At 63.3% G+C, this 110,645-nt stretch carries 111 protein-coding genes (1 of these 111 running past the window's edge); 73 read left to right on the top strand and 38 right to left on the bottom strand.

Going from position 1 to position 110,645, the window contains the following annotated elements:
* Positions 1-195 (bottom strand): hypothetical protein (locus tag AAHE99_RS04925; protein WP_342115028.1); only part of this gene is annotated, 195 nt, incomplete at its 3' end.
* A 113-nt stretch (positions 196-308) separates the two neighbouring features.
* Positions 309-848 (bottom strand): DinB family protein, encoded by a 540-nt coding sequence (locus AAHE99_RS04930; protein ID WP_342115030.1) that lies wholly within the window; start codon positions 846-848, stop codon positions 309-311.
* A 70-nt stretch (positions 849-918) separates the two neighbouring features.
* Here AAHE99_RS04930 and ychF point away from each other — a divergent pair, with 70 nt between their 5' ends.
* Positions 919-2,010: a redox-regulated ATPase YchF gene (gene ychF, locus AAHE99_RS04935; RefSeq protein WP_342115032.1), complete on the top strand. Its 1,092-nt coding sequence runs from the start codon at positions 919-921 to the stop codon at positions 2,008-2,010.
* Positions 2,011-2,077: 67 nt separating this feature from the next.
* On the opposite strand, the gene AAHE99_RS04940 is transcribed toward ychF, so the two are convergent.
* Genes AAHE99_RS04940 through AAHE99_RS04950 form a run of 3 tightly spaced genes read right to left on the bottom strand, consistent with a single transcriptional unit; the run spans position 2,078 to position 4,185 of the window.
* Complete coding sequence (locus tag AAHE99_RS04940; protein ID WP_342115034.1) at positions 2,078-3,070, bottom strand: hypothetical protein; 993 nt, start codon at positions 3,068-3,070, stop codon at positions 2,078-2,080.
* A 31-nt stretch (positions 3,071-3,101) separates the two neighbouring features.
* The gene (locus AAHE99_RS04945; RefSeq protein WP_342115036.1) at positions 3,102-3,584 is read right to left on the bottom strand and encodes a hypothetical protein; all 483 of its coding nucleotides are present in this window, start codon (positions 3,582-3,584) and stop codon (positions 3,102-3,104) included.
* Position 3,585: 1 nt separating this feature from the next.
* Entirely contained in the window at positions 3,586-4,185 is a 600-nt protein-coding gene (locus AAHE99_RS04950; protein WP_342115038.1) for an RNA polymerase sigma factor, read from the bottom strand.
* Between the two features lie 119 nt (positions 4,186-4,304).
* On the opposite strand from AAHE99_RS04950, the gene AAHE99_RS04955 reads away from it, so the two are divergent.
* Positions 4,305-5,468, top strand: a complete 1,164-nt coding sequence (locus tag AAHE99_RS04955; RefSeq protein WP_342115040.1) for a DUF4214 domain-containing protein — start codon at positions 4,305-4,307, stop codon at positions 5,466-5,468.
* Complete coding sequence (locus AAHE99_RS04960; RefSeq protein WP_342115043.1) at positions 5,465-6,631, top strand: DUF4214 domain-containing protein; 1,167 nt, start codon at positions 5,465-5,467, stop codon at positions 6,629-6,631. The genes AAHE99_RS04955 and AAHE99_RS04960 overlap by 4 nt, the downstream gene beginning before the upstream one ends.
* Here AAHE99_RS04960 and AAHE99_RS04965 read toward each other — a convergent pair.
* The gene (locus tag AAHE99_RS04965; protein WP_342115044.1) at positions 6,610-7,107 is read right to left on the bottom strand and encodes a nuclear transport factor 2 family protein; all 498 of its coding nucleotides are present in this window, start codon (positions 7,105-7,107) and stop codon (positions 6,610-6,612) included. The two genes, AAHE99_RS04960 and AAHE99_RS04965, sit on opposite strands and share 22 nt — an antisense overlap.
* Before the next feature lie 71 nt (positions 7,108-7,178).
* On the opposite strand from AAHE99_RS04965, the gene AAHE99_RS04970 reads away from it, so the two are divergent.
* The 3 genes from AAHE99_RS04970 (at position 7,179) to AAHE99_RS04980 (ending at position 10,643) form a co-directional block, all read left to right on the top strand.
* Positions 7,179-8,561, top strand: a complete 1,383-nt coding sequence (locus AAHE99_RS04970) for an NYN domain-containing protein (RefSeq protein ID WP_342115046.1) — start codon at positions 7,179-7,181, stop codon at positions 8,559-8,561.
* Positions 8,562-8,631: 70 nt separating this feature from the next.
* Positions 8,632-9,483 (top strand): MOSC domain-containing protein, encoded by an 852-nt coding sequence (locus AAHE99_RS04975; protein ID WP_342115049.1) that lies wholly within the window; start codon positions 8,632-8,634, stop codon positions 9,481-9,483.
* A 20-nt stretch (positions 9,484-9,503) separates the two neighbouring features.
* Complete coding sequence (locus AAHE99_RS04980; RefSeq protein WP_342115469.1) at positions 9,504-10,643, top strand: GGDEF domain-containing protein; 1,140 nt, start codon at positions 9,504-9,506, stop codon at positions 10,641-10,643.
* Here AAHE99_RS04980 and AAHE99_RS04985 read toward each other — a convergent pair.
* Positions 10,640-12,619 (bottom strand): cation:proton antiporter domain-containing protein, encoded by a 1,980-nt coding sequence (locus AAHE99_RS04985; RefSeq protein WP_342115051.1) that lies wholly within the window; start codon positions 12,617-12,619, stop codon positions 10,640-10,642. The two genes, AAHE99_RS04980 and AAHE99_RS04985, sit on opposite strands and share 4 nt — an antisense overlap.
* Before the next feature lie 82 nt (positions 12,620-12,701).
* Between AAHE99_RS04985 and AAHE99_RS04990 the strand changes: the two genes are divergently transcribed.
* The 9 genes from AAHE99_RS04990 (at position 12,702) to AAHE99_RS05030 (ending at position 19,709) form a co-directional block, all read left to right on the top strand.
* Positions 12,702-13,700, top strand: a complete 999-nt coding sequence (locus tag AAHE99_RS04990) for a KpsF/GutQ family sugar-phosphate isomerase (protein ID WP_342115052.1) — start codon at positions 12,702-12,704, stop codon at positions 13,698-13,700.
* The gene (locus AAHE99_RS04995; RefSeq protein WP_342115053.1) at positions 13,700-14,236 is read left to right on the top strand and encodes a KdsC family phosphatase; all 537 of its coding nucleotides are present in this window, start codon (positions 13,700-13,702) and stop codon (positions 14,234-14,236) included. Before AAHE99_RS04990 ends, AAHE99_RS04995 begins: the two co-directional genes overlap by 1 nt.
* A 3-nt stretch (positions 14,237-14,239) precedes the next feature.
* Positions 14,240-14,836: an LPS export ABC transporter periplasmic protein LptC gene (gene lptC / locus AAHE99_RS05000; RefSeq protein WP_342115055.1), complete on the top strand. Its 597-nt coding sequence runs from the start codon at positions 14,240-14,242 to the stop codon at positions 14,834-14,836.
* 13 nt (positions 14,837-14,849) lie between these two features.
* Complete coding sequence (gene lptA / locus AAHE99_RS05005) at positions 14,850-15,401, top strand: lipopolysaccharide transport periplasmic protein LptA (RefSeq protein WP_342115056.1); 552 nt, start codon at positions 14,850-14,852, stop codon at positions 15,399-15,401.
* A gap of 2 nt (positions 15,402-15,403) precedes the next feature.
* A complete protein-coding gene (gene lptB / locus AAHE99_RS05010) occupies positions 15,404-16,159 on the top strand; it encodes an LPS export ABC transporter ATP-binding protein (RefSeq protein WP_342115058.1) in 756 nt (251 codons plus the stop codon).
* 9 nt (positions 16,160-16,168) lie between these two features.
* Positions 16,169-17,662, top strand: coding sequence for an RNA polymerase factor sigma-54 (locus AAHE99_RS05015; protein WP_342115060.1), 1,494 nt, complete (start codon positions 16,169-16,171; stop codon positions 17,660-17,662).
* A 67-nt stretch (positions 17,663-17,729) separates the two neighbouring features.
* Positions 17,730-18,089 (top strand): ribosome hibernation-promoting factor, HPF/YfiA family, encoded by a 360-nt coding sequence (gene hpf / locus AAHE99_RS05020; RefSeq protein ID WP_342115062.1) that lies wholly within the window; start codon positions 17,730-17,732, stop codon positions 18,087-18,089.
* A 76-nt stretch (positions 18,090-18,165) separates the two neighbouring features.
* The gene (locus tag AAHE99_RS05025) at positions 18,166-19,251 is read left to right on the top strand and encodes an enoyl-CoA hydratase/isomerase family protein (RefSeq protein ID WP_342115064.1); all 1,086 of its coding nucleotides are present in this window, start codon (positions 18,166-18,168) and stop codon (positions 19,249-19,251) included.
* Positions 19,209-19,709, top strand: coding sequence for an Lrp/AsnC family transcriptional regulator (locus AAHE99_RS05030; RefSeq protein WP_342115066.1), 501 nt, complete (start codon positions 19,209-19,211; stop codon positions 19,707-19,709). The genes AAHE99_RS05025 and AAHE99_RS05030 overlap by 43 nt, the downstream gene beginning before the upstream one ends.
* Here the strand turns inward: AAHE99_RS05030 and AAHE99_RS05035 are convergent.
* The 3 genes from AAHE99_RS05035 to AAHE99_RS05045 all read right to left on the bottom strand — a co-directional run bounded on the left by AAHE99_RS05035 (position 19,706) and on the right by AAHE99_RS05045 (position 20,972).
* The gene (locus AAHE99_RS05035; RefSeq protein ID WP_342115471.1) at positions 19,706-20,008 is read right to left on the bottom strand and encodes a DUF6232 family protein; all 303 of its coding nucleotides are present in this window, start codon (positions 20,006-20,008) and stop codon (positions 19,706-19,708) included. The two genes, AAHE99_RS05030 and AAHE99_RS05035, sit on opposite strands and share 4 nt — an antisense overlap.
* Positions 20,009-20,063: 55 nt before the next feature.
* Entirely contained in the window at positions 20,064-20,357 is a 294-nt protein-coding gene (locus tag AAHE99_RS05040; protein WP_342115068.1) for a hypothetical protein, read from the bottom strand.
* Between the two features lie 282 nt (positions 20,358-20,639).
* Entirely contained in the window at positions 20,640-20,972 is a 333-nt protein-coding gene (locus tag AAHE99_RS05045) for a hypothetical protein (RefSeq protein WP_342115070.1), read from the bottom strand.
* Positions 20,973-21,083: 111 nt separating this feature from the next.
* Between AAHE99_RS05045 and AAHE99_RS05050 the strand changes: the two genes are divergently transcribed.
* The 3 genes from AAHE99_RS05050 (at position 21,084) to AAHE99_RS05060 (ending at position 22,512) form a co-directional block, all read left to right on the top strand.
* Positions 21,084-21,458, top strand: a complete 375-nt coding sequence (locus tag AAHE99_RS05050; RefSeq protein WP_342115072.1) for a VOC family protein — start codon at positions 21,084-21,086, stop codon at positions 21,456-21,458.
* Positions 21,459-21,535: 77 nt separating this feature from the next.
* Positions 21,536-22,030 (top strand): arsinothricin resistance N-acetyltransferase ArsN1 family B, encoded by a 495-nt coding sequence (locus AAHE99_RS05055; RefSeq protein ID WP_342115074.1) that lies wholly within the window; start codon positions 21,536-21,538, stop codon positions 22,028-22,030.
* A 14-nt stretch (positions 22,031-22,044) separates the two neighbouring features.
* Positions 22,045-22,512: a hypothetical protein gene (locus tag AAHE99_RS05060; protein WP_342115076.1), complete on the top strand. Its 468-nt coding sequence runs from the start codon at positions 22,045-22,047 to the stop codon at positions 22,510-22,512.
* On the opposite strand, the gene rapZ is transcribed toward AAHE99_RS05060, so the two are convergent.
* The 5 genes from rapZ to ilvA all read right to left on the bottom strand — a co-directional run bounded on the left by rapZ (position 22,472) and on the right by ilvA (position 27,359).
* Complete coding sequence (gene rapZ, locus AAHE99_RS05065; protein ID WP_342115078.1) at positions 22,472-23,335, bottom strand: RNase adapter RapZ; 864 nt, start codon at positions 23,333-23,335, stop codon at positions 22,472-22,474. The genes AAHE99_RS05060 and rapZ overlap by 41 nt on opposite strands.
* A 16-nt stretch (positions 23,336-23,351) precedes the next feature.
* On the bottom strand, positions 23,352-24,287 hold the full coding sequence (gene hprK, locus AAHE99_RS05070) for an HPr(Ser) kinase/phosphatase (protein ID WP_028101576.1): 936 nt from the start codon (positions 24,285-24,287) through the stop codon (positions 23,352-23,354).
* Positions 24,288-24,290: 3 nt separating this feature from the next.
* Positions 24,291-24,773 carry a PTS sugar transporter subunit IIA gene (locus AAHE99_RS05075; protein ID WP_342115088.1) on the bottom strand — a complete coding sequence of 161 codons (483 nt, stop codon included), beginning with the start codon at positions 24,771-24,773 and terminating at the stop codon, positions 24,291-24,293.
* A gap of 95 nt (positions 24,774-24,868) precedes the next feature.
* Positions 24,869-25,699 carry an NADPH-dependent 7-cyano-7-deazaguanine reductase QueF gene (gene queF / locus AAHE99_RS05080; RefSeq protein ID WP_342115090.1) on the bottom strand — a complete coding sequence of 277 codons (831 nt, stop codon included), beginning with the start codon at positions 25,697-25,699 and terminating at the stop codon, positions 24,869-24,871.
* Between the two features lie 127 nt (positions 25,700-25,826).
* Complete coding sequence (gene ilvA, locus AAHE99_RS05085; RefSeq protein ID WP_342115092.1) at positions 25,827-27,359, bottom strand: threonine ammonia-lyase, biosynthetic; 1,533 nt, start codon at positions 27,357-27,359, stop codon at positions 25,827-25,829.
* Positions 27,360-27,507: 148 nt separating this feature from the next.
* Here ilvA and AAHE99_RS05090 point away from each other — a divergent pair, with 148 nt between their 5' ends.
* A complete protein-coding gene (locus AAHE99_RS05090; protein ID WP_342115093.1) occupies positions 27,508-28,002 on the top strand; it encodes a YqaA family protein in 495 nt (164 codons plus the stop codon).
* Here the strand turns inward: AAHE99_RS05090 and AAHE99_RS05095 are convergent.
* On the bottom strand, positions 27,999-28,349 hold the full coding sequence (locus AAHE99_RS05095; RefSeq protein WP_342115094.1) for a hypothetical protein: 351 nt from the start codon (positions 28,347-28,349) through the stop codon (positions 27,999-28,001). The two genes, AAHE99_RS05090 and AAHE99_RS05095, sit on opposite strands and share 4 nt — an antisense overlap.
* Before the next feature lie 197 nt (positions 28,350-28,546).
* On the opposite strand from AAHE99_RS05095, the gene AAHE99_RS05100 reads away from it, so the two are divergent.
* The 5 genes from AAHE99_RS05100 (at position 28,547) to AAHE99_RS05120 (ending at position 35,467) form a co-directional block, all read left to right on the top strand.
* Positions 28,547-32,554: an FAD/FMN-binding oxidoreductase gene (locus AAHE99_RS05100; RefSeq protein WP_342115095.1), complete on the top strand. Its 4,008-nt coding sequence runs from the start codon at positions 28,547-28,549 to the stop codon at positions 32,552-32,554.
* Positions 32,551-32,985 (top strand): HIT family protein, encoded by a 435-nt coding sequence (locus tag AAHE99_RS05105; protein ID WP_342115096.1) that lies wholly within the window; start codon positions 32,551-32,553, stop codon positions 32,983-32,985. Before AAHE99_RS05100 ends, AAHE99_RS05105 begins: the two co-directional genes overlap by 4 nt.
* Positions 32,982-33,401 carry a DUF971 domain-containing protein gene (locus AAHE99_RS05110; RefSeq protein ID WP_342115098.1) on the top strand — a complete coding sequence of 140 codons (420 nt, stop codon included), beginning with the start codon at positions 32,982-32,984 and terminating at the stop codon, positions 33,399-33,401. The genes AAHE99_RS05105 and AAHE99_RS05110 overlap by 4 nt, the downstream gene beginning before the upstream one ends.
* A gap of 118 nt (positions 33,402-33,519) precedes the next feature.
* The gene (locus AAHE99_RS05115; protein ID WP_342115102.1) at positions 33,520-35,040 is read left to right on the top strand and encodes a peptide MFS transporter; all 1,521 of its coding nucleotides are present in this window, start codon (positions 33,520-33,522) and stop codon (positions 35,038-35,040) included.
* Positions 35,041-35,107: 67 nt separating this feature from the next.
* Positions 35,108-35,467, top strand: a complete 360-nt coding sequence (locus AAHE99_RS05120) for a YciI family protein (protein ID WP_342115104.1) — start codon at positions 35,108-35,110, stop codon at positions 35,465-35,467.
* On the opposite strand, the gene AAHE99_RS05125 is transcribed toward AAHE99_RS05120, so the two are convergent.
* The 3 genes from AAHE99_RS05125 to AAHE99_RS05135 form a co-directional block, all read right to left on the bottom strand.
* A complete protein-coding gene (locus tag AAHE99_RS05125; protein ID WP_342115106.1) occupies positions 35,464-35,727 on the bottom strand; it encodes a hypothetical protein in 264 nt (87 codons plus the stop codon). The genes AAHE99_RS05120 and AAHE99_RS05125 overlap by 4 nt on opposite strands.
* A 59-nt stretch (positions 35,728-35,786) precedes the next feature.
* Positions 35,787-36,116: a hypothetical protein gene (locus AAHE99_RS05130; protein ID WP_342115108.1), complete on the bottom strand. Its 330-nt coding sequence runs from the start codon at positions 36,114-36,116 to the stop codon at positions 35,787-35,789.
* An 82-nt stretch (positions 36,117-36,198) separates the two neighbouring features.
* Positions 36,199-36,444 carry a hypothetical protein gene (locus tag AAHE99_RS05135; protein WP_342115110.1) on the bottom strand — a complete coding sequence of 82 codons (246 nt, stop codon included), beginning with the start codon at positions 36,442-36,444 and terminating at the stop codon, positions 36,199-36,201.
* Between the two features lie 134 nt (positions 36,445-36,578).
* Between AAHE99_RS05135 and ubiE the strand changes: the two genes are divergently transcribed.
* The 21 genes from ubiE to AAHE99_RS05240 all read left to right on the top strand — a co-directional run bounded on the left by ubiE (position 36,579) and on the right by AAHE99_RS05240 (position 58,613).
* Positions 36,579-37,313 carry a bifunctional demethylmenaquinone methyltransferase/2-methoxy-6-polyprenyl-1,4-benzoquinol methylase UbiE gene (gene ubiE, locus AAHE99_RS05140; RefSeq protein ID WP_342115112.1) on the top strand — a complete coding sequence of 245 codons (735 nt, stop codon included), beginning with the start codon at positions 36,579-36,581 and terminating at the stop codon, positions 37,311-37,313.
* Positions 37,314-37,324: 11 nt separating this feature from the next.
* A complete protein-coding gene (locus AAHE99_RS05145; protein ID WP_342115114.1) occupies positions 37,325-38,290 on the top strand; it encodes a Tim44 domain-containing protein in 966 nt (321 codons plus the stop codon).
* A gap of 76 nt (positions 38,291-38,366) precedes the next feature.
* Positions 38,367-38,975, top strand: coding sequence for a ubiquinone biosynthesis accessory factor UbiJ (locus tag AAHE99_RS05150; RefSeq protein WP_342115116.1), 609 nt, complete (start codon positions 38,367-38,369; stop codon positions 38,973-38,975).
* Positions 38,972-40,531, top strand: a complete 1,560-nt coding sequence (ubiB, locus tag AAHE99_RS05155) for a ubiquinone biosynthesis regulatory protein kinase UbiB (protein WP_342115118.1) — start codon at positions 38,972-38,974, stop codon at positions 40,529-40,531. The genes AAHE99_RS05150 and ubiB overlap by 4 nt, the downstream gene beginning before the upstream one ends.
* Positions 40,515-41,201, top strand: coding sequence for a methyltransferase domain-containing protein (locus AAHE99_RS05160; RefSeq protein ID WP_342115121.1), 687 nt, complete (start codon positions 40,515-40,517; stop codon positions 41,199-41,201). Before ubiB ends, AAHE99_RS05160 begins: the two co-directional genes overlap by 17 nt.
* A gap of 34 nt (positions 41,202-41,235) precedes the next feature.
* Complete coding sequence (locus tag AAHE99_RS05165; RefSeq protein ID WP_342115123.1) at positions 41,236-41,532, top strand: FmdB family zinc ribbon protein; 297 nt, start codon at positions 41,236-41,238, stop codon at positions 41,530-41,532.
* Between the two features lie 21 nt (positions 41,533-41,553).
* Positions 41,554-42,141, top strand: a complete 588-nt coding sequence (locus AAHE99_RS05170) for a DUF502 domain-containing protein (protein ID WP_342115125.1) — start codon at positions 41,554-41,556, stop codon at positions 42,139-42,141.
* 26 nt (positions 42,142-42,167) lie between these two features.
* Complete coding sequence (gene aspS, locus AAHE99_RS05175; protein ID WP_342115127.1) at positions 42,168-43,973, top strand: aspartate--tRNA ligase; 1,806 nt, start codon at positions 42,168-42,170, stop codon at positions 43,971-43,973.
* A gap of 101 nt (positions 43,974-44,074) precedes the next feature.
* A complete protein-coding gene (gene nudB / locus AAHE99_RS05180; protein WP_342115129.1) occupies positions 44,075-44,527 on the top strand; it encodes a dihydroneopterin triphosphate diphosphatase in 453 nt (150 codons plus the stop codon).
* 79 nt (positions 44,528-44,606) lie between these two features.
* Entirely contained in the window at positions 44,607-45,887 is a 1,281-nt protein-coding gene (locus tag AAHE99_RS05185) for an HD-GYP domain-containing protein (RefSeq protein ID WP_342115131.1), read from the top strand.
* Positions 45,884-47,554 (top strand): ATP-binding protein, encoded by a 1,671-nt coding sequence (locus AAHE99_RS05190; RefSeq protein WP_342115134.1) that lies wholly within the window; start codon positions 45,884-45,886, stop codon positions 47,552-47,554. The genes AAHE99_RS05185 and AAHE99_RS05190 overlap by 4 nt, the downstream gene beginning before the upstream one ends.
* A 28-nt stretch (positions 47,555-47,582) precedes the next feature.
* Complete coding sequence (locus AAHE99_RS05195) at positions 47,583-48,482, top strand: DUF3667 domain-containing protein (protein WP_342115136.1); 900 nt, start codon at positions 47,583-47,585, stop codon at positions 48,480-48,482.
* A gap of 60 nt (positions 48,483-48,542) precedes the next feature.
* Positions 48,543-49,355, top strand: a complete 813-nt coding sequence (locus tag AAHE99_RS05200; protein ID WP_342115138.1) for an endonuclease/exonuclease/phosphatase family protein — start codon at positions 48,543-48,545, stop codon at positions 49,353-49,355.
* Between the two features lie 3 nt (positions 49,356-49,358).
* Complete coding sequence (gene clsB, locus AAHE99_RS05205; protein ID WP_342115140.1) at positions 49,359-50,522, top strand: cardiolipin synthase ClsB; 1,164 nt, start codon at positions 49,359-49,361, stop codon at positions 50,520-50,522.
* A complete protein-coding gene (locus AAHE99_RS05210; protein WP_342115142.1) occupies positions 50,519-50,899 on the top strand; it encodes an RNA-binding S4 domain-containing protein in 381 nt (126 codons plus the stop codon). The genes clsB and AAHE99_RS05210 overlap by 4 nt, the downstream gene beginning before the upstream one ends.
* 294 nt (positions 50,900-51,193) lie before the next feature.
* Complete coding sequence (locus AAHE99_RS05215) at positions 51,194-51,784, top strand: TetR/AcrR family transcriptional regulator (protein ID WP_342115144.1); 591 nt, start codon at positions 51,194-51,196, stop codon at positions 51,782-51,784.
* 57 nt (positions 51,785-51,841) lie between these two features.
* Entirely contained in the window at positions 51,842-53,632 is a 1,791-nt protein-coding gene (locus AAHE99_RS05220) for an acyl-CoA dehydrogenase C-terminal domain-containing protein (protein WP_342115146.1), read from the top strand.
* A gap of 13 nt (positions 53,633-53,645) precedes the next feature.
* Complete coding sequence (locus AAHE99_RS05225) at positions 53,646-56,042, top strand: 3-hydroxyacyl-CoA dehydrogenase/enoyl-CoA hydratase family protein (RefSeq protein ID WP_342115148.1); 2,397 nt, start codon at positions 53,646-53,648, stop codon at positions 56,040-56,042.
* Positions 56,043-56,048: 6 nt separating this feature from the next.
* Entirely contained in the window at positions 56,049-56,546 is a 498-nt protein-coding gene (locus AAHE99_RS05230) for a PaaI family thioesterase (protein ID WP_342115149.1), read from the top strand.
* A 26-nt stretch (positions 56,547-56,572) separates the two neighbouring features.
* Positions 56,573-57,769 carry an acetyl-CoA C-acyltransferase gene (locus tag AAHE99_RS05235; protein WP_342115151.1) on the top strand — a complete coding sequence of 399 codons (1,197 nt, stop codon included), beginning with the start codon at positions 56,573-56,575 and terminating at the stop codon, positions 57,767-57,769.
* A gap of 67 nt (positions 57,770-57,836) precedes the next feature.
* Positions 57,837-58,613: an enoyl-CoA hydratase gene (locus AAHE99_RS05240; protein WP_342115153.1), complete on the top strand. Its 777-nt coding sequence runs from the start codon at positions 57,837-57,839 to the stop codon at positions 58,611-58,613.
* Here the strand turns inward: AAHE99_RS05240 and AAHE99_RS05245 are convergent.
* The gene (locus AAHE99_RS05245; protein WP_342115155.1) at positions 58,610-60,289 is read right to left on the bottom strand and encodes a tetratricopeptide repeat protein; all 1,680 of its coding nucleotides are present in this window, start codon (positions 60,287-60,289) and stop codon (positions 58,610-58,612) included. The genes AAHE99_RS05240 and AAHE99_RS05245 overlap by 4 nt on opposite strands.
* Positions 60,290-60,401: 112 nt before the next feature.
* Between AAHE99_RS05245 and AAHE99_RS05250 the strand changes: the two genes are divergently transcribed.
* From AAHE99_RS05250 to AAHE99_RS05270, 5 genes are all read left to right on the top strand, one after another.
* Positions 60,402-60,854, top strand: coding sequence for a hypothetical protein (locus AAHE99_RS05250; protein WP_342115157.1), 453 nt, complete (start codon positions 60,402-60,404; stop codon positions 60,852-60,854).
* Positions 60,821-61,729: a DUF2145 domain-containing protein gene (locus tag AAHE99_RS05255; protein ID WP_342115159.1), complete on the top strand. Its 909-nt coding sequence runs from the start codon at positions 60,821-60,823 to the stop codon at positions 61,727-61,729. Before AAHE99_RS05250 ends, AAHE99_RS05255 begins: the two co-directional genes overlap by 34 nt.
* A gap of 319 nt (positions 61,730-62,048) precedes the next feature.
* On the top strand, positions 62,049-62,426 hold the full coding sequence (locus AAHE99_RS05260) for a PH domain-containing protein (protein ID WP_342115161.1): 378 nt from the start codon (positions 62,049-62,051) through the stop codon (positions 62,424-62,426).
* Positions 62,423-62,548: a hypothetical protein gene (locus AAHE99_RS05265; protein WP_342115163.1), complete on the top strand. Its 126-nt coding sequence runs from the start codon at positions 62,423-62,425 to the stop codon at positions 62,546-62,548. Before AAHE99_RS05260 ends, AAHE99_RS05265 begins: the two co-directional genes overlap by 4 nt.
* A gap of 80 nt (positions 62,549-62,628) precedes the next feature.
* Complete coding sequence (locus AAHE99_RS05270; protein WP_342115165.1) at positions 62,629-63,510, top strand: alpha/beta fold hydrolase; 882 nt, start codon at positions 62,629-62,631, stop codon at positions 63,508-63,510.
* On the opposite strand, the gene AAHE99_RS05275 is transcribed toward AAHE99_RS05270, so the two are convergent.
* Positions 63,507-64,256 (bottom strand): substrate-binding periplasmic protein, encoded by a 750-nt coding sequence (locus AAHE99_RS05275; protein WP_342115167.1) that lies wholly within the window; start codon positions 64,254-64,256, stop codon positions 63,507-63,509. The genes AAHE99_RS05270 and AAHE99_RS05275 overlap by 4 nt on opposite strands.
* A 178-nt stretch (positions 64,257-64,434) precedes the next feature.
* Between AAHE99_RS05275 and AAHE99_RS05280 the strand changes: the two genes are divergently transcribed.
* Both AAHE99_RS05280 and pnuC read left to right on the top strand, forming a co-directional pair.
* Positions 64,435-65,934: a tetratricopeptide repeat protein gene (locus AAHE99_RS05280; protein ID WP_342115169.1), complete on the top strand. Its 1,500-nt coding sequence runs from the start codon at positions 64,435-64,437 to the stop codon at positions 65,932-65,934.
* Complete coding sequence (pnuC, locus tag AAHE99_RS05285) at positions 65,924-66,490, top strand: nicotinamide riboside transporter PnuC (RefSeq protein WP_342115171.1); 567 nt, start codon at positions 65,924-65,926, stop codon at positions 66,488-66,490. The genes AAHE99_RS05280 and pnuC overlap by 11 nt, the downstream gene beginning before the upstream one ends.
* Here the strand turns inward: pnuC and AAHE99_RS05290 are convergent.
* The 5 genes from AAHE99_RS05290 to AAHE99_RS05310 are packed head-to-tail and all read right to left on the bottom strand — an operon-like array spanning position 66,487 to position 71,299.
* Positions 66,487-68,580, bottom strand: a complete 2,094-nt coding sequence (locus tag AAHE99_RS05290; RefSeq protein WP_342115172.1) for a TonB-dependent receptor plug domain-containing protein — start codon at positions 68,578-68,580, stop codon at positions 66,487-66,489. The genes pnuC and AAHE99_RS05290 overlap by 4 nt on opposite strands.
* 10 nt (positions 68,581-68,590) lie before the next feature.
* Positions 68,591-69,301, bottom strand: a complete 711-nt coding sequence (locus AAHE99_RS05295; RefSeq protein WP_342115173.1) for an SIMPL domain-containing protein — start codon at positions 69,299-69,301, stop codon at positions 68,591-68,593.
* 4 nt (positions 69,302-69,305) lie between these two features.
* On the bottom strand, positions 69,306-69,668 hold the full coding sequence (locus AAHE99_RS05300) for an energy transducer TonB (protein ID WP_342115174.1): 363 nt from the start codon (positions 69,666-69,668) through the stop codon (positions 69,306-69,308).
* Positions 69,669-69,678: 10 nt separating this feature from the next.
* The gene (locus tag AAHE99_RS05305; RefSeq protein WP_342115175.1) at positions 69,679-70,923 is read right to left on the bottom strand and encodes a M56 family metallopeptidase; all 1,245 of its coding nucleotides are present in this window, start codon (positions 70,921-70,923) and stop codon (positions 69,679-69,681) included.
* Positions 70,916-71,299 (bottom strand): BlaI/MecI/CopY family transcriptional regulator, encoded by a 384-nt coding sequence (locus AAHE99_RS05310; RefSeq protein WP_342115177.1) that lies wholly within the window; start codon positions 71,297-71,299, stop codon positions 70,916-70,918. Before AAHE99_RS05310 ends, AAHE99_RS05305 begins: the two co-directional genes overlap by 8 nt.
* Positions 71,300-71,592: 293 nt before the next feature.
* Here AAHE99_RS05310 and AAHE99_RS05315 point away from each other — a divergent pair, with 293 nt between their 5' ends.
* Positions 71,593-74,154, top strand: coding sequence for a TonB-dependent receptor plug domain-containing protein (locus AAHE99_RS05315; RefSeq protein WP_342115178.1), 2,562 nt, complete (start codon positions 71,593-71,595; stop codon positions 74,152-74,154).
* On the opposite strand, the gene AAHE99_RS05320 is transcribed toward AAHE99_RS05315, so the two are convergent.
* Entirely contained in the window at positions 74,138-74,953 is an 816-nt protein-coding gene (locus AAHE99_RS05320) for a response regulator transcription factor (protein ID WP_446728894.1), read from the bottom strand. The genes AAHE99_RS05315 and AAHE99_RS05320 overlap by 17 nt on opposite strands.
* Before the next feature lie 179 nt (positions 74,954-75,132).
* Between AAHE99_RS05320 and AAHE99_RS05325 the strand changes: the two genes are divergently transcribed.
* Positions 75,133-75,630: a winged helix-turn-helix transcriptional regulator gene (locus AAHE99_RS05325; protein ID WP_161025719.1), complete on the top strand. Its 498-nt coding sequence runs from the start codon at positions 75,133-75,135 to the stop codon at positions 75,628-75,630.
* Here AAHE99_RS05325 and AAHE99_RS05330 read toward each other — a convergent pair.
* Genes AAHE99_RS05330 through AAHE99_RS05340 form a run of 3 tightly spaced genes read right to left on the bottom strand, consistent with a single transcriptional unit; the run spans position 75,627 to position 77,300 of the window.
* The gene (locus AAHE99_RS05330) at positions 75,627-76,442 is read right to left on the bottom strand and encodes an anti-sigma factor family protein (protein WP_342115184.1); all 816 of its coding nucleotides are present in this window, start codon (positions 76,440-76,442) and stop codon (positions 75,627-75,629) included. The two genes, AAHE99_RS05325 and AAHE99_RS05330, sit on opposite strands and share 4 nt — an antisense overlap.
* Positions 76,439-76,939 (bottom strand): RNA polymerase sigma factor, encoded by a 501-nt coding sequence (locus tag AAHE99_RS05335; protein ID WP_342115186.1) that lies wholly within the window; start codon positions 76,937-76,939, stop codon positions 76,439-76,441. Before AAHE99_RS05335 ends, AAHE99_RS05330 begins: the two co-directional genes overlap by 4 nt.
* Before the next feature lie 4 nt (positions 76,940-76,943).
* The gene (locus AAHE99_RS05340; RefSeq protein ID WP_342115188.1) at positions 76,944-77,300 is read right to left on the bottom strand and encodes a COG4315 family predicted lipoprotein; all 357 of its coding nucleotides are present in this window, start codon (positions 77,298-77,300) and stop codon (positions 76,944-76,946) included.
* 102 nt (positions 77,301-77,402) lie between these two features.
* On the opposite strand from AAHE99_RS05340, the gene AAHE99_RS05345 reads away from it, so the two are divergent.
* The 7 genes from AAHE99_RS05345 to AAHE99_RS05375 all read left to right on the top strand — a co-directional run bounded on the left by AAHE99_RS05345 (position 77,403) and on the right by AAHE99_RS05375 (position 85,844).
* Positions 77,403-78,050: a DUF4142 domain-containing protein gene (locus tag AAHE99_RS05345; RefSeq protein ID WP_342115189.1), complete on the top strand. Its 648-nt coding sequence runs from the start codon at positions 77,403-77,405 to the stop codon at positions 78,048-78,050.
* Between the two features lie 86 nt (positions 78,051-78,136).
* Positions 78,137-80,854, top strand: a complete 2,718-nt coding sequence (locus tag AAHE99_RS05350; RefSeq protein WP_342115191.1) for a sensor domain-containing diguanylate cyclase — start codon at positions 78,137-78,139, stop codon at positions 80,852-80,854.
* On the top strand, positions 80,851-81,429 hold the full coding sequence (locus tag AAHE99_RS05355) for a DNA-3-methyladenine glycosylase I (protein ID WP_342115193.1): 579 nt from the start codon (positions 80,851-80,853) through the stop codon (positions 81,427-81,429). Before AAHE99_RS05350 ends, AAHE99_RS05355 begins: the two co-directional genes overlap by 4 nt.
* Positions 81,377-83,173 (top strand): FAD-dependent 5-carboxymethylaminomethyl-2-thiouridine(34) oxidoreductase MnmC, encoded by a 1,797-nt coding sequence (mnmC, locus tag AAHE99_RS05360; protein WP_342115195.1) that lies wholly within the window; start codon positions 81,377-81,379, stop codon positions 83,171-83,173. The genes AAHE99_RS05355 and mnmC overlap by 53 nt, the downstream gene beginning before the upstream one ends.
* A gap of 29 nt (positions 83,174-83,202) precedes the next feature.
* On the top strand, positions 83,203-83,904 hold the full coding sequence (locus AAHE99_RS05365) for a sensor histidine kinase (RefSeq protein ID WP_342115198.1): 702 nt from the start codon (positions 83,203-83,205) through the stop codon (positions 83,902-83,904).
* Complete coding sequence (locus tag AAHE99_RS05370) at positions 83,901-85,625, top strand: tetratricopeptide repeat protein (protein ID WP_342115200.1); 1,725 nt, start codon at positions 83,901-83,903, stop codon at positions 85,623-85,625. The genes AAHE99_RS05365 and AAHE99_RS05370 overlap by 4 nt, the downstream gene beginning before the upstream one ends.
* 3 nt (positions 85,626-85,628) lie before the next feature.
* Positions 85,629-85,844, top strand: coding sequence for a hypothetical protein (locus tag AAHE99_RS05375; RefSeq protein ID WP_342115202.1), 216 nt, complete (start codon positions 85,629-85,631; stop codon positions 85,842-85,844).
* Here AAHE99_RS05375 and AAHE99_RS05380 read toward each other — a convergent pair.
* Both AAHE99_RS05380 and AAHE99_RS05385 read right to left on the bottom strand, forming a co-directional pair.
* Positions 85,841-86,488: a PhaM family polyhydroxyalkanoate granule multifunctional regulatory protein gene (locus AAHE99_RS05380; RefSeq protein ID WP_342115204.1), complete on the bottom strand. Its 648-nt coding sequence runs from the start codon at positions 86,486-86,488 to the stop codon at positions 85,841-85,843. The genes AAHE99_RS05375 and AAHE99_RS05380 overlap by 4 nt on opposite strands.
* Before the next feature lie 24 nt (positions 86,489-86,512).
* Complete coding sequence (locus AAHE99_RS05385) at positions 86,513-87,667, bottom strand: low temperature requirement protein A (protein ID WP_342115207.1); 1,155 nt, start codon at positions 87,665-87,667, stop codon at positions 86,513-86,515.
* Positions 87,668-87,754: 87 nt separating this feature from the next.
* On the opposite strand from AAHE99_RS05385, the gene AAHE99_RS05390 reads away from it, so the two are divergent.
* The 5 genes from AAHE99_RS05390 to AAHE99_RS05410 are packed head-to-tail and all read left to right on the top strand — an operon-like array spanning position 87,755 to position 94,557.
* Complete coding sequence (locus tag AAHE99_RS05390) at positions 87,755-88,855, top strand: DUF3108 domain-containing protein (RefSeq protein WP_342115208.1); 1,101 nt, start codon at positions 87,755-87,757, stop codon at positions 88,853-88,855.
* Positions 88,856-88,868: 13 nt separating this feature from the next.
* Positions 88,869-89,603, top strand: a complete 735-nt coding sequence (locus AAHE99_RS05395; protein ID WP_342115210.1) for a DUF3108 domain-containing protein — start codon at positions 88,869-88,871, stop codon at positions 89,601-89,603.
* A 36-nt stretch (positions 89,604-89,639) separates the two neighbouring features.
* Positions 89,640-91,019: a hypothetical protein gene (locus AAHE99_RS05400; protein WP_342115211.1), complete on the top strand. Its 1,380-nt coding sequence runs from the start codon at positions 89,640-89,642 to the stop codon at positions 91,017-91,019.
* Positions 91,012-91,734, top strand: a complete 723-nt coding sequence (locus AAHE99_RS05405; protein WP_342115212.1) for a hypothetical protein — start codon at positions 91,012-91,014, stop codon at positions 91,732-91,734. The genes AAHE99_RS05400 and AAHE99_RS05405 overlap by 8 nt, the downstream gene beginning before the upstream one ends.
* A 3-nt stretch (positions 91,735-91,737) precedes the next feature.
* Positions 91,738-94,557, top strand: a complete 2,820-nt coding sequence (locus tag AAHE99_RS05410; protein ID WP_342115213.1) for an ATP-binding protein — start codon at positions 91,738-91,740, stop codon at positions 94,555-94,557.
* Here AAHE99_RS05410 and AAHE99_RS05415 read toward each other — a convergent pair whose 3' ends face one another.
* Together AAHE99_RS05415 and AAHE99_RS05420 are read right to left on the bottom strand one after the other, a co-directional pair.
* On the bottom strand, positions 94,558-94,752 hold the full coding sequence (locus tag AAHE99_RS05415) for a YgaP family membrane protein (RefSeq protein ID WP_446728895.1): 195 nt from the start codon (positions 94,750-94,752) through the stop codon (positions 94,558-94,560).
* A gap of 68 nt (positions 94,753-94,820) precedes the next feature.
* Positions 94,821-95,303, bottom strand: coding sequence for a hypothetical protein (locus tag AAHE99_RS05420; RefSeq protein ID WP_342115214.1), 483 nt, complete (start codon positions 95,301-95,303; stop codon positions 94,821-94,823).
* 121 nt (positions 95,304-95,424) lie between these two features.
* Here AAHE99_RS05420 and AAHE99_RS05425 point away from each other — a divergent pair, with 121 nt between their 5' ends.
* Genes AAHE99_RS05425 through AAHE99_RS05440 form a run of 4 tightly spaced genes read left to right on the top strand, consistent with a single transcriptional unit; the run spans position 95,425 to position 98,224 of the window.
* A complete protein-coding gene (locus AAHE99_RS05425) occupies positions 95,425-95,949 on the top strand; it encodes a GbsR/MarR family transcriptional regulator (protein WP_342115215.1) in 525 nt (174 codons plus the stop codon).
* A gap of 4 nt (positions 95,950-95,953) precedes the next feature.
* Positions 95,954-96,376 carry a thiol-disulfide oxidoreductase DCC family protein gene (locus AAHE99_RS05430; RefSeq protein ID WP_342115216.1) on the top strand — a complete coding sequence of 141 codons (423 nt, stop codon included), beginning with the start codon at positions 95,954-95,956 and terminating at the stop codon, positions 96,374-96,376.
* Positions 96,366-96,788 (top strand): cell division protein, encoded by a 423-nt coding sequence (locus AAHE99_RS05435; protein WP_342115217.1) that lies wholly within the window; start codon positions 96,366-96,368, stop codon positions 96,786-96,788. The genes AAHE99_RS05430 and AAHE99_RS05435 overlap by 11 nt, the downstream gene beginning before the upstream one ends.
* Entirely contained in the window at positions 96,785-98,224 is a 1,440-nt protein-coding gene (locus AAHE99_RS05440) for a TIGR01777 family oxidoreductase (protein WP_342115218.1), read from the top strand. The genes AAHE99_RS05435 and AAHE99_RS05440 overlap by 4 nt, the downstream gene beginning before the upstream one ends.
* On the opposite strand, the gene AAHE99_RS05445 is transcribed toward AAHE99_RS05440, so the two are convergent.
* A complete protein-coding gene (locus AAHE99_RS05445) occupies positions 98,221-98,742 on the bottom strand; it encodes a hypothetical protein (RefSeq protein ID WP_342115219.1) in 522 nt (173 codons plus the stop codon). The genes AAHE99_RS05440 and AAHE99_RS05445 overlap by 4 nt on opposite strands.
* 86 nt (positions 98,743-98,828) lie before the next feature.
* Between AAHE99_RS05445 and AAHE99_RS05450 the strand changes: the two genes are divergently transcribed.
* The gene (locus AAHE99_RS05450) at positions 98,829-99,011 is read left to right on the top strand and encodes a hypothetical protein (RefSeq protein ID WP_342115220.1); all 183 of its coding nucleotides are present in this window, start codon (positions 98,829-98,831) and stop codon (positions 99,009-99,011) included.
* Here the strand turns inward: AAHE99_RS05450 and AAHE99_RS05455 are convergent.
* Complete coding sequence (locus tag AAHE99_RS05455) at positions 98,990-103,699, bottom strand: translocation/assembly module TamB domain-containing protein (protein ID WP_342115221.1); 4,710 nt, start codon at positions 103,697-103,699, stop codon at positions 98,990-98,992. The genes AAHE99_RS05450 and AAHE99_RS05455 overlap by 22 nt on opposite strands.
* The gene (locus AAHE99_RS05460; RefSeq protein WP_342115222.1) at positions 103,699-105,480 is read right to left on the bottom strand and encodes an autotransporter assembly complex protein TamA; all 1,782 of its coding nucleotides are present in this window, start codon (positions 105,478-105,480) and stop codon (positions 103,699-103,701) included. The genes AAHE99_RS05455 and AAHE99_RS05460 overlap by 1 nt, the downstream gene beginning before the upstream one ends.
* A 127-nt stretch (positions 105,481-105,607) precedes the next feature.
* Here AAHE99_RS05460 and queC point away from each other — a divergent pair, with 127 nt between their 5' ends.
* Positions 105,608-106,318: a 7-cyano-7-deazaguanine synthase QueC gene (queC, locus tag AAHE99_RS05465; RefSeq protein WP_342115223.1), complete on the top strand. Its 711-nt coding sequence runs from the start codon at positions 105,608-105,610 to the stop codon at positions 106,316-106,318.
* 28 nt (positions 106,319-106,346) lie between these two features.
* Entirely contained in the window at positions 106,347-109,313 is a 2,967-nt protein-coding gene (locus tag AAHE99_RS05470) for a sensor domain-containing diguanylate cyclase (protein WP_342115225.1), read from the top strand.
* Here the strand turns inward: AAHE99_RS05470 and AAHE99_RS05475 are convergent, their stop codons facing one another.
* On the bottom strand, positions 109,314-110,645 hold the 3' portion of the coding sequence (locus AAHE99_RS05475) for a serine hydrolase domain-containing protein (protein WP_342115227.1). The gene runs 36 nt beyond the window's last position; the window shows 1,332 of its 1,368 coding nt (coding positions 37-1,368); its start codon lies off the right edge, out of view; the stop codon is at positions 109,314-109,316. It abuts the gene before it with no gap.

Consider the following 110,645-nt stretch of genomic DNA (forward strand, 5'->3'; position numbering starts at 1 on the left):
CGCGGCGGCGGGGGCAGGGGCATCAGCCACGGCTTGCCGGGCCAGCTGGCGCTCCATGCTGGCCAGCTTGTCCTCCATGCCTACCAGTTCGACTTGCAGCTGGAGTGTGTGTTCGCGTGCCCAGCGCGCGTCACGGCGGGCCACCCAGGCCCAGCGCGCCACCACGCATAGCACGATAAACCAAAGCAAATCCATGAATGCTCCTTCTATTGTATTAAAAGCATTATTTGCCGTTAGCCACAATAGCACAAGCACTGGCGATACCTGTATCGCCAGCCGCCCGCAAAGGTATCAGGATTTGATGCTGCTCAAACCTCCGCTTCCGGCACCAGCATCAGCAGATCGGTTACGCCCACATCCACCCCGGCCTGGGACAGCAGGGTCGTAGCCTGGCCGCGATGGTGGGTCTGATGGTTAAAGAAGTGCAGCAGCAGCAAGCCAAGCTGCTTGTTATTGGCCTCGCCATTCATGCGGCGATAGCTGACCACCGCATCCAGGTCATCCTCCACCAGTTGCGCCATCCAGTCCCGGATCATGCGGTCGAGCCACGCGCGCCGGTCGCGCAGGGCGTCGAAGGAGTCGCACAGCGGCTGGTCCAGCGCCGCCGGCATCGCCATATGCGACATCGGCGCCAGTACGGCGGCAAAGCGCGGATGGGCGGCGATGCGTTTGAGCCAGATGGTGTCCGCCACCGCGATATGGTTCAAGGTGGCCAGCAGGGAGCCGAAGAACGCTCCCCGTTCGGCCTCCAGCGCGCCGGGCGGCAAGGCGGCAGCCGCCTCGTACAGCTTTTCGTTCATCCACTCGTTGTAGTGGGCCAGCAGGGTGAAATGGGCGGTTCTTGACATGTTATGGGGTACAATCTCGGTCTATTTGCGGGAAATCCCGTAGCAGAACAATATCATTAAAGGTTTTTCCATGAGTCTGAAATGCGGCATCGTCGGCCTGCCTAACGTCGGCAAGTCCACCCTCTTCAATGCACTGACCAAGGCCGGCATCGCGGCCGAGAACTACCCGTTCTGCACCATCGAGCCGAACGTCGGCGTGGTGGAAGTACCGGATCCGCGCCTGAACCAGCTGTCGGAGATCGTCAAGCCGGAGCGCATCGTTCCTGCCATCGTGGAATTCGTCGACATCGCCGGCCTGGTGGCTGGCGCGTCCAAAGGTGAAGGCCTGGGCAACCAGTTCCTGTCCCACATCCGCGAAACCGACGCCATCGTCAACGTGGTGCGCTGCTTCGAGGACGATAATGTGGTGCACGTTTCCGGCCGCGTATCGCCGCTGGACGATATCGAAGTGATCCAGACCGAACTGGCCCTGGCCGACCTGTCGACCGTGGAAAAGACCATCGCCCGCGAGCAGAAAAAAGCCCGCTCCGGCGACAAGGATTCGGCCAAGCTGGTGGCCCTGCTGGAAACCCTGGTACCGCACCTGAACGAAGCCAAGCCGGTGCGCGCCATGGGCCTGGGCGCCGAAGACATGGCCCTGATCAAGCCACTGTGCCTGATCACCGCCAAGCCAGCCATGTACGTGGCCAACGTGTCCGACAGCGGCTTCACCAACAACCCGCTGCTGGACCAGCTGACCAAGTACGCCGAAGCGCAGAACGCCCCGATCGTGGCCATCTGCGCCGCCATCGAATCCGAAATCGCTGAACTGGACGACGCCGACAAGGCAGCCTTCCTGGCCGACATGGGCATGGAAGAGCCAGGCCTGGACCGCCTGATCCGCGCCGGCTTCAAGCTGCTCGGCCTGCAGACCTACTTCACCGCCGGCGTGAAGGAAGTGCGCGCCTGGACCATCCACATCGGCGACACCGCTCCGCAAGCTGCGGGCGTGATCCACACCGACTTCGAACGCGGCTTCATCCGCGCCCAAACCATCGCCTTCGACGACTTCATCGCCTACAAAGGCGAGTCCGGCGCCAAGGAAGCGGGCAAGATGCGCGCTGAAGGCAAGGAATATGTGGTCAAGGACGGCGACGTGCTGAACTTCCTGTTCAACGTCTGATCCATTACGGAACCACGCAAAAACGCCCTCTGCAAAGAGGGCGTTTTCGTTTTGGGCCCAGCCTTGGTCAGGGCGCCTTCTTTTCGATGACCTTTTCCACGTTCGGCGTGATCTCCTTGACGGTATAGTCGGAGGGAACGGTGAACAGTGCCGCATCGGGTTCGGCGCGTTTGATATTGGCGAGGCGATAGACGTCCTCGCCGCGGCGCGGGTCGCTGTGTTTGGTCATCAAGACGACCTGCAGCTCCGGCGAATACCAGGTTTCGTGCGAGACGACGATCACATTGCGGTTGCCTACTTCGCCAGCGGGGATTTCATAGCTGCGCATGCTGCCCTCTGCCTTCAGGCCTTCGATCTCCTTGCTGCCCAATTCGCTGGTGCTGGCCTTGGATGCATATTTATGGTCGGCGAAAGCGCCGCCCAGGGTCAGCCCATGCGCCAGCTCGCGCGCCACACCGGCTTCAGCCACCGACCTGGTGGTGAGCACGCGCACATTTTCCTGAACGTTCCGGCGCTGTTCGCCGTCGACTCGCTCGACGCGCTTGATGACGATCGCCTCGCCATTCGGACCCGTGTCCTGCGTGGCGCCCGGCGTCCTGCCTTCCTTGCGCAGCGCTTCGATCCTGGCGCGCGCCATTTCACGCATTGCACGCGGGGCGGTAATCTTGTTGGCGGTTTTCCGCTGCGGATTCAGGATATACGTGGTGCCGTCGGTTTCGCGGATCGTGATGGTACGCAGCTCACCCTTGGCGTCGCGGATTTCCTGGCGCGTGCGGCCATTGCTGTCGCGGTAGCTCCGGGAACTGGACTTGACGGCAATCTCGTTGCCATCGGACAGATTTTGCTGGCGCTCGCTGATGACATCGGCCGAATAGGGGGCGCCTTTGACGAATCGTTCGGCACGCAGCAGCGGACTGGCGATGCGCAAGCCGTCCGGGCCATGCACCTCATTGGCGATGACGATGGTGCGCTGCTCCGGGCCTTCGCCCGCTTCGTCCGCAAATGCCGGGGCAAGCAAGCTGCCCAGCAAGACTGCAATCAGGACCTTCTTGGTATGCATGGTTTCCTCCATGTGGTGTAAATTCGATGTATTACAAAGGCAGCAAGCGCAGGGCCAACGGTTCGCCGTCCGCGCCGATAAGCAATTGGGCGCGTACCGATTCGCCCGCGGTTTGCGGATCGAGCGCTCCGGCCATGCCGGCCAGGGCGGTGCGCGGCAGGACTGCTTCCACCAGCTGCGGCGCCGCTTCCATCTCAATGCGTTCGCGTGATTCGAGCGCGATGAAGTCGCCGCCCTCATCGAGGAAGGCCGGCTGGCCAGAGCGCTCCGGCATTGGCGCGACAAGCGTAACGGCCAGGATCGCCAGTGTGCCTGCCCCGGCCAGGATCCCGCTCGCCACGCCCCATTGCTGGCGGCCCAGGCGCTGATACCAGCGCTTTTTCGGGAACTGCCTGGCGAAGGTGCTTAGCAATGCCTGTTCGACCTCGGGCGGGGTGTCCAGCCCATGGCTGGCGGCGCGCAGGGCGTCGAAGGACGGGGCGAGTAGCGATTCATCATGTTCCGGAGTAGTCATGTCATTCACCTGCATCAATCAAAGTGGGGCGGTGCGCCCCTAATCGTTTCACCAGGGCCGACCGTGCCCGCGACAGGCGCGAGCGGACAGTGCCGAGGTCGATCTGGCAGATGGAAGCAATTTCCACGTAGGACAGATCATGCAATTCATAGAGGATGACCACGTCGCGGTAATGCGGCGGCAATTGCGCAAGGGCCCGCCGCACATCCTCGGCCCGTTCGTCGCTGAGCATGCGCGCCAGCGGTTCCGCACTGTCGTCGGGCAGCTCAAGCTCGCTGTCGTCCTCGCCAAGCTCCGGCAGGCTTGCAGTGCGGCGGCGTGCTTCCTCTTGCCTGAGCAGCAAATTGCGGGCGACGCCGAACAAGAATGGCGCCAGCGCGCCGCGTGTCGCGTCGAAGGCCAGGCTACCAGCCAGCAATCCCATGAACACTTCCTGCACCACGTCAGCGGCGGTATCGGTGGAGCCGCAACGCATGGCGGCGAAGCGGAACAGGGCACCCTGGTGGCGCTGGTAAAGCGTGCGGAAGGCGCTGGCATCGCCCAGGCGCAGCTGGCGCAGCAAGTCTGTATCGGCGATGGTGGTTGGCTCGGTCATCTTCATATGTTTGGTGATATTCCGGCCAAGCTGCGAAAAAGTTCCAGATATCCGCAAAAAATATTTGAAGAGGTGATTTTGGGTGAGACTTTTGCCAAAAAAGCATTGATACAATCGGCCGCACTATGACTACCCCAACCAAAATCGAATCGATCCAGCAGTTGTATCTCGCCTACCTCCAGCGCCCAGCCGATCCGCTGGGACTGCAGTATTGGATGCATATCATGGATACGCAAGGCATCGACGCCATTGGCGCCGCATTTGCCAAATCGCCGGAGTACCGTGCGCTCACTGCAGGAAAGTCCAATGCGGAAGTGGTGGAAACGCTTTACCTCAACCTGTTTGGTCAGCGTCCGGATGCCGTCGGCTTGGCGTTTTACAAGAATGCGCTCGACTCGGGCAAAACCACAGTGGACGCTGTTGCCGCCGAAATCCTGAAAGGTGCGGTGGGCAGCGATCTGGAAATCGTCAAGAACAAAGTCGTCGCGACCGACTTGTTCACCACCGCCCTCGGCATTGACCCAGGCAACCTCCTTGGTTACGCGGACTATTTAAGCCGGGGCAAGGACTTCGTCGGGATGGTCAGTAGTGACGCTAGCCTGTACAACGCGCTCGCTGCGCTGCCCAACGTGCTTGAGCTAGTCATGCATCCCATCGGCAGCGGCGCGCAAGGCGCCGTGGCGCACGATGCCTACCCGTCACTGCCGCTGAATAACGATGACGCGGTGCAGCGGCTATTCCTGGCCTACTTCGATCGCCCGGCCACGGTGGATGAACTGGCCTTGTGGAGCGACACGTACGCCAAGTCCGGCTTTGCCGCAGTCAGCAAACAGCTGTCGCAATTAAAGGAGTACACCGACAGCGTGCAGAATCTGAGCCATGCGCAAGTAGTGGACCAGCTGTATATGAACCTGTTTGGCCGCCACGGCGAAAGCGCGGGGGTGGCCTTCTACGCCGATGCGCTGTCGAGCGGGAAGACGACCGTGGACCAGCTGCTGCTCGGCTTTATCAATGGCGCCTTGGGCATGGACCACGACGTCCTCGAGAACCGCATGATTGGCGCGGAGCTGTTCACCACCGCGCTCAAGATCGAACCGCAGCTGATCGAAATCTATAACCTGTACAAGGTTCCGGGCAAAGCGTTCCTGGATACGGTCACCAGCGACGCCAGCCTGTACCAGGCCCTGCGCGATTTGCCGAAAATGCTGCATGAGGTGCAGGACATGATGAACACCCCGATTTCCCTCACCCAACTGATCGGTGTGCCCTTGGCGGAGATCGCACCATGACCACGCCTGCTCAAATCGATACCATCCAGCAGCTCTACCTTGCCTATTTCCAGCGTCCCGCCGATCCGCCCGGGCTTGAATTCTGGCTCCATTGGCTGCCGACCATTGGCGCCGCTGGTATCAGCGCCGAATTTGCCAGGCAACCAGAGTACCGCGCGCTGTTTGCGGGAAAGAGCAATGCGGAAGCCGTCGACACGCTGTACCTCAACCTGTTCGGCCGGCATGCCGATGACGGCGGCCTGGCCTTTTACAAAGGCATGCTCGATTCGGGCAAGGCGTCGCTGGACTTTGTCGCAGTCGATATCCTGAAAGGCGCCGTAGGCAGCGACTTCGAGATCATCGATAACAAAATGGTCGCTGCGGAATTGTTCACGACAGCCCTGGGCATCGATCCGGTAAACATCAACTATTACAACTCGACTGGGCTCATCAAGAAGGCCAAGGACTTCATCGCTTCGATCGGCGACGACGCCAGCGTATACGCCGCGCTTGGCACGCTGCCCAGCCTCTTCGAAATCATCATATCCGTTGCTCAGCACAAGCTGGTGGCGCATGATGTCATCGCCGCGCCCAGGCTGGATAGCGAAGACATGGTGCAGGAGCTGTTCCTTGCCTATTTCAACCGCCCCGCGTCGGTCGGTGAATTGAAGCTATGGTGCGAAACGCTCGACAAGTCGTCATTCGCCGCAGTCAGCCAGCAGTTGTCGCAAACATCGGAATACCTCAACAGCGTGCTGGGCATGAGCCATGCACAGGTGGTGGACAAGCTCTACCTGAATCTGTTCGGCCGCCATGGCGACGTGGCCGGCCTGTCGTTCTACAGTGATGCCCTGTCGAGCGGGAAGATGAAGATCGACCAGCTGGTGCAAAGCTTCCTGCTGGGTGCTCTGGGCGACGACCGTGACGTGCTGGAAAACCGCACCATCGGTGCCGAGATGTTTACCACGTCGCTCAAGATCGAAAGAGTACTGAGCGGCTTGTATCTTGCGCACACGGAAGTGGGCAAGGTCTTTGTGGACTCGATCACCACCGATGCCACTGCCTTTACGGCCGTACGCAGTCTGCCGAAGGTATTGCAGGACATGGCCGCGTCCGAGCCGCCGGCGCACATGGCCATCCTGATTGGGCAGGCCGAGCCGGATTACGGCTTGTTCGGTTCCTGAGCCGCTTCATGCTCGCGGATGGCTTTGGTGAAGCTGTCCATCAGCGGGTTGGGCACGGCCAGCGACAGCTGGTAGTGCTCGATCAGGAAGCCCTTGCCGGTGTTGCGCAGCACGCCGCTGGCCTGGCAGGTCCCCATCTGTGTATTCAACTGCTCGTCGAACCACACGTATTTCTTATCGGGTGAGAAGTAGACATTGCGCTTTTGCGCGGTGAAATTCCAGGCCTTCTTGCGGTCCCAGAAGCGCTTGGCCCAGGCCTTGAATTCCTGGTAGCTCCATACCTCGCTCTTGTCGGTGCCGATAAACACGCCGTCGGGTGCGAACTTGTCCCAGTAGTCGGGGCGGGTGTTGGCGGCATCGTCGTGCCAGCGGTCGACGAAGGCATTCACCTGCTGGCGGAATTCGGCGTCCTTATCGGCCGCCATGGCGCTATGCATCATCAGGGCGGCGGCGGCGGCGATCAGCAGGTGCTTCATGGAGGTCTCCTGGTTAATGTTTGCGAAATAGTATAATCGTCGGATTGTGCACAGCAAATAAGACCAACACCATGGCCTCACCGAACGAAAACGCCAGCATGGCGCTGTTCTGCGACTTTGAAAACGTCGCACTGGGCGTCCGCGACGCCAACTACGAGAAATTCGACATCAAACCAGTGCTGGAGCGACTGCTGCTGAAGGGCAGCATCGTGGTCAAGAAGGCCTATTGCGACTGGGACCGCTACAAGGGCTTCAAGGCCCCCATGCATGAGGCGAACTTCGAGCTGATCGAAATCCCGCACGTGCGACTGTCCGGCAAGAACTCGGCCGATATCCGCATGGTGGTCGATGCGCTGGACCTCTGCTATACCAAGGCCCACGTCAACACCTTCGTCATCATCTCCGGCGACTCCGACTTTTCGCCGCTGGTGTCCAAGCTGCGCGAGAACGCCAAGCGCGTGATCGGCGTGGGCGTGAAGGATTCGACTTCCGACCTGCTGGTGGCGAACTGCGACGAATTCATTTTCTACGACGACCTGGTGCGCGAATCGCGCCGCCAGCGCCAGGCCAGCCGCGACAGCCGCGAGCAGCAGCCTAAGCGTTCGCCGGAAGAGGAGAAGCGCCGCCGCGAGGAGATGGATAAGCGCCGCAACCAGTGCATCGACATCGCCTACACCACGTTCGACGCGCTGGCTGCCGAACGCGGCGAGGGCAAGATCTGGGCTTCGGTGCTGAAGGAAGCGATCAAGCGCCGCAAGCCGGACTTCAGCGAGTCGTATTACGGTTTCCGTACCTTCGGCAACCTGCTGGAGGAAATGAAGGCGCGCGGCCTGCTGGAATTCGGCCGCGATGAGAAGTCGGGCGCTTATGTGTACCGCAGCAGCCAGCCAGTCGTGCTGCCGGTGGTGGAGCAGGAAGCTGCTCCAGCGGCCGCAGTGGAAGGCGAGGGCGCCGAGCAAGCCGACGCCGCACCGGTGGCGCACGGCGAAGCTGCCGCGCCGGCGGAACGCGAAGGCCGTGAAGGTCGCCGTGGCCGCGGCAGCCGTGGCGGCCGTGGCCGCCGTGGCGAGGGTGCGCCAGCCGCTGCCGACGCGCCTGCGGTGGAAGTGGCTGCCGATGCCGAGGTTGCTGCCGTGGCGGCGGTCGAGGAAGTTGCGCCGATAGTCGAAGCGCCCGCCGAGGCGGAAACTGCGGCGCCAGCCAAGCGCACCCGCGCCGCTGCCAAAAAGCCGGCCGCGAAGAAGGCCGGTACGCGCAGCAGCAAGGTGGCGCAGGCCGCTGCCGATGCGGCAGAAGCGGTGCAGCAGGCGGAAGCCGTGCTGGCTGCCGCTGCGGAAGCCGCGGTGGCGGCGGAAGCGGCGCCTGCTGCGGCAAAGCGCGCCAAGAAGCCTGGCACCCACAAGCCATCGGCACGCAGCAAGCTGCCGAAAAAGCCGAAGGCCGAAGCGGCCTGACGCGCGCCATGTGCCTGACCCTGCGGGTCAGGCACAGCTCTGCCGGTTTTCTGCCATACTGATGGGCACCATGCCCATCATCTCCGAACTCAATATCTACCCCATCAAATCCTGCGCCGGCCTCTCCTTGAAGGAAGCCACCCTGACCCGCGCCGGCCTGATGACCGAACAAATCTACGACCGCGAGTGGATGCTGGTGGACGTCAACGGCGACGCCCTGACCCAGCGCGAACACCCGCGCATGGCCCTGATCGTGCCGCGCATTAAAGCCGAGACGCTGGAACTGCGCGCCCCCGGCATGCTGCAGCTGGAAATCCCCCTCGGCCTGCCCGACCCCGACAGCGCGCCATCGCTGCAAGTACAGGTGTGGGAAGACACCGTCCTGGCCTACGATTGCGACGAAACCACCGCCACCTGGTTCAGCAAATTCCTCGGCATCGAATGCCGCCTGGTGCGCTTCCACGCCAACGCCAAGCGCCTCACCAGCGGCAAGTGGACCGACGGCGAGCAGCACCCGACCCTGTTCTCCGACGGCTACCCGATCCTGGTCACCGGCACCGGTTCGCTGCAGGACCTGAACGACAAGCTGGCCAGGCAAGGCCGTGCCCCGCTGCCGATGAACCGCTTCCGCGCCAACCTGGTGATCGGCGACATTGACGCCTTCGAAGAAGACTACGCCGACGAACTGCGCATCGGCGAAGCCGTGCTGAAGCCCTGCAAGCCATGCGCCCGCTGCCCCATGCCTTCGGTCGACCAGGCAACCGGCGAGTTCGGCCCCGACCCGCTGGACATCCTGCAAAGCTACCGCGCCAAGGCGGAAGTCGATGGCGGCATCTGTTTCGGTATGAATGCCGTAGTAACAACAGGTGATGGCATAAAACTAAGGGTTGGAGACCAAATCGAGGTTACACTGGCGTTTTAGTAGTGAATTTGTGGCGGGCGATGGAGATCACGCAGAAAATCAAGGGCAAGGAACCTACGCAAACGGACCTGGCGGCCGAAAACCAGGCCCTGCGCACCCGCCTTGCCTACCTGATCGAGCAAGCCGAACGCAATCACTCGATCATGATGCGCCACCAGGCGTTCGACCTGGAGATTGTCGGCGCGGCCAGCTTCCCTGAGCTGATTGGCACCATCTTCCGCACCTTGCCGGTGATTTCCGACCTGGATGCGGTGACCCTGACCCTGGTCGACGTGGATGACGATATCCGCACCGTGATGGAAAAGCTGGGCGTCGATTTCAAGGAATTCCCGGACCTGGTGTTCGTGCCGGATGTGGAAGGGTTGGGCTTTGACATGCTGCCCGGCCAGCCGCCGCGCCCCCAGCTGGGCATGTTCGATGCGCTGAAACATGGACGCCAGTTCCCGCAGCCGGCCGCGCGCCTGCAAAGCGTGGGGGTGGTGCCGCTGCTGCGCAATAAGCGTCTGATTGGCTCGCTCAACCTGGGCAGCGCCGATCCGACGCGCTTCTCGCCCAGCCTGGGCACCGATTTCGTCGAGCACATGGCGTCCATCATCGCCATCTGCCTGGAGAACGTGATCTCCAACGAGATGCTGAAATATATGGGCTTGACCGATGCTCTCACCGGCGTGTTTAACCGGCGGTATGTCGACCGGCGCCTGCTGGAGGAGATTTCACGTGCGCGCCGGCAGGAGTATCCGGTGTCGTTCATGTATATCGATATCGACCACTTCAAGCGGGTCAACGATACCGTTGGCCATGGCGGCGGCGACGAAGTGCTGCGCGAGGTGGCGGCGCGCATCAAGGCCGAGCTGCGGCTGTCCGATGCGCTGGCGCGTTTTGGCGGCGAGGAGTTCGTGGTGCTGCTGATCGATGCGGACCTGGAGAGTGCGGCCTATGTGGCCGAGCGTATCCGCGCCGGGATTGCGGCCAGCATGATCGAGCTGTCGCATGGGGTGAAAGTGTCGATTACGGCCTCCGTTGGCGTGTCCAGCCTGTCGCAGGTGCCGGATGGCGGCAAGCCGGAGGCGCAGGCGGCGCAGCTGATCGAGCAGGCGGATGAAGCCTTGTACCAGGCGAAAGAGGGCGGCCGCAACCGCGTGATCCGCTACGCGGCTTAAGCCAGCAGGTCGCTTTCCGCGCGCGCCACTTCTTCAGCGGTGCCGCGCAACACCACCACATCCCCCGCCTCCAGCGTCATGCCCGGCTCGGCCTCCAGCCGCACACGCCCGCGCCGGATGGCGGAAATCTCTGCGCCACCCGCTTCCAGCCCCACGTCCCGCACGCACTTGCCAATGCAGGAAGCCTGCTCCCCCAGCGACACCGAATGCAGCCGCACCATCTCCGATTCCTCGCTGGAATCGCTCGCGCCATGGAAATACCCGCGCAGCGAGGCATAGCGCTCCTCGCGCGCCCGCTGCACGCGATGCACCACGCGCCGCAAAGGCACGCCCAGCATCACCAGCGCATGGGACGCCAGCATCAGCGAGCCCTCCATCAGTTCCGGCACCACTTCGGCGGCGCCGGCCTCCTTCAGCCGGTCCAGGTCCGTGTCGTCATGCGAACGCACAATCACCGGCAGCTCCGGCGCCAGCTCATGCACCAGGTGCAGCACCTTCAGCGCGGAAGGTGTCGAAGCATAGGTAATCACCACCGCCGACGCCCGCTTGATGCCGGCCGCCACCAGCGACTCGCGGCGCGCCGCGTCGCCATAGGACACGCTGGCGCCGGCGGCCTGCGCCTCCTGCACCCGGATCGGATCCAGGTCCAGCGCCTGGTAAGGGATCTTCTCTTCGGTCAGCAAGGTCGCCAGCGACTGGCCGGAGCGCCCAAAGCCCGCCACGATCACATGCTTTTGCGCCGACATGGTCCGCGCCGCGATATTGGTCAGGTTCAGCGACTGCATCATCCACTCATTGGCGGAGAACTTCAGCACGATCTTGTCCGACTGCGCGATCAGGAAGGGCGCCAGCAGCATCGACAGCACCATCGACGCCAGCACCACCTGCACCACGAAGGGGTCGACCAGCTTCATGCCGCCCACCACGTTCAGCAGCACGAAGCCGAATTCACCCGCCTGCGCCAGCGCCAGGCCGGTACGCATGGACGTGGAGGTGGAAGCGCCGAACAGCCGTGCCAGCCCCGCAATCAGGGCAAACTTGAGCAGCACCGGACCGGCCAGCAGCACCAGGACCAGCCACCAGTTCTCGAACACGATGCGCACGTTCAGCAGCATGCCGACGGTGATGAAGAACAGCCCCAGCAGCACGTCGCGGAACGGCTTGATGTCCTCTTCCACCTGGTGCTTGTATTCGGTCTCGGAAATCAGCATGCCCGCCACGAAAGCGCCCAGCGCCAGGGACAGGCCGGCGCGCTCGGTGATCCAGGCCGCGCCCAAGGTCACCAGCAGCAGGTTGAGCATGAACAGTTCCTGCGAACGGCGCATGACGACGATGGTGAACCACTTGCGCATCACTTTCTGGCCCAGTGCCAGCAGCAGGAGCAGCACCACCGCCGCCTTCAGGCTGGCCAGCCCCAGGGTCTTGGGCAGGTCGGCCGGATTCTGCGCCAGCGCCGGGATCAGGATCAGCAGCGGCACCACCGCCAGGTCCTGGAACAGCAGGATGCCGATGATCTTGCGCCCATGCTCGCTTTCCAGTTCCAGGCGTTCAGTGAGCAGTTTGACAACAATGGCGGTGGACGACATGGCCAGCGCGCCGCCCAGCGCGAACGAAGCCTGCCAGCCGAGCTCGATGGTGGGCGGCAGCACGAAGTGGATCAGCCAGCCAAACAGCATGGTGGCGGCAATGGTCAGCACCACTTGCGCCATGCCCAGCCCGAACACAATCGAGCGCATGGCCATCAGTTTGGGCAGGGAAAACTCCAGCCCGATCGAGAACATCAGGAACACCACCCCGAACTCGCCCAGCAGCTCGGTAGCGTGGCTATTCTCGGCCAACCCCATGGCGTGGGGACCCAGCAGGATGCCGACGGCCAGGTAACCCAGCATCGGCGGCAGGTGCATCATACGGAAGGCCACCACGCCTAAAACGGCGCTGCCAAGGAGGAGAAGGGTCAGCTCGAGGGGGGAGAACATCCGTTGTTTGTTTAGTCTGGCAAGTTTTTTGCTTATCTAATTCGGCTATACTTCGGGCATGAGTTTAACCCATGAAAAAACAATGCTGAAATCTTTTGATGCCAAGACCGCAACGCGTGCCCTGGAACTGGCGCGCCAGGCCCTGCAGATCGAAACGGACGCCCTGGCTGCGCTGAATGCGCGCCTGGCGACCGACGAAACTGTCGGCCAGGCCGTGTCCCTGTTGCTGCAATGCAAAGGCCGCGTGGTGGTGTCGGGCATCGGCAAATCTGGCCATATCGGCAAGAAAATCGCCGCCACCCTGGCCTCGACCGGCACCCCGGCCCTGTTCGTGCACCCGGCCGAAGCCGCGCACGGCGACCTGGGCATGGTGACCCCGGAAGACGTGGTGATCGCCATTTCCTATTCCGGCGAAGCGTCCGAGCTGATGGCCATCCTGCCGGTGGTCAAGCGCATGGGCGGCCACGTGATCGCCATGACCGGCAAGCCGCAATCGAGCCTGGCCCAGATCGCCGACGTGCACCTGGACGTCTCGGTGGCGAAAGAAGCCTGCCCGATGAACCTGGCCCCGACCGCGTCGACCACCGTCACGCTGGCGCTGGGCGACGCGATCGCCGTCGCGCTGCTCGAGCTGCGCGGCTTCAAGGAAGAAGATTTCGCCCGTTCCCATCCGGGTGGCGCCCTGGGCCGCCGCCTGCTGACCCATGTGCGCGACATCATGCGCAAGGACGCCGCCATCCCGGCCGTGGGCCTGGACACCCGCCTGCCGGACGCGCTGCTGGAAATCACCCAGAAGGGCATGGGCATGACCGCCGTGGTCGATGCCGCCAACAAGCCGGTCGGCGTGTTCACCGACGGCGACCTGCGCCGCATGATCGAGAAGGTGCAGGACTTCGGCAAGGTGGTGATCAAGGACGTGATGCACCTGAACCCGCGCACCATCGGCCCCGACCAGCTGGCGGTGGACGCCGTGGCGGTGATGGAAGAATTCCGCATCAACCAGATGCTGGTGGTGGACGCCGACGGCACCCTGGTGGGCGCCCTGCACATCCACGACCTGACGCGCGCCAAGGTGATCTGATGAAGCTGAAACACGAAGACCTGGTTGCCCGCGCCGCCAAGGTACGCCTGTTCATCTTCGACGTGGACGGCGTGCTGACCGACGGCAGCCTGACCTACGGCGCCGAAGGCGAAATGGTCAAGACCTTCAACGTGCACGACGGCCTGGGCATCAAGCTGTTGCAGGAAGCCGGCATCAAGACCGCGATCATCAGCGCCCGCCGTACGCCTATCGTGCTGGCGCGCGCCAAAGACCTGGGCATCGAATACGTGCACCAGGGCGGCCACGACAAACTGACCCCGTTCAAGGCCCTGCTGGAACAGCTGGGCATCACCGAGGAGCAGGTTGCCTTCATCGGCGACGACGTGGTGGACCTGCCTATCCTGAGCCGCGTAGGCTTTGCCGTCAGCGTGCCGAACGGCCGCCCGGAAGTGCATGCGCGCGCCCACTGGATCACCGAAGCAGCGGGCGGCCGCGGCGCCGTGCGCGAAGCCTGCGAATTCGTGCTGCGCGCCACCGGCAGCTACGAGCGCGTGATGGCGCAGTTCCTGGTATAAGCCATGCGCAACCAGAGAATCGCCCACCGTTTCCGTCTTTCCATCGGCATGGTCCTGGTGCTGGTGGCGGCGCTCGGCAGCTTCTATTTGCTGGAGCTGATGAACCGCGCCGGCGAGGAAATGCAGGCCGATATGCAAGCCAATGAACCGGACTACATCATCGAGAACTTCTCCTTCGTACGCATGTCGAAGGAAGGCAAGCCAAGCTACATCATCGCCGGCGACAAACTGACCCACCGCCCGATCGACGACTCGTCGGAAATCGACAAGCCGCGCGTGCGCAGCCTGGGCGCCGGCGAGCGGCCGCCGATGGAGATCGTGGCGAAGATGGCGCGCGTGGATGACGCCAACAGCCGCGTCACCCTGAACGGCAGCGTGACCATCGACCGTGCCGCCGCCGAGAATGCGCAGCCAATGCACATGGCGACGGAGAAGCTGGTGATCTTCCCCGATGAAGACCGCATGGAAACCGACCAGCCGGTGAAGATGAAGCTGGGGAATACGACCGCTACCGCCAATAGCATGCGCGCCAACAATGCGACGCGCCAATTGCACCTGGAAGGCGCCGGCACGCTGGTGCTGCCGCCGAAGGCACAATAAACAAGGAATGATTATGAAACGACTTCTGTTGTCGGCAGCTTTGCTGCTGGGAGTTGCAGCCCCGGCCCTGGCCGAGAAGGCCGACTCCTACAAGCCGACCAACATCAGCTACGGCGCGATGGATATCGACGACGTCAAGCAGGTGACCATCATGAGCGGCGGCGTCAAGCTGACTCGCGGCACCCTGACCATGACCGCCGAACGCGCGCTGGTCAAACAGTCGCCGGAAGGCTACCAGCAGGTGACCCTGTACGGCGACGGCAAGAAGGCTACCTTCCGCCAGAAGCGCGACGGCGCCGGCGACCTGTGGGTCGAAGGCGATGCCGACCGCATCGAATACGACGAGCAGGCCGAGCTGGTGAAGATGTTCAACAAGGCCGCCATCCGCCGCCTGGAAGGCGGCAAGCAGAACGACGAAGTGCAGGGCGAATTCATCTCCTACGACAGCCGCAAGGAATTCTTCAGCGTGCGCAACACGGCCACCGGTGAGAGCAAGCCGGGCGGCGGCCGCGGCACCATGGTGATCCAGCCATCGCGCACCGAACCACCGGCGGAGAAGAAGTAAGCATGCAAGCAAATACCTGCGCCGACACCCTGGTGGTGCGCGGCCTTCAGAAATCCTACGGTAAACGCCAGGTTGTCCACGACGTATCGCTGCAAGTCGATTGCGGCGAAGTGGTGGGCCTGCTCGGCCCGAACGGCGCCGGCAAGACCACTTCCTTCTACATGATCGTGGGCCTGGTGGCATCCGACGCCGGCACCATCGATATCGGCGGCAGCGACGTCTCGAGCCTGCCGATCCACAAGCGCGCGCAACTGGGCCTGTCCTACCTGCCGCAGGAAGCTTCGGTATTCCGCAAGCTGACGGTGGAAGAAAATATCCGCGCCGTGCTGGAAATCCAGCAGGTGGACGGCAAGCCGCTGGCCAAGGCGGAAATCGACCAGCGCCTGGAAGCCCTGCTGGCAGACTTGCAGATTGAGAAGCTGCGCGAAAACCAGGCCCTGTCGCTGTCGGGCGGCGAGCGCCGCCGTGTGGAAATCGCACGCGCCCTGGCCACCAACCCGCGCTTCGTGCTGCTGGACGAGCCATTCGCCGGCGTCGACCCGATTGCCGTGATCGAAATCCAACGTATCGTACGTTTCCTGAAGGAGCGCAATATCGGTGTCCTGATCACCGACCATAATGTGCGTGAGACCCTCGGCATTTGCGACCGCGCCTACATCATCAACCAGGGCGCCGTGCTGGCTTCGGGCCGCCCAGATGACATCATCGCCAATGAATCCGTACGCCGGGTCTATCTCGGCGAACACTTCCGCATGTAAGCGAAAGCCATGAAACAAACACTGCAACTGCGAACCTCGCAACACCTGGCGCTGACGCCGCAGCTGCAACAATCCATCCGCCTGCTGCAGCTGTCCACGCTGGAGCTGCACCAGGAGCTGGAACAGCTGCTGAGCGATAACCCGATGCTGGAACGCCTCGACGATCCGCTCGACCACTCGGTACGCCTGCTGGCCGACGGCGCCATCAGCCAGGGCTCCGGCAACGACAGCGTCGCCACGCCCGAAGCTGCCCAGGCCACCGATGGCGGCGAAGCCGGCGCCAGCGCCGGCAGCGAAGGCGAAGGCTATGAAGGCGGCGAGGGCGAGGGCGCTGCCAACGGCAGCGACGATACCGACTGGAGCGCCAGCGCCGGCAGCAAATCCGCCGACGACGAAGACAGCCGCCCGCAGCTGGAAGCCTCCGGCTGCACCCTGCGCGAGCACCTGCTGGAACAGATGCGCGTGACCTTGCAGGAGCCGCGCGACCGCGCCCTGATGGAAATGATCATCGACGCGCTGGACGACAACGGCTACCTGGAAGAGCAGCTGGAAGAAATCCTGGAACGCCTGCCGCCCGAGCTGGAAATCGAGCTGGACGACCTGCGCTGCACCCTGGTGCTGCTGCAAAGCTTCGACCCGCCCGGCGTCGGCGCCCGCAACGCCTCCGAATGCCTGGCGCTGCAGATCAAGCGCATGCCCTGCGTGCCGCTGGTGACGCGCCGCATGGCCCTGACCATCGTCGAGAAGCACCTGGCCTGGTTCGCCCAGCGCGAATTCACCAAGTTGAAGAAAACGCTCGATTGCGACGACGAAGACCTGCGTGAAGCGCAAGCCGTGATCCGCCAATGCAACCCCCATCCGGGCGCCGAATTTGCGTCAGGCGAGTCAGACTATGTAGTGCCGGACGTGATCGTGAAGAAGGGCCGCGGCGGCTGGGTCGTCACGCTGAATAACGACGTGGTGCCGCGCCTGCGCGTGAATGCCCTGTATGCGAACCTGCTCAAGCAAGGCAAGAGCGAATCGCAGATGAATGGCCAGCTGCAAGAGGCCAAATGGCTGATCAAAAATATGCGCCAGCGCTTCGACACCATCCTGCGCGTGGCGGAAGCGATAGTAGAAAGACAAAAGAACTTTTTCAGCCACGGTGCGGTTGCCATGAGACCCCTTGTGTTGCGTGAAATAGCTGATACACTGGGACTACACGAGAGCACTATTTCCCGTGTTACAACTCAAAAATATATGCTCACCCCGCATGGCATGTTTGAGTTGAAATATTTCTTTGGCAGCCACGTCGCGACCGAAGCTGGGGGTGAAGCTTCATCGACTGCGATACGGGCGCTGATCGTGCAATTGACAGGAGCAGAAGACCCCAAGAATCCTTTATCCGACAGTAAGATTGCGGACATGCTGGGAGAACAAGGCATGGTAATTGCGCGACGGACTGTTGCCAAATATCGAGAAGCGTTGAAAATTCCTCCGGTAAGCCTCCGTAAATCTTTGTAGTGCATGGGTTCCTCTGTGCGCTTCGGCGCGCACGAACTCGAGAGCGACATCATCTTTAGGAGTGTGTATGAATCTCACCATCAGTGGACATCATGTCGAAGTGACCCCGGCTATTCGCGAGTACGTGCAAAACAAGCTGGAACGAGTCAAGCGCCATTTCGATCAAGTAATCGATATTGCTGTCATCCTGACTGTAGATAACCTCACCGAGAAAGAGAAACGCCAGAAAGCAGAAATCAACCTGCGCATGTCTGGCAAAACTGTTTACGTCGAAAGCCTGTCGCAGGACCTCTACGCCGCCATCGACACCCTGATTGATAAACTGGATCGCCAGGTCATGAAATACAAAGACCGTGTGCAGAACCACAATCACGCGGCCATCAAGCACTTCCCGGACACGTACGAAGCACCACCCTCCGCCATGTAAAGGACTGGCAGAGTAGGCACACCAAAGGGCGCATCTGGCGCCCTTTTTTGCGCCCAGTGTGCGTTAAAATATTTGCATGAGCGAACACGTCCAAACCCAAATCACCAACGGCACCGGCATCATCACGCTGGACCGCCCGAAAGCCCTCAATTCCCTGTCCCTCGACATGGTGCGCGCGATGACGCAGGCGCTGCTGGCCTGGCGCGAAGACGCCAGCGTCGCCGCCGTGGTGGTGCGCAGCACCAGCGAACGCGCCCTGTGCGCCGGCGGCGACATCCGCTTCTTCCACGACGTAGGCCGCGCCAGCACCCAAGGCGGCAGCGCACTGCTGGAAGACTTCTTCACCGAAGAATACGCACTGAACCACCTGATCCACTTCTACCCTAAGCCATATGTGGCCTTGATGGATGGCGTGGTGATGGGCGGCGGCATGGGCATCGCCCAGGGCGGCCCGGATTGCGGTGTCCGCATCGTCACCGGCCGCACCAAGATGGCCATGCCCGAAGTGAATATCGGCCTGTTCCCCGATGTCGGCGGCAGCCACTTCCTGTCGCACGCACCGGGCCAGCTCGGCATGTGGCTGGGCCTGACCGGCCTGACCGTCGGCGCCGCCGACGCGCTCTACCTCGACCTGGCCGACTACTTCGTGCCCGAGACCGAGCTGGCCGGCCTCGCCGCGCTGCTGGAAAGCACGCCGGGCAAATCGCTGCGCGACGCAATTGCCGTCTTCGCCGGTCCGCACAATGCCTATGCCGGCGACAGCGAACTGGAAAAGCAGCGCGCACTGATCGACCAGCACTTCGGCGCCGGCTCCGTGCCCGCCATCATGGACTCGCTGCGCGGCGACAGCAGCCCCTTCGCGCAGAAGTCCCTGAAAGCGATGGAGCTGCGTTCCCCGCTGATGATGTGCGTGACCCACGAGCTGTTGAAGCGCGGCGCCACGCTGGGCGTCGCCGACTGCCTGCGCATGGAGCGCAACCTGGTGCGCCGCAACTTCGAACACGGCGAGATTTTCGAAGGCGTACGCGCGCTGGTGATCGACAAGGACAACCAGCCGAAATGGAATCCCGCCACGCTGGCCGAAGTCACGCCCGAGATGGTGGAACGCTTCTTCGAACCATGCTGGCCAGCCTGGGCGCACCCGCTGCGCCACCTCGCATGAGGGAGCTGGACCGGATCGACCGCGGCATCCTCAACGTCCTGCAAGAAGATGCCAGCACGCCCCTGCGCGAGATCGCAGAGCGCGTGCACTCCTCGGTCGCCACGTGCCAGCGCCGCATCGAAAAGCTGCGCGCCGACGGCGTGCTGGTGAAAGCCGTCGCCCTGGTCGACCGCGTGCTTGCCGGCCGCCCGCTGACGGTGTTTGTCTCCGTTGAATTGGCGAAGCAGAACACCGATATCCTCAAGCAATTCGAACAGCGCATGCGGCTGCAGCCCGAAGTGATGTCCTGCTACGAAGTGGCCGGCGAATTCGACTTCCACCTGATCGTCACGGTGGAATCGATGGAAGAATACAGCGCCTTCACCCGCCGCGAATTCACCTCCCACCACAACGTCACCAACGTCAAGAGCCTGTTCGCCATGAACTGCTCCAAGTTCGAAACCAAGCTGACGCTTTAGCCTCGGTGGACGATGGCGTTATTCAAGGCTGTCACAACGCTCTGAAGGTACTCCTTTTGATAGGTTTTTAAAGCGCTAGTTTCACCGCCTGCGGTGTGCAGCATCACGTGGTAGGCAGTCTTTTGCATGGCCCACCAGGCGATACCAATTGCTGCAATAAACAGGCCAACATAGGCGCCATTCAGTACAGGAATTAAGCCGAGCGCGATCAGAACTGCAGGGCCGACTCGGCTAGGTTTCTGCTCCATTGGCTTCACCGAAGTGATGTTGTTCATTGCGAACGTTTGGCCATCTACGATAAGCGGGAATTTGTCTACTTAAACAATTTGCAATTTTGGTTATTTGATTGGTGTATTAATGGCGGCCCAGGGCGACAACCCAGACCAGCCAGACAATGGTGGTCGCCAGTATCGGGGCGAGCAGGGCTGACACACCGATCTGGACTGCGCGGCGTCCACGCGATAACTGTGCATTGCGGGTGAGCGAGAACTGGAGTGCTCCGCACAGGATGAATGGCCCCGCCAGAATGAAGGCATGCGCAGCGGGCGATGGCTCGCTGCCGTTCAATACCACCATCACCACTGCGAACCAGACGGTGGCGGCCAAGACTGCAATCGAAAACGACTTTAACGGGCTCAGATTCTGCATATTTAGTTATTCTCCGTCGATGAAGGGTTCCACCAGAAGGTGACTCTCTCCTCGCTCGCCGAAGGACCGATGGAGTAGTCGCCACGGCCATCAATAATACCGCTGATCCCTGCCCGCAACGCAGTAAGCCAATTAACGCCAATTGCTAATTCGGCCGCCTCATCACACAGCGTAAATTGCCATCGGTCAGGCTGGCTGCAAAGCGACACCCGCAGGGATGCCGGAGCGGCCCAGCGCGATGCTGCGCTGCCATTGACAGGTTGACGTGCATCGTGATTCGGCTCAGCCCTTTGGGCAGTCCACCGGGGGCAGGGGGCCGAACACGACTTCCGTATCGGCAGGGCCGGAGGTTTGGACGATGTAGACCACCTTGGCGGCGCTGTCGATAAACATCATGTGCGCGCGGCCGCCCGGCGCGATGCCAGGTGTCGAGAGCAGGATATGGCGGGTGTCCCGCAGATGCGCCGGCAGCTTCGCCACGGTCGGCCAATGCGCGCGTGCGCCGGACGGCGAGACGAAGCCGCGATAGTGCGCGGCTGTGCACTGCCAGACCGGATCGGCTTCGGCAGGTGGTACAGCGCCAAGCGCTGCGGCAAGGAGTAAGGAAATCGTCATGGCTCCATCATAAATCAAATGGGAAAATTTCCCGCCGCCCGTTGCGAATTCGGGAAATCGTTCCGTCCCGGATACTTATGATTAGCGCTCGCTGTTTGAAAGGAGAGCATCATGATCGACCACGTATCCATCGCCACCCGCGACCTGCCGCGCGCTGTGGAATTCTACAAAGCCTGCCTGGAGCCGCTGGGCTACAGCGTGCAGCATCAGGACGCAGGGCAGGCCATCTTCGGCGCTGACGGCCACTGGGCTTTTGCCATCTATCCGGCACAGGGCGATGCCCCGCTGATCGGCCAGCGCGGGCATATCGCCATCAAGTCGCCATCGCAGCTGGCGACGCACGCTTTCCACGCCAACGCCATGGCACAAGGCGCCACCTCGCTGCGCACGCCAGGCCTGCGCCCCGACGTCAACGAGCGCTATTTTGGGACGATGATCACCGATCCGGACCAGCATACGATCGAAGTGGTGCACTGGATGGACTAATTTGGTGCGGCGGGCCGGCCATACGCTGGCCCGCATCTTGCTGTACAGCTTGGGTCATCCACTTTACCCAAGCGCTCATGACCACCATACGCTCAGCCCACCCGGCCGATGCCGCCGCCATCGCGGCGATCTACAACTACTACGTCGCCACCACCACCATCACCTTCGAGGAATCCGAAGTCAGCGCGGAGGAGATGGCAAGCCGCGTCACCAAAGTGATTTCATCCAAGCTGCCCTGGCTGGTGCTGGAGGAGGACGGCAAAGTCCTCGGCTACGCCTACGCCAGCAAATGGAAGGAACGCTCGGCCTACCGCTTCTCCGTCGAAAGCTCGATCTACCTGCACCGCGACGTGCGCGGCAAAGGCTACGCACGCAAGCTGTACCAGCACCTGTTCAATTTGCTGCGCCAAAGCGGCGTGCACCTGGTGATCGGCGGCGTGGCACTGCCGAATGAGGCCAGTGTTGGCCTGCATGAGAAAATGGGCTTCCAGCCCGTCGGCGCATTCAAGGAGGTCGGCCGCAAGTTCGGCCGCTGGGTCGACGTAAGTTATTGGCAACTACGTTTGGAGTGATTAGACTGCAGGGCATGAAGAAAATGATGCCTGCGGCTCTTGCCGCGTTGCCGCTATTTGCTTTGGCTGAACCTGCGCTCGTCACCGCTCAGTATGATCAATGTCCGGAGGTCGCGGCGCTATACCAGCCGGCCACCGAGACGATCACGGTCAACCAGCCCGGCAAGGAGCCGCGCAAAGTTGAAGTGCCAAAGCTATATGACCGTGCCGCGCAGCCGCCGCTGCACCGTGCGGTGCTGGCGCTGGAGCTGCACACCGCACCGCTGGCGGGGCAGTTGCCGCCGCAGCAGGGCGTGTTCGAGGCAATGCAGCCGATAGCGATGCTGGACAACACCTGGCGCAGCGCCGTCATGCGCTGCGATCTCTCGGAAGTGTGGGTAGTGTCGCGCGGCGGTTTTGCGAACAGCACGCGCTGGTACGGGCCTTACAAGCTGGCGGAGCTTATGTCTGCTCGCGGTGACGCAGCACCACAGTTTCAGTAGGTGCGAAATGACGCGCCAGGCGTTCGGCCATGTAGACTGAGCGATGCTGGCCGCCGGTGCAGCCAACGGCCACGGTCAGGTAGGAGCGGTTGTCTTTCTTGAAGTGCGGCAGCCACTTGGCGACGAAGCCTTTGATGTCCTGGAACATCTCCTCCGCGCTTTCCTGCGCATCGAGAAAGGCGACCACCGGCGCATCGCGGCCATTTAAAGGACGCAGCGCCAGGTCATAGTAGGGATTCGGGATCGCGCGCACGTCGAACACAAAGTCGGCATCCAAAGGCACGCCGAGCTTGAACGCAAAGGATTCAAAAAATAGCGTCAGAGGCGCATTCTCGCTTTGCACCAGGTCCTTGATCCAGGCGCGCAGCTTGTTGGCGCTCATCTCCGACGTGTCGATCACGTGGCCCAGTTGCTGGATTGGCGACAGGCGTTCGCGTTCTTCGGCGATGCATTCGATCAGCGTGCGGCGCGCGGCAGGATTTTCGCCCGGCGCCACTTCGTGCGACAACGGGTGGCTGCGGCGGGTTTCGGAAAAGCGCGCCACCAGCGAGTGCGTGTTTGCTGTCAGGAAGATGATCTTGACCTGATGGCCGTCCTCGATCAGCTTGCGGAATTCGCCGGGCAGGCTGGCAAGATTGGAGGCGCTGCGCGCATCCACTGCCACCGCCAGCGCTTCCGTCCCCTCGGTGGCCAGGCGGTCTACCAGATCCGGCAGCAGTACCGGCGGCAGGTTGTCGACGCAATAGTAGCCCGTGTCTTCGAGCACATTCAGCGCAACGGATTTGCCGGAGCCGGAGATACCGGTGATGAGGACGATTCGCATGCGGCCGATAATACCATCAGTCACCGCTCATGGCTTGCCGCTGGCGTTCCATGAACTCTTGCAGGGTATCGATGCCTCGCAGCTGGAGGATGGTGTTGCGCACCGCAGCTTCCAGCAGAACCGCGATGTTGCGGCCGGCCGCCACCGGGATCACGACCTTGCGGATCGGCAGGCCCAGCACGTCTTCAGTCGGGAACTGGAACGGCAGGCGTTCCACTTCTTCTTCCAGCGCCGAGCGGCGCACCAGGTGCACGATCAGCTTCAGGCGCATCTTGCGGCGCACGGCGGTCTCGCCGAAGATCGCCTTGATGTCCAGCAGGCCCAGGCCGCGCACTTCCAGCAGGTTTTGCAGCAGCGGCGGGCAGCGGCCTTCAATCATGTTCGGCGCGATGCGCGCGAATTCCACCGCATCGTCAGCCACCAGGCCGTGCGAGCGCGAAATCAGTTCCAGGCCCAGCTCGGATTTGCCGAGGCCGGAGTCGCCGGTAATCAGCACACCCACGCCCAGCACGTCCATGAACACGCCGTGCATGATGATGCGTTGCGCCAGCTTCTTGGACAAATACACGCGCAGGAAGTCGATCACCTGCGCCGCAGGCAGCGGGGTCGAAAACAGCGGGATATTCTTTTCGTCGCAGATCGCCAGGATGTCCGGCGGCGTCTCAAGACCCTGCGCGATGATCAGCGCCGGCGGGCCGCCCGCGATCAGTTCACCGATCACATGGGCGCGCGTCAGCGACTTCAGGCGCTGGTAGTAATTGATTTCCTGGTGGCCGAACACCTGGATACGGCCAGGGTGGATGGTATTCAGGTGGCCGACCTGGTCGGCCGCGGATGCCACGTCGCCGGAGATCAGGCGCTCGCCGCCGGGGAAGCCGGCGAACCATCCCAGTTGCAGGGTTTCGCGATTGTCGTCGTACAGTCTCTGGATCGTCAGCGGCGTTTGCAGCATGGCTTAACTCGCCGCTTGCAGGCTAGGCTGCCAGTTGACGATGCGGCTGTAGACCGATTTCGGATCAGGATCTTCCGTCAGGGCGGTACGGACAGCGTCGTCCGAGAACATTTCCGCGATTTCGGACAGGATTTCGAGGTGCTGCTGCGTCACATGGTCAGGAATGAGCAGGAAGAACAGCAGGTTGACCGGTTTGCCGTCCGGCGATTCGAACGGAATCGGTTCGGCCAGGCGCACGAAGGCGGCCAATGGCGACTTCAGGCTCTTGGAACCCTTGATGCGCCCGTGCGGCACCGCGACGCCGTGGCCCAGGCCGGTAGAGCCCAGCCGCTCACGTGCGAACAGGTTGTCGGATACGGTGGATCGGGCAATGCCGCAATTGTTCTCAAATATGAGGCCGGCTTGCTCGAACGCGCGCTTTTTACTGGAGACTTCCAGATCGAGCTGGACGTTCTCTAGCGAAAGGATTTTGCTCAGGTTATTCATGACGCGACATTGATGTGCTTTGCGAGCGCATTATAGGCCTGTTTCTCAGCCGTGTAACTCGAAATTCATTTAATGTTTCTTCGCGGCAAAGAGTTTTACTGGCGGGCGTTGCGCAGGTTGGGCGGCCGCTGTGCACTACTAAAGTTGGTGCGCCATGGGTTGATATCAAGGCCGCCTCTACGGGTATATCGGGCATAAACCGTCAAATGTTGAGGTTTGCACTGGCGCAAGATGTCCGTAAAGATACGTTCGACGCACTGCTCGTGGAATTCGTTATGTTCGCGGAAGCCGATCAGGTACTTGAGCAGGCTTTCCTGGTCGATCTGCGGGCCGTAGTAGCTGATCTGCACGCTGCCCCAGTCGGGCTGGCCGGTCACCAGGCAATTCGACTTGAGCAGGTGGGAAACCAGGGTTTCCTCTACTGGCAGTTCGTCGAAGTTGGCTTTCAGGGTTTCTGGCTGCGGCGAATAGTTGTCGACATCGATATCCAGGCGGTCCAGCAACTGGCCTTCCAGCTCACCCATTTCCAGTTTGGCAAAGTCTTCCTGCATGGTCAGGGTGACGTGCACATTGGCGCCGGCGGCGGCGGACAAGTCTTGCTGCAGCAGGATTTTCAGCGCGTCGGGGCCGGCCAGTTTGGTCTGGTTGAAGGAATTAAGGTAAAGCTTGAAAGATTTCGATTCGATCAAGTTGGGCGAATCGGCCGGGATGCTGAAGCGGGCCACCGCCACTTGCGGCTTGCCGCGCATGTTCAGCCAGGACAGCTCGTAGCCGTTCCAGATATCCACCCCAAAGAAGGGCAGGGTGCCTTGCAGGCCTAATTCGTCGCGCTTGCCCTGGCGCGGGATCGGGAACAGCAGTTCCGGCGCGTAGTCGGTGCGGTAGGCGGAGGTTTTGCCGAGGGGGGAGTGTTCTGGGAGGTTCATGCCCGGGAGTTTACCTGAAACCGGTAAATCTGGGTCTCAAAGCTACTAGATCAAAGGCGCACAACCAACCCGTTGGCCGCTCCGCAGACAGGGTCTGACCCTTGGGTCAGACCCAGGTTTACCGGTTTTAGAGGAACAGCTTGTACACCGGATTCTGCGACTCATCCCAATAGCGGTAGCCCAAGGTCGCCAGGAACTGCGCAAACTTGTCCATATCCTGCTGCGGCACCTGCAAGCCAATCAGGATGCGCCCCACGTCGCCGCCTTGCGAGCGGTAATGGCACAGCGAGATATTCCACTCCGGCTCCATCGAATCCAGGAACCGCATCAGCGCGCCCGGACGCTCCGGGAACTCAAAACGGTACAGCAATTCATCCTTCGCCAGCTCGCTCTTGCCGCCCACCAGGTGGCGCAGGTGCGACTTGGCCAGTTCATCATGGGTCAAGTCGAGCGTCCGGAACTCGTGCTCCTCAAACCGCCGTGCAATGGCGGACGATTCGCTACGGTCTGCAATCTGCACGCCCACAAACACGTGGGCCTCTTCCTTATCGCTAATGCGGTAATTGAACTCGGTCACATTGCGCGCGCCCACCAGGCTGCAGAAGCGCTTGAAGCTGCCGCGCTGCTCCGGAATGGTCACCGCAAACACCGCCTCGCGCGCTTCGCCCAGCTCCGCACGCTCCGCCACAAAGCGCAGGCGGTCGAAGTTCATATTGGCGCCGCTGCACACGGTGACCAGGGTCTCGCCCTGCACCGGATACTTGCCCATCTCCGCGCGCTCCACATAGGCCTTGGCGCCGGCCACTGCCAGCGCGCCGGAAGGCTCCAGGATCGAACGCGTATCGGTGAACACATCCTTGATCGCCGCGCAGATTGCATCGGTATCGACCACGATCACTTCATCGACGAACTGCTTCGCCAGGCGGAAGGTTTCCTCGCCCACCAGACGCACCGCGGTGCCGTCCGCAAACAGGCCGACATCGGTCAGCGTAATGCGCTCACCCGCCTTCAGCGAGCGGCCCATGGCATCCGAATCCATGGTCTGCACGCCGATCACCTTGATATCAGGACGCAGCTGCTTCACATAAGCAGCAACGCCGGCAATCAGCCCGCCGCCGCCGATCGGCACGAAGATCGCGTGGATCGGGCCGGAATGCTGGCGCAGGATTTCCATGGCAATCGTGCCCTGGCCGGCGATCACTTCCGGATCGTCGAACGGATGCACGAAAGTCAGCTTCTGCTCTTTTTCAAGCTGCAGGGCGTGGTTATAGGCGTCGGTATAGGACTCGCCGTGCAGCACCACTTCCACGCTGGAGCCGCCGCGGCGGCGCACGGATTCCACTTTCAGCAGCGGGGTGGTGGCCGGCATCACGATCAGGGCGCGGCAACCAAGTTTGGCTGCCGACAGGGCAACGCCCTGCGCATGGTTGCCTGCGGAGGCGCAAATGACGCCGCGCTTCAATTGCGCGTCGCTCAGATTCGCCATCTTGTTGTAAGCGCCGCGTACCTTGAAGCTAAAGACGTCCTGCATGTCCTCGCGCTTGAAGTAAATCTGGTTGCCGATTCGCTGCGACAGAATCGGAGCCAGTTCCAGCGGGGTTTCATGGGCCACGTCATAGACGCGGGAGGTCAGGATTTTCTTCAGGTAGTCGATAGTCATAATTTGCAAAGGAATAAGAGTGGTGCAAAGACTGTCAACGGCGGGTAACCGAGGGTGGGTGCACGCCTACGCCGCGGGTATGCGGGTCGCAGGATGTCTAAAGTGCCTAACGTGCTTTGGGCTTGGTATGGATGATTATAATTGAGCCATGATTGAAAACGCTATCCGCTGGCTGCTGGACCTGATCGCGGCGCCCGAAGTGGGGCTCACCTCGGTCTTTATCATCAGTTTTGTCTCAGCCACGCTGGTGCCCTTGGGCTCGGAGCCGGCTGTTTTTGCCGTGTGCAAAGCCAACCCCGCCATGTTCTGGCCCGCCATTGGCGTCGCCACCGTGGGCAACACCTTGGGCGGCATTGTCGATTACTGGATCGGCTATTACGCCAAGAAAGCCTTCACCAAGGAACGTTCCAGCCGCTGGTTCGGCTGGCTGGCCCACTATGGGGCCAAGACCATGCTGCTTTCGTGGGTGCCGGGCATCGGCGATCCGCTCTGCACGCTGGGCGGCTGGCTGAAGCTGCCGTTCTGGCCATCCGTCATGTACATGGCGATCGGTAAGCTGGGGCGCTACCTGACCATGACGTCGCTGCTGCTGTTCGTGCCGGACGGCTTCTGGCGCTCGCTGGCCAATGCCCTGGGCGGCTAGCCCGCCTTGCCGAAACCGCCTTTGACGCGCGGGCAGAAGGCCGGGTCTTGCATGGCCGTCGGTAGCAGTTGCTCGCCGAGTTTGGCGCCGTTTTGCCAGGTCTGGTCGAGCTTGGCCGCCGGTATGCCGCGGGCTTCCAGGCAGGCGCGCAGCAGTTTGACGCTGCTGGTGAGCTCGCGCTCGATGGCGGATTGGGGGACGCCGCAGGCTTCGGCATAGCGCTGGGTGGTGCCGAAATTCGACAGCATGCCTAGCGACATATCGGTCGGCCCGCAGGCCGGGGCGGCTGGGGCGGCGCCGGCGCTGGCGCTCACGGCCAAGAGGAGGATGGTCAGAAGATTCCGCATAGCAGCAGTGTCGCAGAATTTCGGGCCTGAAGGGTGCTGCATGTGCAAATGAACGACGGTTTTGTGTGCCGTGAACAGAATATTGTTCCGCTAATTGACGTTAACGGAACCCCGTCGCCCTCTAAGGCTGTTTCCATCTTGTGCGCCGCAATAAGTTAGAATGTTCTGTCCTAGCGTCAGCCCCCCGTCCACGCATAATGAACGCACCAGCTCAAATCCAGGCATTGCTCGCAGAATCGCCCGATGGTCACGCCCCTACCCGCTTGCGGGAAATCCCCTATAACTACACTTCGTTCTCCGATCGCGAAATCGTGATCCGCCTGTTGGGCGAAGAGTCCTGGGCGTTGTTGGATGAACTGAGGGCTTCCCGCCAGACCGGCCGTTCCGCCCGCATGCTGTACGAGGTGCTGGGCGATATCTGGGTGGTGCGCCGCAACCCCTATCTGCAGGACGACCTGCTGGATAACCCGAAGCGCCGCCAGGCGCTGATCGACGCGCTGCACCACCGCCTGACGGAAGTGGATAAGCGCCGCACCACCGTCGATGCCGCCGATGCCGAATCGCAGAAGCGCAGCGGCAACGTGGAAAAGCTGCTGCGCGCAGCCAGCAAAGCGGTCGCCGACTTCGGCGAAGAATTCCGCCAGATGTACGACTTGCGCAAGCGCACCCAGAAAGTGCTGGGCAAGTACACCGAGAAGCACAATATCTGCTTCGACGGCATGAAGCGCATCTCCCACGTGACCGATGCCACCGACTGGCGCGTCGAGTATCCGTTCGTGGTGCTGACCCCGGACAGCGAAGACGAAATGGCCGGCCTGGTGAAAGGCTGTATCGAACTTGGCCTGACCATCATCCCGCGCGGCGGCGGCACCGGCTACACCGGCGGCGCGATCCCGCTGACGCCGCTGTCGGCCGTCATCAACACTGAAAAACTGCTCAAGCTGGGCGCGGTAGAAATGAAGGTGCTGCCGGGCCTGGACCGCGAATACGCGACCGTCCACTCGGAAGCGGGTGTCATCACCAATAAAGTCAGCGAAGCAGCCGAGAAGGCGGGCTTCGTGTTCGCGGTCGATCCGACTTCGGCCCACGCCTCCTGCATCGGCGGCAATATCGCCATGAATGCGGGCGGCAAGAAGGCCGTGCTGTGGGGGACCGCGCTGGACAACCTGGCTTCGTGGCGCATGGTGGACCCGAACGGCGACTGGCTGGAAGTCACGCGCCTGGACCACAACCTGTCCAAGATCCACGACACGCCGCTGGCGCGCTTCAAGCTGGAATGGACGCACCCGAACGCGCGCGGCGAATCCAAGGGCGAACCGTTCAAGACCGAGATCCTGGAAATCGAAGGCCGTAAATTCCGTAAGGAAGGCCTGGGCAAGGACGTTACCGACAAATTCCTGGCCGGCCTGCCGGGCGTGCAGAAAGAGGGCACCGATGGCCTGATCACCTCCGCGCGCTGGATCCTGCACAAGATGCCGAAATTCACGCGCACCGTCTGCCTGGAGTTCTTCGGCCAGGCGCGCGATGCGATCCCGTCGATCGTCGAGATCAAGGATTACCTCGATTCGCTGCCGGCCCAGGGCGAACAGTTCAAGACCCTGCGCCTGGCGGGTCTGGAGCATCTGGACGAGCGCTACCTGCGCGCGGTCGGCTATGCCACCAAGTCCAAGCGCGGCGTGCTGCCGAAGATGGCGCTGTTCGGCGACATCGTCGGTGATGATGAAGACGCGGTGGCGCTGGCGGCCTCCGAGGTGGTGCGCCTGGCGAACACCCGCGTCGGCGAAGGCTTCGTGGCCGTGAGCCCTGAAGCGCGCAAAAAATTCTGGCTGGACCGCGCCCGCACCGCGGCGATCGCGAAGCACACCAACGCCTTCAAAATCAATGAAGACGTGGTGATCCCGCTGAACCGCATGGGCGAGTACACCGACGGCATCGAGCGCATCAACATCGAGCTGTCGATCAAGAACAAGCTGCAGCTGGCGGAAGAGCTGCGCAGCTTCCTGGCTGCCGACCGGCTCCCGATCGGCAAGAGCGACGACGCGTCCGACGACAAGGTCGGCTACGACGAGATGCTGGGTGACCGCCAGGCGCAAGCGCTGGCGCTGGTGGACCAGGTGCATGCACGCTGGACCTTCATCCTGAACAACCTGGACCAGCCGCTGGCGGCCGCGCGCGAGGAGCTGTTGTCGCACGGCCTGGAGGCGTTGGCCCCGGCGCTGGAAGAACGCCTGCAACGCCAGCCGAACGCCACCCTGTTCGACGTGGCGCAAGACCGCACCGTACGTATCAGCTGGAAGCAGGAAATCCGCGCTGTGCTGCGCCATATCTTCAACGGCGGCGCCTACAAGCAGATCCTGGACGAAGCGCAGGCCATCCACAAGCGCGTGCTGCATGGCCGCGTTTTCGTGGCGCTGCACATGCACGCCGGCGACGGCAACGTGCACACCAACCTGCCGGTCAACTCGGATCATTACGAGATGCTGCAGGATGCGCACAAGGCCGTGGCGCGCATCATGAAGCTGGCGCGTTCGCTGAACGGCGTGATCTCGGGCGAACACGGCATCGGCATCACCAAGCTGGAATTCCTGACCGACGACGAGATCAGCGAGTTCCGCGATTACAAGAAACGCGTCGACCCTGAAGGCCGCTTCAACAAGGGCAAGCTGCTCAACCTGCCGGGCATGCACGCTACGCTGGAAAACGCCTACACGCCGTCATTCGGCCTGATGGGCCACGAATCGCTGATCATGCAGCAAAGCGATATCGGCGAAATCGCCAACAGCGTCAAGGACTGCCTGCGCTGCGGCAAGTGCAAGCCGGTGTGCTCGACCCACGTGCCGCGCGCCAACCTGCTGTACTCGCCGCGCGACAAGATCCTCGCCACTTCGGCCCTGATCGAAGCCTTCCTGTACGAAGAGCAGACCCGCCGCGGCATCTCGATCCGGCACTGGGAAGAATTCGAAGACGTCAGCGACCACTGCACCGTGTGCCACAAGTGCGCCACGCCATGCCCGGTCAATATCGACTTCGGCGACGTGTCGATGAACATGCGCAACCTGCTGCGCAAGATGGACAAGCGCTCGTTCAATCCGGGCAAGCGCGCGGCCATGTTCTTCCTGAACGCGTCCGACCCGGCGACTATCCAGGCCACGCGCCAGACCATGATCGGCTGGGGCTACAAGGCCCAGCGCCTGGGCCATGAAGTGTTCAAGGCCGTGGCGCGCAAGCAGACCAAGGCGCCGCCGCCATCGGTGGGCAAGCCGGCCGTGCGCGAGCAGGTGATCCACTTCGTGAACAAGAAGATGCCGGGCAACCTGCCGAAGAAGACCGCGCGTGCGCTGCTGGACATCGAAGACAACAAGATGATCCCGATCATCCGCGATCCGAAGAAGACCAACGCCAATAGCGAGGCGGTGTTCTACTTCCCGGGCTGCGGTTCGGAGCGCCTGTTCTCGCAGGTGGGCCTGGCGACGCAGGCCATGCTGTGGGATGTGGGCGTGCAGACCGTGCTGCCACCGGGCTACCTGTGCTGCGGCTATCCGCAGCGCGGTTCGGGCGACTACGACAAGGCGGAGAAGATGATGACGGATAACCGCGTCCTCTTCCACCGCATGGCGAATACGCTGAACTACCTGGATATCAAGACCGTGGTGGTGTCTTGCGGCACCTGCTACGACCAGCTGGCGACCTATGAGTTCGAGAAGATCTTCCCGGGCTGCCGCATCATGGATATCCACGAGTACTTGCTGGAGAAGGGCGTCAAGCTGGAGGGCGTAACCGGTACCCGTTACATGTACCACGACCCTTGCCACACGCCGATGAAGCAGCAGGACCCGCTGAAGACGGTGAATGCGCTGGTCTCCACCGTGGATAACGTGAAGATCGAGAAGAACGACCGCTGCTGCGGCGAGTCGGGCACCTTCGCTGCCGCGCGTCCGGATATTTCGACCCAGGTGCGCTTCCGCAAGGAGCAGGAGATGGTCGCGGGCGCGGATAAGCTGCGCGCAGACGGCTTCAAGGGCGACGTCAAGATCCTGACGTCCTGCCCGTCCTGCATGCAGGGCCTGAGCCGCTACAACGACGATTCCGGCACCACGGCCGATTACATCGTGGTCGAGATCGCGCGCCACAAGCTGGGCGAGAACTGGCTGGTGGATTACGTGGCGCGCGCCAATGACGGCGGTATCGAAAGGGTGCTGGTATGACGGCGAACTGCGACCTGTGCAAACTGCTGGCCGCGCCGCCTGCCGAAGTGCTGGTGTGGCGCGATGAGCGCCTGGCGGTGGTCGCCGTCGACGAGCCGGGCTATCCCGGTTTCACCCGCGTCGTCTGGCACGACCATGTGCGCGAGATGACCGACCTGTCGCCGGCGGAGCGCGACCACGTCATGCAGACCGTCTGGGCGGTCGAGCAGGCGCAGCGTGCGACCATGTCGCCGCACAAGATCAACGTCGCCAGCTTCGGCAATATGACGCCCCACGTGCACTGGCACGTGATCCCGCGCTACACTGACGACGCGCACTTCCCGAACCCGACCTGGGGCGCGAAACAGCGCGAGCACGACGAGGCGGCCATCGCAGCGCGTGCGGCATTGCTGCCGGCTCTGCGCGCGGCCATCATCGAGAACCTGAAATGAAGAACCCAACCGGCCTGACCGTCCACAGCAAATCGCGCTACCTCGAAATCGCCTTCGACGATGGGGCGAGTTTCGACATTCCCTTCGAGTTGCTGCGCGTGTATTCGCCATCGGCGGAAGTGAAAGGCCACGGCCCAGGCCAGGAAGTGCTGCAAGTCGGCAAGCGCGACGTCGCCATGACGAATCTCGAGCCGGTCGGCAACTACGCCGTCAAACCGACTTTTGACGATGGCCACAATTCCGGCCTCTACACCTGGGATTACCTGTACGACCTGGGCGCCCGCCAGGAGCACCACTGGGCCGACTACCTGAAGCGCCTGGAAGCCGCCGGTTTCCCTGGCGACTCCGGCCGCGAACCTGGCACCGTCCTGCCCGGCGGCCCTGCCAAAGCAGGCGGCTGCGGCCACCACCACTAATCTCCATCCCGGCCCGGCTGTGCGCCGAATGCCGGGAAACCCGGTCAAAAAGGCATAAGCCGTCCATTCGACGCGGCCTTTTCCTGATAATGGTTAAAAAACAACCATCAGGAGACCTATGACCACCACTGCGCCGCGCGTCGATCACGCGATGCTTTCCGCCGAGCCGGACTACCCGACGCTATGGGGCCATCCGCGCCCGTTATGGATGCTCTTCATGGCGGAATTCTGGGAACGCTTTGCGTTCTATGGCATCCGCTGGGCGCTCACGCTATACATCGTGGCGGAATTCTTCCAGGGCGCCGCCAGCGGCCAGGCCGCAGCTTCGAAGACCTATGGCGCCTACCTCGCGCTGGTGTACGCCAGCGCCATCTTTGGCGGCTACGTCGCCGACCGCCTGATCGGCTACCAGCGCTCGATCCTGGCGGGAGCGTTGATCATGAGCGCCGGCCTGTTCATGATCATGCTGCCCAGCCAGCCGCTGTTCCTGGCGGGGCTGGCCACGGTCATTGTCGGCAATGGCCTGTTCAAGCCGAATATCTCTACCCTGGTCGGCAAGATCTACCCGGCCGGTGATCCACGCCGCGACCGGGGCTTCAGCATCTTCTACATGGGGATCAACCTGGGCGGCATGGTTTCGCCGCTGGTCACACACTGGCTGGCCAGTCTTGCCACCGGCACTTCGCCGCTGCTCAATTACCGGATGGTGTTTGCCGCCGCCGGTGTCGGCATGCTGCTCAGCTTTTTGTGGTTCCAGCTGGGGCGTCGCCAGTTGCAGGGGCTGGGCAGCTTGCCGCCGGCGCCGGGCAACGGCCGCAAGACCGCGCTGGTGGTGGCAGGTGCGCTGGCCGCCATCCTGCCGGTCTACCTGTTGCTCGAGTATGTGCCTGCCGCCACCCTGGCCTGGGTGCTGCTGGCCTTGTTCTGCGGGCTGGCGGTCAACCTGTACCTGGCCGCGGCGAAGCACGGCAGCGTGGCGCGCCAGCGTGTCATCGCCATGCTGCTGATGTTTGCCTTTAACGTTATTTTCTTCATGTTCTTCGAGCAGGCCGGCAGTTCGTTCAACTTCCTGGCCCAGAATATCGTCGACCGGCAGGTGTTCGATGGCTTTGAGCTGCGCGTGGCGTGGTTCCAGTCGCTGAATTCCGGTGTGATCGTATTGTTCGCACCCCTGGTCACCATGGTGTGGGCGGCGCTGGCGGCGCGCCAGTGGGAGCCGTCGATCCCGCGCAAGTTTGCCCTTGGTTTACTGGGCAATGCGCTGGGCTTTGCGGTGCTGATGTTCGCGTTGACCCGGCTGGTGGATAGCCGTGGCCTGATCCCGTTCTGGACCCTGATCGCCTGCTATGCGCTGCAAACCATCGGCGAGTTGTGCCTGTCGCCGATTGGGCTGTCGATGGTCAGCAAGCTGGTGCCCAGCGAGAAGGCGGGCCTGGCGTTTGGCGGCTGGTTCCTCAGCACCGCCATCGGCAATAATTTCTCCGGCCTGCTGGCCAGCGATATCAGCGGCGAAACCGGTATGACGATCCAGTCGGCGCTGGGTGGCTTTACCTTCAGTTTCTGGCTGCTGGCGGGGGCGGCGGTGTTGCTCTTTATTTGCGCACCGAGGATCAGCAAATTGATGCACGGTGTCAAATAAGCGATTGTCGAACTGCTTGATGCCGGGCCGTCGTAGGATTGCACCAACCACTTTATAGGAGGAAATCGTGCAATTCTTGATCCTGATCTACGCCGAAGAGAAGGTCTACGACGACATGCCGGCTGACCAGCTGGCCGAGGTGATGGCGGCTTACCGCCAGCTGGAGGACGATATGCAGCAAGCCGGCGTGCTGCTCTCAGGCGCCGAGCTGGCGCCCGTCCGCACCGCGCGCACCGTCCGCATCCGCCGCAACCAGCCGCACTTTACGGACGGGCCGTTTGCGGAAACCAAGGAAGCCCTTGGCGGCTACTTCCTGATTGACTGCGCCTCGATGGACGAGGCTTTGAAATGGGCCGCCCGCTGCCCAAGCGCCCACGACGGCTCCATCGAAGTCCGCCCGCTGATGGCACCGCCACCCGAGGCTTAATCCTTATCCAACTCCGGGTGACTGCGCATAAAGTCCTCATACTCCCGCACCATTTGCAAAAAGCCATACTTGTACATGGCACGATTTTGGGCCGGGAGGGTGCGCAGGAACTCGGGCCTAAAGAATTCAACATCTGGCACATCGTTTGGGTCGGGGGGATGAAGGCGCTCCATGCGTGCAAACGCGGCATCCAGTTCCGCCTTGGTTTTATCGTCCAGCTCGGGAAACTCAATGTCATCGGGAAGTCGGTAATGTTTCATAGCTCAGCTCCAGTAATTGCAGTGGGGTGATGAACTCAATTGGAGAAAGCCTTGTCTCTTCAAGCATCATGCGCAACATGGGCAAGCGGATGGCACTTGGAACTTAGACCGCCACCTAGCAGCAAAAGTTTCGACTTCCGATAGAATTTTTTCGAGTAGGGCAGGATGTGAAGGCGTTCCGCCACGGTGAGACGGGCCGAAGCAAGTTGTGCGGGGCCGGACTGGATCTGGCGCAGCGCGGTTTCAGAGGTGCAAAGGTTCAGCGTGTGCGGCAGGCTGCGGAACCAGCGGCGGGTGAGGGACTGGCAGGTGCGCGCATAAGCGCTGCGGGCTGGCGGGTCGGCCAGGGCGCAGAGGGTCGAGGTGTCGAGGTAAATTGTGCAGGGCATGGAGCCAGCCTATGCTGACTCCAACTGCCTGCTTTGGGAAATATCAAGAGACGGGCAGCGAGTTGCCGCCCGGAAATGATGCTTAGTTCATCAGCTTGCGGCGCTGGAATTCCTCGTAGCGTTGCTGCTCGCGTTCCCAGATGTAGCGGAATGCGGCGCGGGCTTCCGGGGTCAGGCGGCGGATTGCCTCAACGTTGAAGGTCATTGGGTGCGGCTCGGCGGACGCCAGGGCGCGCGATTGGGCGCGGGTGGCATCGATGAACTGCTTGGTGGCTTCGTCGATATCCGGGAAAAAAATGTCCGCGGGCAATTTTTGCTGAAGCTCCATCTGAAATCTCCTAAAGACTGACAAATCGTCTGAGCCATAAAACGACTCGTTGAGCATTCTGGTTGACAAGTCTTTTCAAAATCTGTGCGACAGCCCACAAATGTATAATGCGGCAATTACAAGGCACCCTCGCTATGACCAACACCACCCACTTCGGTTATAAAACTGTCAACGAAGACGAAAAAGTCAAGGAAGTCGCCAAGGTCTTCCATTCCGTTGCCGCAAAATACGACATCATGAACGACCTGCTGTCCGGCGGCCTGCACCGCATCTGGAAGGCGTTCACCATTGCCAACGCAGCTGTGCGGCCGGGCATGAAAGTGCTGGATATCGCCGGCGGCACCGGCGACCTGGCCAAGGCCTTCGCCAAGGCGGCCGGCCCGAGCGGGGAAGTGTGGCTGACCGATATCAACGAGTCGATGCTGCGCGTCGGCCGCGACCGCCTCTTGAATAAGGGCCTGGTCACCCCCACCTTGATCTGTGATGCGGAAAAGTTGCCGTTCCCGGATAACTACTTTGACCGTGTCAGCGTGGCGTTCGGCCTGCGCAACATGACGCACAAGGATGTTGCACTTTCTGAAATGCGTCGTGTGCTGAAGCCGGGCGGCAAACTGCTGGTGCTGGAATTCTCGAAAGTGGATTCGCTCTTGCAGAAACCATATGATTTTTATTCCTTCACGGTGCTGCCGTGGATGGGCCAGAAGGTGGCCAACGATTCGGAGAGCTACCGCTACCTGGCCGAATCCATCCGCATGCATCCGGACCAGGAAACGCTTAAGACCATGATGCAGGCTGCGGGTCTGGAGCGCGTGCAGTACTACAACCTGACGGCAGGTGTGGCCGCTTTACACACTGGCATCAAAATGTGAGACATCTAAAGATGAATATGAAGAAATTCCTGGTTGGCGCAATGATTGCGCTGTCCGCTGTGAGCATGATGAGCGAATTGTCGGCACGTCCAATGGGCGGCGGCAAGTCTTTCGGCCGCCAGTCGCAGAACGTGAACAGCATGCCGCGTCAGGCTGCTCCTGCGCCGGCACCGGCTGCTCCTGCCGCTGCGCCGACCGCAGCCCGTCCGGGCGCGGCGGCGCCAGCACCGGCTCCGGTGCAGAAACCGAGCATGTGGAAGGGTCTGCTCGGCGGCGCGCTGCTGGGCCTGGGCCTGGGCGCACTGCTGTCGCACTTCGGCCTGGGCGGCGCGATGGCGTCGATGATCAGCACCATCCTGATGGTGGCCCTGATCGGTGGCGTGATCTTCTTTATCGTTTCCATGATCCGTCGTAAGTCGAAGCCAGCCATGCAGCCGGCGGCGGCATTCAGCGGCAATGGCTATAACGGTGGCTACAACCAGGGCGCTTCGACTCCGGAAATCGGTTCGGGCCTGGGCCAGCAGCAGCCGGCGGCGTTCCAGCCAGTGCAGCCGGTCGCTGCGCCAGTAGCGCCTGCCGCTGCGGCGCACACCCCATGGGGCGTGCCGGCTGATTTCGACACCGCTGGCTTCCTGCGCGCAGCCAAGTCCAATTACATCCGCCTGCAAGCGGCTTGGGACAAGGCTGACGTGGAAGATATCCGTACCTTCACCACCCCGGAAGTGTTCGCTGAACTGCGCATGCAGATCCAGGAGCGCGGCGCGCAAGCCGAGTACACCGATGTGGTGACCATCGACGCCGAACTGCTGGGCATTGAGAACGATGGCAAGGAATACCTGGCCAGCGTGAAGTTCTGGGGCACCATGAAGCCGGCGGCCGATGCCCTGGCGGAACCGTTCCAGGAAGTGTGGAACCTGGTCAAACCAGTCAACGGCAGCTCCGGCTGGATGCTGGCAGGTATCCAGCAGCTCGCCTGATTTTGCGCAGTAACTGGTAAGATCGAGACCGCCCTGGCTTTCCGGGGCGGTTTTGTTTTATTTGGACCCACGAGATATGTTTCCATTCCCGCCAAAGCTGCCCGGCCTTAGTATGCCGGCAGCCGCCACCGTCAACCACCTGCTGGCGCAGGAAGCCTGGGCGCGCACGGAGCTCAAGCTGCATGCCGGCAAGGTCGCCGTGATCGACGCCAGCCCGGCCGTGCTGCGCCTGCGTGTGGCGCCGGATGGCATGGTGGAGGCGTCGGCCAGCGACGCGCCAGCAGCGGTAACGATCCGCCTGAAGCTGAGCGACCTGCCGCTGATCGCGCAAAACCGCGAGCGCGCCTTCTCCTACGTCCAGATCGAAGGCGACGCCGAATTCGCCAATGCCATTTCACGCCTGTCGCAATCGCTGCGCTGGGAAGCCGAGTACGACCTGGAAAAACTGGTCGGCCCGATCGCCGCCGTGCGCCTGGTGCAAGGCGCCAAAGCAGTGGTGCAGGGCGCGCGCAACAGCCAGCGTAAAGTGGCCGAGAATGTCGCGGAATACTTCCTCGACGAGAACCCGCTGTTGATCCGCCCGGTGGTGGCGGAAAGCTTTGCGGCCGATGTGACCCGCTTCCGCGACGACGTGGAACGCGCCAGCAAGCGGCTGGAAAAACTCGAACAAAAACTCAATAAATGATTCGCAAATTCCTCCGCCTGTTCAAGATCACCCGCGTCGCCATCCGTTATGGCTTGGACGAAATCGCCATGTCGCCGTTCGACAAGCCGCGGATCAGCAAATTCCTGGATACCGTTTTCTTCTGGCGCGAGCTGTCCACGCCGCGCGCGGTGCGCCTGCGCCTGGCGCTGGAGGAATTGGGGCCGATCTTCGTGAAGTTCGGCCAGGTGCTGTCGACCCGCAGCGACCTGTTCCCGCTGGATATCGTGACCGAGCTGTCCAAGCTGCAGGACCGCGTGCCGCCGTTCGATTCCGACCTGGCCATCGCCATGATCGAGGAGTCGCTGGGCGCGCACCCGGATGAATTGTTCGCGCGCTTCGAGCGCGTGCCGGTGGCGTCGGCCTCCATCGCCCAGGTGCACTTCGCGGCGCTGAAGGATGGTACCCAGGTGGCGGTCAAAGTGCTGCGCCCGGGCATGAAGAAGCTGATCGACGAGGACGTGGCGCTGATGCATATCGCGGCCAACGTCATCAACCGCCTGTGGGCGGATTCCAAGCGCCTCAAGATCCAGGAGGTGGTGCAGGAGTTCGACAAGTACCTGCACGATGAGCTGGACCTGATGCGCGAGGCGGCCAACGCCAGCCAGCTGCGCCGCAACTTCGCGGAATCGCGCCTGCTGCTGGTGCCGGAGATGTATTGGGACTACTGCTCCAGCAATGTGATCGTGATGGAGCGCATGCATGGCATTCCGGTGTCGCAGATCGACCGCCTGATCGAGGCGGGCGTGGATCTGAAAAAGCTGTCGTCGGATGGCGTGGAGATCTTCTTCACGCAGGTGTTCCGCGACGGCTTCTTCCATGCGGATATGCATCCGGGGAATATCCTGGTGTCGATCGAGCCGGAGACTTTCGGGCGCTATATCGCGCTGGACTTCGGCATCGTCGGCACGCTGAACGATTACGACAAGGATTACCTGTCGCAGAACTTCCTGGCCTTCTTCCGCCGCGACTACAAGCGCGTGGCGGAGGCGCATATCGAGTCGGGCTGGGCGCCGAAAGAGACCCGCGTGGACGAGCTGGAGGCGGCGGTGCGCGCTTGCTGTGAGCCGATCTTCGACCGTCCGCTGAAGGACATTTCGTTCGGCCAGGTGCTGCTGCGCTTGTTCCAGACTTCGCGCCGCTTTAACGTGGAAGTGCAGCCGCAGCTGGTGCTGTTGCAAAAGACGCTGCTGAATATTGAGGGCCTGGGGCGGCAGCTGGACCCGGACCTGGACTTGTGGAAGACGGCCAAGCCTTACCTGGAGCGCTGGATGGCGGAGCAGGTGGGCTGGCGTGGGCTGATCGAGCGCCTCAAAGCCGAGGCGCCACGCTATTCGCATATCTTCCCGCAGCTGCCTCGTTTGGCGCACCAGGCGCTGACCGTGGCGGCGGATCGCGATGTGGAAACCAAGGCCCTGCTGGCGCTGCTGGTGGCGGAGCAGCGGCATACCAATCGCTTGATGTCGTTCTTTGTGTTCTTTGTCGGGGCGTTTGTGGTGGGCGCACTGGCGTATCAGGTTTATGCCCGAGTTCTCTAACCGCGATCCCCGCACGCCGGGGTTTTGGGATGAGCGCTTTGATGGCGAGTTCACGCCTTGGGATCGGGGTGGGGTGCCGGCGCAGCTGGCAGGCTGGCTTCAACCCGGTAAACCAGGGTACGCCCCAAGCCGGTTGGGCCGTCCCGTCGGACCCGGGTCGGCGGCAGGCGCGGGTGCGGGTCAGGCCCTTGGGCCTGACCCTGGTTTACCGGTTCTAATTCCAGGCTGCGGCTCCGCCTGGGAACTGCAAGCCTTTTGCGAAGCTGGCTACAACGCCACCGCCATCGACTTCTCCCCCTCCGCCGTTGTTGCGGCGCAACAGAGTGTCGGCAAATGGCGCGCACACGTGGTGGAAGCCGATTTCTTCACCTTCGACGCCGCGCCCGGCCTGATCTACGAACGCGCCTTCCTATGCGCCATGCCGCGCGATATGTGGCCGCGCGTGGTCCAGCGCTGGGCCGCGCTGTTGCCGGAAGACGGCCTCCTGCTAGGCTACTTCTTCTTCGACGACAATCCCAAGGGGCCGCCATTCGGCGCCGACCGGCAGCAGCTGGCGCAGTTAATGAGTGCTTACTTCAGTCTTGAGTGGGACGAGCCGGTGCCCGACTCCATCCCCGTATTCCAGGGCAAGGAGCGCTGGATGGCCTGGCGCCGGAAAAAAGGCTTATAATTCAGGGTTTTTGATGTTTTTTGCGGAGTAATAGATGCCAATCTACGCTTACCGCTGCGAGGAATGTGGCTTTGCCAAGGACGTGCTGCAAAAGATCTCCGATCCGCAGCTCACGGATTGCCCTTCCTGCGGCAAATCCACCTTTAAAAAGCAGCTGACCGCAGCCGGCTTCCAACTGAAAGGCACCGGCTGGTATGTGACCGATTTCCGTGGCGGCAGCGCCCCGGCGACCGGCGTCGCCAGTTCGCCTAAAACCGAAGCACCGGCCGCACCAGCGGCAGCTGAACCTGCGCCTGCAGCGGCGCCGGCAAAGTCCACCAGCGAGGCGTAATTACCCCGCACGAGGAACACGATGCGTAAATACTTCATTACCGGCTTGCTGATTTTGGTTCCCCTGGCGATTACCGCCTGGGTGCTCAATATCATCATCAGCACCATGGACCAGTCGCTCCTGATCGTTCCGGAGCGCTGGCAGCCGCGTACCCTGATCGGTTTCGATATCCCAGGCCTGGGCACTATCCTGACCGTGCTGATCGTGTTCATCACCGGCCTGCTGACCAATAACCTGGTCGGCAACTTCGTCGTCAAGCAATGGGAAAAGCTGCTGCACCGTATTCCGGTGGTCAGCTCCCTGTACGGCAGCGTGAAGCAGGTATCGGATACGCTGTTCTCCGATTCCGGCAATGCCTTCCGCAAGGCCGTGCTGGTGCCATACCCGCATGCTGGCTCGCGCACCATCGCCTTCCTGACCGGCGCGCCGGCCACCGAAGTGCAGAAGCACCTGGACGGCGAGTACATCTCCGTCTACGTGCCAACCACGCCGAACCCGACTTCCGGCTTCTTCCTGATGATGCCGAAAAATGACGTAATCGAACTCGATATGAGCGTCGATGCCGCACTGAAGTACATCGTTTCGATGGGCGTTGTCGTCCCTGAATAAAACTTAACCTGAAACTGAGAATCAATATGTCCATGCGTACTGAATACTGCGGCCTCGTAACCGAAGCCCTCGTAGGCCAAACCGTCAGCCTGTGCGGCTGGGTGCACCGTCGCCGCGACCACGGCGGCGTGATCTTCATCGACCTGCGCGACCGCGAAGGCCTGGTGCAGGTAGTCTGCAACCCGGACCAGGCGGAAGTGTTCTCCGTCGCCGAATCCGTGCGTAACGAGTACTGCCTGCGCATCACCGGCACCGTGAAAGACCGCCTGGCCGGTACCGTCAACAACAACCTGAAGTCGGGCAAGATCGAAGTTGTTGCCTCCAAAGTGGAAGTGCTGAACGCCTCCGTGCCTGTTCCATTCCAGCTGGACGACGACAACCTGTCCGAAACCACCCGCCTGACCCACCGCGTGCTGGACCTGCGCCGCCCACAGATGCAGAACAACCTGCGCCTGCGCTACAAGGTGTCGATGGAAGTGCGCAAGTACCTGGACTCCCTGGGCTTCATCGATATCGAAACCCCGGTGCTGACCAAGTCCACCCCGGAAGGCGCGCGCGACTACCTGGTGCCATCGCGCGTGAACGCGCACGAATTCTTCGCGCTGCCGCAGTCGCCGCAGCTGTTCAAGCAGCTGCTGATGGTCGCCAACTTCGACCGCTACTACCAGATCACCAAGTGCTTCCGCGACGAAGACCTGCGCGCTGACCGCCAGCCTGAATTCACCCAGATCGACTGCGAAACCTCGTTCCTGAACGAACAAGAGATCCGCGACCTGTTCGAAACCATGATCCGCAACGTGTTCAAGAACACCATGGACGTGGAACTGCCTAACCCATTCCCGGTGATGGACTTCGCGGAAGCCATGGGCAAGTACGGTTCGGACAAGCCTGACATGCGCGTCAAGCTGGAATTCACCGAACTGACCGATGTGATGAAAGACGTTGAGTTCAAGGTCTTCTCCGGCGCCGCCAACATGAAGAACGGCCGTGTGGTCGGTATGCGCGTGCCGAAGGGCGCCGACATGCCGCGTTCGGAAATCGACGCGTACACCCAGTTCGTCGCCATCTACGGCGCCAAGGGCCTGGCTTACATCAAGGTCAACGAGAAGGCCAAGGGCCGTGACGGCCTGCAGTCGCCGATCGTGAAGAACATCAGCGACGACGTGCTGAACACCATCCTGGAGCGCACCGGCGCGCAAGACGGCGACCTGATCTTCTTCGGCGCCGACAAGGCGAAGGTGGTGAACGATGCGATCGGCGCGCTGCGCGTGAAGATCGGCCACTCCGAGTTCGGCAAGAACAACGGCCTGTTCAACGACGTGTGGGCGCCGCTGTGGGTGATCGACTTCCCGATGTTCGAATACGACGAAGAAGAAGACCGCTGGACCGCAACCCACCACCCATTCACCTCGCCAAAAGACGGCCACGAAGACATGCTGGAAACCAATCCGGGCGCGTGTATCGCCAAGGCCTACGACATGGTGCTGAACGGTTGGGAACTGGGCGGCGGCTCGATCCGTATCCACCGCGAAGAAGTACAGTCGAAGGTGTTCCGCGCACTGAAGATCGGTGCTGAAGAAGCCCGCGAGAAGTTTGGCTTCCTGCTGGACGCGCTGCAGTACGGCGCGCCGCCGCACGGCGGCCTGGCATTCGGCCTGGATCGTATCGTGACCCTGATGACCAAGTCCGATTCGATCCGCGACGTGATCGCCTTCCCGAAAACCCAGCGCGCACAGTGCTTGCTGACCCAGGCTCCGTCGCCGGTCGACGAGAAGCAGCTGCGTGAACTGCACATCCGCCTGCGCGCGGCTGAGCCGAAAGTGGCTGGCTAAAACCCGGTAAGGCAGTGTCAGACCCAAGGGTCTGACACTCCACTGGCAGCGCCGCAGACAGGGTCAGACCCTTGGGTCTGACCCAGGTTTACCGGGTCTAAATGAAGCCCTACAAAATCCCCGAATCCGTCCTGGTGGTGATCCACACCGCCGACCTGGAAGTATTGCTGATCGAGCGCGCCGGCAATCCCGGCTACTGGCAATCCGTCACCGGCTCCAAAGACGCCCTCGACGAACCCCTGCTCACCACCGCCACCCGCGAACTGTTTGAAGAAACCGGCATCGTCGCCGACGGCAAGGACATCGTGCTGCGCGACTGGGGCCTGCAGAACATCTACGAAATCTACCCGGTCTGGCGCCACCGCTACGAACCCGGCGTTACACACAACCTCGAACACATTTTCAGCGTGCAGGTGCCGCGCAATGTGCCGGTTATGCTGAGCCCGCGCGAACACACCGCCCACGTCTGGCTGCCCTACCTGGAAGCGGCCGACCGCTGCTTCTCGCCCTCCAACGCCGAAGCCATCCTCCAGCTGCCACAGCACGCCAAGTAACTAGCATTTTGCTTTCCAATGAGGGCTTCCGCGTTTGGCTATAATCGGCTGATCGACTGATCACGCTGGAGGCTAGGCCATGACGGAGACTCAGGATATCCTTCTGGAGCAGTTGCAGGTCGGTTTGTACGTACACCTCGACCTGAAGTGGTTCGAGCATCCATTTGCCTTCAGCCACTTTAAGATCAAATCGCAGGAGCAGATCCACCAGCTGCGCAGCCTGGGTTTGCGCAAGATCCGCTTCGATCCGGCGCTGAGCGACGTGCAGCCCGCGCCGGTGCTGGCCGCCGTGACGGACAGCGCGCCCGCAGCGGTGCCAGCCCCTCCGCGTCCCGAATCTCCCGAACTCGCCGCCAAGCGCGCCATGATGGAACGCATGCGCAAGCAGCGCGAGAATGCCGCCCGCATCGAGCACGCTTTTGTCGATACGGCGCGCGCCATGCGCGACATGGAAAAGAACGTCTTTGCCAAGCCGGCCGAGAGCCTGCAGCGCGCCAATGAAATGATCGGCAAGATCGCCGACTCGATCCTCAGCGCGCCGGAGCTGGCCATCCACGTCATGGGCGACCGTATCGGCGGAGAGGAGATCTACCTGCACTCGCTGAATGTCACCATGCTGTCGATGATGATTGCGCGCGACATCAAGCTGCCGCGCGAGGTGGCCAGCGCGATGGGCATCGGCGCCATGTTCCACGACGTTGGCATACGCAATATCCCGGACCGCGTGCTCACCAAGACCGATGCCTGGACCACGTCCGAGCAGAACCTCTATGAAACCCATAGCGCCGTGGGCGCAGAAATGGCGCAGCAGCTCAAGTTCCCTGCCGCAGCGCTGGCCATCGTGCGCGACCACCATGAAATGTATGACGGCAGCGGCTATCCGGCACGCCTGAAAGGGGAGGGCATCGGCGCGCTGGCGCGCATCGTGTGTATCGCCAATTACTACGACCGCCTGTGCAATCCGGTCAACGGCACGCCCGGCCTGACCCCGCATGAAGCGCTGTCGCTGATGTTCGCCAAGAACCGCGGCAAGTTCGATCCCAAGCTGCTGCAGGTCTTCATCCGCTGCCTGGGGGTTTATCCACCCGGGACTATTGTGCAGCTGTCGAATGGCACCACCGGCATGGTCGCTACCATCAATACTGAAAAACCAAACAAGCCGGAACTCGTGGTGTACGAGCCGGGCGTGCCGCGCGAAGACGCTATCATGGTGGACATGGACAAGGAGAACGACCTGAATATCGTGCGCGCCATCAAACCCTCGCAGGTGCCGAAGGAAATGTACGCCTATCTCAGTCCCCGTAAGCGGGTCAGCTACTACTTCGACGCTGCCAATCCGGGGCAGGGGGCCGCCGGGTGATATCCGAACTCCGCCAGCTGATGCTTGACCACAGCCCGCATATGATGCTGCTGGTCGACCCGACCGACCTGCGCATCATCCTCGCCAACCAGGTTGCCGAGCAGGTGCTGGGATATACCGGCCCGCAGCTGATGGAAATGCTGGTGACCGATATCGAAAGCTCGCTGCAGGATGTGTTCTATTGGGAGGACGTACGCAGCGGCCACTTCCAGGATATCGATGCGCAGGAAGGGGAGTACCAGCGCGCCGACGGCACGCAGATGCTGGTGATGAAATCGCTGCGCGTGCTGCGCCACGAGGAGCGCTGGCTGCTGCTGATCATCGCCCGCGATGCACGCCAGGAGCGCAAAGTGGAGGATGTGCTGGAGCAGACCCTGTCCCAGCTGCGCACCACGCTGGAAGCGACCGGCAACGGCATCCTGGTGATCGACTGGCACAACAGCATCGCCAACATGAACCGCCAGTTCAGTGAAATGTGGCACATTCCGGAAGCTTTCCTCAAGAGTGGCAATGACGCCGCCATCTTGGAATTCCTGACTGCCAACGTGGTCGAGCAGGATCTGTGCCGCGACCGCCTGCAACAGGTGAGCGACCCGCAGGAGACGCTGGACCTGCTGCACCTGCAGGATGGGCGCGTATTCGAATGCCGCTCACGCCCGCAGTTCCTGGGCGAGCGCATTATCGGCCGCGTGTATGGCTTCGTCGATACCACGGAGCGCGAACACACCGAAGCCGCCCTGCGTGAATCGCGCGACCTGCTGGAAAACCGCGTCCATGAGCGCACGCTGGCGCTGCAGCTGGCCAACCTGACCCTGGAAAGTGAGAAAACGCGCCAGGCGGACCTGATCCGCAAGCTGGGCGAAGCGCAGAACCAGCTGCTGCAGTCGGAGAAGATGGCCTCGATCGGCGTGCTGGCGGCCGGCGTGGCGCATGAGATCAACAACCCGGTCGGCTTCGTCAATTCGAACCTCAGTAGCCTGCAGCGCTACCTGCATTCGCTGATCCAGCTGCTGGACGCCTACGAAGCGCGCGAGGGACACCTGCCGGACGGCGACCGCGGCGAGCTGCAGGCGCTGCGCAAGGAGATCGACGCCGATTACCTGCGCGAGGACCTGGGCAGCTTGCTGACCGAGTCGATGGATGGCCTGGACCGCATCAAGCGCATCGTGCAGGACATGAAGGACTTCTCGCACGTGGGCGGCGGCGAGGTGCTGGTCGCGAATATCGAAACGGGCCTGGACAGCACCCTGAACGTGGTCTGGAACGAACTCAAATACAAGGCCGAGGTGGTGAAGGAATACGGCAGCGTGCCGGAGATCGAATGCATCCCTTCGCAGCTGAACCAGGTGTTCATGAATCTGCTGGTCAACGCGGCCCATGCGATCGACTCGCGCGGCCGCATCACGCTACGCACCACGTACGACGATGCCACCATTACCGTGACCGTCAGCGACACCGGCAGCGGCATCCCGGCGGAAAACCTGGGGCGCATTTTCGAACCCTTCTTCACCACCAAGCCGGTTGGCAAGGGGACTGGCCTGGGCTTGTCCATGTCCTACAGCATCGTGCAAAAGCACGGCGGCCGCATCGAGGTCGAAAGCGAAATCGGCCAGGGCACCACTTTCCGCGTCATCCTGCCGCGCCAGATGGTGTTGCAAATTGACTAACTTCGGCGCGGCCGCTAAGATGCCGCGCATGAAAAGACTGCTCCATTTAGGCCCACGCGCCAGCGCGCTGCGCCCGCAGCACAGCGGCGAATGCCACAACTGCCATGCCACCGTTTCGGAAAAATTCTGCGGCCAATGCGGCCAGGCGGCGCATGTGCACGTCGCCAGCGCGCATGAATTCATCCACCACTTCATCGGGCATTACGTCGCGCTGGAGGGCAAGCTGTGGGCGACCTTGCGCCTGTTGCTGTTGCGCCCCGGCCAGCTGACGCTGGAATTTATCGGCGGCCGCCGTGGCCGCTACATCGATCCGTTGCGGCTGCTGCTGACGATTTCGCTGACCGCTTTCCTGTGCCTGAAGCTGCTGCCCACAACGCCGTCGAGCGCGCCGAAGGAGCAGGCCCCGGCGGCCGAAAAGGCCCAGTCAGCGCGCCCGGCGGGACGCATGGACCCGTTGCAACTGGTGCTGGTCAGTGCATTGAGGCACAGCAGCACCACCTTCGCGGCCAACTTCGAGCAGTACCAAAAGCTGTCCAGCAAGCAGCAGAGCGACGATTTCTGGAACTTGTGGCTGACCAAGGGGCCGACCGTCGCGCTGTTGCTGATCCCCATCCTTGCAGGTTGGCTGAAGCTGGTGCAGCTGGGGAGGGGCTGGCGCTATGGCGAACACCTGGTGTTCGCCGTCCACTACCTGTCATTCTCGCTGTTCGCCCTTGCACTCGGCATTGCGTGCGCCCCGCTGTCGGACTATATCTGGTACGGCGCGCTGGTCACCATACCGCTCTACCTGCTGCTGGCCATGCACCGGGTCTACCGCGGCGGCTGGGTGCCGCTGCTGCTGCGCTGGGCAGTGGCGGGCTACCTGACGGTGTACGCATTCAAAGTCCTGATGTGGATCGTCTTCTACGCCGGACTGGCATTGAAATAAGGCAACGCGGGACACTTTTGACAGCCAGCAAGCTGGCCTGTTGGGGTTAGAATAAATCCCATGATGATCCGCGTTGCCACCTACAACATCCACAAGGGCGTGTCATACCGCAGCCACCCGCGGGTGCATGCCTTGCGCCATGCGATTGAGGCGTTTCACGCCGACCTCGTGTTCCTGCAGGAAGTGCAGGGCCAGCACGACCGGATCGAGGCCATGTATGGCGAAGAGCATCACGGCCATCGGCACTGGCCGAAAAAGGCCCAGCATGAATTTTTCGCTGGTGAATCACACCAGTCGGTGTACGGACTGAACGCGCAGTACGACCACGGCCACCACGGCAACGCGCTGCTTAGCAAATACCCGATCGCGCGCTGGACCAATACCGATATTTCCGACCACGCCTACGAATCGCGCGGCATCCTGCATTCGGTGGTGGAAACGGATGGCCAGCTGGTGCATTGCTATGTGATCCACCTCGGCCTGTTCGAGCGCAGCCGCGTGCGCCAGGCGGACCTGCTGATCGAGGCCGTGCGCAGCTCGGCGCCGGACGGCGAGCCGGTGATCATCGCCGGCGACTTCAACGACTGGCGCAATACCCTGACCGACAAGCTGCAAAGCGCGCTCGGCGTGCGCGAAGTATTCGACGAGATCGACCATGGCCATCCGGTCGGCGACCTGGTGCGCACGCTGGCGCGGCGCAAGGCGGCCCAGCGCCCGGCCCGCACCTTCCCTGCGGCCTTGCCATTTTTCAGGTTGGACCGCATCTATGTGCGGGGCTTCAAGGTAGAATCCGCGGAAGTCCTGCATGGCCCGATGTGGGCCAGGCTGTCGGATCACGCGCCCATCGTGGCGAACCTGAAACTGGTTTCCTGACACATGCGTCACGTCGATTTTCTGGCCGATAACGAAGTCAAACTCCTGCACTGCGGCACCGACTATTTCCCCGCCCTGATCGAGGCGATCGAGGCCGCGCAATTCGAAGTCTATTTCGAGACCTATATTTTTGCCGAGGACGAGACCGGCCAGCGCGTGCTGGCCGCCCTGAAAGCCGCTGCCCGGCGCGGCGTGACGGTGCGCATGATTACCGACTGGTTCGGCACCGGCCACAAGGCCGCCTACCGCATGCATGCCGAAGCGACCGCAGCCGGCGTCGAGCACCGCATCTTCAACCCCTGGTTCCGGCGCGGCGTCACGCGCACGCACCGCAAGATTTGCGTGGTGGATGGGCAGGTGGCGCTGGTGGGCGGCATCAACATCAACGACGATATGTTCACCGACCACCGGCCGCGCCTGCAGCTGGCTGCGCCGCGCTGGGATTTCGCCGTTGCGGTGCGCGGGCCCCTGGTCGAGTCCATCCACTCTGAAGCGGAGACGCAGTGGAAACGCCTGGGGCATATGAACATCGTCAAACGCCTGACGCTGTTCAACGAAGTGCGCAAGCTGAACAAGATCGCGCGCCAGAGCGCCATGCAGGCCGGCTTTGTGGTGCGCGACAACCTGCGCAACCGGCGCACTATCCAGCGCGCCTATCTGCAGGCGCTGGGCCGGGCCAAGAAGAGCGTGCTGCTGGCCAACCCGTATTTCGCCCCCGGCCGCAAGTTCCGCCGCGCGCTGGCATCGGCGGCCCAGCGCGGCGTGGAAGTGGTGCTGCTGATCGGCGTGGGCGAACTGTGGATGCAGGATGCGGTGGCGCATTCCTTCTACCCCAAGCTGCTGGAGGCGGGCGTGAAGGTGGTCGAGTACCGCAAGACCCAGTTGCACGCCAAGGTGGCGGTAATCGACGACGAATGGGCGACGGTTGGCTCCTCAAATGTGGATGGGCTGAGCCTGTTCCTCAACCAGGAAGCCAATGTGGTGATCAAGGATGCCGCGTTCGCGCGCTCCTTGCGCAAGCATATCGAGGATGCCATTGCCGAAGGCGTGGTGATCCACCCGCAGGATTTCGAACATGTCGGACGCGTCCGGCGGTTCGGCTATGAAGTCGCATACATCGTGTACCGCACGCTGATGCGCATATTCGCAGTAGGAAAGTACGCATGAGTGATGTAAGGATCGACAAATGGCTGTGGGCGGCGCGCTTCTTCAAGACCCGCCAGTTGGCCATCGACGCCATCGACAAGGGCAAGGTCAAGCTCCTGAACGGCGAACGCATCAAGCCCTCCCGCAACGCCAAGCTGGGGGAGCGCTTGCATATTGACAACGGCGCGGACGAATGGGACGTGCTGATTGTCGGCATTTCCGGCAAACGCGAAGGCGCCCCCATCGCCCGCCTGCTGTACGAAGAGAGCGAAGAATCGCTCGCCCGGCGCGCCGCCCTGATCGAGCGCAAAAAACTGTTCCCCGAACCCTTCGCCGACGCCAAAGGCCGCCCCACCAAGCGCGACCGCCGCCAGTGGCAGCGTGCCACAGGGGAATAATTGTCTGTTTTGGGGTCAGGAACGAATACGGACATTTCTTGCCGAAGGCAAAAAAATGTCCGTATTCGTTCCTGACCCCAAAGTGGACATTTGTTGCGGCGCAACAATAGAGAGCCACTTCTAGTGTTGACGTTTGACTTTCGCCACATGGTGGATAATAGTACGAACGTTCGCAAATCTTTTCACCTGCGGCCGATCTGTTAGAGGGAGAATAAGGTTTCTTTCCTTCTTTTTTCCTCTTTCAGGATGGGTTCAAAAGTGAGTGGCATCATTGTAAATACACCAACTAAATTCATGCGCAAAGGCGAAATGACCCGTGCGGCCATCCTTGATGTGGCCCTCGACCTGGCAAGCCGTGACGGCCTCGAAGGCCTCACCATCGGTTTGCTCGCCGATAAGATGAACATGAGTAAGTCCGGCGTATTCGCGCACTTTGGTTCGCGTGAAGATTTGCAGATTGAAGTCCTGAAGCTGTATCACCATCGTTTCGAGCAGGAAGTGTTCTACCCGGCGATGAAGGAGGCCCGTGGCCTGCCTCGCCTGCGCGCCATGTTTGCCAACTGGGTCAAGCGTGTCAGCGTGGAAATCGCCTCGGGTTGCATCTATATCAGCGGCGCCGTGGAGTATGACGACCGTCCGGGCCCGATCCGCGAAGAATTGCTGGCTATGGTCGGCGCCTGGCAGCAAGCCTTGCTGCGTTGCGTGCGCCAGGCCATCGATAACAGCGACCTGCGCGGCGATACCGATGCCAACCAGCTGGTGTACGAGATGTACGGCCTGATCCTGGCCCTGCACCATGAGGCGCGTTTCATGCGCGCCCCGGGCAGCGTGGACCGGGCCAGTGTGGGCTTCAACCGACTGATCGAAAACTATCAACCATCCTGAAGCTGCTTAACCCCCGCAGCCGAGCAAATACAACCTTTTAGCCATCTGGAGAAAAAAATGGGTCAATACGTCGCGCCAATCCGTGATATGCAATTCGTGCTGCACGAACTGCTGAAGGTGGAAGAGAAGCTGAAAGAGCTGCCTCCGCACGCCGAAACCGACGCGGACATCATCAACCAGGTGCTGGAAGAAGGCGCCAAGTTCACCTCCGAAGTGCTGTTCCCGCTGAACCACTCGGGCGACCGCGAAGGCTGCCACCACGACGCCGCTGCCAAGACCGTGACCACCCCGAAGGGCTTCAAGGAAGCGTACAAGCAGTACGTTGAAGGCGGCTGGGCTGCGCTGGCCTGCGATCCTGAATACGGCGGCCAGGGCCTGCCTATCGTGCTGAACAACTCGTTCTACGAGATGCTGAACTCGGCCAACCAGGCTTGGACCATGTACCCAGGCCTGTCGCACGGCGCCTACGAGTGCCTGCTGGCGCACGGCACACCGGAACAGAAAGCCACCTACCTGCCTAAGCTGGTTTCCGGCGAGTGGACCGGCACCATGTGCCTGACCGAACCGCACTGCGGCACCGACCTGGGCATGCTGCGCTCGAAAGCCATCCCTAATGCCGACGGCTCCTGGTCGATCACCGGCGCCAAGATCTTCATCTCGGCCGGCGAACACGATATGTCCGAAAACATCCTGCACCTGGTGCTGGCACGCGTGCCGGACGCGCCGGAAGGCTCGAAGGGCATCTCCCTGTTCCTGGTTCCTAAATACCTGCCAACCGCCGACGGCGGCATCGGCGAGCGCAACCCGATCTTCTGCGGCGCGATCGAAGAGAAGATGGGCATCCACGGCAACTCGACCTGCCAGATGAACCTGGACGGCGCCAAGGGCTGGATCATCGGCCAGCCGAACAAGGGCCTGAACGCGATGTTCGTGTTCATGAACGCCGCCCGCCTGGGCGTGGGCGTGCAGTCCCTGGGCCTGACCGAAGTGGCTTACCAGAACGCGCTGGTATACGCTAAAGACCGTCTGCAAATGCGCTCGCTGTCCGGCGTGAAGAACCCTGACGGTCCAGCCGACCCGATCATCGTGCACCCGGACGTGCGCCGCATGCTGCTGACCGGTAAAGCTTACGCTGAAGGTGCGCGTGCTTTCGCTTCCTACGTGGCGCTGCAGATCGACCGCGAACTGCACCACCCTGACGAAGAAGTGCGCAAGGAAGCCGGCGACGAAGTGGCGCTGCTGACCCCAATCATCAAGGCCTTCATCACCGACAACGCATGGACCGCAACTTCCGACGCGATGCAGGTGTACGGCGGCCACGGCTACATCTCCGAGTGGGGCATGGAGCAGTATGTGCGCGACGCGCGTATCAACCTGATTTACGAAGGCACCAACACCGTGCAGTCGCTGGACCTTCTGGGCCGTAAGATCCTGATGGACAACGGCTCCAAGCTGCGCAAGTTCGGCGAGAAGATCCGCGCCTTCGTGGAAGAAAACGGCACCGACGAAGCCATGTCCGAGTTCATCACCCCGCTGGGCGACCTGGGCGAAAAAGTCGGCAAGCTGACCATGGAAATCGGCATGAAGGCCTTCCAGAACCAGGACGAAGTGGGCGCCGCTGCCGTGCCTTACCTGCGCGTCGTGGGCCACCTGGTGTACTCGTACTTCTTCGCGCAGATGGCGAAGATCGCTCTGGAAAAAGAATCGACCGGCGACAAGTTCTACACCTCCAAGCTGGCGACCGCGCGCTTCTACTTCGGCCGCCTGCAACCAGAAACCGCAACCCTGATCCGTCAGGCGCGTTCCGGCGCTGCCAACCTGATGGCCCTGGATGCTGACCTGTTCTAATTAAAGGAAAAACATGAGCAACTTCAACGTGAAAAAAGTAGCGGTGCTGGGCGCCGGCGTGATGGGCGCGCAGATCGCGGCCCACTGCGTCAACGCCAAGGTGCCTGTGGTCCTGTTTGACCTGCCTGCCAAGGAAGGCAACAAGAACGGTATCGGCATCAAGGCCATCGAAGGCCTGAAGAAGCTGTCGCCAGCGCCATTCGGCGACAAGGCCGACGCTGAACTGGTACAGATCGCTAACTACGAAGACAACCTGGACCTGCTGGCCGGTTGCGACCTGATCATCGAAGCCATCGCCGAGCGCATGGACTGGAAGCATGACCTGTACAAGAAGGTCGCTCCGCACATCTCCCAAAACGCGATCTTCGCTTCGAACACCTCCGGCCTGTCGATCAACAAGCTGGCTGAAGGCTTCGACGCCGACCTGAAGGCGCGCTTCTGCGGCGTGCACTTCTTCAACCCACCGCGCTACATGCACCTGGTGGAGCTGATCCCGACCACCGACACCAAGCCGGAAATCCTGGACCAGCTGGAGACCTTCATGACCTCGACCCTGGGCAAGGGCGTGGTACGTGCCAAGGATACCCCGAACTTCATCGCTAACCGCGTTGGCGTGTTCGGCATCCTGGCCATCATCCACGAAGCCGAGAAGTTCGGCTTGTCCGTCGACGTGGTGGACGACCTGACCGGCGCCAAGCTGGGCCGCGCCAAGTCCGGTACCTTCCGTACCGCCGACGTGGTTGGCCTGGACACCATGGGCCACGTGATCAAGACCATGGAAGACAACCTGCCGAACGATCCGTTCGCAGCGCTGTACAAGACTCCAGCCGTGCTGTCCGGCCTGGTCGCCAAGGGCGCCCTGGGCCAGAAGTCCGGCGCTGGCTTCTACAAGAAAGTCGGCAAGGACATTATGCGCCTGGACGCCGCGACCGGTGAATATGTTGCCGGCGGCAAGAAGGCAGACGACATCATCGCCCGCATCCTGAAAGAAAAGGATCCGGTCAAGAAGATGAAGGCGCTGCGCGAATCGACCAACCCGCAAGGCCAGTTCCTGTGGGCGATCTTCCGCGACGCTTTCCACTACATCGCGATCCACCTGGAATCGATCGCCGATAACGCGCGCGACATCGACTTCGCCATGCGCTGGGGCTTCGGCTGGAACGTCGGTCCGTTCGAAACCTGGCAAGCAGCCGGCTGGGGCCAGGTTGCACAGTGGGTCAAGGAAGACATCGAAGCCGGCAAGGCGCTGTGCAATGCACCGCTGCCAGCATGGGTCTTTGAAGGCAAGGTGGGCGAGCAGGGCGTGCATACCGCTGAAGGCTCGTTCTCGCCAGCGACCAAGTCCTACACCCCGCGCTCGGAACTGGCTGTGTACAAGCGCCAGGAATTCCGCGCTCCGGTAGTGGGCGGCGGCGGCGCCGATCCTAAGACTGCCGGCACCACCGTGCACGAAGACGAAACCGTACGCCTGTGGCACACCGGCGACGACGTCCTGATCCTGTCGCTGAAGACCAAGATGCACGTGATCGGCAAGGGCGTGATCGCTGGCATCCAGCGCGGCCTGGAAGAAGCTGAGAAGAACTTCAAGGGCCTGGTGATCTGGAACACCGACGCAGCAGAAGGCGGCGCCTTCTCGGCCGGCGCCGACCTGCAGGAAGCCCTGCCAGCCTTCATGGCCGGCGGCGCGAAAGCAGTCGATCCGATCATCAAGGAACTGCAAGACACCTTCATGAAGATGAAGTATTCCAACGTGCCAGTGGTGGCGGCTGTTGCCGGCATGGCCCTGGGCGGCGGCTGCGAAATGATGCTGCACGCATCCAAGCGCGTGGCGGCCCTGGAATCCTACATCGGCCTGGTGGAAGTGGGCGTTGGCCTGATCCCTGGCGGTGGCGGCCTGAAAGAAGCGGCTGTCCGCGCTGCCCGCGAAGCCAAAGGCAACGACATCCTGCAATTCCTGAAGACCGGCTTCACCAACGCTGCTACCGCAGCGGTGTCGAAGTCCGCGCTGGAAGCGAAGGCCATGGGCTACCTGAAGGAAGACGACATCATCGTGTTCAACGCCTACGAGCTGCTGCACGTGGCCAAGACCACTGCACGTGCGATGGCTGATGCTGGCTACCGCGCTCCGATCCAGCGCCCAGTGCCAGTGACCGGCCGTTATGGCTGGGGCACCATCCGCGGCCAGCTGGTCAACATGCGCGACGGCGGCTTCATCTCCGCCCACGACTACAAGCTGGGCGACATGATCGCCGAGATTGTGTCCGGCGGCGACATCGACCAGGGCAGCGTGGTGAGCGAGCAGTGGCTGCTGGATATGGAACGCAAGGCCTTCCTGGAATTGCTGAACCATCCTAAGTCGCAAGAGCGCATCATGGGCATGCTGCAGACCGGCAAACCGGTACGCAACTAAGAGCAAATGTCCATCCTGTCGCTGGCCTTCAAAATCCTGTTGCGAGTGAAACCAAGCATGGTCTATGAGCAAATCAAGAAGCACATGACGGAGTCGCTGCCGTTTGTGCGCCTGCTCGGCATCCGCATCGATAGCATCGGCCCGGGAACGGCCGAAGTGTCGATGCCGGACGACGGCAAGCTGCACAACCACCTCGGCACGCCGCATGCAGGTGCGATCTTCACGCTGGCCGAAACGGCGTCCGGCGCGGCCATGGCGGGCGGCTTCGCCGACCTGATCATGGACATGCGCCCGGTCGCCAAGGAGTCGCGCATCCAGTACCAGAAAGTTGCCAAGGGCGCGACGCGCGCCTCCGGCAAGGTACCGGGCGACCTGGCCGCGCTGAAAGCGCAGCTGAAGGATGAAGGAAAAATCGCGTTCCCGGTCAATGTCGACATCTTCGACGAACACGGCACGCTGGCAGCACAAGTACAGGTGGACTGGTACCTCTCCGCCAAACGCTAACGAACACAGATACTGGAAAGCTTAAAATGAGCAAACAACTGCAAGACGCATACATCGTCGCCGCAACCCGCACCCCGATCGGTAAAGCACCGCGCGGTATGTTCAGCAAGACCCGCCCGGACGACCTGCTGGTCGCCGCCATCCGTGGCGCCATGGCTGCCGTGCCTAACCTGGACCCGGCCCTGATCGTCGACGCGATCGTCGGCTGCTCCTTCCCGGAAGCGGAGCAGGGCTTCAACATCGCCCGTAACTCCGTGGTGCTGGCAGGACTGCCGAACACCGTGGGCGGCGTGACCGTCAACCGTTACTGCGCATCGGGCGTCACCGCCCTGGCGATGGCTGCCGACCGCATCCGCGTGGGCGAAGCCGACGTGATGATCGCCGGCGGCGTGGAATCGATGTCGATGGTGCCGATGATGGGCCACCACCCATCGATCAACATGGACACCTTCAAGGACGAGAACGTGGGCCTGGCCTACGGCATGGGCCTGACCGCCGAGAAAGTGGCGCAGCAGTGGAAGGTCTCCCGCGAAGACCAGGACGCCTTCGGCCTGGAATCGCACCGCAAGGCGATCGCCGCGCAGCAAGCCGGCTACTTCAAGGACGAGATCACCCCGGTCGAAATCATCACCCGCACCCCTGACCTGCGCACCGGCGAGATCAAGGTTGGCAAGCGCACCGTGGACCTGGATGAAGGCGCCCGCGCCGACGCCTCCCTGGAAGGCATGGCCAAGCTGAAGCCAGTGTTCGCCGCCAAGGGCACCGTGACCGCCGCGACCTCCTCGCAGATGTCCGACGGCGCCGGCGCGCTGATCGTGGTATCCGAGAAGATCCTGAAGGAACACAACCTGACCCCGCTGGCCAAGTTCTCCTCGTTCGCTGTTCGCGGCGTGCCGCCAGAGATCATGGGCATTGGTCCTAAGGTCGCCATCCCAGCCGCTTGCGCCGCTGCCGGCATCACCCAGGACCAGCTGGACTGGATCGAACTGAACGAAGCGTTCGCAGCCCAGGCCCTGGCCGTGATCCGCGACCTGAACCTGGACACCAGCAAAGTGAACCCGATGGGCGGCGCAATCGCCCTGGGCCACCCACTGGGCGCAACCGGCGCGATCCGCGCTGCGACCGTCGTGCATGCACTGCGCCGCAACTCGCTCAAGTACGGCATGGTCACGATGTGCGTGGGCGCCGGCATGGGTGCGGCAGGCATCATCGAGCGCGTATAATTCGCGGCGACTGAGTAAGCAAGGCGGGTCACGAGCCCGCCTTTTTCACATTTGGAGACAACGAAGAATGGCAATCCTCACCAGCAAATCCAACGGCATCCTGACCATCGAATTCGACCGCCTGGAGCGCAAGAACGCGATCACCTCCGCCATGTACCAGACCATGGCCGACACCATCAACGCCGCTGAAGGCGACAAAGAAGTGCGCGCCATCCTGTTCACCGGCAAGCCAGAGATTTTCACTGCCGGTAACGACCTGGCCGACTTCGCCGCCACCACCGCCGCCAACGACGGCGTAGCGTTCAGCGACCGTCCCGTGATCCAGTTCATGCAAGCGCTGTTCAAGAGCACCAAGCCAGTCGTGGCAGCCGTGAACGGCGCAGCCATCGGCATCGGCACCACCATGCTGATGCACTGCGACCTGGTGTACGCTGCCGACAACGCCAAGTTCTCCGTCCCATTCGCAGCCCTCGGCCTGTGCCCTGAGTTCGGCTCCAGCATGCTGCTGCCAGCCAACGGCGGCCACGCCCGCGCTGCCGAAAAGCTGATGCTCGGCGAAGCATTCTCCGCGCAGGAAGCCTACGACATGGGCCTGATCTCCAAGCTGCTGCCGGCCGACCAGGTACTGGCGCACGCGCAGGCACAAGCCGCCAAGCTGGTAGCACTGCCAGCCGAATCGATCCGCCAGACCAAGCGCCTGATGAAAGCCGGCCGCGAAGCCTTGAAAGCCCACATCGACGTCGAAAGCGCCCAATTCGGCGCCATGCTGACCGGCCCGGAAGCCAAAGAAGCCTTCACCGCCTTCTTCGAAAAGCGCAAGCCGGACTTCACCAAGTTCGCCTAAGCGCCCTTGTCGGCTGCGGCCCAGCTCAGTGCCAACTGTTGCTGGACAGTGGCTGCCTCCGTGGCTTTACCTTGGGCGGTCAATGCCTTATGCAGGCCGTCCAGGGCCCAGCCGTTCTTTGGGCGTTCGGCCAGGTCGGCGCGGAAGGTTTTCTCGGCGTCGGCGTAGCGCTTGGCGCGCAATTGCATGTCGCCGAGGCGAAGCCGGGGGCCGCTTGCCAGTGCAGGCGGTTCCGACCTTTCGGCATTGAGCGCGGTCTTGATGGACTGTTCCTGCAGCGCGATGGCGGCATCGAACTGACCGTCCTGGAATGCGATTTCGGCTGCCAGCTGCTCACCTGCGCTGCCGCCAAGGCTGCGCGTCATTCGGGCTGCAAAGCCGGTGGACTTCTGGTCGGCGGTCAGTTTTGCGACCAGCGGTTTAATGCGTTCGTTGGCCGCCTTTGCGTCGGCCATTTTGCCCAGGCGGGCATAGGCGATACCGCGCGCCATCTCGCTGAGTGCCTGCTCGATGCCATCCTTCGTTTTCGGCTCTGCCTCAGCCAGCACGGCATCCCATCGCCGCAGGTGCAGGTTCGTCAGCATAGGCAGGCTGCGCACATATTCATGGAACGAGTAGGCGCCCTGCGAACGTGCGGCCAGGGTGCGGGCCGTTTCCAGCGCCAGGTCGGCGCGGCCTTCCATCAGGGCGGCATACCACTGGAAATGCAGGTTGTGGCCGCGCCAGTCCTTGGTATTGCTGAACCCCTGCTTCTTCAAATCTTCCGCCATGGCTACATCGGCTGCGACGGCGGCCTGGTTGACACGCGTAGCGTCGGAAAAGCGGCCCAGGTGGGCGTAGGTGTGCGAAGGCATGTGCAGCAGGTGCGGCGATTTCGGCGCGAGTTTCGCCAGGCGGTCGGCAGCTGCCTCCGCGCGCTTGGCCGCGTGGACCGAGTCGGCGGCGTGGACCATGTAGTGGTTCAAGCCGGTGTGGTTGGGATGGAGCGCCAGTGCCTTCTCGAGCTGTGTGGCGAGTTCGCCGATGCGCCCTGCGGGTTTGCCTGTCTGCGAATCCCACCAGGCGCCGCGTGCGCCGCGCGTGATGATCATCTCCGCTTCGGCGTACAGCGACAGTAGGTCGGGATCGTCGGGATGGCTGGCCGCCAGGTCGCGCAGGAAAGCGGCATATGCGGCGTCGAGCTGGTTGACCGGTTCCGATTCGTCGGCGGCAGTGGTGCATATGTCGCCAGGTGGCGGCGCTATGGAGCGCGCGGCATCGTGCCCGTAGCGTAAGGCCAGTGATTGGATCAAGGCCTGCTCGTGCGGCGTGCTTTTTTTGCTGTGCCGGACTGCGTAATCCACATAGCGCATGGCTTCCTTGGTGTTGCCGCGCGAGGAGTTGTTGATATTTGGGCCCAATTGCCAGGCGACGCCCCAGGCGCACATGGCGCAGCCAGGGTCTTTGGCCAGTGCGGCTTTGAACGAGCGGATCGCTTCCGCTTCGTTGAAACCGTACGCTTGCGCTACGCCTTGGGCGAACAGCTGGCGCGCTGCTTCGTTGGCATTGCCTGCGGCCAGGGTGGTGCTGCCGAATCCGTCCAGGACTGGCGCTTTGGCCGTGGTATCAACTGCCAGCGGCATGACGGAGCAGGCGGCGAGGGTGCCGAGGGCGAGGACCAGCGTGAGTTTGCGCATTACGATTTACTGTTATTTGGTGACATCAGCGATTTTGCCATATTGCTAATAACTAATGTGTGCCACATCCGTTAAAATTCGGGGGTTTTCAACCGCACTTTCGGGACTGCCAATGTTTAAACCATTCTTGCGCCAGATTGCTGGCATTTCCATCCTGGCCGCCGCGGTGGCTGTGCCGGTGCATGCCGACAGCTTTACCTCGTCCGCGTCCAGCGCCGGCTCCGCCTCGTCGGGCAGCGTGTCCGATTCGATCAGCGGTTCCAGCAAGAGCTCCAGCGGCGACGACAAGAAAGTCGCGGCGGGCCAGTACCGTGTGATCGATGTGGCTGAAGCGCCGGGCAAGCCGGGTGCGGCGCGCCTGACCTTGCGCGGTGAGCAGGGGAACCAGTTCTTCCTGGACCTGCCGAAAGCTGCGCTGGCCGAGCGCGCGCTGCCTGCTGGTTCGATGGTGCAGGTGAATGAACGCGCATACGGCTATGAGTTCGCCTACGCGGACACGCGCCAAGCCTTCTTCCTGGCGCTGAACGACGAATGGCAGCGCGAACTGCGTTCGCACGCCATCTAAGCTTTGCATGCCTGGCGCTCGCTGCGAGCGCCAGTGCGCACGCGGGCGGGATGATGTTCTGCGACCGTCCGGTGAAGGTCACCGCGGCGGAGCAGGATCGCGCCTTGCGCTTTTCCGCCGTGGTGAAAGAGGAGCTGGAACGCTCGGGCGCCACGGCTGCCGTGGTGTCGCGCGCGGGGCTGGACCTGGCGCGTTTTGGCCTGCGCTATTCGCACGCGGGTGTCGCGCTTAAATCCAATCCCAACAGCCCATGGTCGGTGCGCCAGCTGTATTACGCTTGCGACGATAAGCGGCCGCGCATTTTCGATCAGGGCATGGCGGGGTTTGTGCTCGGTGCCGAGGAGGCTTCGCAAGGGCATCTATCGGTCGTGCTGCTGCCCGAAGCGCCGGGCGTTGCGCTGGCCTCGGCGGCGCTGGATGAGCGCACGCCGCTGGCGCTGCTGGCCGGCGAATACAGCGCCAATGCCTACGCGTACAGCACGCGCTTCCAGAACTGCAACCAGTGGCTGATCGAGTTGATGGCCAGCGCCTGGGGCGCGGGCGCGACGGCACGGCGCGATGAGGCGCAGGCTTGGCTGCGGGAGCGGGGTTATGAGGCGGAGCCGGTCAATGTTGGCCGGGCGCTGGTGATTGCGGCGCACTTTGTGCCGCTGGTGCATGTGTCGGATCATCCTGACGAGGATTTGCGGGCGCTGACCATGCGGGTCAGCATGCCGAATTCGATCGAAAATTTCCTGCGCCGCGAGGCGCCTCAGGCGCGGCGTCTTGAGCTTTGCTACAACAACAGCCACATTGTTATCCACCGCGGATGGGATGCGCTAGGCGCCGGCTGCGAGCCGCAGCCAGGAGACGAGGTCATTGCGTTTTCTGAGTAGAATTGGGGAGTCCCGCGCGACCAGAAAGTTCCTTGGAATTTGAAATTGGCGAAAGTGCTGGGATGACCAGTCCGACTGCCGTTGCGGCTAGGCGCGATGGAAAGAATTCGTTGGCACCTGGCTCATGCATAACAGTTCGCATGAAAAATTCGGCAAACCACATCGGAAACGGGAGCAGATAACCCCAAAGCCTGTATCAAAAATTCATGAGTACCTCCTGCTGGCATTATTCAGCGCTTCAGTGGAGGTTCTTGAGATTCGCCAGGCATTCAATGGCGTGGTAGATTTGATATCAAATTAAATTTTGGAGTTGGCAAACGTGGGACTTTTTAGCGGCATACTGGGGAATGCGTCCAAGATCGATTTGGATGAAATCAGCGGGGAATTCGGGAAGGTGCTGGCGCCGAATGAGCGGATTGAGCATGCTTACCAGCTGATCCGGGATTACTTCGTCTTTACCGACAAGCGGCTGGTGGTGGTGAACAAGCAGGGCATCACGGGCAGCAAGATGGAGTTTCATTCGATCCCGTACAAAAGCGTGACGCATTTCAGTATCGAGACCGGCGGTACGCTGGATCTGGATGCGGATTTGAAGATCTGGATCTCGAGCACTGCCGAGCCGTTCACGCAGAAGTTCAACAAGCGCCTGAGCATCTATGAGGTGCAGGCGGTTTTGGCGAGCTATGTCTTGAAATGAAAATCTTCTTCGTCCTGCTGGTGCTGGCGGTGGCGGCGTTCTGGTTCTTCGGTGATCCGCAAGGCTCGCTGGCCCGCATCAGCACGTGGGCATGCGAGTGGATGGGGCGCAGGATGTGCTAGCGTGCATCCATCCTTCGCCCGCTAGCGAATTGTTGCGGGCGGGGCGTCGTTAGCATTGGGGCTTTCCACAGGAGCCGCCTATGCCAGCATATGAAGTCATCGATATCCCCAGCCACCAGCCTGCATTGGTGGCGCGTGTGCGCCATACGGCGCCGGACCGCGCCAACGGCGCATTGCCTGTGCTGTTCGTGCATGGGTCTTCATTTCCTTCCGGCTTGTCGTTCGATTTTCGTATGGATGGCCAGTCGTGGATGGATTGGATGGCCGCGCGCGGGTATGACGTATATGCACTCGATTTCCTGGGTTATGGATTGTCGGACCGCTATGCCGCCGGCCCGGCGGGACGGGCGCGCGAGGTGGCGCGCGATGTGGGCAGCGCGGTCGATGCGATCCTGCGCCGCACCGGGCAGCGCCAGGTGCTGCTGGTCGGGCATTCGTGGGGAGGTAGCGTCGCGGCGCGCTATGCGCAGGACAGCGCGGGCAAGGTGGCGAAGCTGGTGCTGTTTGCGGCGGTGACGCCGCGCGGCGACGGCGCCCCGCATGGGGCGGCAGTGCCGGCATATGAGGAAATGACGCCTGCACAGCGCATCGCGGCGATGGATGGCCTGCGTCCACAAGAGGCGCAACCGCAGTTGCATCCGGACGTGTTCGCACGCTGGGGCGCGCAGTGGCTGGCATCGGATGGCCGTAGCGAATGCAAGGTGCGCTTCCCATCTGGCCCGAGCGCGGACATAGCTGATTTGCTGCGGGGCGCTTCGTATTACGATCCGGCGCGGCTCAGCATGCCGGTGCTACTGGTGCGCGGTGAATGGGATGCGTGGCCGGGCGATGAAGACTTCCGCCGCCTGCAGCGCCAGGTGCCGGGAGCGCAATATGTGGTGATCCCGCGCGGCACGCATGTGATGCACCTGGAGGCCGCACGCACGGAGCTGTACCAAGCGGTGCGGGCCTTCCTGGATTAATTGATGCCGTGGCGCGCGCGGATGGCAGGCAGCGCGCCATTCTGTTCCAGCTGGGTGATGGCCTGGTTGATGCGCGCCAGCTGCGCCTGCGTGGTGCTGGCTGCGTTCAGCATCAGGTGCACCGGGGCGCGGAAGGGCACATAGGCCAGCGCCACGATCTTCACGTTGTGGAGGCGCGCCGTATGGCGCAGGGCGAGCGCATCGCCCATGATGATGTCGCCGCGCCCGGCATCCAGCATCTTGATGCCCTGTTCAAAGGTGCCGAAGGTGCTGCGCCGGCCTTCCGCATTCAGCAGCGGCAGGGCGCGTTCGTAGTCGTCGCCGTAATAGCCAAGGCGCGGGGCCAGCAGGCTGGCGCGGCGGGCGGCGATATCCTGGAAGCTGCCGACGGTGCGCAGCTTGTCGAGTTTCTCCGGCACGGTGAACAAGCCGACGGTCTCCTGCCGATAGGGCAGGCTGAAGCGGGCAAAGCCGCGCCGTTCGTCGGTGGCGGAAGCGGCCATCTGCAAGTCGAGTTTACCTTGCAGGAATAGCACATTGCGGCGCGCTGGCGGCATCTCCTTCTCGATCTGCAAGGTGCAGCCAGCCTGGTCGACGATGGCGCGCAGCAGCTCGTAATCGACGCCGCCGGGGCCGGACTTGTCATTGTGGAAATAGGGAGGCCATTCCTCTGGGGCAATGCGGAGGTTGCACGCTGCGGCCAGGCCGGCGCTATGGAACAACAGGGCAGCTAGCAACAGCCTCATGACCGGTGCATCCGAAAAGTCTCTACCCGGTCAGTGTAAAGCAAGACAGTGTGGTGCCGGTATATTTCCCGACCGCCGGCCCCGGTAGTGACGCCGTTAAGCGTCAGATGCAGGCATTCTGGCGGCCGAATGTGACCGCCGTTTGACGGTTATGTGACGGCTTGGTGTAATACCGCCCATGGATAACATTCAGGCATTATTGCAACAGGCGGTCGCTTGGCACCAGCAGGGCGAGCTGGGGCGCGCGCAGGCGCTGTACGACGACGTGCTGCGCGCCGAACCGCTGAATTTCGATGCGCTCCATTTGAGCGGCGTGCTGGCGCGCCAGCAGGGCGAGCCCGAACGCGCGCTGGCCATGATCGAGGGGGCATTGGCGATCGATGCCGGGCGCGCCATTGCGCACTGCAACCGTGGCGTGGTGCTGCAGGATATGGCGCGCTACGACGAGGCGCTGGCCAGTTTCGAGCGTGCGCTGGCGCTGCAGCCGGATTACGCGGTCGCGCTCAGCAACCGGGGCAACGCGCTGCGCCACCTGGGCCACATTGACCGCGCACTGGAGAGCTATGACGCGGCGCTGCGACTGTCGCCGGAATATGCGGAGGCGCTGTGCAACCGCGCGCTGGCCCTGCAATCGACGGCGCGTCATGGCGAGGCGCTGGACAGCTTCGGTGCGGCGCTGACGGTGAAGCGCGCCTATCCGGAAGCGCTGCACGGCGCAGCCGTCTCGCTGCTGGCGCTGGGCAAACCTGCCGATGCGCTGGAGGGATTCGAGCGCGCGCTGGAGCTGCAGCCGGAGTATGCTGAGGCATGGTGTGCCCGTGGCGCGCTGCTGCTGCGGGCGCAGGAGCACGAGGAGGCGCTGGCGAGTTTCCAGGATGCGCTGGAGGTGCGGCCGCGCTATGCGCGTGCGCAACTGGGCCTGGCCAACACGCTGCGCGCGATGGGGCGGCGCGATGAGGCGGTCGAGGCGTATCAGGCCGCGCTGGCTTTTGGCGCGGATGCCGACACAGTTGGCTATATGCTGGCCATCATGGGTGCGGAGCAGGCGCCGGGCGCGTCGCCGGCGGCTTACGTGAAGGCGCTGTTCGACCAGTATGCGGGCAATTTCGACCATCACCTGGTCGACGTGCTGCGCTACCGCACGCCGGCACTGCTGGTGGAGGCGCTGCGCCGCCACTTGCCGCCGGGCGAACTGGATGTGCTGGATATCGGCTGCGGTACCGGTTTGTGCGGGCCGCTGCTGCGGCCATTGGCCTGCTTGCTGGAGGGCGTCGACCTGTCGCCGCATATGCTGGACCGTGCGCGCGATTCCGGCTTGTACGACGGGCTGTATTGCGGCGATATGGTGGGCTATTTGCGGGTGCGCCCGGCCAGTGCCGACTTGCTGGTGGCGGCCGATGTCTTCGTTTATGTGGGCGACTTGCGGCCGGTGTTTTCGGTGGCGCGGCTGGCGCTGCGCGGTGGCGGACGGTTTGCTTTTTCGGTGGAGGAGCATGATGGCGCGGAGGCCTTCGTGCTGCGCCCTTCCGGGCGCTATGCGCATTCGCGTTCCGGCATCGAAGCGCTGGCGCGCAGCCATGGCTTCACCATCCTCGAAATCACGCCCAGCACGCTGCGCCAGGAAAGCGGCGAAGACATGCGCGGCTTGCTAGTCGTATTGGGGACACATGGAGACTAGTTATCTTGAAATCGCGGCCAATGCGGTGATGGCCGTGTCCATCTTCCTGGCGGGCCGCAACAGCATCCATTCCTGGTGGCTTGGCATCGTTGGCTGCTCGCTGTTCGCGGTGCTGTTCTTCGGCACGCAGCTGTATGCCGACGTCGCGCTGCAGCTGTTCTTCATCGTCACCTGCATCATCGGCTGGCGCCAGTGGCTACGCGGCGACCATGGGCATGCGCTGCACATCCGCACTACGCGCCTGGCCACGCTGGGCAAGATGGCGCTGGCCGGCGTGGCCGCCACGGCGGCGTATGGGCTGATGCTGAAGCAATACACCGATGCCTTTGCGCCGTTTGTGGATTCGGCGGTGCTGATGTTCTCCGTGATCGCGCAGATCCTGCTGATGGGACGCCGCATCGAGAACTGGCCGGTATGGCTGCTGGTGAACACCATCTCGGTGCCGCTGTACGCCAGCCGCGGCCTGTACCTCACGGCGGCGCTGTATGCGGCCTACTGGATCAACGCCCTGGTCGCGTGGCGGCACTGGCGCCGCCAGCGCGCGGGCGGTGCTTAGAACTGGCGCTCGTAGCTGACCCGCAGCCAGGCCGGGTTGACCACGCTATTGACGTTTTCCATACGGCCGTTGGCGTCAGCGTAAATGCTGCGCGACAGGCTTGGCTGTCGCAACAGGCTGCCGCCGGTCAGGCGCCATTGGCTGGCGGGGGAACTGCGATAGCTGGCGTAGCCTTCGACACTGCGCTGTACTCCGTTGTAGACCGATTGCCATTTGGTGATTTGTACCCAGCCGGTGGCGGTGTAGGCGATGTTGGCCCCCGCGCCCCAAGGGCCAGCGCGGTATTCGCCGCCGGCATTGGCGGTCCAGCGCGGCTGGCGCGCCAGGCGGTTGTCGGGACCTGGCACAGCGTCTACCCGCGACCAGTGGCGGCCGCCGTTGAACGAGAAGCGCAACGGAGTGCCGGGGACCAGGCCTTTCCATTCGACCTCTACGCTGTCGGTGCGGGCGCCGCCGAAGTTTGACGGGGACGAAACCCAGCGGCCATCCTTTAACACGACGGCGGAAAAGATCACGTCGCTGATGCGGCGAGTGCCGGCGGACAGCGAGAACAGGGCGCCGTCGCTGCCGTAGGCTTCAAACGCGAGGTCGAAGCCGCGCGCCAGTTCGGGCTTGAGTGCCGGGTTGCCGCTGCTGTCCGGCGCCAGTTCCGTGTTGACCATGCTGAGGAAGCGGCGCGGGATGAGCTGGTTGGTGCTCGGGGCCTTGTAGGTGCGCGCCACAGCGAAGCGCAGTTGGCGGCGCTGCTCGCCTGGCAGCTTCCACAACGCTTGCAGGATCGGGCTGGTCACGCCGGCGGTGGTGGTGGCACCGGCGTAGTCGGAACCAGAGCTATGCGTTGTACTGGTCTCGCGCCGCAGGCCGGCGTACAGCGACCAGCCGTCGCCAACATCCCATTCGTTCTGCACGAAGGCTGCCAGGTTGCGCAGCCGGGCGCGCGAGGTGCGGTCGAAGTCCAGCGCACCGGCCGCGATGGCTGCGGTGTCCTCCTGCAATTCCTGGTCGCGCTGGCGCCCGTAAACGACGTCCCAGCCCAGGCTGAGCGAATGGCGGCCCATGGCCGGGAGTGAAAATTTTCCAGTCCAGTTGGCGCGGCGGCTGGCCGCATGCACATCGTACAGACGGTCCAATGTGCGAGTGCCTGGCCGTGCGGCGATGCTGGAGATGCGCGCGGTATGCGGGTTGTCGCCGCTGAGGCCCAGCTTCGATTCGATGGCGCCGCCATTTTCGAGCTTGCGCGACCAGTTCAATTCCGATCGCAAAGTGCCTCCCGAATCCTTGCGCCAGTAGTCGAAGCGCGCAAACGGAAGTATGAATCCACCGGTCAGGTGGGCATCGGTGGCGCGGTCGGCGTGGAAGCGCACGACGGTGGCGAAGGTTTGCCATCCGAGCGTCTCACCGGGCGCCAGGGTCCAGTTCAATCGTCCGTTGATGTTGAAGAAGAGGAAACGATTGCGGCTGGATTGGTTCTCTTCGCGCTGGCTGCGCACCGTGCCGTCGGACGCGGTTTCCAATGCGTAGGTATGCTCGGGTAAGTGGTTGTTCCCTTGCGAGACGCTGGCATTGAAGGTGTAGCTGCTGGTCTCGTCCTTGTCGGCCAGGCCAAGCCCGGCGCTGCGCAGGGGCCGGCTGGAGGGGATGGTGGCGGAGGCGCGCCAGTCGCGTGAAAGCTTGCTGGCTGATTTGCGCAGCACGATGTTGATGGTGCCGGCCACCGCTTGTGTGCTGAATTCGGCGGTGGCGGAGCGCATGATTTCGATCTTGTCGATCATGTCTGGCGCCAGGTTTTCCAGCGAAAAGCCCGGTGGAGGGCGGTCGCCGTTGACCAGCACTTGCGTATAACCGGCACCCAGGCCGCGCATGCGCGGGCCGCCTTCGCCGACGGAGACGCCGGGCAGTCTCTTCAATACGTCGAGCGCACTGGCGTCGCCGAATTTGAGGATTTCCTCGCGCGTGATGGTGGTGCGGGAGGCGGTGTCGCGCTGGCGCTGCAGGTCTGCGCTGGCTTTTATCTGCACGACCGGCGGTGTTTCCTGGGCGTAGGCGCGTGCGAAGACCATCGCCGCGCAGGCGATCAGTTTCAATTTCATGGCAGTGGCTTTACTTCAGGAGGAAGATGGCATTCACAGTCTGTGAATAGGCAATCGAGTCGGGCACCAGGTACTTGCCCTGTTGAGGTGAGGTGCCGCGCGATTCCTTGCCGCGTTGCAGGTCGATGAAGGGCGCGCCGACTTTGGCCAGCGGGCCGCGCGCAATGGCGATCACCGGCCCTAGCTTGCGGCCGAATGCTTTGGCCAGTGCGCCGCCCTTGCTGCGTGCGTCGTCGGCGGCGGCCGACATGAGCTGGGTGTTGATGTCGTCGCTGTCGGTGCGGTCGAAGGTGGAGCTGACGTTGGTGACGTGGTCCATTTCAACCAGCTTTTCGATCAGGCTTGGCCACTGCGCCAGGTCGCGCAAACGGGCAATGAAGATACGGCCGACCGAGTAGGCCTGCTGGCCTTCGCCCAGCGGGACGGTCTTCTTCTCGACTTCATGCGCTTCGATGTCGGCTGCTTCGATGCCGTGGTCGGCCAGCAGCTGCAGGGCGCTGGCGCTCAGCTCCTGCAACTGGGCCGCTGCGGTGGCCGCGTCGGCATGCTGGACGCCGGCTTCGAACTTGACTTCGCCGATGTCGGGCCGCATCCACAGTTCGGCTTTGCCGCCGCTGCTGACGAAAGGTTGCGATGGCATGCCGATGCCCGCAGCCTGTGCGCTGCATGTGGCGGAGGCTGCGCACAGTGCCACAGTCAGAAAGAAGGTGCTTAACTTCATTCGCTTACTCCAGGGTCCAGACGTATTGGAGCTGCACGTTTTTGTACGCCACCGGTTTGCCGTTCTCCATTGCGGGTTTGAAGCGGCACTTGGCGATGCCGCTGCGCGCGGCTTCGTCCAGGCCCGCATGGCCGGAAGACTTGACGATGCCGGAGTCGGTCACCTCGCCGGTTTCGGACACCGTAAAGCGCAGCGTCACGGTGCCGGTGTGCTTTGCTTGCAGGTCGGCTGCCGGCCAGTGCGGCTTGCTGCAGCTGGCAAAGTCCACCACAGGCCGTTGCTGCGGCTCTTTCGCTGCCAGGTTAGGGGCGTGCAGGGTCAGGGCGGCAGTCGCGATGACTGCTGCCGTACTTTGGATGCGGTTCATTATTTTTCCTTTATTCGAGGGTCCAGACGTACTGCATTTGCTGCCAGCTTGCGACGGCTTTGCCGCGCAGCTTGGCGGGGATGAAACTGCATTTCTCGATGCCGACACGTGCGGCCTTGTCCAGCCCAGGGTGTCCGCTGGACTTGACCACTTTGGAGCCGATCACTTTGCCGCTCTCGCCAACGTGGAAGCTGAGTGTGACGGTGCCGGTGTGTTCAGCTTGCAGGTCTTTTTTGGGCCAATGCGGCTTGGAGCAGGTCTTGAAGTCGACGATTGCCGGTGTGCGCGCGGCGGGCAGGTTGGCGTCGGTGCGGGCATTGGCGTAGCCGGACAGGCAGGCGGCGGCCAGGCCCAGCGTGGCCAGCACGGCTTTCCAGTTGCCGCGCTGCTGCTGCGGTGCGACCAGCTGGCGGATGCGCTGCGTCAGGTCGCCGCCATCGGCCGCCAGGGCCAGGCGCTGGCTGGCAAACTGCATCTTCTCGAGTTCCGACAGGGCCAGGGCCAGGCGGCGCGGTTCGCCGGTCAGGTCGGCGGCGATGCTGTCGGCCACCAGCTCGCGCTCATGGCGGATGCGGCGCGACAGCCACCACACGGCAGGGTGGTAGAACAGCAGGATCTCGACCACGTTCTGCAGCAGGTTGACCAGGAAGTCGTGGCGGCGGACGTGGGCCAGTTCGTGCGCCAGCAGGGCTTCCAGCAGTTCGGGCGGCATGCGCGCCACCAGCGCGGCCGGCATCAGCACGACTGGGCGCCACCAGCCGGCGGTGATCGGGCTGGCCAGCGTTTCGACGATGCGCAGCGTGACTTCGCGGCGGATGCCGAGGCGTGCGGCCAGCTGCGACAGGCGTAGCTGCCAGTGTCCATTGTGGCCGCCGGTGCGGCGGGCGCGCGCGATCCAGGCCAGGCCGAAGGCGCTGCGCAGGGCCAATGCGCCGACGCAGGCCAGCCAGGCGGAGACCAGCAGGGGCAGGCGGTTGTCGATTCCGGCCAGCAGCTCGCTATGGGGATAGATGCTTTCGACTGCGGCCAGCGCCAGGACTTGCAGCTTGCTCGGCCCTGCCTCCAGCGCCGCCACGAATTCATAAGCGGGCCACAGCAGGCAGGCCAGCAGCGCGGCGCATGACACGGCGTAGCGCGTGCCGGGACGGGCGCCGCCCATCATGCGCAGCAGGACTGCGGCGCCGGCGCCAATCAAGGCGCCTTGCCACAGGAAATGGATCAGGGCCCAGCCTGCGGCCTGGATGATGTCATTCATTCGGCTTGTCCTCCTGCTTCAGCAGTTCTTCGATTTCATCGCGTTCTTTTTTCGAGATGCCGCTTTTCAGGGCAGCCAGCACCAGCGCCTTGGCGGAACCGGCGAAGGCGCGCTGCAGCAGGTCCTGCAGCATATTGCCCTGCATTGCTTCGCGCGCCACGGCCGGAGCGTAGACGTGGGAGCGCTGGCTCTCGTCGCGGATCAACAGACCCTTGCCGTGCATGATCTGCATCAGGCGCAGCACGGCGCCGTAGGCCAGGTCGGGCTTCTCGGCCAGCATGGCTTCATGTACTTGCTTGGCGGTGGCGGAGCCGATCGGCCATATCGCTTGCAGCAGCTCCAGCTCGGCCGGAGTGGGTTTCGGAATGCTAGCCATGTTTATTTCCTTGTAACGTTTTACGTAGAGTAGCCTGTCTAGACAGAGTTGTATACTTTGCCGGTTCCGCTGTGGCAATTTGTAGACAACACTGTCTATATATTCAAAATGCATATAGGTCTGAGTTTTAATTAGTTTCAGAAATGAAAGACCGACGCTATAGTTGCTGCATGAAAACGCCAGTTGTCCACCATCTCCGAATGCGCCGCTGTTAAGCGCCACCAAATCCCCGTAGCACCCTTGCCTCGGCCGCCACCCGCAGCCAGGGCGTCGTACACCCCAAAAGGAAGACCATGATCAAGCCACTGAGCATTACCCTGGCCATTGCCGCCGCATTCCCGCAAGCCGCTGCCGCCCAAGAAGAACTGGCACGCGTAGTCGTTACCGGTTCGAATATCCGCACCACCCAGAAAGAGGGCGCCAGCGCCGTGCAGGTGCTGACCGCCAAGGAACTGGCCGCCACCGGCAAGGTGACCGTGTCCGACATCTTGCGCACCATCTCCGCCAACAGCGGCAACAGCTATAACGAGCAGTACACCGGTTCCTTCTCGGCCGGCACTTCCGGCCTGTCGCTGCGCGGCCTGGGCCAGAAGAACACCCTGATCCTGGTGAACGGCAAGCGTGTGTCTTCCTACGCGACGGCGCAGAACCTGCAGGAAGTGTTTGTCGACCTGAATTCGCTGCCGATGGCCGCGGTGCAGCGCATTGAAATCCTGAAGGATGGCGCTTCCTCCGTGTACGGTTCCGATGCGGTGGCCGGCGTGGTCAACATCATCCTGTACAAGGAATTCACCGGCACCGAAGTAAGCGCGCAGGTGGGCTCGTCGACCGAAGGCACCGGCCAGATCGAGCGCAGCGTGGCGCTGCAGACAGGTTTTGGCAGCCTGGATGACAAGGGCTGGAGCGTGGTGTTCTCGCTCGATGCGCAAAAGCGCGACAAGCTGCAGCAAAGCGATGTGTCCTGGTTGCGCGGCAGCGACTTCCGCGGCAACCCTAACGGCACGCTGGGCTGGGTGCCGACCAATTACTACGGCACGTCCGACCCGACCAAGCTGCTGGGCGGCGTGCAGGGCCCGCTGCAGATCAAGAACTACGGCGACATCACCCCTGGCAAGAGCGGCAATGTGCTGGCCTATAACGCGGCCGACTACCGCACCCTGATCCCGGGCGTGGAACGCGTGCACACTGCGCTGCGCGGCACCCTGAAGATCAACGACAATGCCGAGGCCTATGCGGAAGCGCTGTACGGCTACTCTTGGGCCGAGCAGACCTTTGGCGCGCCGCTGACCGTGGGCAGCGGCCTGCGCGCGTGGAACAACGCCAAGCAGGCGCTGGATAACATCAGCGTGGTGCTGCCGGTAGGCCACCCGAACAACGCGACCAATGCGCCGCAGCCTTTCACCGCCACCCTGTTCGACCTGGGCGCGCGCCAGAAGCAGGACAAGGTGGACTTCTACCGCGCGCTGACCGGCATCAAGGGCAGCTGGAATGGCTGGGAATACGACGCCTCCATCGCCCGCTCCGGCAGCAAGATGAAGGAAACCGTGCAGAACTTCGTCAACCGCTACGAGTTCGAGAAAGTGCTGGCCGAAGGCAGCTACAACTTTGCCGACCAGTCGAAGAACAGCGAAGCGGTGCGCAACCGCCTGCGCCTGTCCACCCTGCGCCCGGCCGAATCGACCCTGACCGTGGCCGACTTCAATGCGTCGAAAGAAGTGGCGCAGCTGCCGGCGGGCGCGCTGGGCTTCGCCTTCGGCGGCCAGTGGCGCCAGGAGGAGATGGATTCCAACACCTCCAGCGCGGTGCTGTCCGGCACCGAACTGCGCCCTGCGATCAATATCATCAAGGGCAAGCGCGAAGTGACTGCGGCGTTTGCTGAATTTAACGTGCCGGTGGTGAAAGACCTGACCGTCAACCTGGCCGGCCGCGCCGACCGCTATAGCGATTTCGGCTCCGCCTTCTCGCCGAAAGCCAGCGTGCGCTACCAGGCGGCGCAATGGCTGCTGCTGCGCGGTACCGTGTCGCGTGGCTTCCGCGCGCCGTCGCTGCCGGAGATCACCAATTCGACTTCCGTCAGCTACGGCTCGGTGATCGACAAGCTGGACCCGGTCACCCCGACCCAGCCGCGCGGCATCACCAATATCACCATCGCCAATACCGAGTTGTCGCCCGAGCGTTCCAATAACTTCAATTTCGGCTTCGTGCTGGCGCCGTCGTCCAGCAGCAGCGTGGGCGTGGACCTGTACCGTATCCGCACCAAGGGCGTGATCGGCTCTGAGACCGCCGACACCATCCTGGCCAACGAGAAGGCGCATCCGGAGAAAGTGGCGCGTGACGCGCAGGGCCGCATCCTGACCCTGTACCGCCAGTACGCCAACCAGGGCGAGCGCCTGGCCAGCGGCATCGATATCGACCTGCGCCACAAGCTGCCGAAAACCGCTTACGGCAACCTGACCCTGAACGCGCAGATCAGCCGCGTGTTCAAGTTTGAGCAGCCGCTGTCGAACGGCGCTGCGCTGACCAATGGCGCAGGCACAAACTACTTCGGCTCCATCCCGAAATGGCGCGGCACCACCAGCGCCACCTGGGAGCTGGGCCAGTGGACCACCAACGCTGCATGGAATTTTGTTGACGGCTACGACCAGACCACCCGTCCTGGCGAGCATGTGAAACCGGTAGCGACGGTGGACCTGAACGTGGGTTACAAGATCAGCGCGGCGACCAGCATCAGCCTGGTGCTGACCAACCTGTTCGACCGCAAGCCTTCGTGGGATAGCTCGTTTGCCTTCTTCGACTACACGCAAGCAGACCCGCGCGGCCGCTTCGCGTCAATCAAGCTCAATCACAAGTTTTAAGGTTTGAGCTGCGGAAGCTGCTGGGGGTAGTACCCATCCGTTCGCGGAAGGCGGTGGCGAAATTGCCGGCATTGGCAAAGCCCAGCAGCAGCGCGATATCCTGCACTTCCATCTCGGTGTCGCGCAGCAGCTGCGCGCCGCGCTGGATGCGCGCTTCACGGATGTAAGCAAACACTGTCATGCCGGTGTGGGTGCGGAACAGGTGGTTCAGCTTTTCGCGGTAGGTGCCTACGCTGGCGGCGATTTCCGCCAGGCCGGGCAGGGCGGACAGGTTGTCGATAATCAGCCGCTTGGCCGCGTTGACGATGACGGAGTCGGTATCTTCCGGCTCCACCGCTTCCGCTACCGCTTCCTGCGATGGCGGGCGGCGCATCAGGTTCAGGTGTACGTGGATACGGGCGGCCAGTTCGCCCGGCGTGAACGGCTTGCTGACGAAATCCACGCCGCCGATCTGCAGACCCATGATGCGGTCTTCCACCGCATCGGTGCCGCTGAGGAAAATGATGGGAATGTCGCGCGTGGCCGGATTCGCTTTGAGTAAACGGCAACAGGTGTAGCCGTCCATATTCGGCATCCGCACGTCCAGCAGGATCAGGTCAGGCTGGCCGGTCAGTGCCAGCTGGTAACCCTGTTCGCCATTAAATGCCACCGACACTCGGTAAGGCAGCTCACTAAGTAAGTCCACAAGCATACGTTGCTCAAACGCGGAATCATCCACGATGAGGATATTGCGGACTTGGGCATCGCTGGTCAGGTACATGGGCCGTATTATGCCCCCGTTTCCCGATAAGTTGCACATTTCACATCTGGCAAAGGTGTTCTCTCCTGCGGCAAAGGCGATCTGTTGCCTTGTTGCGGAAAGATAGCGAAGTAGCTTGCAAGAGTGATTTTTGGTGAGTCTTTTGGGGGTCTTTTCTTGGTTCAATGGAGCCTGAAGCATTCAACTGGTTAAATTAAACCAACTGTCTAGGAGGCAACATGAAACATACCGACTTTGGCCAAATGCCTTGCCCGATCGCTCGCAGCCTCGGCAAGGTAGGCGAGTGGTGGAGCATCCTGATTCTGCGCGATGCGTTCTATGGCCTGACCCGCTTCGATGAATTTGAGAAGAGCCTGAAGATCGCGCCGAACATGCTGACCCGCCGTTTGGCCGGTCTGGTGGAGGGCGGCCTGATGGAGCGCCGCCAGTACAGCACCCGTCCGCCACGCTATGAGTACATCCTGACCAAGGCTGGCCGCGACTTCAAGCCTGTACTGCTGGCCTTTATCGCCTGGGGCAACGAGCACCTGTCGCCGGAAGGCGCCAGCTTGCTGGTAGTGAGCCGTGAGACCGGCAAGCCGGCCGACCAGGTGCTGGTCGACGCCAATAGCGGCCTGGCCATCAATGATGAGGACTATATGTTCGCGCCTGGCCCGGCAGCGCCGGAAGTGATGCGTAACCGCATCAACGAAGCCAGCCGCCGCATGCCAAATTAAGGTTGCAGCTGTTCGTAGACCGCGTTAGCGATCTGCGACAGCTCGCCCTTGCCGACGGCAGCTGACAGCGCATAGCCGAAGCTGCCGTCGATCCAGTAGAACACTCCCACATTTCCTTCTTGCGCGAACCGGAAGCCGGTGTCGCGGTTTTGCTTTTGCCCTGGGCTTACGTAGAGCGTCATGCGCTGGCCGCTGGCCTCGGCGTACATGAATTGCGCGACGGGGCCGCTATCGCCGGGCAGCAGCCTGCCGCCCACCAGCTCATATCCCTGCTGCGTCAACGTTGGTGGCCGGAGTTGTTTGCCCAGGCGTTTTGATAGCCAGGCCACCAGGTGCTGCTGCTGGTCGGCGCCGACTTCCACGGGGTGTTTGACTTCGGGGCTGTAGACGGCGTGGGCAATGGCGGCTTGGCGGGGCAGGGCCGGCCCCCTCGGCATCGAGCCCGCGTCTGCCGCGAGCGCCGCCTCCGTGCGGGCGCCACGCAGCGACCAGCCGGCTGCGCCGCCCACCAGGCTCGCACCGACGGCCACCGCCACCATCGCCGTCATGCGCCGCCAGCCGGGAATGCTCCATGCCGGCGCGCGCAGCACCGCGCCATCAGAGGGGAGGGTGCTGCGGGGCGGCGCCAGCTTGGGCGGAACCGGCGACGTGAGCACGTCATCAAACAGCGCATGCAACGCCTCATTCTGCGCCCGATAGGCCAGCAAGCGTGCCTCCTCTTCTGGATGCGCTTCCAGGTAGCGGTCCACTGCCGCCTGACGATCCGGCGGCAGCCGTCCATCAACCCAGGCCTGGAGTTCGGCTTCGTTCATTTCACTACCTTCAAAGAAGTGGCGGCGGCGGGTTCCCCCGCCATCAAGCGTCGCAAGTTCTCGCGTGCACGGCTCAAGCGCGACATCACGGTGCCAAGCGGGATGTCGAGCGTCGCCGCCACGTCCTCATAACGCATTTCCTCCAACCCCACCAATAACAGGACCTCGCGCTGGGCCGGGGGCAGCAGCTGCAAGGCCCGCTCCAGATCGCGCAGGTCCAGCTGCGTCGTGGATGGATTGGTTGGAAGGTCGCCATCGTCCAGGTGCGATGCAGGCGGTGGCGAGCGGCGCAACTGGTCGATGTGCAGGTTGTGCATGATGCTGAACAGCCAAGCCCGCAAGTCGGCATCGGGCCGCCACTGGCCAATGCGCGACCAGCCGCGTTCCACGGTGTCTTGCACCAGGTCGTCGGCGCTGGCACTGTCGCCGGTCAGCGCACGCGCGTAGCGGCGCAGGCGCGGCAGGCAGGCCAGCAGGCGTTCATGCACATCCTGCATGCGTTCAGTCCTTCACGATATGCCACACGTCCTTCATGTTGTCGCCATTGCGGTCGCCCGCTTTTTTGTCGCCGACGAACAGGTAGAGCGGCTTGCCCTTGTAGGCCAGCTGCTTCGTGCCATCGTCGCGCGTCACCGCCGACCATGGGCCGGACAGGTCGCCGCCGGCCGGCACCGCCGGCCAGTTCTTCAGGCAGGCATCGACGCACACGCTCTTGCCGCTGCCGGCCACGTCCTTGTCGAAGGTGTAGACGGTCATGCCGGCGCCATCGACATAGACGTCATCGGCTTTTTTCAGGGGCTCGGCGGCGAAAACGGAACTGGACAGCAGGGCGGCGGTAATCAGGATGAAGGATTTCATTGTGATTCTCCTTTATGGTGGGAAGTATTGCGTATACGTAGCGTGTGGCCGGCTTATTCCATCCTGCCTCAAAATATTTTTCCATGTTCTGAAAAGGAGGCAATGATGAAAAGCTTGATGCGTGCTGCCGTGCTCGCCGCCGTTCTCGGCCAGGGCGCTGCCTGGGCTGACAATCTGGGCAAGGCTGACCAAAAATTGCTGACCGACATGGCCATGGCCAATATGGCAGAAATTGAAACCGGCAAGATGGCCCTGCAAAAGACCCGGAACGACAAGGTCAAGAGCTTCGCCCAGCAAATGGTCGACGACCACACCAAGGGCCTGGACGAGGTGCGCAAGGTAGCCGCCGCGCGCAGCGTGACCCTGCCGACCGGGCTGGACGCCAAGCACAAGGAGATGGCCGCCAAGCTCGACAAAATGTCGGGCGACCAGTTTGACCGCAGCTTCATGGAGCAAGCCGGGGTGAAGGCGCACAAGGAAGCGCACGCGCTGGTGACCAAGGCCGAGTCGTCGGCCAAGGACAGTGAAGTGAAGGCGCTGGCGGCGCGCTTGCAACCCACCATCCACCAGCACCTGAACAATGCCGAGCAGTTGAACGCGGCAATCAAGGGCGACACGCTGGCCGGCAGCAGCGGCACCCAGGGCGCCACCGGCAGCGCCCGCCAGCCTGCAGACGAGGCGGACCAGCGCGCCCACGGCACCACAGGAGGCAATAAACCTGACAGCGGTACCAAACCCGAGCGCCGCTAAGCATCTTTTAAGCTACTTGAACAGCAAAAAGTCCGGGTGTGCGGTATGATTCTTTACTGCAACACCTATTTCAAGGATATCAAGTAGTGGATTTGTTCGCGCTGGACGAGGAGCTGGCTCAGTGGGAGGCCGAATTACCGCAAGCGGAGGGGGAATATCGCCTGACGCTGCTATCCCGCCTGGCCTGGCACCTGCGGCAGCGCGACGCCCTGCGCGCAGCGCAACTTGCTGCTGAGGCAACATCCCTGGCAGTCCCGCTGCCGGCGGCCGAACGCCGCATCCTCGCCGCGCGTTGGGATTTGGCGCAAGCCGAAGCTCTTTGGCTGGGCGGCGATCTGGACGGGGCCACCGGCATGGCGGAACAGGCCATGCTGGAGTTCGCCCGCCACAACGACCGCCTGGGCGCGGCCGACACCCATAGCCTGCTGGCCTGGATCGCCGTCGACCGCGGCGATTCGGCCGGCTGCGACAACGAGCTGGCGCTGGCCATCGCCGATGCGCGCGCCGCCGGCGATGCCATGCGCATTGATATTTTTGAAAGCGTGGCGGCCCTGTTCAGCGTGTTCCGCAATGCGGGCGCAGCCAGCGGGCGCTGGAGCAAGCGCTTTACGCCAGACGTGGAAGGCAAGCATCCGGCAGTCGCGGGCTGGATTTCCGACTACCTCGGCACGGCGGCTTTCCAGTCCGCTGAATTCGGGCGCGCCATCAGCCACCTGATGGCGGCATTTGAAGCTGCGCGTCTTTCCGGCCAGCTGCGCCGCGCCATCATCCTCGCCACCAATATCGGCAACGCTTTTACCCGCCTCAATGCGCACGACGCCGCGCTGGAGTGGATGCAGCGCGGCCTGGAACTGGCGCGTCCGACCGGTTGGCCGATGTGCATTGGCCTGTGCCAGATGCAGACCGCCGAAACCCTGCGCCATCTCGGCCAGCGCGAGGCGGCCAAGGGCTTGCTGCGCGATGCCCTGCAGATCCTGGCGCCGTTGTCCGGCTCGCGCGCCTTCGTCATGGCGCTGGAATACCAGGGCGACCTGGCGCTGGACCTGGGCGACCACGAGGCGGCGCTGGCCAGCTTCCGCGAACTGGAGCAGCGCGGCCATGCGCTGGCGCAGAACGATTTCGACAGCTGCGCGCGGCGCGGCCAGGCGCATGCGCTGGCGGGGCTGGGCAAGATGGAGGAGGCGCAGGCCGCTGCCATGGCTGCGCTGGCGCTGGCGCGTGAATTGAACGATCCATTCGGCCAGATTGCCGCCTTGCGCGTGCTGGCCGATATCCATGCCGGCAATTCGCTGGCGGTGCTGCAGTATTTGCGCGAGGCGCTGTCCATCACCGCCAATATCGACGGTTATATCGTGCCGGGCGAGCTGCTGGACGTGGTGGCGCGCGAATATGCGGCGCTGGGCGACTTCGAGCGCGCCTATGAATTCTCGGTGCAGGCCAACGCGGCGCGCGACCGCACCCACAGCCAGGAAGCCACCAACCGCGCCATCGCCATGCAGGTGCAGCATCAGACCGAGCGCGCCCAGACCGAAGGCGAGCACCACCGCCAGTTGGCCGCCGCAGAAGCGCAGCGTGCCGAAGTGCTGGCCCAGACCAGCGCGACGCTGAGCCACCTGTCGGCCATCGGCCAGGAGATCACGGCGCAGCTGGATGCCTTCGCCGTGTTCCGCGCGCTGGACCGCCACGTGCATAGCCTGCTCGATTCGACGCACTTTTCGATCTTCCTGCTGGAGCCGGACGGCGAATCGCTGTACTGCGCCTTTGGCGTGGAAATGGGCCTGCCGCTGCCGGCCACCCGCATCGAGGTCGCGGACCCGCATTTCAACACCGCGCGCTGCGTGCGCGAGCGCAGCGAGATCCTGATCGAGATCGAGGACAAGTCGGATACTCCGAACCTGATCCCGGGCACTTTGCCGACCCTGACGCTGCTGTTTGCGCCGCTGATGATCGGTGAGCGTATGCTGGGCGTGATGACGGTGCAGTCCATGCTGCCACGCGCTTACGGCGAGCGCGAACGCCTGATCTTCCGCACCCTGTGCGCTTACGGCGCCATCGCGCTGGACAACGCGGCAGCGCAGGCGCAACTGCTGGAAAAGAACCTGGAGCTGGAGCGCGCCTACAAGGCGCTGGAAGACGTCAGCCTGACCGACCAGCTGACCGGCCTGCGCAACCGCCGCTTCTTCCTGCAGCATGTGGAGTCGGACGTGGCGCTCAGCCTGCGCGGCTACGACGGGCTGTCCGGCGACGCCAACGCCAACGACCGCGACCTGGTGTTCTACATGGTCGATCTGGACCACTTCAAGGACGTCAACGACCGCCATGGCCACGCAGCGGGCGACTCGGTGCTGGTGCAGATGAAGGATCGCCTGCGCGAGGTATTCCGCGAGTCGGATTACCTGGTGCGCTGGGGCGGCGAGGAATTCCTGGTGCTGGCGCGCGCCACCGACCGGCGCGAAGCGCATGTGGTGGCGGAGCGCATCCGCCAGGCGGTATCGGCGCGCGCTTTCGTGCTGCCGGATGGTACGCGCCTGGAGCGTACTTGCTCGATCGGCTTTGCCTGCTATCCCTTCCTGCCATCGCAGCCGCGCCTGATGTCGTGGTCGCAGGTGGTGGAGCTGGCCGACGTGGGTCTGTACATTTCCAAGCACTCGGGCCGCGATTCCTGGACGGCGGTGTACGCGACCGAGTCGGCGCAGCCGGAGGAATTGTTCCCCCGCCTGGTGCACGAGCTGGGCGCGTGCGTGGAGCGCGGCGAGGCGCGTATCGTGACCAGCCTGGGAGAGCGCACTATAATCTGCCCATGAGCATACATCGCTGTTCCTGGGCCAATCCAAACAATCCACGCTATATCGCCTACCACGACCAGGAGTGGGGCGTGCCTTGCCACGACGAGCTGCGGCTGTTCGAGATGCTGAATCTGGAAGGCGCGCAGGCGGGGCTGAGCTGGGAGACCATCCTCAATAAACGCGAGAACTATCGCGCGGCGTTTGATGGATGGGATGCGCGCAAGATCGCTGCCTATGACGACGCCAGGATTGCAGAGCTGCTGGATAATCCCGGTATCGTGCGTAACCGGCTGAAGGTGAATGCGGTTGTGACCAACGCGCGCGCCTATTTGCGCTTGCTGGAGGAGGGCGGCAGCCTGTCTTCGCTGTTGTGGGGGTATGTGGGCGGCAAGCCACTCGTAAACCGCATCGCCGCGCAGGGCGACCGGCCGGCGCGTACCGAGCTGTCGGATCGTATCTCCAAGGACTTGTCCAAGCGCGGGTTCAAATTCGTCGGCTCCACCATCATTTATGCGTATATGCAGGGCATTGGGATGGTGAATGACCACGACCTCGCCTGCTTCCGCTACAAGGAGTGCCAGCACGGTGGCTGATCCGCGCCACGTTGTGCTCGACACCGCATTCGGCCGCGGCGAACAGTTCCTCGCAACCCTCGACAGCCACCGCACCACGCCCGCCGCCACCGCTGCGCACTTGCATTACCTGGCGATCGTGCCGGAGGTCCCCGCGCTGGACATGTTGGCGGCGCTGGCGGACGCGCTCCCGCCGCTCACGGCGCAATGGCCGGTCGATGTGCCGGGCCTGCACCGGTTGCACCTGCCATCTGAACGCATCACGCTTGACCTGCTGGCCGGCCCGGCCGAAGCCTGGCTGCCGGAAATCGTCGCCCGCGCCGATGAATTCATCCTCCCCGCGCCGCTGGACCACATCCGCGCCTTGCAGCGCCTGGCGACGCCCGCAGCCACGCTGCGTATCCACCAACCTGACGAGCAAGCACTACGCGACCTGCGCGCCGCCGGCTTCAGCCCCAGCGGCGCGGCGGGGGAGCAGGGCTGGCAGCATTTCGCCTACACCAGCCGCAAACCGCAGCCCCCGCGCCCAGCGCAGCCGGAACGCCGCGCCATCGTGATCGGCGCAGGCGTGGCAGGCAGCTCCGCCTGCGAACGGCTCGCTGCGCGCGGGTGGCAGGTGACGCTGATCGAACGCCACGAAGCGCCCGCACAGGAAGCCTCCGGCAACCGCGCCGGCATCTTCATGCCGCTGCTGTCGAAAGACGACAACATCCCCACCCGCCTGGCCCGCGCCGCCTACCTCTACGCCCAGCGCGCGTGGCAGCAACTCGGCGGCCTCGACCCGCACGCCCCCGGTCCCGATGCCGATGTCGTGGCGGGCGCGATCCGCGGCGACCAATGCGGCGTGCTGCAACTGGCGCGCGACGCCGAGCACGCGCAGTTGCAAAAGGAAGTCCTCGATACTTGGCACTACCCCGAGCAATACGTCCGCTGGCTCGACGCCCGGCAAGCGAGCCAGATGCTCGGCGCCCCCACGCCATTTGGCGCATGGCACTTCCCCCAAGGCGGCTGGGCCACCCCCGCCACCGTCTGCCGCGCCATGCTGCAAGCCTGCGGCGACAAGCTGCGGCGCATCTTCCACGCCGAAGCACTGCGCCTGGGACGGGCTCCCGGGACCGACGCGGATGGCGCCGGCGAATGGCAAGTCCTGGCCTCTGACGGCCGCCTGCTGGCCAGCGCCCCCACGGTCATCCTGGCCAATGGCGCCGGCGCCACAGCCCTGCTGCAAGCCAGCGAGCTCCCCCTGTACACCATGCGCGGCCAGGTCACCCACCTGCAAGAGGGCAGCTTCCCCAGCCTCCCCCTGGTAGTCTGCCGAGAAGCCTATATGACCCCAGCGGTGGACGGCATCATCAGCGTCGGCGCCACCTACGACAAAAGCACCGACCGCACCCTCTGGCAATCCAGCCAGGACGAAAACCTGCAGCGCGCCGAAGAGATCCTCGGTGCCGCCGCGACGAGCGCGCAGGGCGAACCACTGCAAGGCCGCGTAGGCTTCCGCACCATGGCCCCCGACCGCCTGCCCCTGGTCGGCGCGCTGCCCGACAGCGCAAGCCAAGGCCGCAGCGAACGCCTGCGCGACCTGCCGCGCCACCCTGGCCTGCACACGCTGCTCGGCTATGCCAGCCGAGGCCTGATCTGGGCCCCGCTGGCAGCGGAAATCCTGGCCTGTCAACTGGAAGATGAACCCCTTCCCATCGAAGCAACACTTGCCGCCGCACTGGACCCCGGACGCTTCCTGTTGAAGCAGCGCCGCAAGCTATAATGGTTTCCTATCCAACAGCTGGAGAATCCATGGAAGACCGCGCCGGCTCGCCAGAGCTGTTCATGTTCCTCGCCTCCACGGTGCACGACATGAAGAATTCCATCAGTGTGCTGACCGGCACGCTGGAGAACCTGCTTGTGCAAGCAGGGGATACCGCGCAAGACAACCCAGCCTACCCGCAGATGGCGCAAATGCTGTATCAGACTAAGCGCCTGAACGACCACCTGATCCAGCTGCTAGCGCTCTACAAGGAAGTAGGCCGCCCCGACTACCCCTTCGACCCGACGCCGGTGCAAGTCAGCGAGCTGGTAGACCAGCTGGCGGCCCAGCAGCGCGTCCTGCTGCAGTCGAAGAACATCCGCCTCACCACCGAATTCCCGCCGGACCTGATCTGGACTTTCGACGAAGACCTGGTCCTCGGCTTGCTTTCGCACGCTATCAACAACGCCGTGCGCTACACGCGCGACCAGATCGCCTTGGTCATTCGCGAGCAGGACGGCTTCATGGAAGTGCGGGTGGAAGACAATGGCGACGGCTTCCCGCCCGCCATGCTGCAAGCCGGCCAGCTGGTAGGGCAGGGCATCAACTTCCTGACCAACAGCAGCGGACTTGGCCTGTACTTTGCGAGCGAAGTCGCCAAGTCGCACAAGCACCGCCAGCGCCAGGGCAGCATCGCGCTGGAAAACGGCGGCACCCTGGGCGGCGGCTGCTTCATCCTGCGCCTGCCATGAACGCGCTGCCTACCATCTCGCCGGTCGTACCGGGGGCGGAAAAAGCCCCGGGCGTCAATTGGGCTGAAAAGCGCTACCTGATCGTCGACGACTTCGTCGGCGTGCGCCAGCTGCTGCGCGAAGCCTTGCGCAGCCTGGGTGCGCGCCACATCGACCAGGCATCCAGCGGCGGCGAAGCCATGGGACTGCTGGGGCGCCTGCAATACGATGTGATCCTGTGCGACTTCAACCTCGGCGAAGGCAAGAGCGGCCAGCACGTGCTGGAGGAAGCCCGCATCAAAGGCCTGCTGATGCCAAGCTGCGTATGGCTGATGGTCTCCGCTGAAAAGAGCGTGGAAGCGGTGATGGGCGCGGCCGAGCACCAGCCTGACGCCTACATCATCAAACCGATCACCGAAGGCGTCCTGCTGACGCGCCTGAACCGCGCCTGGCAGAAGAAGCAGATCTTCCAGGACATCGACCAGGCCTACCTGGAAAAAGACTATCTGCGCGCCGCCAAGCTATGCGAAACCGCCGCTGCGCGCAACAAGCTGCACGAAGTCGATTTGCAGCGCATGCGCGCCACCCTGCTGCTGAAGGCGGGCGAGCCAGACCAGGCGCGCAGCGTGTACGAGAAGGTGCTGCAAGAGCGCGACTACAACTGGGCGCGCACCGGCGTCGGCAAGATCCGCATGGCCAACGGCGACCACGAAGCGGCACGCCAGATGTTCCAAGGCGTGATCGCCGAGAACCGCTTCTACCTGGACGCCTACGACCAGCTGGCCAAGTCGCTGGAGCATATGGGCCGCCTGGAAGAGTCCTGCGATGTGCTGGAACGCGCGGCCAAGCTGTCACCCAACTCCGTGCCGCGCCAGCGCGCGCTGGGCATCGCAGCGCTCAAGCTGGGGAATATCCCTCTGGCGGAGAGGGCATTCCGCAAATGCATGCAGATCGGCGAATACTCGGTCATGAAGACAGTTGACGCCTACTTCGGCCTGGCGCGCGTGCTGGGCCAGAAAAACGACGCAAAGGAAGCCTTGCTGCTGTTGGCGGCCGCCCAGCGCGACTTTTCCGGCAGCCTGGTGGAGCTGCGCTCCAAGATCACCGAAGGCCTGGTCTATCACGAGAGCGGCGACTACCGCCGCGCGCGTAAATCTGGCGACGAGCTGGAGGAAATGCTGAACGGGGACAAAGAGCGCCCCGATACGCCGACCTGCCTGGAAATGGCGACGCTGCTGTTTGCCGTCGGCGTGAAGGATGCGCCGGTGGACCTGCTGTGCTATGTGGTGCGCAATAACGACGACAACACCGTGCTGCACGACGAAGTCCAGCGCATTTTCGACAAAGCCCGCATGAGCGACGAAGGCGCGACCCTGATCCAGTCTGCGCGCAAGGAGGCGTCCGAAATGATGAACAAGGGCGTGCTGCTCTGGAAAACCAATAAGCTGGACGAAGCAGTCGACTGGATGCGCGAAGCGCGCGCCAGCCTGCCGGACAACATGCGGATATTGTTCAACTCCGCCCAGATCCTGATCTCCCACATGCAAGCAAAGGGCTATAACGAAGCCCTGATGACCGAAGCAAACGACGTGCTGATGCACGTTGACCGGATCGCGCCGGGCCAGCAGCGCTTTGCCCAGCTGATCGAGCAGCTGCAGAAACTGATGCCGGGCCGGATGTCGGCGGAGGAAGTTGAAGCCGAACTGTCGGCCGCCCTGAAAATTGACCACGACCAGGAGTGATCCATGCGTGATATCGCCAAAGAGGTCTACAACAAGATGAAGGTGGGCGCAGCTGCCTGGATCCGTCCAGTCAGCGCCAAAGGCGACACCCTCGAATCCTTCCAGGCCGCGCACGATGCCGCCAAGGCGCTGGAGGACGAAGGCTTGATCAATATTATGAAGGTGCAGCGCGCTGAGGATGGCCTGATCGAAGCCATCCGCATCCAGAAGCTGAACTAAGCCTTAGGCGCTTTCGGAGCGCGTTTCGCCGCAGGCTTGCGTGCTGCCGGTTTGGCGGCAGGCTTGGTGCTGTCATGCGCCGCGGCCTTCTTGGCGTCCGCCGGCTTGGCAGTGGGATCGGCCGCCATGGCGGTGTTGACCGCTTGCGTGAACTGCTCCTGCAGCATATTCCACCACGCGGCTGGATTGGCCATCTGGTTGGCGGCAGCGCTGGCGGCGCCGGCAGCTGGCTTGTCCGGCTTGGCGGCGTCGGCTGGTGGTTCGGCCGGTTTGGCGGCGGCTGCCGCAGCGGCCCGCTCCGCCCTCGGCGTGTCCAGATGCGCAAACGGATCGTTGTGCGGCGCCTGCTGCACGGCGGCGGCCAGCGACTGGCCCATCGACTTCAAGGCCGCGATGGTGCCGCGCTGGACTTCCAGCGCCTGGATGCTGGAGCGCAGCATGGTGGCGTTCAGGTTGAGCCAGGACTCGACTGCTTTCAGCTCATTGATCTTCTTGTCCAGGTCATCGACCGACAGCGTCGGCGCGGCGATGCCGGGAATACTGATGCCTGGCACACCCATGCTGCCCCACAGGGATTTGACGAAGTCCAGCGTATCCGTCATCACTGCAGCGCCGGGGATGTTGGGCATTTGTGGTGTGGTCATATCGGGTCTCCAGGTTGTAGTCGTTTAGCGTAGCACACAGCTCTCCCAGACAGCAACGAACAGCAGCACGATCACCGTGATGCCGGCCGCCAGCAGCGGCGACAGGTGCAACGGCAGCGCAAGCAGGGCCAGTGCCAGCAGCATCGCAATGCCCAGCAGGTGCGACAGCGGCGGCAGGGCGCGCGTATGCGCCAGCCACTTGAAGGTTGCCGTCCCGCACAGGAACAGCAGCGGGCCGCCGATGATGGCCGCCATCGCCGCCGGGCTGCCGTGGTGTGGATGGCTCAGCACCAGCTCATCGCCCACCGCACCGACAATGATGCCGGCCACGATGGGGATATGCAGGTAGGTGTAGCTGTTGCGCGCGTGGCGGCCCGGCGTGTTCGAATGGACGATGCGGTGATGGCCTTGTTCCAGCCCGTGGTCGAAATACAGCCACCACATCAGGATGGTGCCCAGCACCGCCAGCAGGAAAGCGCCCACGGTAGCGGCATCGAACGCCAGCTCCGCGAACGTGGTGCCGGTTACCAGCAGCGACTCGCCCAGCGCAATAATGATGAACAGCGCGCAGCGTTCCGCCATATGGCTGCCGTCCACATTCCAGTCGGCCATGGTCGAACGCGACAGGCCGGGAACGAAATACAGCACCATCGGCGCCGCCAGGTCCACCGCCAGTGCAGCCAGCCACCAGGCCATGCGCGACTCCGGCGCAGCCAGGCCGCCGATCAGCCATAAGGAACCGCTGGCCGTCAGCCAGACGATCATGCGCTGGAAGTTGCGGCGCAGCGCCGGGTCTTCGCCGCGGCTGGCCGCCAGCATGGCCAGCGTGCGCCCCACCTGTTGCAGCAGGATGGACGCGCCGAACAGCCAGCCCAGGTCCGTGAACGCGCGCGGGATCGAGACCGACATCAGCAAGCCCGCCATCAGCAGCGCGAAGAGCGCGACCCGCACCTGCTTCTTCTCCGGATCGAACCAGTTGGCGGCCCACACCGTGTAGATCCACACCCACCAGGTCTCCATGAACAGCAGGCCGACCTGCAAGGCGCCTTCGGCATCAAGCTTCTTCAGCAGCGTGTGGGACAGCTGGGTGACGGCGAATACAAACACGAGGTCGAAGAACAGTTCGACCATGCCGACCTTGCCGGAATCGGCATGGCCACGCTGGCGCAAAAGGGACATCAGGGCTCCTTGTCAAAATTTCCAGCAAATTATGCCATTGCACGCCGTGTCAGCGGAACGGCAGGCTGTCACGTTAAACTAGCGACCATGACGATCGTTACCCCGCTCCGCCACCGCCACCGCCGCCGCATCATTGCCGTTTGCGCCGCCACCGTGGCACTGCATTTTGTGACGATCAACTGGGTCAGCGGCCGGATTGGCGCCACCGAACAGGAGCGCGAGGCCGGCAAAGGCATCATCAACGCCGAATTGCGCCTGGCGCCGCCGCCGCCGCCGGCACCGGCGCCTGCCGCCGATGCCAGGCCGGCCAAGGCCCCCAAACCCAAGCCACGCAAGCCCAAGCCAGTCCCGCCACCGGAGGATGCAGCGCCGGCCGTGGCCCCGGCCGATCCTGAGCCGGCGCCGGTAGCCGTCGCCGAGCCGGACGCACCGGCCATCCAATCGGACGCCGCCCCGGCGCCGCCCGACGTAGAATCCGCGCAGCCGGAACCGACGGCGCAGCAGGAGGGCCCGGCATCGACCAGGCGGTGGAAAGTTGAATTGCCGCCATCGGCCAAGCTGGAAATGGATGTTAAGCGCAAGGATGCGGACGGCACCAACTGGAGCGGCTCCGCCACCATCAGCTGGCAGCATGACGGCATGACCTACAAGGCCGCGCAGGAAGTCGGCGTTAGCCTGCTGATTGCCCGCGTCAACCTGCTGGAAGTGAGCAGTGAAGGCACGATCGACGATTACGGCATCGCCCCGGCAAAATTCACCGAAAAGCGCCGCAACCGCTCCGCCACCAACACGCACTTCAACCAGCAGGAGCAGAAGATCACCTTCTCCGCCAGCGAGCGCACGGTGCCTTTGCAATCCGGCGCCCAGGACCGCGCCACGGTGCTGTTCCAGCTGGCCGGTATCGGGCGTGCGGACGTCAACCAGTACGGACAAGAGATGAACATCCTGGTCGGCGAAGACCGCAAGGCCGAGGTTTACCGCTTCCAGCTGGTCGGCGAAGAAGAGCTGGAAACCAAGATGGGCAAGCTGGTGACCTGGCATATCGTCAGGCCGCCGCGCCCCGGCAGCTACAACGCCAAGCTCGATATCTGGCTGGCGCCGAGCCTGGAATGGTACCCGGTGCAGATCCGGAATAGCGAAGCCAATGGCGCCATCACCACCCAAACCGTTACCCGCATCACCAAGTAAGGAAGCACGAGATATGCGCCGAACCCTGATGACCACCGTCCTGGCCCTGGCCGCCGTCAGCGCCCACGCCGCCACCTACCCCGTGGCCAAGCGCGCCACCAGCATGCCGCCGTCGGCCGAGCTGTCCTACTCCGTCAAAGGCAGCAACCACGGCATACCGCTCATGGGCACCGGCACCATCAGCTGGCGCCAGGCCGAAGGCAAATACAGCCTGCTGACCGAAGCCCGCTCCGGCCTGTTCGGCAAGGTGCTGGAACACCGCAGCGAAGGCACGCTGGACGAATACGGCCTGGCGCCCGCCACCTATTATGAAAAGCGCATCCGCAAGGATCCCACCACCACCCGTTTCGACCGCAACGCCCACCGCATCCAGTTCGAAGACGGCAAGGTCAGTTACGCCATCCGCGGCGGCGAGCAAGACCGCAGCAGCGTGACCTGGCAACTGGCCGCCCTGGCCCGCGCCACGCCCGACAAATTCACCCCTGGCAGCGAATGGAGCTTCTTCGTCGCCGGCCGCCGCGACGGCGACGTCTGGACCTTCCGCGTGGTCGGCAACGAAACCATGGACAGCGCCGCCCTCGGCGACCTCAAGGTGTTGCACTTCAGCCGCAAGCCGGTCGGCAGCCACGAGCAGCAAGTCGACCTGTGGCTGGCCCCCGGCCTCGACTGGTACCCCGCCCGTATCCGCTTCAAGGAAGAAAATGGTGATTCCTTTGAGCAAGTTCTGGAAAAAGTCAACCGCAAATAGCCACACCCCGACTTATTGACGTGTTGATGGAGTGTAATGATTGACTTGATGGCAAGTGCGGCCCTGAGCGCCGACACCAATCCGACTGAGCAAGAGCAGCAGGACGCCCTGCAGGCCCACTTCCAGCCCCACATTTCCGCCGACGAGATCGAGCAGGTTTATCACCTGAAGCGCGCCCAGCCGCTGCTGCAGGTATTTACTGCATTGTTCCACGGTGGTTTCGAGGGGGTGCTGGTGCGCCTGCTCGTGCTGCGTGAGCTTGCAAATGAGACAACTTCCTCGGCGTTTTCGCGCGCCGATATCAACACGCGCCTGGCCTACCTGTTGCCGGAAAGCCTGGAAACCGTGCTGAACCGCTTGCGCTCCAACGGCCTGCTGGCCTGGGATGCGCAGCAATCCGTCTACCGCGTGACGCCGATGGCGCGCAACGTGCTGTCGGCCATCGACGGCCTGCTGGCCCTGTCCGCGCCGGAAGACGACGATGCCGAAATGGGCTTCCTGCTGTCGCAGGTGGCCGGCGCCCAGGCCGTGGGCGGCGTCACCACCGAGCAGCTGCAGCACCTGCTGGGCCGCCTGGTCGACCTGACCGAAGAATTCCGCGACGCCATCGCGTCCGGTTCCGAATTCCGCCTGCGCGAGTCGCAGGCCAAGTGGCACCAGGCTTGCGATTGGGTCGAGAAGGGCTCCGTCATCCTGCGCGCCATTACTACTGACGAAAACGCGGACAGCGCCACCCACCGCGCCGCCCAGGCGATCGGCCGCGCCCAGTCGCAGCTGCTGAACATGCAGGGCATGTTCTCGCGCGCGCTGAACCAGATCGAGCGCCAGCGCGTGCACCTGGGCCAGTCCGGCCTGTCCACCACCGATATCAAACGCTGGCTGCTGGCCCATGAAGACCTGGCCTCGCTGGCGGAAGACGCGATCGACCAGCCGGTGAAACCGCTGTTCATTACTCCGGCCGAAATGATCGACGTCGCCGAAACCGAATTGATGACCGAACGCCCGAATACCCTTGCAAACGGCCTGCCTGCCGGCCAGGATGCGCCAACCACGATCAACGACAGCCCTGCCATGCAGAAGGAGCTGGACGACTGGCTGGAGCGCCTGTCCGACTTCGCGCAGCTGAACAACTTCCCGGCCGTGGCGGAAGGCTCGCCGCGCGAAGTGAAGGTGCACGAGGCGCTGCTGCCGGCATCGTTCGCGCTGGCGTCCTACCGCGCTTCCATGCTGCCGCTGCTGGGCGATGAAGCCGAAGCCTCGATGCAGGGCACCACCGCCGAATTGGCGCGCCTGCCGGTGCGTTTCGCGCCGCAGGATGAAATGGTGCAGCTGCCTGACCTGGAGATCGCCGCCATGTCCCTGGCCGCGCTTACCCTCGAATTAGACAAGAAAGAAAGCGGCAAGTCCGATGAGTGATGATTCCCAAATCCTGATTGCGCGCCTGATGGCGCATCAGACCCTGCGCCGCGACGACAAGATGGTCAAGCGCGCGCTGTCGGATGAACATTTCCGCGCCGAAGTCGATGCGCGCCTGACTGCCTGCGGCATGAAGCTGCTGGATAACGTCTATGCCGACCACGTGACCCTGGCGCTGCAGCGCGCCATCGAGCCGAAAGTGTTCGGCGCCAAGGACACCTGGCAGAACAATAATTTCGGCCTGGCGCGCGACGGCGTGGCCCTGCTGGTCGTGCTGTGGGCGCTGATCATCCTGCCCAAGCGCGAGCGCCAGGAAACCCACCAGCACGCGGACGACGACCAGAACGATATGTTCGGCACCGAGAAGCCGGTGCCGCGCGCGGAAGACACTTCGATCGGCATCCCGTACAAGGCGCTGCTGGCCGACTTCGGCGACAAGCTGGGTAAGAAGACCCGCATGGACATGAACCTCGGCATCCTGGGCAAGCTCGGTTTCATCGAGCGCCGCGGCGACATCATCGTCGAAGGCCCGCTGCTGGACCTGCTGATGGATACCGACCTGCTGAAAGAGCGCATCATCAACGGCGCACTGGCCGATGTGTTCAAGCGCGCGCCGGCGCAGATCGTGCACATCCCGCGCGAAGTGCTGGCCGCCGCCAACGACCCGGAGCCGGAAGCACCGGCCGCCGTCGAAGAAACCCCAACGGAAGAATAATCGATGTTCCAAATCAAATCCCTTGAGCTGGTCCACTGGGACTACTGGCAGCGCATCAAGAACATTCCGCTGGATGCCAAGATCATCACCATCGCGGGCCAGAACGGCTCCGGCAAGACCACCTTGCTGGACGCGCTGCGTACCCTGTTCGGCCTCGATTGCTCGATGGGCCGCACCTATAAGCACTACGCGCGCCACAGCGGCCAGCAGACTGCCTGGCTGCGCGCCGTGGTGGACAACAAGCCGCAGGGCAAGCAGCTGTCCAACCGCCCATTCCGCAGCAGCGGTTTCTTCGCCGAAGACGAAGTGACCCTGTTCTGCAAGGTGGAAAAGAACGGCGGCGACTGGAAGCGCCAGTACCTGATGCGCCCCGGTAACGTGGACATTGAAGAAGTCACCGAAGCCAATGACTGGCTGGGCGTGGAGAACTACCGTAAGCGCCTGGCCAACGCCGGCCTGTCGCAAGCCATGTCCAAAGTGCTGGCGCTGGAGCAGGGCGAGACCGACAAGCTGTGCGAATACGCGCCGCGCCAGCTGCTGGACCTGGTGTTCCAGGTGTTCGGCGACAAGGAAGTGCTGGACGCCTATGATGAAGCCAAGCGCCACCAGCGCGATACCGAAGAAGAGCTGAAGCGCTTCGAGGCCGAACTGGAAGGTTCCAAGACCAACCTGGAAGGCCTGCGCCTACGCGTCGCCAACTACCACCAGTGGGAAACCCTGCACAAGGAACGCCGCAACCTGCAGGAAGAAGTGTTGCCATCGCTGGAATACCACGAGGCGCGCGAAAAGGCCGGCAACATCAGCAAGCAGCTGCGCGAAGCGCGCAAGCCGCTGGCACAAGCCGACCAGGTGCTGGCCGACAAGCGTAATGAAGTAGCCAAGCAGGCCAAGGCGCTGCAGGATGCGCAGCAGCAGGAAACCCTGCTGGAGCAGGAACAGACCGCGCTGACTTCGCGCCTGAACCACATCAACGGCAAACTGAAGCCGCTGGAGTCGCTGGCCGAACAGAAGTCCCGCCTGCAGAAGCTGGCCGCCGAATCCGGCGCAGACGTGGCCGATGCCGCCGCCGAGCTGGAGGAAAAGGAAACCGCGCTGCTCAAGCTGCGTTCGCAACGCGACGCCGTGTCCAACCGCATCGCGCAGGACAAGGCCACCATCAACGCCCTGCAAGGCAAGAGCGCCATGCCGGAGCCGGACAATGTGCGCGCCATGCGCCGCGCGCTGAACGACGCCGGCATCCCGCACGCCATGCTGTCGGATATCGTCGAAGTGACCGATCCGAAATGGCAAGGCGCGGTGGAAGGCGTGCTCGGTGGCTACGCCTCGGTGGTGCTGCTGGAGCGCTCGTCCGACGCTTCCGCCGCCTACCGCTTGGCGGAGAAGGAGCGCTATCGCCACTTCATCGTGAACGACTGCGTGAAGGCGCACGAGCCTAAGAACCAAAGCCTGCTGTCGGTGGTGAAGTTCAGCGGCCTGGCCCCTGAATGGCTGATCGACCAGCTGTCGCGCATCACCCGCGTGGAGTCGGTGGAAGAGGGCGCCAAGCTCGGTAACATCGAAGAGTGGATCACGCCGGAGGCCTACCACAAGGAACGCCGCGGTGGCCGCTCGCTGTTCGTGGAAGCTTCGCGCTACCGCTTCGGTTCCGCCGGCAAGACCTCGCGTATGGACGCGATCCAGAAAAACCTGCCGGCACTGGAAGCCGAGGAAGACAAGTACACCCTGCAGATTTCCAAGCTGGCCTCCGAAACCTCCGCACTGAAGGCCCGTCTGGCCGGCGTGGACGCGGTGAAGGAGCTGAGCGCCCGTACCGAGGAGTTCGACGAAGCCGCACGCTCCGCCGTGCCGCTGCGCGCCGAGCGCCTGGAAGTGGGCTCGCGCCTGGGCGAACTGCAAGGCCTGATGAAGAACGCTACCGTGGCCCGCACCAAGGCCGACACCGCGTGGCAAAGCGCCCGCATGTCGCTGTCCGAAGCGGAAGCCGGCATGCGCCTGAACTTCAAGCGCCAGATGGAACAGCGCTCCGACCACGCGCGCGCCATGCTGGCGCTGCGCCGCCAGTGGCGCCACTTGCCTGGCGCATGGCGCCGTCCTGCGCGCCGTTTGGCGCTGGTACAGCAGCACCAGAACGCACACCAGGTCGACCTGCGTATCGCCAGCCTGCAATCGCAGCTGGCGCGCGACGACTGGGAACTGGATGCGACCGTGATCGACCAGTACGCCCGTCTGAACGAGCAGCTGTCGAACCGGAAATCGGAAACCGAAGAGCGCCGCTACCAGAACAACCGCGCGATCGAGGCTACCGCCAATGCACGCGGCGCTTACATTGAGCGCCTGCGCTACACCATCAAGACCTACTCCGCGAACATCAAGGAACTGGGCGCGCTGGCCAATATCGACGTGCACGTCGAACCGGTCAAGCTGGAGAACGACGACCTGCTGCTGGCGCAAGCCGGCCTGCAGGTGCGCTTCAAGTTCGACGGCAAGGGTGCGATCGGCCTGAACGACGGCGAAGCGTCGGGCGGCCAGCAGGTGATGAAGTCACTGGTGCTGCTGATTGGCTTGCTGAAGTCGGAAGACGGTTCCGGCGGCTTCGTGTTCATCGACGAACCGTTCGCCCACCTGGACATTCGCAACATCCAGCTGGTCGGCGAGTTCCTGAAGAACACCGATGCGCAGTACCTGATGACGACGCCGCTGACCCACAATACGGACGTCTATGACCCTTCCGACCTCACGCTCATCACGAGCAAGAAGAAGAAAGACACCCAGTGGGCGCAGCCGATCTTCGTGTTGCAGCGGCGCCAGGCCGCTGCCGCGTGATCAGTGATGATCGTTGGTCCTGATCCTGACGAGGCGATACAGGGGGCAGAACTTGATTGCCCCCGTCAGGAGCGGGACCACACCGATCCAGCCCCACGGGCCGATCAGGTCCAATAGTGCGGCCGCGATCAGGCCCACCCCGACAGCGATGCGCAAGGCACGGTCCACCGTGCCGACATTTTCAATGATGGTCATGGCAATTCTCCCTTCCTGATAAACAGTATGGGAAAGCCCGGCTGCGCCGGGAATGACCTGGATCAATTTCAGGCGGCTTCGCGCGCGCCGGCGCCAAGGATGGCGTCCAGTTCCTTTTTCAATGCCAGAGCAACAGGCCGGCCGCGGATGCGGTTCACCATTTCGAAGAAGGTGATACGCATCGCCTTCAAGTCCTCCAGTGTGGCTGCCGTTTCCAGCTTGGCCTGCAGGACTTGCCCGCGCAGGCCCAGGGTAGGCTCGATGGTGCGTTCATAGAATGCGCGCGCCTGCGCATATTGCGAAGCCAATTCCTGTTCAGTAGGCAGCACAGGCGGTGGCGGCAAGGCCTCGCCTTCCTCAATGAAACCCTGTGCCAGCAGGTCAGCCACGGCCGTGGCATCGAGTCCTAACCCGGTTACCTTCGGCAGCAACTGCTCCATTGGATGGCGCCCGTCGATCATCACCAGCAGCGTGCGCATCCGCGACTGCAACCCGAAGGTGCGCGCCGCAATCTCCTCACGACCTTTAGCGGTCTTGTTGTACGTCGTCATAAGAATATTTCCTCATGGCAATCAATTTCTGGTAATCCAGAATACACGACCTTGGCGGATTTGACATCGTTTGAAATCTGGTCTTTAATTTCTGTAATGACAGAAATAAAGGAAATTTACCATGGCTCTGAGTCCGACCGAACAAAAGTACATTCTGCATTGGGGTGAAATGGGCAACCGCTGGGGTGTAAATCGCACCGTCGCGCAAATTCACGCTCTGTTGTTTTTATCAAACACGCCGCTCACGGCAGAAGACATTGTCGAGTCGCTGAACGTGGCGCGTTCCAACGTCAGCAACAGCCTGAAGGAGCTGCAAAGCTGGGGCCTGGTCAAAGTGGTCCACGTGATGGGCGACCGGCGCGACCACTTCACCGCGCTGCAGGATGTATGGGAAATCTTCCGCGTCGTGATGGAGGAGCGCAAGCGCCGCGAGATCGATCCCACGCTGTCGGTGATGCGCGAATGCGCGATCGAGGGCGAACAGGATGCGGCGCTCGACCCGGCCACCAAGGCACGCATGGACCAGGTGCTGGAATTCCTCGAAATGCTCACTGCGACTTATGAGGATTACAAGCACCTGCCGCCGGCCACGCTGCAGAAATTCCTCAAGATGGGCGGCAAGGTGGCCCGTTTCCTCAAGGAGTAGGCGCGTGCCCGCACTGACTTTGTACTTCGATAGCAAATGCCCTTTATGCAAGCGCGAGATGCAGCGCCTGGGGCGCTGGGACCGCAACGGACGCCTGGCCTTCATCGACATGTCGCAAGCGGACTTTGATCCTGCCCCGCTGGGCGTCACGCTGGCCGCGATGGATGCCGAGCTGCATGCCGTGAACGCTGAAGGCGGCCTGCTGGTCGGCACCGACGCCATCCTGGAGGCGTACACGCTGGTGGGCCGCAGCTGGCTGGTCTGGCCGCTGCGTGTGCCTGTGTTGCGCCCCATGCTGGCCAAGGCCTACCGCAGCCTGGCCCGCAACCGTTACCGGGTTTCGCGCTGGTTCGGCTATGGCAGCGCGCATCGCGCTTGCGATGGTGATCGTTGCCAGCTCTTTACTGGAGAACATCATGGAACGTAAATGGCTGGTGCGCTGGCTGTATGCCAGCGCAATCGCGCACTTGGTTGTGGGCCTGGCGCTGCCGTGGATTTCCAGCGCCGCGGCCCTGGGCTGGTATCACGCGGCCCTTGGTCCGGCGGAGGCGCACGGACAGCAGGCTTGGTGGCTGGCGCTGTTCGGCCCGACCATCCAATGCGTCGGCCTGTGGATGCTGGCCCTGATCCACTTCGGCGAAAAGTATCGCGCGCCTGCCGCCTGGCTCTGGATCGGCGCCGGGATGCTGTTGTGGGGCCCGCAGGACATCATGGTCTCGCTGCGCGCGGATGTGTGGGCGAATGTGTGGATCGACGTCGCCAGCCTGGTCTTGCTGCTGCCGGCAATCTGGCGCCTGTATATCCTGGATCGCCGCGCACCTGCCACGGAGGCCGTATGAGTACGCACTTGCTCGCGCTGCAGCTGATGGCGGCCCAAGGCTGCCTTGGCGCGTTCGACACCATCTACCACCATGAGTTGACCGAAGCGCTGCCGCAGCGCCATACCGCGCGCCGCGAACTGGCGATCCACGCGCTGCGCGCGATCATCTACGGCGTGCTGTTCATCGGCCTGTCGGCTTGGGTGTGGCAGGGCGCCTGGGCTATGGCGCTGCTGGCGCTGTTTGGCGTGGAAATCGTCCTGACACTGTGGGACTTCGTGGTGGAAGACCAGACCCGCCTGCTGCCAGCGTCCGAGCGCATCACGCACACCGTGCTGGCCATCAACGGCGGCGCCTTTATCTGCCTGCTGATGCTGGCAGCACCGGAGTGGATGACAGCGCCCACCGGCTTTACGTACGCGCCGCAAGGCTGGCTCAGCATCTTCCTGGCCGCTTGCGGCGTGGGCGTGTTCGCATCGGGCCTACGCGACGCGATGGCTGCGCGCCGGGCACACACTGGCGAGGCTCCAGCGGTGCGCTTCGACGGCACGCGGCAGACGGTGCTGGTGACCGGCGCCACCGGCTTTATCGGCCATGCGCTGGTGCCTGCGTTGCGCGCTTGCGGCCACCACGTGATCGTCCTGTCGCGCGAGCCGAAGAAGGCCGCGTGGGAATTCAATGGCCAGGTACGGGCGATCGGCAGCATGGCCGAACTGGCATCGAACGAGATTGTCGATGTGGTGATCAATCTCGCCGGGGCGCGCATCCTGGGTTGGCGCTGGAGCGCGCAGCGCAAGGCAGTGCTGCGCCGCAGCCGCGTGGCGCTGACGGAGAGCGTGGTGGAGTGGATTGGCCGCGCTACGGTCAAACCGCGCCTGTTTATCTCAGCTTCGGCCATCGGCTACTACGGCATCCAGCCGCAAGACGATGAACAGCAGCTGAACGAAGGCGCAGCGCCGCAGCCCATTTTCATGTCGCAGCTGTGCCAGGAATGGGAAGCCGCCGCGCGCCGTGCGCGTGAATACGGCGTGCCGGTCGCGCTGACGCGCTTTGGTGTCGTGTTTGGCCACGCCGGCGCGCTGCCATCAATGCTGCTGCCATTCAGGATGGGATTTGGCGGCCGGATGGGAAGCGGGCGGCAACGCAATTCCTGGATCCATCTCCATGACTTGCTGCGCGCCCTGGCGCACGTGTGGCGCCTTGGCGCGAATGCTGACGGCGCCTGGAATTTCACGGCGCCGCAGCATCCAACCCAGCTGGAATTCGCGCAAGCCGCAGCGGCCGAGCTGCATCGTCCATGCATCATGCCGACGCCGGGCTGGCCGGTGCGCCTGCTGCTGGGCGAGCAGGCCGATTTGCTGCTGGAAGGGGCGGCCGTAGCGCCGGCGCGCCTGCTCGCTACTGGATTTACTTTCCGTTACCCCACGGTGCAGGAAGCCCTGGCCGACCTGGCTTAGTCGTTGGTTTTTTGCGACATGCGCCAGCGCAGCAGGCCGATGGAGTAGGCGGCCAGGTAGCCGAGCATCAGGCCGAAGGGAACCACGGTCATCGGGTGTTGCATGACCTCGGTGGAGTTGATGATGCGCGGGTGTTCGGATTGGCGGTTGACGTAGAACTCAACGCCAATCTGCAAGGCGCGGGCCACGAACAGCATGCACACCAGGATCGCGGTGCGGCTCGGTGGGGTGAAGAACAGTTTGGTGCCGGTATTCTCGAAGCGGGTTTTCTTCAGCGCGAAGAAGGCCAGCCAGGCGCCTGCCATCACAGCGCCGGCCATCATCGACAGCGAAGGCATATTCCCCAGCATGGATTGGGCGGCGGCGAGCAGCATCAGTGGCAAGCCTGCGGCTGCGACCCAGTGGCGCCACGCTACGGATTCCTGGCGGCGGAATACCATCTTCAGGCGCGAGTACACACGCCACACCATGACGGGAACAAGGATCAGCAGGACTAGGGTGGTAACTGTCAGTTGCATTGGCGCGCACGAATTCGTGAAAAAGAAGGATTTTACCCGCAGGCGTAAAATAGTCCCCCGTGATCTCGTTTTTGGGAGTTCCCGCCATGGAAAAACACCGCATTCATGCCCATCGCGCACCTGACTTGCCGGTGCCAGTTGATGAGTCTCAGCCGCACCCGGAGCCGGTGCATCCGCATAGTCCGCACAATCCTGTCCCGCAGGACGATCCGGTGCCGGACCACAATCCCGAGCTGGCCCCGCCTGGTCAGTCGAAAGCCCAGTTGTAAAGCACGTCGAGCGCGTTGTTGGTGCCGGTCTGCAGTTGCAGCGACACGCGTGAGTTAAGTTTGTAGCGCAGTTTCACCAGGCTGGTGGCAGTGCCCGCGCCTTGTTCGAAACTGAGGTAGGCGCGCGAGGAGAGTTTTTTGCCGACGGTGACGACGGTGCTTTCCAGCCCCTTGGCCTGGCTCACGCCTAGCTCGTCGAGGCCGACGCGGTTGGCCAGGCTTGGTCCGCCGGTGCCGCCCAGCAGGGCGCCGGCTGCGGTGCCGAGCAAGCCCATTTCATTGCCTGCCATGTCGGCTGTGCCGTGGCCGAGCACCAGCCAGGCCAGCTTTTCGCTGTCCGGTACCGATGGCGTGGAGACCAGCTTGGCGACCGGCGCCAGCGCCGTGCCGCGTACTTCGACGCCGGCTTCCACATTGTGTTCGTTCAGTTCATCGCCTTCCGGGCGTTTGCGTACGGCGCGGATGTTGAGGCCGGGGTTGTCGTAGGCGCCGGTGAAATTCAGTACCCCGCGTTCGATTGCCAGGCGCTGGCCATAAGCTGCGTAGGTGCCGCTGACGACGCGGATGCTGCCGTTCACGCGCGGCGCGCGGCGTTCGGCCACGCGTACGCGGACGGTGCCGGCCAGCTGCGCGTCCAGGCCTTTGCTGCGCAGGGTGAAGTCGTCGCCCAGGTCGGCTTCCACGTCGATGTTCAGGGGCTGGCCGCTGGCTGCGGCGGGCTTTGGTTTATCGCGGCCGAGGATCACGACGTCGTCGCTGATGGTCGGCGTGTCGAGCGAAGGCAGTTCAACGCTGGCGCGGTTGGCTCTGAACTTGCCATTCAGTTCGAAGTGTTTGGCGTCGCGCACCAGGGTGCTGTTGCCGGTCAGGACCAGGGTGCGGTCGGGGCGGTTGAAGACTTCCAGCTTGTCGGCGGCCAGTTTAAGATCCATCGACATTTCGCCGTTGGCCAGACGCAGCCAGCCTTCGGCCTGCGCATTGCCGTCGGTCCCTTCGAAGCGCAGGCGCTGCAGTTGCAGCTGGTCGCCGGCGACCTTGGCTTGCAGGACGCCATTGCGCAGGCGGATGCCTTGCTCGGGCCAGTTGATGACCAGTCCTTCGCCGACTACTTCGCCATCCAGCAAAGGGTTGGCGATGGTGCCATGGCCCGCTGCGCTGGCGCGCAATGCGCCGTTCAGTTCCATGCCTTGCACACCGAGCAGGGGCGAGAGCCAGGCGATGGAGGGCAGGCTGGCGCTGGCGCCGAAGGTGAGCGGGCTGTCCGATGGAATGCGGCCGTCGCGCAGCTGGGCGCTGGCTTCCAGGCGGGCGTTGCCGGCGCGGTCGCCGGCCAGTTCGAGCTGGGTGCGCAGCTGTTCGCCGGCGACGGTGAGGTGGGCGTCGAGCAGGCGCAGGCCGAGCGCGATGGGGCGTTCGCCGCCGGTGATCGTGATGTCGCCTTTTTCGCGGAACACGTGCAGGTTGCCGTCCAGTGCCGGGGCGGCGCCTTTGGCGGCGGGTGCTGCGAGGTTGAGCGCCCAGTCGGCGCCCAGCGTCATGGTGCTGGCGACGTTGCTGCGCCAGGTGTCGGACAATTGCGCGAGGTAGCTGGCGTTGACGCCGCTGGCGCTGCCTTTGCTGCGCCAGCGCAGTCCGTCCTTTTCCAGCGTGTCGATGCGCAGGCTGCCTTCGGGCATGGCGACGGCGGCGCTGCCCAGCGTGATCTGTTCGGGTCTGGCCAGGCCGGGGATGCCCTGGCCGGGGCGGGCGGCGATGCGCAGGGTGGCGGGCGCTTGCAGGGTGAGTGCGAAGCGGCCCTTGTTTTGCAGGGCGTCGATGCTGCCGTTCCAGCTGTCGGGGGCGAAGCTGCCGCTCAGGCGGGTGCTGGCGTCGAAGTCGGGGTTGGCGGCGGCTATTTGCAGCTGGTGCTTGCCGGCGGTGCCGCCGGCTTGCAGGCGCAGGCGGTCCAGCAGGACGCCCGGGGCGCTGAAGCCGCTGACCGTGAGGTCGGCCTGCAGCGGGTCGTCGGGCTTGAAGGCGGTGCCGATGGTGGCGCTGCCTTTGATGGCGGAGATCTCGCGCTGGCCGGGCAGGCGCAGGTGCGCGCCGTCCAGGGTGATGCCAAGCGTGGGCATGGCGCCGGCGATGGCGCTTGCAGCGCTGTCGCTGGCGTTGGGGCGACGTGCGCTTGGGCTGCGCGCTGGGGCGGCGGCAGCGGACGCTGCGCCGGGGGCGCTGATGGCATAGCCACTGGCGCGCAGGGTGCCGGACCAGCCGCTTCCCAGTGCGGCCAGTTGCGGGGCGTCGAGTTTCCAGTCGATGCGGTCTTGCGGTTTGCCGAAGCTGCCTTTGGCTTGCAGCAGGTTGCTGCCGAGGCGCAGGTCGACGTCGCTGTCTTGCACGCGGCCGGGGCCGGCGGCGAATTTTGCATAGCCGCTCAGGGCGGCGTTGCCGAGCGTGGAGGCCGGCTGCAGGCGCAGGTCGGCATTGGCCAGCCAGTTGTCGCCGGCGCGCAGTGTGGCGCTGAAGCCGGCGTTGACGTTGCCGGCTAGCGCTACACCAAAGTTGGCCGGGTTGACGCGGGTGGCGCTGCCGGTGAGTTCGACTTCGCGCGTGCCGGCCAGCGTGGCTTCACCGCTGGCCCGGATGATGCTATCGCTGCGCGCCGGCACCGGCGGGACTGCGGTCGACGCGGCTGCGGCGCTGCGTGGCGTACGCGCTGCGGCTGCCGCTAATGCGGGTGCCGGGCTGAGGGCGCGGGCGGGCGCTTGCGCTGCCGATGCCGCTGCGCGCGACCCGGCGGGCGGCAGATAGCCCAGGCCGCGGGCTTCGGTGCTGAAGCTGGTGCGCGGCGCCCGGTAGCCGCCGGTCAGGATGCCGCTGGCGTTGGCGCTGCCCTGCAGGCGCGCGTCGATGGCGGAGAGCTGGGCGGCGTCGAGCTGCCATTCCAGCTTGTCGCCCGCTGCGCCGAATGCGCCGCGTGCGGTGGCGTTGTTGCGGGCAAAGGCGAGGCGCGCGTCGATGCCGCCGATGTGCTGCTCGTCGGCGGTCAGCTTGGCGTTGCCGGATAGCGGGTGGCCGAGCAGCTTGCTGGGCTGGATGGCGATGTCAGCCTGCGCGCGCCAATGCGGCGCCAGTTTGCCGCTGGCCTGCAGTTCAGCGTTCAGGTCGGCGGCGGGGAAGTCGCCCAGCGCGGCGGGGTCGAAGCGCTTGACCGTGGCGGCGGCCTTGAAGCTCTTGTCGTCTTTCAGGCTGGCGGTTGCGGTGGCGTTGACGCTGCCGGGACCAGCCTGCAGGCGGGCCTGGTGCACGGTGAGCAGCAGGTCTTGCAGCGTGGCGTAGGCGTCCAGGCGCAGCTTGCCTTCGCCAAGGGCGGCGCGCACGGTGTGCAGCTTGCCTTTGCTTTCGGCGCTGATGTCGCCGGAGATGGTGGTGCTGGCGACGGCGCTGTGCAGGCCGCGCAGGTCGAGGCGGTCGGTGTGCAGGCGCAGGGTGGCGGTGTCGATGCCGCCGCCTGTTGGCACCCTGCGCAGGGCGCCGCTGCCGGTGAATTTGCCGGCGTTGCCAAGGTCGATCGAGATGCCGCTCAGGGCGGCGTTGTCCAGCGTGCCGCCTAACTGCGCCGCGGCGCTGTGCAGGGGTAGTTTTTGCTGGTCGAGCGGGCCCGGTGCGCTGCGGTTCGTGATTGCCAGGTTGCCGGTCAGCTTGTCGCCTGTCAGGGCGGCCTCCAGTGCGAGGTCGAGGGCGGCTTGCGGCCAGGCAGGGTCGAAGCGGGCTGGATCAACCTCGCGGGCTTGCAGGCGGATGCTGCGCAGCGGGAGGGCATCGAATGGGGCCAGCATTACGGTGCTGTCGCCGTTGGCATAGTTGGATTTGCCTTTGACATCCAGCTTCAGTTGCGCGAGGTCGCCGCTGGCGGTCAGCTCCAGCCGGGTGGCGCTGCGCTGGATCAGGCTTGCATCCAGTGTGCCGGAGGCTGCTGCGCCAGCCGGAACTGCGGCGTCGCCGCGCGGTGCTCGCGCGAGGGCCGACGGCACAGCGGCGGGGCTGCGGGCGCTGGTGGGCGGCATGGGCGCGAGGGCCGCGGTGGCGCTGACCTTGTACGGGCGGGCGGTGGAGATTTCGGCGCTGGCGGCGAGGGCGCCGATTGGGGTTTCGGCGGTGGCGTCCTTCAGCTGCCAGTGCTGGCCGTCGCCTTGCAGCTGCAGCTTGATGGCCTTCAACTCGGTGCGGCTGCCGTCCTGGCCGACGATGGACAGCGCGGTGACGCGGCCATCTGCGACGCTGAGCCGGAAGGGCGGCGTGATGGAGGCGGGCATCACGGCAGGCTTGGATGGCCCGGTGGCGCGCGACTCAACCCGCGCCACATGCAGCTCGCTGATAGCGACTCCGGCGCTGAAATACTGCAGCGGCGACCAGTTGATGTCGATATCATCGGCCGTCAGCACGCTGGATTCATCGCGATAGACGATGCGGCCAATATGCATGCGGCCATACAGCGAGCCACTCACGCCGGTGACCGTAATCTGGCCGCCGCTGGCGCGCGCAACCTGTGCGACGATCTGCTGCAGGGTCGTCTCACGGCCCAGCAGCCAGACCGCGCCGCCCAGCACGGCCAGCGTCGCGCCGCCGCCGATCAGCGTGCGGCGCAGCCACTTGCGGCGCGCGGGTGGCGCAGGCGGGGCGGGCGGTTGGCGCGGCGTATCCATCAGAACGTGAACCCCAGCGAGAAGTGCAAGCGCGCCTTGCGCGTGGCATGGCCATATGCCACGTCGACGTTGATCGGCCCGACGGGGCTCTTGTAGCGCGCACCGACGCCATAGCCCGACTTCGGCGCCAGGTCGCTGAACGAGTTGCCCGCATTGCCAGCGTCATAAAACACCGCCGCGCCCCAAGCCGGCTTGAACCAGTACTGGTATTCCGCGCTGCCGGTAGCGAGATAGCGACCGCCCACGATCGCATCGCCGCGCTCCACGCCCAGTTCCTGGTAGGCATAACCGCGCACCGAGTTGTCGCCGCCCGCGCGGAACAGGTACGTCGCCGGCACGCCTTCCTGGCGGGCAGAGGCCAGCACGCCGATTTCCGCGCGCAGGATCACGGTCGACTTCGCGCTCAAGGGCCGGTAGGTGATGCCGCGCGCGGTGGCGCGGATGAACTTCTCATCCGTCAGCACCGGCAGCAGCGCACCGCCCAGCGTAGCGTTCAGCACATAGCCCTTGGTCGGGAACACCAGGTTGTCCACCTTGCGCCAGGTGGCGGCATAGGTGATCGGCAAGGACTGGCTATGCGATGACAGCACCCGGTTCACCGTCTTGCTCTCGTTCAGGTACTCGATCGAAATGCTGCGCTCGAGCAGCGGCGTGCCCCAGGCCCGCTTGGCCGCCACCGATGCGGTGCGCGTAATCTCGCCCTCGATATCCTTGCGCTCCACCGCCGCGCCAAAGCTGTCGTTATAGCCGTCCGCCGTCGTGGGGAAGTAGAAATCGCTGCGCGCCGCCTGGCGCTTGGTTTCCAGCGTCAGCGCGCTCTTCATCTTCAGCCCGAACACGTTCAGGTCATCGTAGGTGCCGGACGCGCGCGCACCCGTATTGGTGCTGAAACCCACACCCACGCTGGCATTCTTGCGCTTGTTCTCCACCACCCGCACCAGCAGCGGCAAGGGCGGCATGGTGGAAGGCTGCGGCACGCCTTGCGCCTTGTCTTCGGCGGCCTCGATCTGCTCGTCCAGCACCGCCGACAGGTCGGCGCTCACTTCCACATTGGCGAAATAGCCGGTGTCTTGCAGCTTGCCCTGGAAAGCCTGCAGCGCCGCCTCGCTATAGTAGTCGCCCGGCTCGATCGGGTTCAGGTTGCGCACCACCGAATCAGGATAGCGCCGCAAGCCCTCGATTTTCAGTTCGCCAAAGCGCATCTCCGGCCCACTGTCGAGCGTCACATGCAGCAGCGCGCGCCGCGTTTCGGGATCGACCACCGCCTCGCTGGCCGTCAGCTGCGCGCGTGGATAGCGCGTCTGCACCACCGCCCGCAGGATATCGCGCTTGGCCTTTTCCCAGCCATCCTGGCGGAACACCTCGCCCGCCGGCAGGCCCCAGCCGGATTTCAGCGCCGCCTTGTCGAACGGTGCGGCCTGCGTGGACTCGAACCCCACCAGTTCAATCTCCACCTCGCCCACCAGCACCGGCTCGCCCGGCTCCACCTGCACCGTCACAGTCGGTGTGCCGCTTTCGTCGAGACGGATATTCACCGCCGGCGTGTAATAGCCGGCCGTCGCCACCAGGGTCTTGATCTGCTCCGGCGCCGAACGCAGCATGCGCTGCAGCTGGTCGCGGTCCATGCGCGGGTTATTGCGGAAGCGCACCAGGTCCAGGTTGTCTTCCAGAAGCGACTCCAGCGCACGCGGCGCCTCGATGCGCACGCGGTATTCCCAGCCCTGGGCAGCCGCCAGCATGGGCAGCAGCAGGGCCGCGCAGCCCACCAAAAGCCCCTTCAATACTTTTATGCCGGTTTGTGCCAAAATTCGTGGTCTGTGATCTGGATGTCGAAACCGAATGTTACCGGATCAGCAGAGAAGATGGCGTACCTCTAAGATTTACAAAAATACCAAAAGAAAGAATGCGATGCTGACTAACGACGCCGCACTGGTCCTGTTCAGCGGTGGACAGGATTCGACTACCTGCCTGGCCTGGGCCCTGGAGCGCTACGCGCGCGTTGAAACCATCGGCTTCGATTACGGCCAGCGCCATGCCATCGAGCTGACGCAGCGCCCGCTGGTGCGCGAACAGCTGCGCAGCGTGAAGCCTGAGTGGGCCGCACGCCTGGGCGAAGACCATATGATCGACCTGGGCCTGATCTCGCAACTGTCGCACACCGCGATGACCGAAGACATCGAGATCGTGATGCAGGAAAACGGCCTGCCGAATACCTTCGTCCCCGGCCGCAACCTGCTGTTCATGACCGTGGCCGCCACCCTGGCCTACCGCCGCGGCCTGAACGTGCTGGTGGGCGGCATGTGCGAAACCGACTTCTCCGGCTACCCCGACTGCCGCGACGACACGATGAAAGCGCTGCAAGTGGCGCTCAACCTCGGCATGGACACCCGCAACAAGCTGGAAACCCCGCTCATGTGGCTGGACAAGGCGCAAACCTGGGAATTGGCCCAGCGCCTGGGCGGACAGAAGCTGGTCGATGTGATCCGCGCCGACACCCACACCTGCTACAAGGGCGAACGCGGCGAGCTGCACGACTGGGGCTATGGCTGCGGCTCCTGCCCGGCCTGCGATTTGCGCGCGCGCGGTTATCGTCTGTTCCAGGCGACTCTTGGTCGATAATTTGCCGTAAATAAACTAATATGCAGGTATGGAAAGGCCGCCAGCCAACCCGCTCCTGCAACGACTGCTCCGTCCGCGCCTGCTGGCGGGCCTGGTGGCGGCTGTCTGCCTGACGGCCACCGCCAGCGTCTGGTGGGGCGCGCATGGCGACGCCGAACGCGACGCCAATGCCGATTTCGAGTACCGCGCGCGTGAGCTGGTCAACAATGTTGCCGTGCGCATGCAGGCCTACGTGCAGGTGCTGTACGGCGTGCAGGGGCTGTTCGCCAGTTCCGACTTCGTCGCGCGCGAGGAATTCCGCACCTATATCGAACGCCTGGAGCTGCCGCAGAATTTCCCCGGCCTGCAGGGCATCGGCTATATGCGCTATGTGCCGGGTACGCAGCTCGAAGCGCACCTTGCCACCATCCGCGCCGCAGGCTTCCCCGACTACACCATCAACCCGCCGGGCCAGCGCAGCCAGTACGCGCCGGTGGTCTACCTCGAGCCGTTCAGCGGCAGCAACCTGCAGGCCTTCGGCTACGACGGCCTGTCCGAACCGGTGCGCCGCGCCGCCTTCGAACAGGCGCGCGATTCCGGCCTGCCGACCATGACGGGCAAGATCTTGCTGAAGCAGGAAGTGTCCGACCCGGTCCAGGCCGGCTTTATCGTGGCGCTGCCGATCTACCACAACGGGCAAGGGCGCTATACCCTGGCGCAGCGGCGCAATGCGCTCAAGGGCTGGGTGTATGCGCCGTTCCGCATGGGCGACGTGATGGCGGCGCTGGGCCATGACGTGCTGCGCGGCCTGGACGTGGAGATTTACGATGGCGATGACCTCAACGACAGCACACGCATGTTCGACAGTTCCTCGCGCGTGGCAGGGGAGGCGGCGCACCGCACGGTCAAGCGACTGAGCCTGGCCGGACGGCGCTGGACCTTGCAGGTGAGTGCCCTGCCCAGGGTGAATGGCGTGCTGTCGGACAAACCGCGCGCCATCGCCATCGGCGGCGCGGCGCTCAGCATCGTGCTGGCGCTGCTGGCCTATGTGCTGGCCGAAAGCCGCCAGCGCCTGCGCGTGGCGCTGGACCACAGCGACCGCATGGCCGACGAACTGCGCGAAGGGCAGGAAACCCTGCTCGCGATGGCGGAGCATGCGCAGGGCAGCCAGGCCGTCCTGCGCAGCATCCTCGATTCCACGGTGGATGGCATCCTGGTCGACAACTACCGCGGCACTGTGCTGAATTCCAACCGCCGCTTCCGCCAGCTGTGGAATGTGCCCGAACAAATGGATTGGCAGAACGACGGCGCCATCCTGCTGGGCCATATGGCCAGCCAGTTGGAGCAGCCGGACCTGTTCCTGCAGGCCAGCGCCTGCCGCGAACTGGACGACGATGAATGCCGGAGCCAGTTGCAAATGCGCGATGGCCGCGTGCTGGAGCTGACCACGCGCCCGCTGCGCCTGGGCAGCGAACCGGCGCGCATCTGGTCCTTCCGCGACATCACCGAGCGCACCCTGAACGAGCGGCGCGAAGAAGCGCGCCACCAGGTGCTGGAACTGCTGGCCGCCGGCGCGCCGCAGCAGCAAGTGCTGGATAGCCTGCTGCGCGGCATCGAAGCGGCCAACCCCGGCACGATGTGCAGCGTGATGCTGCTGGACGAGGAAGCCAAGCACCTGTACGTTGCCGCCGCCCCCAGCCTGCCGCCATTCTTCAACGACGCGATCCACGGCCTGCCGGTCGGCTACGGCAACGGCTCCTGCGGCAAGGCCGTCACCAGCAACAGCCGCGTCATCGTGGAAGACATCCGCAGCGACCCGCTGTGGGCGCCGTACCGCGAGCTGGCGGCGCGCGCCGGGCTGGGCGCCTGCTGGTCGGAACCGGTGCGCGGCGCCAACGGCAAGGTGCTGGGCGCCTTCGCCATCTACCACCGCGAACCGCAGCGCCCCAGCGTGGCGCATTTGGCCCTGATCGACCAGGCGGGCAGCCTGGCCGGCATCGCCATCGAACAGGCGCGCGCCGCCGACGCGCTGCGCGTGGGCGAGGCGCGCTTCCGCAGCCTGTACGACCACGCACCGGTGGCGCTGTGGCAGCAGGACTGGTCGGCTGCCCACCATGCCTTGCAGGAGCTGGCGGAATCCGGGGTCGACGACATCGCGCAGTGGCTGCAGAACAATCCCAGCCAACTGCAGCGCCTGGCCGGCCTGGTGCGCATTACCGACGTCAACGCGGCGGCGCTGGCCCAGGTGGGCGCCTATCCGTCGCGCCAGGAGCTTGGCCGGCTTGGCCTGGTCCAGAATTTTTCGCCCGCCGCGCTGAAGGTCTTTGCGCAAGCCTTGCTGGCATTGGAGAACGGCGTGCACCTGTTCCAGGCCGAGGGCAGCTTCCTGCGCCTGGATGGCGTCGAACGCCAGAATGAAGTGACGCTGCTGGTCATGCCGGGCCACGAGCATGCGCTGGACTTCGTGATCGTTTCCACCATCGACATCACCGAGCGCAAACGCATGAACGATGAACTGGTGCAGTTGGCCACCACCGATTTCCTGACTGGCTTGCCGAACCGGCGCGAATTCATGGCGCGCCTGGAAGATGAACAGGCCCGCCTGCAGCGCGACGTCGGCGGCCGCGCCGCCGTGCTGATGCTCGATATCGACCACTTCAAGGATATCAACGACGCCCACGGCCACGACTGGGGCGACGCCGTGCTGCGCCACCTGGCGGGACTGATGCGCGACTCGCAGCGCAAGATCGACATGCTGGGCCGCGTCGGCGGCGAAGAGTTTGCGATATTGCTGCCGGGCGCCGACCTGGAGGCGGCACGCGCGTTCGCCGAGCGCCTGCGCCAGCGCATCGCCGACACTCCTCTGAAGCATAACGGCAGCAGCATTGCGGTGACGGTCAGCGTGGGGATTGCCAGCATGGCGGCGGCGGACCGTAGCGGCGACGCGGCCCTGGTGCGGGCCGACCATGCGCTGTACCGCGCCAAGCGCGGCGGCCGCAATCGCGTCGAGGGCTGATTAGTCGGGGCGCATGCCCAACTGGTCGACTTGATTGGCCTTACCCAGGCCCAGGTCGACCACCATCGTGCCGCTGGTATAGCTCAAGCGGTAACGGTATTTGCGCAGCTCCCCATCGGTGCTGCGCTCCAATGCCTCCACCTTGCGCAGCGGGCCCCATTCACGCAGATCGGTCGACACCATTTTGAGGAATTCCGGCGATAGGCGCTGTGCCACCTTTTCGCTCAAGCCGTCCGGCTGCTTGCCGTCGGCGAGCTGCGCGAACAGCTGGCGCACCCGCTCGGCCACGGCCGGTTCGGTTTCCGCTATAGGCGCCTGCGCGATCACCGCCAGCGCAGGCAGGTAGTGCGCGGCGACGATGTCGGCCAGCTTGTTGGCACGGGCCGTGGCGGAATTGGCCAGCACCACCACCGACAGCTGGTCGTCGACGAAGCGGCTCAACTGGGCGCGGAAGCCCTGCCAGGCGCCGCCGTGGGCAATGGCGCGGTGGCCGTTGCGGGCCCACAGCTGCCAGCCGTAGCCGTATTCGGTGGCTTTGCCGTCATTCAACCTGGCCGGCGTCCAGCTGGCGTTGCGCACGCTGGCCGGCAACACCTTGTCGCCGTACAGCGCCAGGTCCCACTTGGCCAGGTCGCGCGCTGTCAGGTACAGGCTGCCGTCGGCCGTGGTGTTCAGGCGCGGCGCGACCCAGGACTGGTTCACCAGCTGGCCGCCCTTGCGTTCATAGCCGCGCGCGCGGTGCGGGATGATGTCGGCTTCGCTGATAATGCGCGTGCCCATGCCCAGCGGCGCGAAGATGCGCTCATGCAGCTGGTCCGCGTAGAACTTGCCGCCCACCTTGTTGCAGATGAAGCCGAGCAGGTGGTAGCCCATATTCGAGTACGACCATTTTTCGCCCGGTGCGAACAGCACCGGAATGTCCGCCTCCAGCGCGATTAATTCCTCATCGCTGTAGTTCTTGGTCAGGTCCAGCTTGGCGTATGGATCACCCAGTCCTGAGGTGTGCGACAGCAGGTGACGGACGGTGATGCCTTCCCACGCCTTAGGCGTTCCCGCCAGGTGCTTCGAAATAGGATCGTCCAGCGATAGCTTGCCGTCTTCCGCCAGCAGCATCACCAGCGCGGCGGTGAAGGTCTTGCCGACCGACCCGGATTGGAAGATGGTGTTGGGGGTGACTTTGACCTTGTGTTCCAGGTCGGCGTAACCGTAGCCTTGCTCGCGGATGATCTTGCCATCCTTGACTACGGCGATCGACACGCCGGGAATGTGGCTGCGTTTCATTTCCGCCAGGATGGCGTCGTCAAGCTTGTCAGCGTAGGCGGGGGCCGCGAA

Origin of the sequence: Pseudoduganella sp. OTU4001 (genome assembly GCF_038440195.1) — a bacterium.
Taxonomy (GTDB): Bacteria; Pseudomonadota; Gammaproteobacteria; order Burkholderiales; family Burkholderiaceae_D; genus Rugamonas.

Excerpts from the sequence above, each read along its gene's own strand:
- AAHE99_RS05310 (WP_342115177.1), bottom strand. The coding sequence starts at position 71,299 with ATGGCTAGCATTCCGAAACCCACTCCGGCCGAGCTGGAGCTGCTGCAA.
- AAHE99_RS05400 (WP_342115211.1), top strand. The coding sequence starts at position 89,640 with ATGATTGACTTGATGGCAAGTGCGGCCCTGAGCGCCGACACCAATCCG.
- AAHE99_RS04980 (WP_342115469.1), top strand. The coding sequence starts at position 9,504 with ATGGAGATCACGCAGAAAATCAAGGGCAAGGAACCTACGCAAACGGAC.
- AAHE99_RS05225 (WP_342115148.1), top strand. The coding sequence starts at position 53,646 with ATGAGCAACTTCAACGTGAAAAAAGTAGCGGTGCTGGGCGCCGGCGTG.
- ilvA (WP_342115092.1), bottom strand. The coding sequence starts at position 27,359 with ATGACTATCGACTACCTGAAGAAAATCCTGACCTCCCGCGTCTATGAC.
- AAHE99_RS04950 (WP_342115038.1), bottom strand. The coding sequence starts at position 4,185 with ATGAAGATGACCGAGCCAACCACCATCGCCGATACAGACTTGCTGCGC.
- AAHE99_RS05415 (WP_446728895.1), bottom strand. The coding sequence starts at position 94,752 with ATGACCATCATTGAAAATGTCGGCACGGTGGACCGTGCCTTGCGCATC.
- AAHE99_RS05095 (WP_342115094.1), bottom strand. The coding sequence starts at position 28,349 with ATGCGGAATCTTCTGACCATCCTCCTCTTGGCCGTGAGCGCCAGCGCC.
- AAHE99_RS04960 (WP_342115043.1), top strand. The coding sequence starts at position 5,465 with ATGACCACGCCTGCTCAAATCGATACCATCCAGCAGCTCTACCTTGCC.
- AAHE99_RS05440 (WP_342115218.1), top strand. The coding sequence starts at position 96,785 with ATGAGTACGCACTTGCTCGCGCTGCAGCTGATGGCGGCCCAAGGCTGC.
- AAHE99_RS05230 (WP_342115149.1), top strand. The coding sequence starts at position 56,049 with ATGTCCATCCTGTCGCTGGCCTTCAAAATCCTGTTGCGAGTGAAACCA.
- AAHE99_RS05210 (WP_342115142.1), top strand. The coding sequence starts at position 50,519 with ATGAGTGATGTAAGGATCGACAAATGGCTGTGGGCGGCGCGCTTCTTC.
- AAHE99_RS05300 (WP_342115174.1), bottom strand. The coding sequence starts at position 69,668 with ATGAACCGCATCCAAAGTACGGCAGCAGTCATCGCGACTGCCGCCCTG.
- ubiB (WP_342115118.1), top strand. The coding sequence starts at position 38,972 with ATGATTCGCAAATTCCTCCGCCTGTTCAAGATCACCCGCGTCGCCATC.
- AAHE99_RS05025 (WP_342115064.1), top strand. The coding sequence starts at position 18,166 with ATGAGCGAACACGTCCAAACCCAAATCACCAACGGCACCGGCATCATC.
- AAHE99_RS05185 (WP_342115131.1), top strand. The coding sequence starts at position 44,607 with ATGACGGAGACTCAGGATATCCTTCTGGAGCAGTTGCAGGTCGGTTTG.
- AAHE99_RS05445 (WP_342115219.1), bottom strand. The coding sequence starts at position 98,742 with ATGCAACTGACAGTTACCACCCTAGTCCTGCTGATCCTTGTTCCCGTC.
- AAHE99_RS04970 (WP_342115046.1), top strand. The coding sequence starts at position 7,179 with ATGGCCTCACCGAACGAAAACGCCAGCATGGCGCTGTTCTGCGACTTT.
- hprK (WP_028101576.1), bottom strand. The coding sequence starts at position 24,287 with ATGCTGCAAACGCCGCTGACGATCCAGAGACTGTACGACGACAATCGC.
- hpf (WP_342115062.1), top strand. The coding sequence starts at position 17,730 with ATGAATCTCACCATCAGTGGACATCATGTCGAAGTGACCCCGGCTATT.
- AAHE99_RS05165 (WP_342115123.1), top strand. The coding sequence starts at position 41,236 with ATGCCAATCTACGCTTACCGCTGCGAGGAATGTGGCTTTGCCAAGGAC.
- AAHE99_RS05135 (WP_342115110.1), bottom strand. The coding sequence starts at position 36,444 with ATGGAGCTTCAGCAAAAATTGCCCGCGGACATTTTTTTCCCGGATATC.
- AAHE99_RS05150 (WP_342115116.1), top strand. The coding sequence starts at position 38,367 with ATGTTTCCATTCCCGCCAAAGCTGCCCGGCCTTAGTATGCCGGCAGCC.
- AAHE99_RS04930 (WP_342115030.1), bottom strand. The coding sequence starts at position 848 with ATGTCAAGAACCGCCCATTTCACCCTGCTGGCCCACTACAACGAGTGG.
- AAHE99_RS05235 (WP_342115151.1), top strand. The coding sequence starts at position 56,573 with ATGAGCAAACAACTGCAAGACGCATACATCGTCGCCGCAACCCGCACC.
- AAHE99_RS05335 (WP_342115186.1), bottom strand. The coding sequence starts at position 76,939 with ATGCAGGATGTGCATGAACGCCTGCTGGCCTGCCTGCCGCGCCTGCGC.
- AAHE99_RS05370 (WP_342115200.1), top strand. The coding sequence starts at position 83,901 with ATGAACGCGCTGCCTACCATCTCGCCGGTCGTACCGGGGGCGGAAAAA.
- AAHE99_RS05115 (WP_342115102.1), top strand. The coding sequence starts at position 33,520 with ATGACCACCACTGCGCCGCGCGTCGATCACGCGATGCTTTCCGCCGAG.
- AAHE99_RS05215 (WP_342115144.1), top strand. The coding sequence starts at position 51,194 with ATGCGCAAAGGCGAAATGACCCGTGCGGCCATCCTTGATGTGGCCCTC.
- AAHE99_RS05145 (WP_342115114.1), top strand. The coding sequence starts at position 37,325 with ATGAATATGAAGAAATTCCTGGTTGGCGCAATGATTGCGCTGTCCGCT.
- AAHE99_RS05160 (WP_342115121.1), top strand. The coding sequence starts at position 40,515 with ATGCCCGAGTTCTCTAACCGCGATCCCCGCACGCCGGGGTTTTGGGAT.
- AAHE99_RS05255 (WP_342115159.1), top strand. The coding sequence starts at position 60,821 with ATGGCAGCGCGAACTGCGTTCGCACGCCATCTAAGCTTTGCATGCCTG.
- AAHE99_RS05040 (WP_342115068.1), bottom strand. The coding sequence starts at position 20,357 with ATGCAGAATCTGAGCCCGTTAAAGTCGTTTTCGATTGCAGTCTTGGCC.
- AAHE99_RS05470 (WP_342115225.1), top strand. The coding sequence starts at position 106,347 with ATGGAAAGGCCGCCAGCCAACCCGCTCCTGCAACGACTGCTCCGTCCG.
- AAHE99_RS05240 (WP_342115153.1), top strand. The coding sequence starts at position 57,837 with ATGGCAATCCTCACCAGCAAATCCAACGGCATCCTGACCATCGAATTC.
- AAHE99_RS05090 (WP_342115093.1), top strand. The coding sequence starts at position 27,508 with ATGATTGAAAACGCTATCCGCTGGCTGCTGGACCTGATCGCGGCGCCC.
- AAHE99_RS04985 (WP_342115051.1), bottom strand. The coding sequence starts at position 12,619 with ATGTTCTCCCCCCTCGAGCTGACCCTTCTCCTCCTTGGCAGCGCCGTT.
- AAHE99_RS05130 (WP_342115108.1), bottom strand. The coding sequence starts at position 36,116 with ATGCCCTGCACAATTTACCTCGACACCTCGACCCTCTGCGCCCTGGCC.
- AAHE99_RS05365 (WP_342115198.1), top strand. The coding sequence starts at position 83,203 with ATGGAAGACCGCGCCGGCTCGCCAGAGCTGTTCATGTTCCTCGCCTCC.
- AAHE99_RS05265 (WP_342115163.1), top strand. The coding sequence starts at position 62,423 with ATGAAAATCTTCTTCGTCCTGCTGGTGCTGGCGGTGGCGGCGTTCTGG.
- AAHE99_RS05100 (WP_342115095.1), top strand. The coding sequence starts at position 28,547 with ATGAACGCACCAGCTCAAATCCAGGCATTGCTCGCAGAATCGCCCGAT.
- AAHE99_RS05050 (WP_342115072.1), top strand. The coding sequence starts at position 21,084 with ATGATCGACCACGTATCCATCGCCACCCGCGACCTGCCGCGCGCTGTG.
- rapZ (WP_342115078.1), bottom strand. The coding sequence starts at position 23,335 with ATGCGAATCGTCCTCATCACCGGTATCTCCGGCTCCGGCAAATCCGTT.
- AAHE99_RS05045 (WP_342115070.1), bottom strand. The coding sequence starts at position 20,972 with ATGACGATTTCCTTACTCCTTGCCGCAGCGCTTGGCGCTGTACCACCT.
- AAHE99_RS05435 (WP_342115217.1), top strand. The coding sequence starts at position 96,366 with ATGGAACGTAAATGGCTGGTGCGCTGGCTGTATGCCAGCGCAATCGCG.
- AAHE99_RS05405 (WP_342115212.1), top strand. The coding sequence starts at position 91,012 with ATGAGTGATGATTCCCAAATCCTGATTGCGCGCCTGATGGCGCATCAG.
- AAHE99_RS05060 (WP_342115076.1), top strand. The coding sequence starts at position 22,045 with ATGAAGAAAATGATGCCTGCGGCTCTTGCCGCGTTGCCGCTATTTGCT.
- lptC (WP_342115055.1), top strand. The coding sequence starts at position 14,240 with ATGCGCAACCAGAGAATCGCCCACCGTTTCCGTCTTTCCATCGGCATG.
- AAHE99_RS05280 (WP_342115169.1), top strand. The coding sequence starts at position 64,435 with ATGGATAACATTCAGGCATTATTGCAACAGGCGGTCGCTTGGCACCAG.
- AAHE99_RS05315 (WP_342115178.1), top strand. The coding sequence starts at position 71,593 with ATGATCAAGCCACTGAGCATTACCCTGGCCATTGCCGCCGCATTCCCG.
- nudB (WP_342115129.1), top strand. The coding sequence starts at position 44,075 with ATGAAGCCCTACAAAATCCCCGAATCCGTCCTGGTGGTGATCCACACC.
- AAHE99_RS05420 (WP_342115214.1), bottom strand. The coding sequence starts at position 95,303 with ATGACGACGTACAACAAGACCGCTAAAGGTCGTGAGGAGATTGCGGCG.
- AAHE99_RS04940 (WP_342115034.1), bottom strand. The coding sequence starts at position 3,070 with ATGCATACCAAGAAGGTCCTGATTGCAGTCTTGCTGGGCAGCTTGCTT.
- AAHE99_RS05075 (WP_342115088.1), bottom strand. The coding sequence starts at position 24,773 with ATGAATAACCTGAGCAAAATCCTTTCGCTAGAGAACGTCCAGCTCGAT.
- lptA (WP_342115056.1), top strand. The coding sequence starts at position 14,850 with ATGAAACGACTTCTGTTGTCGGCAGCTTTGCTGCTGGGAGTTGCAGCC.
- AAHE99_RS05425 (WP_342115215.1), top strand. The coding sequence starts at position 95,425 with ATGGCTCTGAGTCCGACCGAACAAAAGTACATTCTGCATTGGGGTGAA.
- AAHE99_RS05275 (WP_342115167.1), bottom strand. The coding sequence starts at position 64,256 with ATGAGGCTGTTGCTAGCTGCCCTGTTGTTCCATAGCGCCGGCCTGGCC.
- AAHE99_RS05455 (WP_342115221.1), bottom strand. The coding sequence starts at position 103,699 with ATGGATACGCCGCGCCAACCGCCCGCCCCGCCTGCGCCACCCGCGCGC.
- AAHE99_RS05320 (WP_446728894.1), bottom strand. The coding sequence starts at position 74,953 with ATGTGCAACTTATCGGGAAACGGGGGCATAATACGGCCCATGTACCTG.
- AAHE99_RS05410 (WP_342115213.1), top strand. The coding sequence starts at position 91,738 with ATGTTCCAAATCAAATCCCTTGAGCTGGTCCACTGGGACTACTGGCAG.
- AAHE99_RS05355 (WP_342115193.1), top strand. The coding sequence starts at position 80,851 with ATGAGCATACATCGCTGTTCCTGGGCCAATCCAAACAATCCACGCTAT.
- AAHE99_RS05195 (WP_342115136.1), top strand. The coding sequence starts at position 47,583 with ATGAAAAGACTGCTCCATTTAGGCCCACGCGCCAGCGCGCTGCGCCCG.
- AAHE99_RS04965 (WP_342115044.1), bottom strand. The coding sequence starts at position 7,107 with ATGAAGCACCTGCTGATCGCCGCCGCCGCCGCCCTGATGATGCATAGC.
- aspS (WP_342115127.1), top strand. The coding sequence starts at position 42,168 with ATGTCCATGCGTACTGAATACTGCGGCCTCGTAACCGAAGCCCTCGTA.
- AAHE99_RS05030 (WP_342115066.1), top strand. The coding sequence starts at position 19,209 with ATGCTGGCCAGCCTGGGCGCACCCGCTGCGCCACCTCGCATGAGGGAG.
- AAHE99_RS05450 (WP_342115220.1), top strand. The coding sequence starts at position 98,829 with ATGGAAAAACACCGCATTCATGCCCATCGCGCACCTGACTTGCCGGTG.
- mnmC (WP_342115195.1), top strand. The coding sequence starts at position 81,377 with ATGACCACGACCTCGCCTGCTTCCGCTACAAGGAGTGCCAGCACGGTG.
- AAHE99_RS05055 (WP_342115074.1), top strand. The coding sequence starts at position 21,536 with ATGACCACCATACGCTCAGCCCACCCGGCCGATGCCGCCGCCATCGCG.
- queC (WP_342115223.1), top strand. The coding sequence starts at position 105,608 with ATGCTGACTAACGACGCCGCACTGGTCCTGTTCAGCGGTGGACAGGAT.
- AAHE99_RS05305 (WP_342115175.1), bottom strand. The coding sequence starts at position 70,923 with ATGAATGACATCATCCAGGCCGCAGGCTGGGCCCTGATCCATTTCCTG.
- AAHE99_RS05170 (WP_342115125.1), top strand. The coding sequence starts at position 41,554 with ATGCGTAAATACTTCATTACCGGCTTGCTGATTTTGGTTCCCCTGGCG.
- AAHE99_RS05270 (WP_342115165.1), top strand. The coding sequence starts at position 62,629 with ATGCCAGCATATGAAGTCATCGATATCCCCAGCCACCAGCCTGCATTG.
- pnuC (WP_342115171.1), top strand. The coding sequence starts at position 65,924 with ATGGAGACTAGTTATCTTGAAATCGCGGCCAATGCGGTGATGGCCGTG.
- AAHE99_RS05385 (WP_342115207.1), bottom strand. The coding sequence starts at position 87,667 with ATGTCCCTTTTGCGCCAGCGTGGCCATGCCGATTCCGGCAAGGTCGGC.
- AAHE99_RS05220 (WP_342115146.1), top strand. The coding sequence starts at position 51,842 with ATGGGTCAATACGTCGCGCCAATCCGTGATATGCAATTCGTGCTGCAC.
- AAHE99_RS05325 (WP_161025719.1), top strand. The coding sequence starts at position 75,133 with ATGAAACATACCGACTTTGGCCAAATGCCTTGCCCGATCGCTCGCAGC.
- AAHE99_RS05380 (WP_342115204.1), bottom strand. The coding sequence starts at position 86,488 with ATGACCACACCACAAATGCCCAACATCCCCGGCGCTGCAGTGATGACG.
- queF (WP_342115090.1), bottom strand. The coding sequence starts at position 25,699 with ATGAACCTCCCAGAACACTCCCCCCTCGGCAAAACCTCCGCCTACCGC.
- clsB (WP_342115140.1), top strand. The coding sequence starts at position 49,359 with ATGCGTCACGTCGATTTTCTGGCCGATAACGAAGTCAAACTCCTGCAC.
- AAHE99_RS05015 (WP_342115060.1), top strand. The coding sequence starts at position 16,169 with ATGAAACAAACACTGCAACTGCGAACCTCGCAACACCTGGCGCTGACG.
- AAHE99_RS05330 (WP_342115184.1), bottom strand. The coding sequence starts at position 76,442 with ATGAACGAAGCCGAACTCCAGGCCTGGGTTGATGGACGGCTGCCGCCG.
- AAHE99_RS05390 (WP_342115208.1), top strand. The coding sequence starts at position 87,755 with ATGACGATCGTTACCCCGCTCCGCCACCGCCACCGCCGCCGCATCATT.
- AAHE99_RS04995 (WP_342115053.1), top strand. The coding sequence starts at position 13,700 with ATGAAGCTGAAACACGAAGACCTGGTTGCCCGCGCCGCCAAGGTACGC.
- ubiE (WP_342115112.1), top strand. The coding sequence starts at position 36,579 with ATGACCAACACCACCCACTTCGGTTATAAAACTGTCAACGAAGACGAA.
- AAHE99_RS05200 (WP_342115138.1), top strand. The coding sequence starts at position 48,543 with ATGATGATCCGCGTTGCCACCTACAACATCCACAAGGGCGTGTCATAC.
- AAHE99_RS05375 (WP_342115202.1), top strand. The coding sequence starts at position 85,629 with ATGCGTGATATCGCCAAAGAGGTCTACAACAAGATGAAGGTGGGCGCA.
- AAHE99_RS05290 (WP_342115172.1), bottom strand. The coding sequence starts at position 68,580 with ATGAAATTGAAACTGATCGCCTGCGCGGCGATGGTCTTCGCACGCGCC.
- AAHE99_RS05110 (WP_342115098.1), top strand. The coding sequence starts at position 32,982 with ATGAAGAACCCAACCGGCCTGACCGTCCACAGCAAATCGCGCTACCTC.
- AAHE99_RS04975 (WP_342115049.1), top strand. The coding sequence starts at position 8,632 with ATGCCCATCATCTCCGAACTCAATATCTACCCCATCAAATCCTGCGCC.
- AAHE99_RS04945 (WP_342115036.1), bottom strand. The coding sequence starts at position 3,584 with ATGACTACTCCGGAACATGATGAATCGCTACTCGCCCCGTCCTTCGAC.
- AAHE99_RS05395 (WP_342115210.1), top strand. The coding sequence starts at position 88,869 with ATGCGCCGAACCCTGATGACCACCGTCCTGGCCCTGGCCGCCGTCAGC.
- ychF (WP_342115032.1), top strand. The coding sequence starts at position 919 with ATGAGTCTGAAATGCGGCATCGTCGGCCTGCCTAACGTCGGCAAGTCC.
- AAHE99_RS04990 (WP_342115052.1), top strand. The coding sequence starts at position 12,702 with ATGCTGAAATCTTTTGATGCCAAGACCGCAACGCGTGCCCTGGAACTG.
- lptB (WP_342115058.1), top strand. The coding sequence starts at position 15,404 with ATGCAAGCAAATACCTGCGCCGACACCCTGGTGGTGCGCGGCCTTCAG.
- AAHE99_RS05245 (WP_342115155.1), bottom strand. The coding sequence starts at position 60,289 with ATGCGCAAACTCACGCTGGTCCTCGCCCTCGGCACCCTCGCCGCCTGC.
- AAHE99_RS05105 (WP_342115096.1), top strand. The coding sequence starts at position 32,551 with ATGACGGCGAACTGCGACCTGTGCAAACTGCTGGCCGCGCCGCCTGCC.
- AAHE99_RS05125 (WP_342115106.1), bottom strand. The coding sequence starts at position 35,727 with ATGAAACATTACCGACTTCCCGATGACATTGAGTTTCCCGAGCTGGAC.
- AAHE99_RS04955 (WP_342115040.1), top strand. The coding sequence starts at position 4,305 with ATGACTACCCCAACCAAAATCGAATCGATCCAGCAGTTGTATCTCGCC.
- AAHE99_RS05345 (WP_342115189.1), top strand. The coding sequence starts at position 77,403 with ATGATGAAAAGCTTGATGCGTGCTGCCGTGCTCGCCGCCGTTCTCGGC.
- AAHE99_RS05340 (WP_342115188.1), bottom strand. The coding sequence starts at position 77,300 with ATGAAATCCTTCATCCTGATTACCGCCGCCCTGCTGTCCAGTTCCGTT.
- AAHE99_RS05295 (WP_342115173.1), bottom strand. The coding sequence starts at position 69,301 with ATGAAGTTAAGCACCTTCTTTCTGACTGTGGCACTGTGCGCAGCCTCC.
- AAHE99_RS05250 (WP_342115157.1), top strand. The coding sequence starts at position 60,402 with ATGTTTAAACCATTCTTGCGCCAGATTGCTGGCATTTCCATCCTGGCC.